The sequence below is a fragment of the Pseudomonas sp. MIL9 genome, assembly GCF_016887925.1.
GTDB classification, from domain to species: Bacteria; Pseudomonadota; Gammaproteobacteria; order Pseudomonadales; family Pseudomonadaceae; genus Aquipseudomonas; species Aquipseudomonas mohnii.
On the sequence record NZ_JAFEHE010000020.1, the window covers coordinates 285,925 to 397,495 of the forward strand.

The window sequence follows — 111,571 nt, forward strand, 5'->3', positions numbered from 1 at the left end:
GCTGGAAAACGCCGCCGTACTGCTCGATGACGGACGCTGTGACGGTGCGCAAAGTGTCGATGGGCAGATTTTCGGCACCTATCTGCACGGTCTGTTCGAATCCCCGGCAGCGTGCAGCGCCCTGTTGCGTTGGGCGGGCTTGCAGGCTGTGCAGGACGTGGATTACCACGGATTGCGCGAGCGGGATATCGAGCGGCTGGCGGATCTGGTGGAGACGCATCTGGATACCGGGCTGCTGCGTGAACTCTGTGGGATTTGAAGTGACTGCACAGGCCCCATCGCGAGCAGGCTCGCTCCCGCATTAAAACGCGGTCAATTGTAGGAGCGGGCTTGCCCGCGATGAGGCCTGTCGCTACACCGCCAAATAAAAGGTTATGAACATGCTCCAACTGATCCTCGGCGGCGCCCGCTCCGGCAAAAGCCGTCTGGCCGAAAAACTCGCCTCAGACTGCCAGCTGCAAGTGACCTACATCGCCACCAGCCAGCCGCTGGACGGTGAAATGAGCCAGCGGGTCGCCCATCACCGTGCCCGTCGTCCGGCCGAATGGGCGTTGATCGAAGAGCCGCTGGAATTGGCCCGCGTCCTGCGCGAAACCGCCAGTGCCGAACGCTGCCTGTTGGTAGATTGCCTGACCCTGTGGCTGACCAATCTGCTGATGCTCGACGATGCGCAACGCCTGAGCGCCGAGCGCGATGCCCTGCTGGAGTGCCTGGCGTCGCTGCCGGGTGAAATCATTTTTGTCAGCAACGAAACCGGAATGGGTGTCGTGCCGCTGGGCGAATTGACTCGCCGCTATGTCGATGAAGCCGGTTGGCTGCATCAAGCTCTGGCCGAGCGTTGTCAGCGAGTCATCCTGACCGTCGCCGGCCTGCCCCTGACTTTGAAAGGTACTGCGTTATGACCCAATCCTGGTGGCTGAACCCGTGCAAACCGATCGACTTCGATGTGCTCGAGCAGGCGCAAGCCCGGCAACAGCAACTGACCAAGCCGGCCGGCTCGCTCGGTCAGCTCGAAGCGGTGGCGGTGCAATTGGCGGGCTTGCAAGGGCAGATCAAGCCAAGCCTGGATCAACTGTGGATCGCGATTTTTGCCGGTGACCATGGCGTGGTGGCTGAAGGCGTGTCGGCATATCCCCAGGAAGTCACCGGGCAGATGCTGCACAACTTCGTCACCGGCGGTGCGGCGATCAGCGTGCTGGCGCGGCAGTTGGGGGCTTGCCTCGAAGTGGTGGACCTGGGCACGGTAACGCCGGCATTGAACCTGCCGGGTGTGCGTCATCTGAACATCGGTCCGGGGACGGCGAATTTCATGCAAGGCCCGGCGATGACACCGGCGCAAGGTGAGCGTGCTCTCCAGGCGGGTCGCGACAGTGTGCAGCGCGCGCGCGCGTCGGGCGCTCAGCTATTCATCGGTGGCGAAATGGGCATTGGCAACACCACGGCGGCCAGCGCCCTGGCGTGCGCATTGCTGGAGTGCCCGGTGGTGCATCTGGCCGGGCCCGGCACCGGGTTGAACGCAGCAGGTGTCAGCCGTAAGGCTCAGGTGATCGAACGCGCGTTGGCCCTTCACGGCGCTCAGCGTGGTGATGCGTTGCAGACCCTGTTGAACCTCGGTGGTTTTGAAATTGCGGCACTGGTGGGTGCTTACCTGGCCTGCGCCCAGGAAGGCATTGCGGTGCTGGTGGACGGTTTCATTTGCAGCGTCGCGGCGCTGGTCGCGGTGCGCTTGAATCCCGAGTGCCGACAGTGGCTGTTGTTCGGCCATCGCGGTGCCGAGCCAGGGCACCGCCATGTGCTGGAAACCCTGAGCGCCGAACCCTTGCTCGACCTCGGCTTGCGTCTGGGCGAAGGCAGCGGCGCTGCGCTGGCCGTGCCATTGCTGCGTCTGGCCTGCGACCTGCATGGGCAAATGGCGACGTTCGCCGAGGCAGCGGTGGCGGATCGTCCGGCATGACGTTGCGTCTGGATATGCTGCGTCATGGCGAAACCGAGCTCGGTGGCGGCTTGCGTGGCAGCCTCGATGATGCGTTGACCGAAAAAGGCTGGCAGCAAATGCGCGAGGCGGTGCTGGCGCAAGGGCCTTGGGATCGTCTGGTCAGTTCGCCCCTGCAGCGTTGTGCGCGGTTCGCGGAAGAACTGGCAGGGCGATTGGGCTTGCCGGTCGAGTTGCAGGCCGACCTGAAAGAACTGCATTTCGGCGCCTGGGAGGGGCAGAGCGCTGCGGCGCTGATGGAAACCGATGCCGATTCCCTCGGGTTGTTCTGGGCCGATCCTTATTCGTTCACGCCGCCTCAGGGCGAGCCCGTCGCGGCGTTCGCAGCGCGGGTGCTGGCGGCGGTGGCGCGTTTGCATGCTGCCTACGCGGGCGAGCGGGTATTGCTCGTCAGTCATGGCGGGGTCATGCGCTTGTTGCTGGCGCAGGCGCGCGGCTTGCCGCGTGAGCAGTTGCTCAACGTCGAAGTCGGTCATGGCGCACTGTTTTCGCTGTCGGTCGAGTCCGACGGATTGTTAAGGGAAGCGGTCTGACCATGCTGCCGTTCTGGATCGCCTTACAGTTTCTCAGCAGCCTGCCGGTCCGTCTGCCGGGCATGCCGGCACCGCAGGAGCTGGGGCGGTCGCTGCTGTTCTATCCGCTGGTGGGCTTGTTGTTCGGCGGGATTCTATGGGCGCTCAACTGGCTGATGCTCGGCGCGCCGCTGCTGCTGCACGCGGTACTCCTGCTCACCGTTTGGGTGTTGCTCAGTGGCGCATTGCACCTGGACGGCCTGGCCGACAGCGCCGATGCGTGGCTCGGTGGCTTCGGCGACCGTGAACGCACATTGACCATCATGAAAGACCCGCGCAGCGGACCGATTGCGGTGGTCACGCTGGTGTTGGTGCTGCTGCTGAAATTCGCCGCGCTGCTGGCCTTGATCGAACAGCAACACGCCGTTGCGCTGATCATCGTGCCGTTGCTCGGGCGCAGTGCGTTGCTGGGTTTATTCCTGACCACGCCCTATGTGCGTGCCGGTGGCCTGGGTCAGGCGCTGGCCGATCATCTGCCGCGCTCGGCGGGCAAGCAGGTGTTGGCGGTCAGTGGCTTGGCCTGCGTGCTGATTGCTGGCTTGAGTGGTTTTTTTGCCGTGGTGCTGGCAGTCGTGTTGTTCGCGTGGTTGCGACAGGTCATGCTGCGGCGATTAGGCGGGACGACGGGCGATACGGCCGGGGCGTTGCTGGAATTGCTGGAAGTTGCGATGCTGGTCGGGCTGGCCTTGATATAAGGCTGCGCGAGCAGGGTTGCTCTTACGGGTTGCATGTAACAAAAAATTTGCTTTCACTTAACCGCGGGTATATACACGCACCATGCTCGAATCCCAATGTTTATGCATCAACCTGCGTCGCGCCGCCCGTGGCGTCAGCAGGCATTACGACGGCGCTCTCGACGGCTTCGGGATCAACGTTGCGCAGTATTCTTTGCTGTGCAATCTGCAGCGTCTGGATCAACCGAGTATTTCCACCCTGGCCGAGGCCATGGGACTGGATCGCAGCACCCTGGGGCGCAATTTGCGCGTCCTGGAAGGCGAGGGCCTGGTGATGCTGGTCGAGGGCGAAGACATGCGTAACCGTATCGTGCGCCTGACCGACGCCGGTGCCGAGCGCTTGAAAGCAGCCCTGCCGGCCTGGGAAGCGGCACAGCAGCGACTGGTTGATCGCTTGGGCGCCGAGAAGCGGGAAACGTTGTTGAAATTGCTGGACGAACTGGCTTGATGCCGGTTTTCCAGAACTTAAGCGGGTATATACCCGCGATTGGAGAATAATAATGACATCGATGTGGCGTACCTGTGGTTGGGTTTTATTGGGGAGTGCGCTGATCCTTGCGTTGTCTCTTGGCGTGCGACACGGCTTCGGGCTGTTTCTGGCGCCGATGAGTGCCGAGTTTGGCTGGGGGCGTGAAGTCTTTGCCTTCGCCATCGCCCTGCAAAACCTGATCTGGGGCTTGGCGCAGCCATTCACCGGCGCGCTGGCGGATCGCTTCGGTGCGGCGAAAGTGGTGCTGATCGGCGGCGTTCTGTACGCCCTGGGCCTGTTGTTCATGGGCCTGTCGGATTCGGCCGTCACGCTGTCCTTGAGTGCCGGACTGTTGATCGGTATCGGTCTGTCCGGCACTTCGTTTTCGGTGATTCTCGGCGTGGTCGGGCGTGCTGTCCCGCCGGAGAAACGCAGCCTGGGCATGGGGATCGCCAGCGCCGCCGGTTCCTTTGGTCAGTTTGCCATGGTGCCCGGCACGCTAGGGTTGATCGGTTGGCTCGGCTGGTCTGCGGCGCTGCTGGCTTTGGGCTGCCTGGTGGCCTTGATCGTGCCGTTGGTCAGCATGCTCAAGGACAAGCCTTTGCCGGTGCTTGGCCATGAGCAAACCTTGTCCGAGGCACTGCGTGAGGCCTGTTCCCATTCGGGCTTCTGGCTGCTGGCGTTCGGCTTTTTTGTCTGCGGTTTTCAGGTGGTCTTCATTGGCGTGCACTTGCCGGCGTATCTGGTGGATCAGCACCTTCCGGCGACGGTCGGCACCACGGTGCTGGCACTGATTGGTTTGTTCAATATCTTCGGCACCTACACCGCAGGCTGGCTCGGTGGACGCATGTCCAAACCGCGTTTGCTCACGGGGCTTTACCTGTTGCGGGCGGTGGTGATTGCGTTGTTCCTGTGGGCGCCGGTGACCACGACTACCGCTTATCTGTTCGGTATGGCCATGGGTTTCCTGTGGCTGTCGACGGTGCCGTTGACCAATGGCACGGTAGCGACCTTGTTCGGCGTACGAAACCTGTCCATGCTCGGCGGGATTGTCTTCCTGTTTCACCAGCTCGGTTCGTTCCTCGGTGGCTGGTTGGGCGGGGTGGTCTACGACCGTACCGGGAGTTATGACTTGATCTGGCAGGTAGCGATTCTGTTGAGCCTGATGGCCGCCGCCCTCAACTGGCCGGTGCGCGAAACGCCGGTGGCACGCCTGCAAACGCAAATGAGCGCGACATGAACAACTTCTGGCCGCGCATTACCCTTCTTGGCGTGTGTGCCTTGCTGCTGGCTCTGGCGTGGTGGGGCTGGCATCGGGGCGGGTTGGCCTTGATGCAGTTGGGCATGGGTGCTTGCTAGCAGGATAAGAGGGCGAGTAACTTCGACAGCTGACGACTTATAAGGAAGCCCTGACATGTTGATGCGCTGGCTGGCGGCACCTGCATTACTGGTCGCGTTTACCGGGTTGGCTCAGGCCGCAGAATGCCCGACGCTGTTGGAAGGTTCGCTGCCCAAACTACGCGCCAAGGAATCCATCGACTTGTGCCAGCGCTTCGCGGGCAAGCCTTTGGTGGTGGTCAATACCGCCAGTTTTTGTGGCTTCGCCCCGCAGTTCAAAAGCCTTGAAGCACTGAATCAGCGTTACAAGGATCAGGGGCTGGAGGTGATCGGTGTGCCGTCCAATGACTTCAAACAGGAGTCAAAGGACGGTGCCGAGACGGCCAAGGTCTGTTATGTGAATTACGGCGTGACCTTCACCATGACCGAGCCGCAGAAAGTCCGCGGTGACGAGGCGACGCACCTGTTCCGGGTGCTCGCCGAGCAGTCCAGCGCGCCGAAGTGGAATTTCTACAAGTACGTGGTCGATCGTCAGGGCAAGGTGATCGCCAATTTCTCCAGCCTGACCAAACCCGATGATCCCGATTTCATCGCGGCAGTGGAGAAGGCTCTGGCTTCGCCGCCTCCCGCTTCCGCTCCCTGATCGATGCCCACTAAAAAGCCCCGCCTCTGTGCAAGAGAGCGGGGCTTTTTTGATTCAGGTGGCAAGCGGTTCAGGCCCGCCGTGAATCATCAGAAGCGGTAGGTTGCACCGACACCGAAACCGTTTGCACTGTTTTCGTACTTGGCGTTGTAGGACTGACCCAAAGCGTTAGCGCGTTTGACAGTGACAGATTCTTCCTTGAGGTAGGAGTAAGCCACATCAATGGTCCAGTCGTCGGTTGGGCTGAAGCCTGCACCGATGCTGAAAATCGTCCGGTCGCCGGTAGGAATGCGCGGCGAACGATCAGTGTTGTTGGTGGGCGACTGGTCAAAGGAGAGACCGGTACGCAATACCCACTGCTTGTTCAACTGATAGGAAGTACCCAGGGCGTAGGCCCAGGTGTCATGCCAGTTCTGGTCTTCCTTGATGGTGCCAACGATTTGTGGGGCGAGGGCACCGCCGCTTTGTGCGGTTACGCCGTCGTTGTTGACCGTGATGTCTTTCAGGCGGCTCCAGCGGGTCCAGGTCGCACCGGCATAGAGCTTCCAGGCATCGTTCAAATCTTGAGTCACGGAAAGGTCATAGGACTCAGGTGTTTCGAGCTTCAGCGAGGCGTCGTAACGGTTGGATTTGAGCAGCTGAGGTGGCACGCCAGCGCCAGCAGTCACATCGGTGTGGCCGTCGAGCTTGTAGTTCACTTTCGAGTGGTAGGTCAGGCCCACGCGAGTGGTGTCGGTGGCTTGCACCAGGATACCGGCGTTCCAGCCCAAGGCTGTATCGTCGCCCTTGATCTCCACATTGTTGTCGCCAGTCCGTGGGACTGGGAGCGCAATGTCCGATTCCAGGGTGCCGGTAATCCGGTTGATGGTAGGACCAAAACCGATCGAGACCTTGTCGTTGAACGCGTAACTGACGGTTGGTTGCAGAGTGACGACTTTGACTTCGCTCTTGCTGCCGAAAGCGCGGCCCTGAAAGCCGTTTTCGTAGTTGGTGATCAGCCCGAACGGAGCGTAGACACCAAAACCGACAGCCCATTCATCGTTGAGTTTATTTGTATAGAAACCCATCGGTACTGAAGTGAACGGAACCATATCGCCTTTGTTGGTTCCGCTTGAACGGCCACTGGTATCGCTGATATCGGTCGAGGCGTCGATCGCTGCGATACCGCCGGTGATTTGCTGGCCTTTGAGGCGGGCCATACCGGCAGGGTTGCCAAAAACTGTACTTGCATCTTCGGCAGAAGAAGAGCGCCCGGCAAAACCAGTCCCCATTCCGCTGATGCTTTGTTCGTTGAGGGCAAAGCCGCTTGCGAAGATTTGGGTGGATGCCAAGGCAACGGCGAGGCTAATGGTGGTTTTGAGCATTACTTTTTTCATTATTAGAACTCCTGGAGATCACCGGGGCGGAAATTACCAACATTTTCGTCCGGGCGCCATAGGCTGTATCGCTTGATTTAGAGCGGTTTTGTAGGACAATCCGACCAAATTCGCGACCAGTTGTGCGATGTTTGAATCCAGGAAATCAGCAGGCGACCTGATTCAGCGGTGAAACACAGGTGTGCCAGGCGTAGGTGAAGTCTCTCAGGCGTCCTTGGGGCTGGAAAGTCTGGCGCCAGATTCGCGCCATTCCCAGGAGGTCGTCGGCTTCAGGGAGGGGAGTATTCTGTTCTTCGACCAGCAGCCAGGCGATGGCTGTGGCGTAACGCAAGTTGACGGTCAATTCGAGGTGCGGGCCGCTGAGAAAAGCATGTTGGCTGGCCAGGCCCCGGACCAGGCTGGCGCGTTCGGGATCGAGTGCCAGATAGTGGTCCCAGAGTGCCTGATGGCGGGGTTCGGCGATTCGGTAGAGGCCGTGTCCACGGCGGTCGTGCAGGGCGGAACCAAGGGCTGACTGGCTGGCGGCAATGCCCACCAACAGGGATTCGGCAATTGCGCTATGGCGTCCAAGATAGATCAATGTCGGGCGGATCACATAGCGGCACAGTTCGCTGGCAGCGATACCCATAAAACCCTCGAAACTCGAAATGGGCGGCGATACCTGAAAGGCTTTGGCAGCGGTGGATCGACTCAGGCTCGCCGGAAGCGGAACAAGCCGCTTGAGTTGAAGTGTAGTGTCATATTCGCGACGTAAAGGCCTGTTTTTAAAATATTTACGGCTGCCAGTTATAACCGTTATATCGGTTAGTGCTTAACCGGTATCCACCCCAGGTGAAATGTCGAGCAACAAAAAGCCCCGCGTTTTGAGCGCGGGGCTTTTGGTGTTTCAGCCTTGCTGGCGCCTCAGGCAACCAGTGCCTGACGGGTACGATCGATCACAGCCTGCAGCGGTTCGGCGCTGGAGTACTGATCCGGATACAGGCGTTCGCTATGACGGGCGATGCCGTGTTCGTTGACCAGCGTGAAGCTGAAGCAGCCTTTGCGAGCGGCCATGATCAGGCAGTTCATTGGTGCAAAAGCGTTGGTTAGGGTGCGAATGGCATCCTGAGTATGGATTTGAGTAGACATAGTCATTGGTGTTCCTACAAGCGACACGGATAAGAACCGTGCAAAATTAAAACGTTCCAGTGACGACAACCACCATTGGTCGAACGAAGAACCCGACTGGAACAAAGCAGCCAGTTTGAAGCGCTGATAAATTGGCGCGCTTGGGCTGGCAGGTAGGTACTTAGGAGGGCAGGCAACACATCAAGGGCAAAGGTTCTGGGCCCGGGGTGAAGATCCTGATCAATTTGCAGGTTGGTTCGGTCAGAGTAAATGAGCCTGGCAACACCCTTTGCTTACGATTCAAAGGCTGTGTTGGCGCAAGAGTTACCTGGAAACCATCGAGGTGGTCGATCCCGCTTGTTCGGTGGAGGCTTCGTTTGAGAAGGCTGTCCGGGGGATTTGTTCGACCAGAATTGACTTTCAGCTTGGTACTAACGCCGCGGATACTAACTGATTGAATGGGCGAAGGGAAGTGTGATAGCAAAAAAGATTGAGGGCGACGTTCAATCCCGTTCCCGGAGGACGTTGGATCGGGGCTGATAACTCCCCAGGTACGCGCTGAAACAGCCCGCAATCCGACCGGCGGCGGTGGAAATCCAACCAGTCAGAACCCGCCCTGGTCATGGAGTTGTCACAGTTTATCCCCAACTTCGCTGACAAAACGTACCGAAAGAGCGCACTGATATAACCGTCAATAAGGTACTTGTGCACATAAGTTGCGCAGTCTGTCACTCCACTGTCATCCAGCCTTCAATCGCAGTGGGTGCCTGTAACCAAAATTTAAGTCAATGAAAAACATCGCTTTTTTTTACTGGTGAAAAAATCGTCAGTTTGACTGAGAGCCCCATTCCATAGGGCTTTGCGAGAGTTCAGGGGCGGTTGTCCACTGAGTTATCCACAGCTTCTGTGGATTGTCCCCAGCGCTTGCTCTAGGACGGGCGTGCCGCGTTTTTTCGACTTTACCTGTAAGAAAAAAAGAGTAGAGTGGCGCGCCTTCCGATCTGCCCCACAGTGCTTTATGAAGTTTCGTTCACATTCCATTTCCTCTCCCGCCAAACCTTCCATTGTTGTCCCGCCCAAGCGCTTTTCGATGCGCGTGGCCGAGTGGTTATTGGATAGCCCACGCCTGGGCGAAAACCCCAGCGTCAAACACATTGCCGGGCGTTTGCTCAAGCAACCGGCGCGTGAGGGCGTCGTGGCCGCGCAAAGCCGCCTCGGTCAACTGATGTGTCGGGAATGTGGTAATACCCGGGATCGACGGATTGGCCAGGACCTGTTGCGCCAAGCCGCGCGTGCAGGGGATTTGCGCGCGCAAAAGGAACTGGGGCTGATTGAAGACTGAGCTGTCCAAGACCTGACGCCTTGGTTAACCTTCAAGCTTTATTTCAATGGCAGGAATGGCTATGGCTATGGACTTGACCAGCGCATTGCTCGGTCTGGCGGGCGCTGCACTGCCGCTGCTGGTGTTGGCCTGGCAACTGCAACGTCGAGCGGGCACCGCACAGGCAGAAGTGGCGCTCCTGGAAGAGCGCCTGTCCACGGCAAATCTGGCTCAGGATGGCTTGAACGCCCAACTTGAAGCCTGTCGCGATGAAATCGCGGATCTTGGCCAGGCCAACTCCGCCAAGCAGGCCGACCTTGCCGCCGTGCGCCGTGAAGTCGAATTGTTGCAGATCGAACGTGACGATGCCCGCGATGCCGCTCACGCCTGGAATATCGAACGCGCCGGAAAGGACGCCGAACTGCGTCGTCTGGATGCCTTGGCCGCCTCGCTCAACGCAGAGCTGCGCGAACAGCAGGAAAGCCATCAGCAGCGCCTCAATGACTTGCAAGGCTCGCGCGACGAGCTTCGGGCGCAGTTCGCCGAGTTGGCGGGGAAAATCTTCGATGAGCGTGAACAGCGTTTTGCCGAAACCAGTCAACAGCGCCTGGGGCAATTGCTCGACCCACTGAAGGAGCGCATCCAGTCCTTTGAAAAACGCGTCGAAGAGAGCTACCAGGCGGAAGCCCGGGAGCGCTTCTCGCTGGCCAAGGAGCTGGAGCGTCTGCAACAACTCAATCTGCGACTGAGTGACGAAGCCACCAACCTGACCCGCGCATTGAAAGGGCAGAAAACCCAGGGTAATTGGGGCGAACTGATCCTCGAGCGAGTGCTCGAACATGCCGGGCTGGAAAAAGGGCGCGAGTATCAGACCCAGGTCAATCTCAAGGGCCCGGACGGCGAGCGCTTCCAGCCGGACGTCATCATTTACCTGCCGGGCGACAAGCAGGTGGTGGTCGACTCCAAGGTCAGCCTCACGGCGTATCAGCAGTACGTTGCCGCAGAAGACGAGGCCATCGGCCAGATCGCCATCAAGCAACACGTCCTGTCCCTGCGCAATCACGTTAAAGGTTTGGCCGGGAAGGACTACAAACGCCTCGACGGCCTGCACAGCCTGGATTTCGTCTTGTTGTTCGTGCCGATCGAAGCGGCCTTTTCCGCGGCGCTGCAGGCTGAGCCGACGCTGTTTCAGGAGGCGTTCGACCGCAATATCGTGATCGTCAGCCCGACCACCTTGCTGGCGACGCTGCGCGTCATCGACAGCCTGTGGAAACAGGAGCGTCAGAGCCAGAATGCGCGGGAAATCGCCGAGCGAGCCGGGTGGCTGTACGACAAGTTCGTGTTGTTTATCCAGGATCTGGATGAGGTCGGCAATCGCCTGCAGCAACTGGACAAGGCTTACAGCTCGGCGCGCAACAAGCTGACAGAAGGTCGCGGCAATCTGGTCAGCCGCAGTGAACAACTGAAGTTGCTGGGGGCGAGGGCGAGCAAGAGCCTGCCAGCCGATTTGCTCGAGCGGGCGATGACCGATGTGGACGGGTTGGTCGAATTGCCGGAGTAGCAAAACAGCATCGCGAGCAGGGGAATGCGTTCGAATGGGGGAGCGAGCCTGCTCGCGATAGCGATGGGCGCGCACCATCGCGCCCGCCAAACACTACAACGGCAAATACCGGCTCAACAACGCCCGCAATGCCGCCGGCTTCACCGGTTTGGCCAGGTAATCCAGTCCCGCCGCATGCACCTGGGCCATCGTTTCCTGTCGCCCATCGGCACTGATCACCACGCCCGGCACAGGCTCGCCCAATCGGGTGCGCAGCCAGGCCATCAACTCCGTGCCGGTTTCGCCGTGGTCGAGGTGGTAGTCCACCAACGCCAGTTGCGGACGTACCCCTTCATCGAGCAATGCCACGCACTCATCGCGATTGCGTGCAGTCCAGACCTGACAACCCCAGCGGGTCAGCAGGCTGTTCATGCCGATCAGGATGCTGTCCTCGTTATCGATGCACAGCACCTGCGCACCACTGAGTAATTTGCCGTTGAGTTCCGCAGCCTTGGCCGGCTGAGCGCTTTGCGCCCTGGCCAGCGGGACGCTGACGCTGAAAACGCTGCCGTGCCCCGGCCAGGAGCGAACGCGCAGGGTGTGTCCTAGTACGCGGCACAAGCCGTCGGCAATGGCGAGGCCTAACCCCAGGCCTTTCTCGGCGCTGGTCTGATGACTGTCTAGGCGTTTGAATTCCTCGAAAATCACCTGCTGTTTATCTTCAGGAATGCCGGGCCCACGATCCCACACCTCCAGACACAACTCGCCCTTGTGCCGGCGGACCCCCAGGAGCACCGGGCCTTTGGCATAGCGGAAAGCGTTGGTCAGGAAATTCTGCAGGATTCGGCGCAACAGTTTGATATCGCTGTCGATGCGCAGTTTGCTGCTCCGGACGCGAAACTCGAGCCCTTGTTCCCGCGCCAGCGCCTTGAATTCGGCACCGAGTGTGTCAAACAACTCGTTGAGCGCGAACGGCTTGGGGTTTGGATTGATTTTGCCGTTTTCGAGGCGGGAAATATCCAGCAAATCGCTGATCAGCTCTTCGGCCGAACGCAGTGAGCTATCGAGGTGCTGGACCAGTTTCTGCGCCTCGTCGGACAAACCGTCTTCCTGATGGGACAGGGCGGCGGAGAACAGTCGCGCCGCGTTCAACGGTTGCATCAAGTCATGGCTGACGGCGGCCAGGAAACGGGTTTTCGACTGGTTGGCCGCCTCGGCGTTGCCCTTGGCTTCGGTCAGGGCCACGTTGAGCTGCGACAGTTCGTGGGTGCGTTCGGTGACCCGTCGCTCCAGACCTTCGTTGGCTTCGGTCAGCGCCTGTTCGGCTTCGCGGAACGCGGTGATGTCGGTGAAACTCATGACGAAACCACCGCCAGGCATCGGGTTGCCGATCAGCTCGATCACCCGGCCATTGGGAAACAATCGCTCGGACGTGTGCGCGCGGCCCTGACGCATCCAGTGCAGGCGGCGGGCGACGTGCACTTCGGCTTCGCCGGGGCCGCACAGGCCGCGCTCGGCGTTGTAGCGAATGATGTCGGCAATCGGTCGGCCGACGCTGATCAGGCCATCCGGGTAGTTGAACAACTCGAGGTAGCGCCGGTTCCAGGCCACCAGTTTCAGCGACTGGTCGACCACGCTGATGCCCTGGGTGATGTTTTCGATCGCCCCTTGCAGCAACGCGCGATTGAACTGCAGCACCTCGGAGGCTTCATCGGCGATGCGTACGACGTCTTCGAGTTGCATTTCCCGACCTTCGATGGCGGCTTTTACCACTGCGCGCGTCGACGAGGTTCCCAGCACGCCCGCCAGCAAGCGTTCAGTGTGGGCGATCCATTCACTGTCGGCGTTCTGGTTCGGGTTGAAGCCTTTGCCCTGGCGGTAGGCAAACCGGATGAAGCTCTGACGGGCGCGTTCTTCGCCGACGAAACGTGCCGCCAGTTGTAGCAAATCGTCGATTTGCACGGCCAGCATCGAGCGCCCACTGGGGCGAGCGCTGATTTCCTGGCCAATGAAACGGCCGGCCTGCCAGTGTTCCGAGACCCGTGTGCGTGACAGCACCGAGACCCAGGCGAACAGGGTGAAGTTACCGGCAAGGGACAGCACTACACCCTGGGTCAGTGGCGTGATAGGCAAGTGCAGCGGGTTGCTGTGCAACCACGCCAGCCCCGGAAAACTGTTCAGCGACCAGTCCAGGCTAAGGGCGGCAATCGGCAGGATCAGGGTGTAAAACCACAGGAAGGTCCCGGCAGCGAGGCCGGCGAACACGCCACGGCGGTTGGCCTGTTTCCAGTACAACGCGCCCAGCATGGCCGGAGCCAGTTGGGTCACTGCGGCGAACGCGATCTGGCCGATGGTCGCCAGGCTCGCGGTCGAGCCGAGCAAGCGATAGCTGACGTACGCCAGCAGCAAAATGGCCACGATGCTCACCCGGCGTACCGAGAGCATCCACTGGCGGAACACTTCGAACGGACGCTCGGCGTTGTTGCGGCGTAGCAGCCACGGCAACAGCATGTCGTTGGAGACCATGGTCGACAGCGCCACGCTGGCCACGATCACCATGCCGGTCGCCGCCGATGCCCCCCCGATAAACGCCAGCAGGGCCAAGGCGGGATGCGCCTGGGCCAGTGGCAGGCTGATGACGAAGGAGTCCGGCAGTACCGAGCTCGGCAACAGCATCTGGCCCGCCAGCGCAATGGGCACGACGAACAGCGCCGCCAATGCCAGGTAGGCCGGGAATACCCATTTGGCCAGGCGCAAGTCCTGAGGGTCGATGTTTTCCACTACGGTCACATGGAACTGCCGTGGCAGGCAGATAATCGCCATCATCGCCACGCCAGTCTGGACCACCATCGATGGCCAGTTGACGGTTTCCTTCCAGTATTCCTCGAGGCGCGGGGCGAGCATGGCCTGGTCGAACAGGTCATCGAAACCGTCATACAGGCCGTAGGTCACATACGCGCCGACCGCCAGAAAAGCGAACAGCTTCACCAGCGATTCGAATGCGATGGCCAGCACCATGCCGCGATGGTGTTCCGTGGCATCCAGGTTGCGAGTACCGAAGACGATGGTGAACAGGGCCAGCACCAGCGACACGATCAACGCGGTGTCCTGTGCTCGAACGCCCATGGCATCGGCACCGGCACCGATCAGCAGGTTCACCCCGAGCACGATGCCCTTGAGTTGCAGGGCGATGTAGGGCAACACGCCGACCATGCAGATCAACGCCACCACCACCGCCAGCGATTGGGATTTGCCATAGCGGGCGGCGATGAAGTCGGCAATCGAAGTGATGTTCTCCTGCTTGCTGATCATCACCATTTTTTGCAGTACCCACGGTGCGCCGACCAGCAGCAGGATCGGCCCGAGGTAGATCGGCAGGAATGACCAAAGCTGTTCCGCGGCCTGGCCCACCGCGCCAAAAAAGGTCCAGCTGGAGCAATAGACAGCGAGCGACAGGCTGTACACCCAGGCACGCACGCGCGGCGGCAGCGGCGCGCTGCGACGGTCACCGTAAAAGGCGATGGCGAACATGATGGCCATATAGGCCAGGGCGACGGCGGCAATCAGCCCGCTGGACAACGACATGGGAACTCCCGACAACCAAAGACACCCGGGCCGTCCCGCCCGGACAGACAGTCTCGCACGATGGCCTGGGTTAGTCAGTGTCGACCAAGGTCGTGGCGCGGCGGGGTGCCGCAGGGTGAGGGGGCAGCCAGTTTTTTGTGGTGCGTGCCGGTCCCCTCGCGAGCAAGCTCGCTGCCACGGAGGATTGCGATCAACGGTAGCAACGAGCTTGCTTGCGATGGCGGCCTTACTGGCTCAACGCAATTTCGATCAGTTGATGCAATTCCTCGACCTGCAGCGGTGCCTCGGAAAACAGGATGCGAAACACGATGGGCGCAGCCACCATGTTGATCAGCCGGTCGACGCTGGGGCGGGGCTGATCCGGGTAGCGATCCAGAACTGTCTGCAGCTGCCCGCCAATGATCGTCGCGCAATAGCTCGGCTTGAGGCTCGATTGCACGTCGCGCAGCATGTTGCGGCCGGGGGCGGAGCTCATCTCGTCCAGGTACTGTTCTGCCCAGGCACGCACATCGCCGGGCAAGCTGCCGGTATTGGCTGACTCGGTTTCCGGTTGCAGGCGGGCGAGGGCGACGTCCGCCAGCAGCGCCGACAGATCTCCCCAACGCCGATAAATGGTCGAGGGTGTAACGCCTGCGCGCGCGGCGATCTGCGGCACGGTCACGCTGGCCCGATCCTGTTCTTCGAGCAGTTCGCGCACGGCCTTGTGAATGGATTCCTGCACCCGGGCGCTACGGCCGCCGGGACGTAAAGTCGGAGCTGTCATCACCTTTTTCCTGTCTCGCGTCGAAGCCTGCCAACCCGCAGTCGCCTCGATCCTGAAAAATCTGTTTCGGACCTTAACACAAAGAATTTGCTTTAAGAGCCAGGCGGTAGCACACTCCGCAAAAGCAAAAAATTAGCTTTTGCGGAGTGTGCCCATGCCCAGTTCTCATTCAAACCGTGCAAGCCTGTGGTTCCTGGCAGTCACTTTGCTCAGTTTTCTCGCTGCCTCCACGGCACCCACGCCGTTGTACCACCTGTACCAGGAGCAACTGCAGTTTTCGGCCGCCATCCTGACGCTTGTTTTTGCGGTATACGCCCTCAGTCTGCTGGTCGCGTTGCTGACGGTAGGGTCGCTGTCGGACCACCTTGGACGCAAACCGGTCATTTTCACTGCGGTACTGCTGAACATTGTCGCGATGCTGCTGTTTATCCAGGCCGACAGCGTCGGTTGGCTGATCAGTGCACGTGTCCTGCAGGGCTTCGCCACCGGGATGGCGACGGCCGTGTTGAGCGCCACGCTGCTGGACACTGATCGCCAGCAGGGGTCGCTGATCAACAGCGTGGCACCCTTGATCGGCATGGCGCTGGGTGGCTTGGGTTGCGGTTTGCTGGCCGAATTTGCCCCGGCTCCGTTACACCTGACGTATTGGCTGCTGCTCGTGTTGTTTGTGATGCAGGCGTTGTATGTCTGGCGTTTGCCGGAAACTGTCTCGCGTCAGCCTGGGGCATGGGCGTCATTGCGGCCCACCCTGCATGTGCCGGTTCAGGCGCGCTCGACCTTGTGGCGGGTGCTGCCGCTCAATACCGCAACCTGGGCGCTCGGAGGTTTTTACGCCTCCCTGGCGCCTTCGTTGGTGCGCACCGCCACGGGCTCGACTTCGAACCTGATTGGCGGCGCGACCGTTGCCGTACTGACGTTGACCGGTGCTTCGATGATTTTCATCCTGCGCAATTGGCCTGCCGGCAGGGCGCTGCAGTTGGGGGCCGGTTCGTTGGCGACGGGGGTTGTCCTGATTCTCCTGGGGGCGCACGGTGCCAGTCTGCCGCTGTTCTTCCTTGGCACGCTGGTCGCCGGTTGTGGTTTTGGAGCCGGTTTCCTGGGGGCTTTGCGTAGCGTCGTGCCGTTGGCCTTGCCCCATGAGCGCGCCGGTCTGATGTCGGCGTACTACGTGCTCAGTTACCTGGCCTTCTGCCTGCCGTCATTGCTGGCCGGTAACCTGGCGCGCACCTTTGGCCTGGTGGCGACCACCGAGGGTTATGGGGTCGTGCTGATCCTCCTGGCCTTGGGGGCATGGCTGGCGCACTGGCTTCGGCGCTCTTGCGGCGTTTGCAGCGCTGCTGGCCAGCCATAGGAAAACGGCATTTAATGCTGCCCATTCATTCGAAGGATCCGACCATGAAGATCATCCGCAGCAAATCGTTTACCGGCGAGCGTGCCTGGGCCGCGCTGGACATTGCCAACATGAACGGCATTACCACGCGCCTGCACTGGACCGATCAGCCCTATAAATGGCACATCAACGACGGTCAGGAAGTGTTTGTGGTGCTCGATGGGCAAGTGCAGATGCGTTACCGCGAAGAGGGGATCGAGCGCGAGGCACTGCTGGAGGTCGGAGACATTTTTTATGCCTCGGTGGGCACTGAACACGTGGCTCATCCCGTGGGGCCGGCGCGAATTCTGGTGATAGAAACAGAAGGCAGTGTCTGACGGATTATCTGTGAAATAGATAACTCATAGAGAAATTACCCGTTATATCGATATTCGATCTGGATCTATGATGAGTTCCACCTCGCCCGAGGACAGGAGTTCACCATGACATGCCCCAACACCATCAAGCCCGGTATCAAGCCGTTCAGCCACCTGCAGCACCCGCGCGAAGTCATTCGCCAGTTCACCCCGAACTGGTTCGCCGCCACCATGGGCACCGGAGTGCTGGCGTTGGCGCTGGCACAATTGCCCGTCGCCAATCCCGGTTTGCGCGCTCTCGCCGAAGCGCTCTGGCTGTTCAACATCTTTCTGTTCGCCTTGTTCACAGCCTTGTACGCGGCGCGCTGGGTGCTGTTTTTCAATGAGGCCCGGCGGATTTTCGGCCACTCCACGGTTTCGATGTTTTTCGGCACGATTCCCATGGGCCTGGCGACCATCATCAACGGGTTTCTGGTATTTGGCCTGCCGCGTTTTGGCGAAGGCGTGATCCAAGTGGCCGAAGTGTTGTGGTGGCTTGATGTGGCGATGTCTTTAGCGTGCGGCGTATTGATTCCCTACATGATGTTCACCCGCCAGGAGCACAGCATCGACCAAATGACTGCCGTTTGGCTGTTGCCGGTGGTGGCGGCGGAAGTGGCGGCCGCCAGTGGTGGCCTGCTGGCGCCGCACCTGGTTGATGCGCACTCGCAACTGGTGGTGCTGGTGACCAGCTACGTGCTCTGGGCATTTTCCCTGCCCGTGGCGTTCAGCATTCTGACGATTCTGTTGCTGCGCATGGCGCTGCATAAACTGCCTCACGAAAACATGGCCGCTTCGAGCTGGCTGGCACTCGGGCCGATTGGCACGGGGGCGCTGGGCATGTTGCTGTTGGGCGCCGATGCACCGGGCATTTTTGCCGCCAACGGTTTGCCGGGCATCGGTGAGATCGCTGCCGGGCTGGGGCTGGTCGCCGGGATCACACTGTGGGGCTTTGGCCTGTGGTGGATGCTGATGGCGGTGCTGATCACTCTGCGCTATCTGCGCGGAGGCATCCCTTTCAACCTCGGCTGGTGGGGGTTCACCTTTCCGTTGGGCGTCTATTCCCTGGCAACGCTGAAACTGGCCAGCACCTTGCACCTGACGTTTTTCAGTGTCTTCGGTTGTGTGCTGGTGAGTTTGCTGGCCGTGATGTGGCTGATCGTCGCCAAGCGCACCGTGCAGGGTGCCTGGCGCGGTGAACTGTTTGTCTCGCCATGCATTGCAGGATTGAAGAAATAACCGGCAAAGATTAGGTAATGTGTGGCCTGGATCGACGTGCGACATTCCAATAAATGTATCCACGCCACTCACACCTGAATCAGGGACACGGAAGATGAGTCATCCCTCACAGTTCACCTTGCTGCGCACCCGGCGTTTCCTGCCTTTTTTCGTGACACAGTCCCTCGGGGCGTTCAACGACAACATCTTCAAGCAGTCACTGATCCTCGCCATCCTGTACAAGTTGACCATCGACGGTGATCGTTCGATCTGGGTCAATTTGTGTGCGCTGCTGTTCATTCTGCCGTTCTTTCTGTTTTCGGCACTGGCCGGGCAGTTCGGCGAGAAGTTCGCCAAGGATGCGCTCATCCGCCTGATCAAGCTCGGCGAAATCGTCATCATGGCGGTCGGCGCGGTGGGTTTTCTGTTCGATCATTTGTCGCTGATGCTGGTAGCGCTGTTCGCCATGGGCACGCATTCGGCGCTGTTCGGGCCGGTGAAATACTCGATCCTGCCCCAGGCCTTGCGCGAAGAAGAGCTGGTGGGTGGCAACGGTCTGGTGGAAATGGGCACCTTCCTGGCGATCCTGGCCGGGACCATCGGCGCCGGGATCATGATGTCGTCCAGTCACTATGCGCCCATCGTTTCGATGGCCATCGTCGGCATTGCCGTCCTGGGTTACCTGGCCAGCCGCGGCATTCCACGGGCTGCCGCGACGTCGCCGCAGATGCGCCTGAACTGGAACATTTTCAGCCAGTCCTGGGCCACCTTGAAGCTGGGCCTGGGGCAGACCCCGGCGGTGTCGCGCTCGATTGTCGGCAACTCATGGTTCTGGTTTGTCGGGGCGATCTATCTGACGCAAATCCCCGCCTATGCCAAGGAGTGGATGCACGGCGACGAGACTGTCGTGACGTTGATTCTGACGGTGTTCTCGGTGGGTATCGCACTGGGCTCGATGCTGTGTGAGAAATTGTCCGGGCGCAAAGTCGAAATCGGCCTGGTGCCATTCGGTTCTTTCGGGTTGACCGTATTCGGCTTGTTGCTGTGGTGGCATTCCGGCGGGATTCCAGACAGTGTCGAGGGCCATGGCTGGGTCGAGATTCTCGGCTTTGGCCACACCTGGCTGGTATTGATCGACATCCTCGGCCTGGGGGTTTTTGGCGGTTTCTACATCGTGCCGCTGTACGCGCTGATTCAGTCGCGCACCCCCGAGAACGAGCGGGCGCGGGTCATTGCCGCCAACAACATTCTCAATGCGCTGTTCATGGTGGTGTCGGCGATTGTCTCGATCGTCTTGTTGAGCCTGGTCAAGTTGTCGATTCCGCAGCTGTTCCTGGTGGTGTCGCTGCTGAACATCGGCGTCAATGCGTACATTTTCAAAATCGTCCCCGAATTCACCATGCGCTTCATGATCTGGCTGCTCAGCCATTCCATGTACCGCGTGGAGCATCGCAACCTGGATCTGATTCCCGATGAAGGCGCGGCACTGCTGGTGTGCAACCACGTGTCGTTCGTCGATGCCTTGCTGATTGGTGGGGCGGTGCGTCGGCCGATTCGCTTCGTGATGTATTACAAAATCTACAACCTGCCGGTGTTGAATTTTATCTTTCGCACGGCCGGGACAATTCCGATAGCGGGGCGCCAGGAAGACATCCAGATCTATGAAAAGGCCTTCACGCGCATTGCACAGTATCTGAAGGACGGCGAACTGGTGTGCATCTTCCCCGAGGGCAAGCTGACCGCCGATGGCGAGATCAACGAGTTCAAGGGCGGAGTGAAGCGGATTCTCGAAGAGACACCGGTGCCGGTGATTCCGTTGGCCTTGCAGGGGTTGTGGGGAAGTTTCTTCAGTCGCGATCCGAAGAAAGGATTGTTTCGCCGATTGTGGTCGCGGGTGACGTTGGTGGCGGGGCCGGCGGTGGCGGTTGAGGTGGCTGAACCGGCCAGGTTGCAGGCGTTGGTGGGGGAGTTGCGCGGGGCCGTCAGGTAGTCGTTGGTTGCTGGCCTCATCGCGAGCAGGCTCGCTCCCACATTGGAATGCGATCACATGTGGGAGCGAGCCTGCTCGCGATAGGGGTAGCGGTCTAGGCGCTGACCTTGAGCCCAGCCAGTCCGGTAATGATCAGCGCCACACTCGCCAGCCTCACCAGCGCCATGGACTCGCCAAACAGAATGATCCCGGCGATCACCGTGCCGACGGCACCCACACCGGTCCAGATCGCATAGGCCGTGCCCAGCGGCAGTTCCTTCATGGCAAGGCCCAGCAAACCAAGGCTGACGCCCATGGCTGCAACGGTCAGTGCGGTGGGGAGAGGGCGGCTGAAACCGTCGGTGTATTTCAGGCCGACTGCCCAGCCGACTTCGAACAGGCCGGCGAAAAACAGAATGATCCAGGACATCAAAGACCTCCATCGATTGACGGGGTCGTCCCCAGATTAATGACTCGTTTGAGCCGCGAGGTCGTCCTCGCGTTGCGCAATATAGTGCCCAGCATTAACCGGGTGATCAAGTTCAGGCATCAGTCGATGGCCTGTTGAGCAGCGATTTTCCGGTCTTCTTTCTCGCTCATGCGACGGAAATACGTCGAGAGCAACGCTCCGGAAATGTTGTGCCACACGCTGAACAATGCACTCGGCACCGCCGCCAATGGCGAGAAGTGCGCACTGGCCAGGGCGGCCCCCAAACCTGAGTTCTGCATGCCGACTTCCAGCGCCAGTGACTTGCGCTGAGCCAATGGCAACTTGAACAGGCGCCCGGTGAAGTAGCCCAGCAGATAGCCGAAGCTGTTGTGCAACATGACCACCGCCATGATCAGCAAGCCGGACTCGGCAATCTTCGCCTGGCTGGCGGCAACCACGGCCGTGACGATGATCACGATGCTGACCACCGACACCAGCGGCAACACGTCCACCGCGTGGCGAACCCGATCACCGAGCAGGCGCTGGGCAACGACGCCGAGCACGATCGGCAGCAAAACCACTTGCAGGATCGACCAGAACAGCTCCATGAACGACACCGGCAACCAGGCCGAGGCCAGCAGCCAGATCAATGCCGGCGTCAGCAGTGGGGCGAGGAGGGTGGTGACGGCGGCGATGGCCACCGACAGGGCCAGATCGCCGCGTGCCAGCCAGGTCATCACGTTCGACGAGGTGCCGCTTGGGCAACAGCCGACCAGGATCACGCCGACGGCGATTTCAGGCGGCAGATGGAATGCCTGGCAGAGCAACCACGCCACGCCGGGCATGATCACGAAATGTGCGACCACGCCCAGGGCCACGCGCCATGGATGGCGAGCGACTTCGGCGAAGTCTTCGAGCTTGAGGGTCAGGCCCATGCCGAACATCACCAGCCCCAGCAGCGGCACGATGGCGCCCTTGAGGCCGATGAACCATGCCGGTTGCAGAAACGCCACCACGGCGAAAATCAGTACCCAGTAAGCGAAGGTGTTGCCGACAAAACGACTCAACGCAGCCAGTGCGCGCATGGCCTGATCCTTATTATTAAGTAGCAGCACAAGACCCCTGCAGGAGCGAGCCTGCTCGCGATGGTGTGTCAGACAAAAAGGGGGGACTGACACTCCATCGCGAGCAAGCTCGCTCCTGCATTAGAGATCACAAGGCTTCAGATTCCCTGGGGAGTCTCTTCCCCGCCCAATGCCTCAACCAGCGCCGGCAGGAAGTCGCCGAAGGTGAGCATCATCAGGGTGAAGCTGGCATCCAGTTGGCCCAGGGCTTCGTCGCCACCGTCCTGTTCCGCCTGGTCTTGCAGCAGGTCTTCGAACTTCAGGCGCTTGACCACCATCTTGTCGTCGAGGACGAAGGACAGTTTGTCCTGCCAGGCCAGCGACAACTGCGTGACCACCTTGCCGGTGCTCAAGTGCAGCTGGATTTCTTCGCTGGTCAGGTCCTGGCGCTTGCAACGCACGATACCGCCGTCTTCGTGGGTGTCGCGCAGTTCGCACTCGTCCAGCACAAAGAAATCGTCCGCGGCTTTCTGGGTGGTGACCCACTCGGTCATGGTCGCGGTCGGAGACATTTTTACCGTCAGCGGGCGCACCGGCAGGGTACCGATCACTTCACGCAGGGTGGACAGCAGGTCTTCGGCGCGTTTCGGGCTGGCCGAGTTCACCAGGATCAGGCCCTGTTTCGGCGCGATGGCGGCGAAGGTCGAGGAGCGACGGATAAAGGCGCGCGGCAGGAACGCCTGGATGATTTCATCCTTGATCTGGTCGCGTTCCTTTTTATAAACCTTGCGCATTTGCTCGGCTTCGATCTCTTCGATCTTTTCCTTGACCGCGTCACGCACGACGCTGCCTGGCAGAATACGTTCTTCCTTGCGGGCGCTGATCAGCAGGAAGTCGCCACTGACGTGCACCAGCGGTGCATCTTCGCCCTTGCCGAACGGCGCGACGAAACCGTAGGTGGTCAACTCCTGGCTTGCACATGGACGCGCCAGTTTGGTGGCCAGTGCAGTTTCCAACGCCTCGGCATCAACAGGCAGATCTTGGGTCAGGCGATAGATAAGCAGGTTCTTGAACCACATGGGGTGAGTCTCTCCTTTATACAAAGGGAGGCATTATTGTCCTCGCGGTGCCATAGGCCAACCCTTCTCTAAGCCTTTGGAAGGCATGAAAAAATTAATTTAAAAAGTGCTTGCCAGAGGCAGGGTCGCTCCGTAGAATGCGCGCCACACCGAACGTGAAGGGTGATTAGCTCAGCTGGGAGAGCGTCTGCCTTACAAGCAGAATGTCGGCGGTTCGATCCCGTCGGTTAGAATACCGGCCTGTCACGCCGGGGGTCGCGGGTTCGAGTCCCGTCCGCTGCGCCATATTTTCCGAGTCAGATTCATCTGGTTCGAGATTGAAAAGCTACTGGGTTTTCAATCAGACGAGTTACTTGAGCGCAAGCTCAAACCGACGCGCAGCGGTAGTTCAGTCGGTTAGAATACCGGCCTGTCACGCCGGGGGTCGCGGGTTCGAGTCCCGTCCGCTGCGCCATATTTTCCGAGTCAGATTCATCTGGTTCGAGATTGAAAAGCTACTGGGTTTTCAATCAGACGAGTTACTTGAGCGCAAGCTCAAAGCGATACGCAGCGGTAGTTCAGTCGGTTAGAATACCGGCCTGTCACGCCGGGGGTCGCGGGTTCGAGTCCCGTCCGCTGCGCCATATCTGCACCGAGGCCCACTGAACGCCTTGGAGCTACGAAGAAAGCCAACTGCGCTACTTCGAGTCGATAGCAAAGACCCTGGTCGAAAGACCGGGGTTTTTTGTGTCTGAAATTTGACCTTTCTCCTGTTTCCCTCCTGGCTGCATCCCTTTATCCGGCACAAATCCCTGCTGGAGCGAGCGGGCTCGCTCCAGCAGGGAGAGTGGATGTCAGTTAGACCAGTGGTCTGCTGCGGTGCAAAGCCGCAGCTTTTTGATTCTTTGGTCATTTTTTTGTATCTGGTTATTTGCCGCGAGCGCATAAGCCTATAAACTTAACCTTTCGGTCAGCTTTGCACTACCACTACAGCCCTTTGCAGCGTCAAGGAAGGGCTTCTGCAAGACTCGAGATTTCCAGTACATAACCAGAAGGGCGGACCCCATAACCGCCCAGAGGATGATCCATGTCCAACCGTGAAATATCCCGGCGTTCGTTCCTTCAGGGCGGGCTGGTATCTTGCGGATTCGCAGTGGAATTGCACGGGATCGACTTTGACGCGCTGTTAAAAGAAGGGCCGCATCAAGCGGCCCTTTTCGTATCTGACGATCAGTACCCGAACTTGTCCCGCAATCCGTAATACCAGGCGCCCAAGGCCGCAAAGGGTGTGCGCAGCAATTGACCGCCAGGGAAGGGGTAGTGCGGCAGGTCGGCAAAGGCGTCGAAGCGCTCCGCCTGACCGCGCAGTGCCTCGGCCAGTACCTTGCCTGCCAGGTGCGTATAGGTCACGCCGTGGCCGCTGCAACCCTGGGAATAATAGATGTTGCCGCCCAACCGACCGACCTGAGGCAGGCGGGACAGGGTCAGTAGGAAATTGCCGGTCCAGGCGTAATCGATCTTCACGTCCTTGAGTTGCGGGAAGGCCTTGAGCATTTTTGGTCGAATGATGGCTTCTATGTTCGCCGGGTCGCGAGCGCCATACACCACGCCGCCGCCGAAAATCAGGCGCTTGTCACCGCTGAGGCGGTAGTAGTCGAGCAGGTAGTTGCAGTCCTCGACGCAGTAATCCTGAGGCAGCAGGCTTTTCGCCAATGCATCGCCCAAGGGTTCAGTCGTAATGACTTGTGTGCCGCACGGCATCGACTTGGCGGCCAGCTCCGGTACGAGATTGCCCAGGTAGGCGTTGCCCGCCACGATGATGAATTTGGCCCGGACCTTGCCCTGCGGCGTGTGCACCACCGGGTTCGTGCCGCGTTCGATGCGCACTGCCGGCGATTGCTCGTAGATCGTGCCGCCCAGCGACTCGACCGCAGCCGCTTCGCCCAGCGCCAGGTTAAGCGGATGAATGTGCCCGCCGCTCATGTCGAGCATGCCGCCGACGTACTGATCGCAGTCCACGACTTCACGGATGCGCCGTTGATCCATCAACTCAAGCTGCGTGTGCCCGAAGCGCTCCCACAAGCGCTTCTGGGATTCCAGATGGCCCATCTGCTTGGCGGTGATGGCAGCGAACACGCCACCGTCCTTCAAGTCGCACTGGATATTGTACTTGGCCACTCGCTCACGAATGATCCGCCCACCTTCGAACGCCATTTGCCCCAGCAACTGGGCCTGCTTGGGGCCGACACTGCGCTCGATCACGTCGATATCGCGGCTGTAGCTGTTAACGATCTGGCCGCCGTTGCGCCCCGACGCGCCGAAACCGACCTTGGCCGCTTCAAGCACCGTAACCCGAAAGCCGTTCTCCAGCAGAAACAGAGCCGAGGACAACCCGGTATAGCCGGCGCCGATCACACAGACATCAGTCTCAACGTCATCCTGCAACGCCGGACGTGGCGGGGTCGCATTGGCCGACGCGGCGTAGTAGGACTCTGGGTAGGGGGTGTGCGCCATCCTGCAGCCTCTGTTTAATATATTTTACGAGTGTGTTGATCCTACCCGAGTTAAAAAACGACCGCCAGCCACCGGAAAATCTTCTTTGCAGCAGCAAAATTAAATATTTTGCATATTCATAGGGTTAGCTCGAAAAAAGGTGTTGACACCCCTCCGGAATTCCGTAGAATGCCGCCTCACAGCAGGCACGTAGCTCAGTTGGTTAGAGCACCACCTTGACATGGTGGGGGTCGTTGGTTCGAGTCCAATCGCGCCTACCAAACAAAATCCGCTCTGCTGGGCGGTCTAGAAGGGCCCACCGAAAGGTGGGCCCTTTTTTGTTGTCTGGTGTTTGGGCAAACGACCACCGCGCTACATCTTCAGGTGGGCTTTCACGTTCATGAACGCTGTTTGGCTCTTGGTATTGCGTACCCACAGAACGTCGCCTGGTGGGTCCTGGGGGCCATTGCAGGAGTTGCGAGATCAGTCCAGTGGATGATCGTCATGACGACCACGGCCTAGAAAGACGGCGTGATCGGTTATGACGCCTGCGTCTTTGCTTTTCTTCAATATGGTTGCAGGTGAGGTCAGCGAACTGAAGAGGGCAGCTTTGAGCCTTTCGCAAGCTCGACTGCCGCCGTAATGGCAGCCCGGGCTTGAGGGCTATTTTTCCAGCATGTTGAGCCTGACGCTGCGGATGCCTGGGCCAGGATGTCACCAACATTCGATGTGCCGAGATCGGCAAGCGATTCGATCCCCATCTGTTCAAGCCGGGCAATGACAGCCGGGCCTACACCCTTGAGCGCTAAAAGAGCGGTTCTTTCTTCCAGTGGAAATGGCATCCGTGAAGTCCTTTTGATCAGTGAGCCCTATTAAGTTGGCCCAACGCTGTGGGTAAAGTCGGCAGGCTGCTGAACAAATAATGCAAAAACCGGTAGATGTCACCGTCGTCGCGCAGACTGGTCCTCATGCCTTAAGCATTGATGTAAAACTGAATAAAAATCAGTTCCAGCCACATTGAACTGTAATCGTTGAATTGCATCCAACTAAAACAGACCACCCACGTTTGTTTCGCGAAATTAAGCGGGAGGGCAAGTTGATGGGGCGACGAGCGATGATTCGTTTTTTTGCGGCTTACTTGTCCATTTGCCTCTTGCTCCAATGGGTGGTGGTTCAGGCGTCCCCGTGGATTGCCTCTCGTGTTCTGTTGAGGTGGATCCTCTAACGCCGCAATTCAGGCGTAAAATGAGCCCTGCTACCTCCCCACGAGGAGTCTCCCATGATCTGCGACCCTACAAACAAACAGGCATCCAGCGACAAGCTCGTCTGGGATCAATATTTCTGCGCTGCCTTGATTGCCGAAAGTAACCTGACCGCTCCGGTCGTCGGCGGCACCACTGGCGCTACTCACGAAGACAGACAGAATATGTTGATCGAAAGGGCCAAGGCGCTTGCCGACAAAATGATGGAAAACAGAAAGTGAACAGAGCCCAGCCATCGCGCTGGGCTCGTTTTTTCTACGGCCTGCCATGAATGGCTTTTCGGCTCAGGCGATCAGCTCGACTTTTCCGGTCGCCAGGCGATAGATGCCGCCCACTATTTTCAATTTGCCTTTGCTCAGCGCATCAGTCAGCAGGGGCGTGGCCTTCTTGAGGCGTTCGACCGAGTTTTTGACATTTTGCACGGTCGCATTTTCCACCAGGTCCCCAGGTTGTTTGAGAACGGCCTCGACAGATGACTTGAGTGCGTCAGTCAGTTTCGGAATATGCCCAGGGAATACGGTGTGGTCTTTGACGGCTTTTATGCCGGCTTCGATGGCGCCGCAACTTTCGTGTCCCAGTACGAGAATCAGTGGTGCACCGAGCACGGCGACGCCGTATTCAATGCTTGCCAGTCCTTCGTCGGTAACGAAGTTACCGGCAACGCGTATGGCGAAAAGATCACCTCGCGCGGTATCAAATGCGTATTCGGGTGCGATGCGCGAGTCAGAGCAACTCAGTACTGCCACGAAGGGATTCTGGCCGGAAACCAGTGCTTCGCGCTCGTCCTTGAAGTCGTGGGTCTTTGAATTACCGCTCACGTACCGTTCATTTCCCTGGATCAGCCTTTGCAGTGCCTCGTCAGGGTTGATCGCATTTTGTGGTTTTGGAGGGGCGGATGTTTTTTCGGCTGCCTGGATGATTCGGTTGGGCAGTGCGCCGGCGAGAAGCAGGGCGCCTGCTCCCAGTCCGGCAAGCCGAAGAAAACGGCGACGATCATTTGTGGGTGGAGCAGAGTTTGAATCACATGATTCACACATGATTTTGTGTACTCAGGTCAACACGGTGGAAGTGACTGCTGTTGGGGGTGGTGGCTGCAGGAGCCTGCAAGTGCCAGCGTGTTGGAGTCTAGTCGGTCCGGGGCGCCGCGTTCTCCAAGGGGGGGCGAATGTCGAGAGTTTGCAAGGCGGCGCAATCCATCGATTCATGGGCTACTACTGACAGGCTGTTTCAACTTCGTCCTGACAGGAGTTTCTCGATGCTGATTCACTGGATCCTAGCAGTAGTTCACCTATTGGCCGTTGCGCTGGCATTTTCGGCGGTCCTGGCCCGTGGCACGGCATTTCGGCGCTTGATGGCTGGTACGGGGGAGGTGCGCAGTGTATTGCTTGCCGATAACCTGTGGGGGATTTCGGCCCTGATTTTACTGGTTAGCGGCGGGATGCGAGCCTTTGGTGGCTACGAGAAAGGCACGGACTACTATCTGCACCAACCATTGTTCCACCTCAAGATGGCGTTGTTTGTGATCATCCTGCTGCTGGAAATTGCGCCGATGATCACGCTGATCAAATGGCGGATCGCGCTGGCGCGCGGCACCGCAATCGACACCGGGCGTGCGAAGCTGTTTGCCAGGGCCAGTCACATCGAAGCGCTGCTGGTATTGCTGATAATCGTGGCGGCCACGGGCATGGCGCGGGGGGTGGTCTATGGTTGAGCGTTGGGGGGGGCGGCGAGAATATCTGGCCGTCCTGGCCTGCGACTTGGCCTGAATCAGCCAGATCAGCGACTGAGCGGAGTTTGTGGTGACACCTGAATCTTTAGCCAGCCGTCGTTCCGGAGCGAACGGGCTGGCTACTGACGGTGCAGGGTTCAGGGGGTTTGCGGTTTGTCGGGGGCGGTCAGACCGGCCTGAATGCGCTGGTAAATTTCTTCGCGATGCACCGCAACGTCTTTTGGAGCGTTGATGCCGATCCTGACTTGCTGGCCGCTTACGCCCAGGATGGTGATCGTAATGTCATCACCAATGTTTATGCTTTCACCGACTTTGCGGGTGAGTATCAGCATGGTCTTCTCCTTGATTGCTTTGTGGGGCACCTGATTCGGACAGTGCAGAGGTCGGTGGTATGTATAGATTAGTGCGAAGTCTCAAAGTTTGGGTGCCTCTTTCTGACGTGCAGATGCAGCATTAATTCCCAAGGCGTAACTATACAGAGGCCGCATCCATCATTCTCGTTGTTTTAAGCCCATTTTGCGGCACTCGAGAAGTATTCATGAATGATAAAATCGCCGTTTTAGGCATTCAGAGGGAAACGCTGTGCGCAAAATGGTCTTGGTTATGGCAGTGCTGGCGCTGGCGGGATGCGGTGAGGGCAAGCGCGTTGAACCACCTAAGCCTGTGCCGGCAACGGCCGCTGCTCCAGTGCAGGCCTCGGGTCCTCAATGGGATCTCGAGGTTCGAGGTGAAACGCCTCAGGCTGTCAGCGACCTCAGCGGCTGGTTGATCGAACACAGTTTCATGTCCAGTGTCGTCAAGGAGAACGGCAAGGTCCGCATTCTGATGGGCCCTTACAGTTCGAAAGCCGAAGCCGAGGCTAAACAGGCCGAGGTGAACGCGGCCATCGTCCGTGCGAAGAAACAGAATGTTGAAGTGCTGCTCCTTGAGCGTCCGACAGCTCAGTAACGATCCATTTTACGGGTGATGTCCGGTGGTGCCTCCTGGAGGATGTCCACAGTGACTCGTTTTTCGGCGGTCTGAAAATGACAAGGCCTCGGGTGTTGAACCCGAGGCCTTGTTCGTTTCGCAAAGCGCTTAACCGCAGGCTTTCATGTCTACCGGCCCGACAAATTCGTTACCGCGCCCCATCACGCACGCCACGCTCTGATTACGCTGACGTTCCCAGGCCTGGACCGGATAGGTTTTGTCCCAGGCTTCGTACAGTTGCCGATCCTGTTTCGACAAGCGCAAGCCGTACTGTTTGCTCATGTAGAAATAAGTCCGGGCGATCATGCCGCGAATGGAGGGGCGCGGCATGACTTTCTTTGCCTTGAAATCGATTTGGGTCAGGCACGAGCCATATTGGCCAGGCTGTTCCGGCAGCCAGCCGAAACTGAAGTTGCTGCGATCGCCATTCACCTCCCCGATGCTCGGCACCAGGTTATGCAAGTCCGCCTCGGCCTTCTGATAGGTCGGATCGTAGCGCGTGCAATTCTTGCGGCCTCCCTCCTGCCAGCACTGGCGCTGGTGGCCGATTTGCCAGGCTGGAACAATGTGTTCCCACTCGATGCGCGCCGCGCGTTTGGCATTTTTACGCGGCACATAACCGCAGGCCGAAAGATTCACCCGGTTACCGGTGTATTTGCAGCCGCAATAAAATTCGGTGGACTGTGGGGCGTACAGCTTCCAGGCAACTTTCTTGGCTTCGTTGAAGGTGCGTGGTGCGTCCGCCTGGGCTCCCATGGCGAACAGCAGCAACAGCAAAGCAAAACAGCGGACACTCATTGACTCAGTCTTCCTTCGGCACTACCCAAAAAATCTGCACGCCGCCATCGTCGCGATAGGCGAGGGTCACGTTGTCGTTCTCGTCAATTTCTTCAAGCAGGCGCTCCCACTCATCCACCGGCTCATCGGGAAGACGGAAGATCAGTGCGGCCTTGGCTTTTTGGGCAGTCGGGGAGTTGATGATTTTCTGAACGCGCAGACCCATGCGTACATAGGCGTCATGTGGGGCGGAGGTGGTGTCCACAGAATTATCCTTATTAAGCTGTACGTGCATACAGTATTTAACTGTAGGCAATTTCGCAACTGCTTAAAATTCAAGAAAATCCTCTGACAGCATTTTTTTCGGTTTGGTCTAGGGCGCTGGGCGTTTTTTGTCAGGAGAGGTGTGAGCCACTCGCCAAACATCGGCGAGTGGTGAAGCAGTGCCCGACCGGAACCGGTCAGGCGAGGACGAATCAGTATTCCCAGAACATCCGTTGCAGTTCTTTGCTGTCGTTGGTTTTGGTCAGGGCGACCATGGCCAGGATGCGGGCTTTTTGCGGGTTCAGGTCATGTGCCACGACCCAGTCGTATTTGTCGTCAGGCTGTTCGGCGTTACGCAGGACGAATCCACCGGCGTTGACGTGGGACGAGCGAATGATCTGAACGCCGTCCTTGCGCAGAGCCTGCAGGGCTGGAACCACGCGCGAAGAGACCGAACCATTGCCGGTGCCGGCGTGGATGATGGCTTTGGCGCCTGACTGAGCCAGTGCCTTGTAGGCGGTGTCGCTCACGTTACCGTAGGAGTAGGCGATTTCAACATCGGGCAAGCTCTTGATGGTCTTGATGTCGAATTCCGAGTCCATGGTGTGGCGCTTGGCCGGCAGGCGGAACCAGTAGGATTTACCTTCGACCACCATGCCGAGCGGCCCCCAAGGGCTTTTAAACGCCTCGGTCTTGATGTTGATCATTTTGCTGACGTCGCGACCCGACTGGATTTCATCGTTCATGGTCACCAGGACGCCTTTGCCCCGCGCATCTTTACTGCTGGCCACGGCCACGGCGTTGTACAGGTTCAGCATGCCGTCGGCGGACATCGCGGTGCCCGGGCGCATGGAACCGACGACGATGATCGGCTTATCGGTTTTTTCCACCAGGTTCAGGAAGTAGGCGGTTTCTTCCAGGGTGTCGGTGCCGTGGGTGATCACGATGCCATCGACGTCATTGCTGTCGGCCAATTCGGCCACGCGACGGCCCAATTGCAGCAGGTTCTCGTTGGTGATGCTCTCGGAGGCGATTTGCATGACCTGCTCGCCGCGAACGTTGGCCACTTGACTCAGTTCGGGTACGCCGGCGATCAATTTGTCGATTCCGACTTTTGCCGCTTGGTAGGTCGCGCTGTTGGCGGCGCTGGCGCCCGCGCCGGCGATGGTGCCACCGGTGGCCAGAATGACCACGTTTGCCAGTTTTTGTTGGGTTTCAGCTTCTTTTGCCTGAAGAGCGGTCGGCAAAAGCAGAAGGAGGGCCAAGGCGCCCGGCACAAAGGTCTTGAAAGCAGATGTCATTATTTTTCTCTCTAGGGGTGACGGTGCAGATGCAAGTTCATCTAGATGTGCCCCAAACGAATCTGAACGCTTGGGGTGTCGGATCAAGAGCAGGATCTGTACCAGACACTCTTTGAGTGGGGAAAATGGCTTAACTGTCTGATTTGTTTAATGAATTAAACGATCTGTCGGCGCGCGATGGCCGTTGCGTGTCCGGTTTTCCGATTTTTTACAGCTTCCGTGTTCGGCTCTCCGACAGCCTTGTTGAACTCTCCCAGTTTCACAAATGTGAATCATTGCTAAAGAAACTCGCCTTCAGGTCGATGCTCTTTCAACGGATTTATTTCAGGAGTTCACATGTCGTTATCTGTAGGTATTCCAAACGCGGCGGGCATCATCATTGGTGGACAGTCAGCCACGACGCTTCGTGCACTGAGTGATGCGACGGCCGATGCCGCTGCTCAAGCGCTAGGCACGAAGGGGGATGACGACAAACAAGTCAGGACCGGTCCTGTTGGTTTGGACAAAAGCGCAGACACTCAGAAGTCCGAAGCCGACGATAACACCAGTGTCGCCGTGAAAGTCTTGCTCAAGCGTCTGAAAGAGCTGCAGCAACAGTTGCGCGAGCAGCAGCAAACACTGGCGGCAGCTCAGGCAGCGAGCTACTCCACGCCGGAAACCAAGATAGCCATCGTGTCAGGCATTCAAGGGCAGATCGCGGAAACCAACAGCGCCCTCCTGGAAGTCAGCGCCAGCTTGATCAAAGAAATGGCCAAGGGCAGCAGCACTGGATCGGTAGTCAATACAACGGTCTGAGGTGAATGCCGGCTGCCGCGCTATTCAGCGCGTCGTGGTCGTTGACAAATGTCAGCAGGGTTCGCATAGTCCGATCTACGCAAACGTTTGCGCGGCGTCATCGATGAGTTAAATCCATCGCCGGGCGCCATCAAGCCAAACGCCAGCGCAAGCATTGCTCAAAATAATCATAAGATCGGAGTGAACCCATGAAGCTGCCATTCGCTGGACGCCTTCTCGCTGTCGCTATGCTGGCTGCCGCATCCGTCGCGCTGCCTGTTTCTTCGGCCTTCGCCGAGACGCCTGCAAAACCAAAAGTCGCGCTAGTGATGAAATCCCTGGCCAACGAATTCTTTTTGACCATGGAAGACGGCGCCAAGGCCTATCAGAAAGGCCACTCCGATGAGTTCGATTTGATTTCCAATGGCATCAAGGACGAAACGGATACGGCCGGCCAGACACGTATTGTCGAGCAAATGATCTTGGCCAAAGTCAATGCGCTGGTCATCGCCCCCGCTGACTCAAAAGCCATGGTGCCGGTAATCAAGAAAGCCGTTGATGCGGGTATTACCGTGATCAACATCGACAATCAGCTGGATCCAGCCGTCGTCAAAAGCAAGAACATCAATGTCCCGTTCGTAGGGCCGGATAACCGCAAAGGTGCGCGTCTGGTCGGCGAGTACCTGGCCAAACAGCTGAAGGCCGGTGATGAAGTCGGCATCATCGAAGGCGTGTCCACCACCACTAACGCCCAGGCTCGTACTGCAGGCTTCAAGGACGCGATGGAAGCGGCGCAGGTCAAGGTTGTGTCCGTACAGTCCGGTGACTGGGAAATCGACAAGGGTAATAAAGTCGCCGCTTCGATTCTGAGCGAGTACCCGCAAGTGAAAGCCCTGCTGGCTGGCAACGACAGCATGGCCGTGGGTGTGGTGTCTGCCGTGCGTGCCGCAGGCAAGGCCGGCCAGGTGCAAGTGGTGGGATACGACAATATCAACGCCATCAAGCCGATGCTCAAGGATGGTCGGGTCCTGGCCACTGCCGACCAGTTTGCGGCCAAGCAAGCGGTGTTCGGCATCGAGACTGCGCTCAAGATCATCAAGGGTGAAAAAGTCGACATCGGTGCCAATGGCGTGATCGAGACCCCGGTAGAGCTGGTTACCAAATAAGCCCTTGGCGACACAAAGGTGCTCGCCCGTCCGGGCGAGCGCATGGAGAGTTTTTATGTCCGTTCGCGACCCGAACGCTGTCCTCTCGGTCAGCGGTATCGGCAAGACCTACGCCCAACCGGTCCTGACCGGCATCGACCTGACGCTCATGCGCGGTGAAGTGCTGGCGCTGACCGGTGAGAACGGCGCCGGTAAAAGTACGCTGTCGAAGATCATTGGTGGCCTGGTCACACCCACCACCGGCCAGATGCAGTTTCAGGGGCAGGATTATCGCCCTGGCAGCCGGACCCAGGCTGAAGACCTGGGCATACGTATGGTGATGCAGGAACTCAACCTGCTGCCGACCCTGTCGGTGGCAGAAAACCTGTTTCTCGACAATCTGCCGAACAATGGTGGCTGGATCAGCCGCAAGCAACTGCGCAAGGCCGCCATTGAAGCCATGGCGCAGGTCGGTCTCGACGCAATCGATCCGGACACGCCGGTCGGAGAGCTGGGTATCGGTCATCAGCAAATGGTCGAGATCGCCCGCAACCTGATCGGTGATTGCCATGTGCTGATCCTCGACGAACCCACGGCGATGCTCACGGCGCGTGAAGTCGAAATGTTGTTCGAGCAGATCACACGCCTGCAGGCCCGGGGTGTATCGATTATTTACATCTCCCATCGCCTCGAAGAGTTGGCCCGGGTGGCGCAGCGCATTGCAGTTCTGCGCGACGGCAACCTGGTGTGCGTCGAGCCGATGGCCAATTACAACAGCGAACAGTTGGTCAACCTGATGGTTGGCCGTGAATTGGGCGAGCACATCGACATGGGGCCGCGCACCATCGGCGCTCCGGCGCTGACGGTCAAGGGGCTGACCCGCTCCGACAAGGTTCGCGACGTGTCCTTTGAGGTGCGTGCCGGTGAGATCTTCGGGATTTCCGGTTTGATCGGGGCAGGGCGCACCGAATTGCTGCGGTTGATCTTTGGCGCCGATATCGCCGACAGCGGCACCGTTGCCCTGGGCTCCCCGGCGCAGGTAGTCAGCATCCGCTCTCCGGTGGACGCGGTCAGTCACGGCATCGCCCTGATCACCGAAGATCGCAAGGGTGAAGGCCTGCTGTTGACGCAATCGATCGGCGCCAACATTGCGCTGGGCAACATGCCCCGCATTTCCAGCGGCGGCTTCGTCAACAATGGCGAAGAGTCTTCCCTGGCCCAGCGGCAAATCGACGCCATGCACATCCGCAGTTCCGGCCCTGCACAACGGGTGTCCGAATTGTCCGGCGGCAACCAGCAGAAAGTCGTGATTGGCCGTTGGCTGGAGCGCGATTGCTCGGTGCTGCTGTTCGACGAGCCAACCCGTGGCATCGATGTCGGCGCCAAGTTCGACATCTACGCCTTGCTCGGCGAACTGACTCGGCAGGGCAAGGCGCTGGTGGTAGTGTCCAGCGATCTGCGCGAGCTGATGCTGATCTGCGACCGCATCGGCGTGCTGTCGGCAGGGCGCCTGATCGACACGTTCGAGCGCGACAGCTGGACCCAGGATGACTTGCTTGCGGCCGCTTTTGCCGGCTACCAAAAACGTGATGCGCTGCTCACCGAAGCAGCGCCTAGGGATCTTCAATGAAAACCGCATCTTCCGCCGGCAAACGCAGTGGCAATTTTTACGGTCTCGGCACTTACCTGGGCCTGGCCGGTGCCTTGCTGGCGATGGTGGTCCTGTTCTCGCTCCTGAGCAGCCACTTTCTTTCTTACGATACCTTCAGCACGCTGGCCAACCAGATTCCGGACTTGATGGTCCTCGCGGTCGGCATGACGTTCGTGCTGATTATCGGTGGCATCGACCTGTCGGTCGGTTCGGTGCTGGCGCTGGCCGCGTCGACAGTCAGCGTGGCGACACTGGGCTGGGGCTGGAGTGTCCTGCCCGCCGCGCTGCTCGGCATGGCGGCCGCCGCATTGGCCGGGACCATCACCGGTTCCATTACCGTGGCGTGGCGGATTCCGTCGTTCATCGTGTCACTCGGCGTGCTGGAGATGGCGCGCGGTGTGGCGTATCAGATGACCGGTTCGCGCACGGCCTATATCGGTGACGCCTTTGCCTGGTTGTCCAACCCGATCGCCTTCGGTATTTCGCCGTCCTTCATCATTGCCTTGCTGATTATTTTCATCGCCCAGGCCGTGTTGACCCGCACGGTGTTCGGTCGCTACCTGATTGGCATCGGCACCAATGAAGAGGCGGTTCGTCTGGCGGGGATCAATCCCAAGCCCTACAAGGTCCTGGTGTTCAGTCTGATGGGGCTGTTGGCCGGTATCGCGGCGCTGTTCCAGATTTCGCGTCTTGAGGCGGCGGATCCGAATGCGGGTTCCGGTCTTGAGCTGCAGGTAATCGCGGCCGTGGTCATCGGCGGAACCAGCCTGATGGGCGGCCGTGGTTCGGTGATCAGCACGCTCTTTGGTGTGTTGATCATTTCCGTGCTGGCGGCCGGCCTGGCGCAGATCGGCGCGACCGAACCGACCAAGCGCATCATCACCGGCGCGGTGATCGTGGTGGCGGTGGTGCTCGATACCTACCGCAGTCAGCGCGCCAGTCGGCGGGCCTGAGTCATGGCAACGATCAAGGATGTAGCGGCACTTGCGGGCATTTCCTACACCACGGTTTCCCATGTGGTGAACAAAACCCGGCCGGTCAGCGAGGAAGTTCGGGTCAAAGTCGAGGCTGCCATCAAGACCCTCGACTACGTGCCCAGCGCCGTGGCCCGTTCCCTCAAGGCCAAAACCACCGCAACCATCGGCTTGCTGGTGCCCAACAGCCTCAACCCGTACTTTGCGGAACTGGCGCGGGGCATCGAGGATTACTGTGAGCGCAATGGCTACTGCGTGATTCTCTGCAACTCCGACGACAATCCGGACAAGCAGCGCAACTACCTGCGCGTATTGCTGGAAAAACGCATCGACGGGCTGATCGTCGCGTCGGCCGGCGGTGACAGCAGTCTGGCCCAAGGCCTGGCGGGCGTGCGTACACCGATGGTGATCGTCGACCGGGGTCTGGAAGGTGTCGATGTGGACCTGGTGCGCATCGACCACGAATACGGTGCGTATCTGGCGACTCGACACCTGCTGGAGTTGGGGCATAGGGATATCGCCACCATCAGCGGGCCGACCACCACCAGTGTGGCGCAAATGCGTCTGGCCGGATTTTGCCGTGCACTGACGGACGCAGGTATCGAGGTGCCACGCGAACGCATACTGGAAAGTGACTTCACCAGTACCGGCGGTTACAACGCTGCCGCGATCCTGCTGGAGCGCAATCCGCCCAGTGCGATCTTCGCCGCCAACGACATGATCGGCATCGGTGTGCTGCGAGCCGCCGCCGAGCGCAACATTCGCGTACCGACACAGTTGTCGGTGATCGGCTTCGACGACATCCAGATGAGTCGCTATGTCTATCCGGCATTGACCACCGTCGGCCAGTCGATCCTGCAGTTGGGCGAGATGGCGGCCGAAGTGCTGCTACGACGGATCGCCACGCCGCAACTGAGCACTGAGCAACGGATTGTGACGCCCAGCATCGTGATGCGTGAATCGACCGCGCCACTGGCGGGCGTGTTTGCCGAATATCGCTGAAACAGAACGAATGAGTAGTGATGTATGCCAGCAAAAGTAGTGGTAATAGGCAGTCTGAACATGGATTTGGTCACCCGCGCGCCTCGGCTGCCGCGGGGCGGGGAAACGCTGATTGGTGAATCCTTTGCCACGGTTTCCGGCGGCAAGGGTGCGAATCAGGCCGTGGCCGCCGCGCGACTCGGGGCGCAGGTGTCGATGGTCGGCTGTGTGGGCAGCGATGCCTACGGTAAGGAGCTGCGCGAAGCGCTGTTGGCCGAACGGATCGATTGTCAGGCGGTCAGCACCGTAGACGGTTCCAGTGGCGTGGCGTTGATCGTGGTCGACGACAATAGCCAGAACGCGATCGTGATCGTCGCCGGTGCCAACGGTTTGCTGACGCCAGCCGTGATCGGCTGCTTCGACTCGGTGCTGCAATCGGCCGACGTCATCATCTGCCAGCTGGAAGTGCCGGATGCGACGGTCGGTCATGCGCTCAAGCGTGGTCGAGAGCTGGGCAAGATCGTGATCCTCAATCCAGCCCCGGCCAGCCGCCCGTTACCGGCGCACTGGTACGCGAACATCGACTATCTGATTCCTAACGAGAGCGAGGCGTCGGCACTGAGTGGCGTGTTGGTGGACTCTCGGCAATCGGCGCAATCAGCCGCGAACCGATTGATCGAGATGGGGGCCGGAAAAGTGATTGTCACGCTTGGGGCCGATGGCGCGCTGTTCAACGATGGCACACGTTCCGAGCATTTTCCGGCGCCAGCGGTGAAGGCGGTTGACACCACCGCGGCCGGCGATACCTTCGTCGGCGGATTCGCCGCCGCACTGGCGTCAGGCCAAAGTGAGGCTGAAGCGATTCGTTTCGGGCAGGTCGCCGCGGCGCTGTCGGTCACCCGTGCTGGCGCACAGCCCTCCATTCCCACCTTGTCCGATGTACAGGTTTTTAATACACCATGAAAAAGACACCTTTGCTCAACGTCGCGCTGTCGCGGCTGATTGCTTCGCTGGGCCACGGCGACAAAGTGGTGATCGGCGATGCGGGGTTGCCGGTGCCTCCGGGGGTCGAGCTGATTGACCTGGCCTTGACCCACGGCATTCCGGATTTCATCAGCACCTTGAACGTTGTGCTCAGTGAAATGCAGGTCGAAAGCCATGTGTTGGCGCAGGAGATTCTGGAGAAAAAGCCGTCGGCACTGGTCGCGCTGGACAAGCTGAACGCCGAGGGCGCGCTTGGCCGGCGTGAGCTGCTGAGTCATGAACAATTCAAAGTCCTCAGCCGGCAAGCCCGGGCAATTGTTCGTACCGGTGAATGCCAGCCTTACTGCAATATCGTCCTGGTCGCCGGTGTGACGTTCTGAATCGCCTGGTTTCTCTGTTTCTGTCCTGCACAGGGCATGCGCCATGTGTCGCTATACTCGGAAACTGTACTTCTTGCGTCGGAGTCTGTTGCTTTTGTCCCTGATTAACCCAGGCAGCGTTGAGGCTGTGGAAAAGATCGACTTGATCATCGATACCGACCCCGGTGCTGACGACGTGATCGCATTGTTGTTTGCGCTGGCATCGCCGGGCGAACTCAATATCCATGCGTTGACCACAGTCGCTGGCAACGTTCGGCTGGACAAGACGTCACGCAACGCACGATTGGCCCGGGAGTGGGCGGGGCGCGAGGACGTGCCGGTCTACGCCGGGGCACCGACACCGCTGCAACGCACGCCGATCCATGCCGAAGATATTCATGGCAAGGAGGGCCTGTCGGGTGTCCTCGTGTATGAACCGAAGAAAGGTTTGGCCAAGGACGGTGCGGTCGACTTCCTCATCGACACCCTGAAGGCGGCCAGGCCCCACAGCATCACCATCGCCATGCTGGGGCCGCAGACCAACCTGGCGCTCGCGCTGATCCAGGAACCTGAAATCGTCCAGGGCATCAAGGACGTCGTGATCATGGGCGGTGCGCATTTCAACGGCGGCAACATCACACCCGTCGCGGAGTTCAACCTGTTCGCCGATCCACACGCTGCCGAGGTTGTACTCAAGAGTGGTGCAAGGCTGACTTACCTGCCGCTGGATGTGACCCACAAGATCCTCACCAGTGATGCGCGCCTGCAGCAGATCGCTGCGCTGGATAACAATGCCAGCAAACTGGTCGGCGATATTCTGAGTGAGTACATCAAGGGCGATATGGAGTACTTCGGTATCCCGGGTGGCCCCGTGCATGACGCTACGGTTATTGCTTACCTGCTCAAGCCGGAGCTGTTCAGCGGTCGCCATGTCAACGTAGTGGTCGACAGTCGCGAGGGGCCGACCTTCGGTCAAACCATTGTCGACTGGCATAACGGCCTAGGGGCACCGAAGAATGCGTTCTGGGTGGACAGCGGCGACGCCCAGGGATTCTTCGATCTGCTGACCGAACGCCTGGCCCGCCTGAAGTAATCCTTACGAGCGTTCGGAATGTCCGCCGCCCTGATGGGGTGGGTATTTCTCGAAAATCTGTTGGATAAAGGATTGGGCGGCTTCGGTGCCCAGTTCCTTGACCAGTAAATCGATACCGATGATTGCGAGCTCTTCCGGGCTGCCGGGACTATAAGAGCTGTGGCCCTCTGACCACTTGGCGTTAATGGCGGCGTCGATGCTTACGGTGGTCATTGTGGTGCTCGTGCGGTCGGGAAGGTCTGAGTGCCGAGTTAACCATTTTGCAGGACGTTTGGCACTCCGACTTAGGCATCAATGGAGGGCTATGCGACACTTGGTCTTTAACGACTTTTCAAGGACTGCGCTGTGCAGATCGATTTGAACACGCCTGATGGCTTGACCCTTGAGGCGGTGCGTCAGCTGCTGGCCGCCGCCAGCGATGATGAGCATACCCAGTTGCGGGTGACCAAGGGCGGTATCGCCTATATTTCATCGGGGGTCGTGGGCGGCTCCGATATCGACGGGTTGCTGTTTCGCCTGGAGACTTGGGCCAAGGGTTCAGGCTATGTCGGACGGGTCGCCGCCAGTGACGAGGTCTGGGTCATGCAAATCTTCAATGCGCTGAAGCAGAACTGGCCGAAGCCGGCATTCGATTACATCGACGTCTATTGACCCGCTCATATTCAGTCACGATTGAGGCATGAAGGGTAGGGCAACGCTCAGGCAAACTTGCCGTTTGTCTGCGGCGGCGGTCTTGCTGCCAGAACGCTCGATGAACCAAGCGCCGGATTGGCGGTCGCACAAATTCAGTTTAACTATCGAAAAAGGAGGCTTCATGCCTTGGAAGCTCGCGTCATTGGGTGCTCTGTTGGCCGTTGCCACACTGGCCGGTTGCAGCACTGCCGCTACCGATTCGGCAACTGACCCTGTAACGACGACTGACACGGGTCACAGCCGTTGCGAAGCGAAAGCGGCCGAATTCACCTTGGGCAAAACGGCTTCGGCTGAACTGTTGGAGCAGGCGCGCAAGCGTGCGGGCGCACAGAATGCGCGGTTTCTGTCGCCAAATGACATGGTGACGCTGGAGTATCGCTCCGATCGCCTCAACCTGAGCACCGACGCCAATAAAGTCGTGACTCGCGTGAACTGCGGCTGATCGCCAACTTTTGCGTTATCCATAAAAAACCCCGTCACATGGACGGGGTTTTTTTAGTGCGCCTGGAAATTACTCTGGGCGAACTTGAGCAGCTTGCATACCCTTTTGGCCTTTCTCAGCCACGAAGGAAACGGTTTGGCCTTCTTTCAGGCTTTTGAAACCGTCGCTTTCGATAGCTTTGAAGTGTACGAACAGGTCGTCACCGCCACCTTGAGGAGTGATGAAGCCGAAGCCTTTTTCATCGTTGAACCATTTAACGGTGCCGGTTTGGCGATTAGACATGGTGTATCTCCAAGAAACATATATTTTCAGTAGTACTGTGCTGCTCAGGCCAACTGGGCACACCGGGGTATCATAGTCGAAATGTTCGCTTTGGGAGCCCCCCACGGGTGCTGTTTGCCCTACAGTCGCACACTCTTTGTTGGCTGATATCGCTGAAAGCCCCGATTTAAAAGGCTTTCAGCTGAAAGTAAAGGTGATAAAAAAAGCTGTAAAACCTGCATAAAATGTCCGAAAAAGCGATTTTCAGGGGCTGTTTGCTGGCTGAAAATGCCTTTCTGGAGCTTGAACGGACTTATTTTTGCGTCGGATTGTCGGCCTTGCACTTGGCAATCTGGGTAAGGGCCTGCTGTTGCAGTTCATTGCTGGCCTTGTTGTCCATCAAGGCCTGAAGATCTTTGGCGGGGTACGATTTGATTGCATCGGCACCGCAAGCACAGTGGGCCTTGGCCGCAGGGTCGCCGATCCCTTGTGCAGCCGCAGGGACGCACTGAGCCATGTATTTATCGCGCGCGCCTTTGGGCCATTCAGCGTGGGCGGCCAGCGGCAACAGCAGGACGATGGGTGCGACTACAGCGAATAAACGATTCAGACGCATGCCGAGGATGCTCCTTTGTGGGTCGATGACTTGATGTTCGAGGGGTAAAGCGGGGATCAAGTTCAGCACTCTGGCATAAAAACGTAAGATTTACCCCGTCGGTAAAGCTCTGTACCGCGACGACCATTCATCTGTGCTAGCATGCCTGGCTCGGACGTTTGCAGGCTCCGGTCGACCTTCAGTCCCGGTTGCGGCAGGCGCACGAATAACCCTGATTTGAATCCCAGTCACTCTGGTTCGGTTTTCCGGTTGGCCGCAAGGCTCCTGCCGCTGTAAGGCAGGCGTTCGTCAGTGAATGGCCTGGATCGGATCTTGTACTGGCTCATCCCAACCCACGTGACCTTTGGTAGGGGTCACCACTAGGAGAGGAGGCGCCATGCCAACTATTACTCTTCCCGACGGCAGTCAACGTTCATTCGATCACCCGGTATCCATCGCCGAGGTCGCAGCATCCATTGGTGCGGGCCTGGCCAAGGCCACAGTGGCCGGTAAGGTCAATGGCAAGCTGGCCGATGCCAGCGATATCATCGACAGCGACGCAACGCTCCAAATCATTACGCCAAAGGATGAAGAGGGGCTGGAGATCATTCGCCACTCTTGCGCCCACTTGGTCGGCCACGCGGTCAAGCAGCTGTATCCAACCGCCAAAATGGTGATTGGCCCGGTCATTGACGAAGGCTTCTATTACGACATCGCCTTCGAGCGTCCTTTCACTCCGGACGACCTGGCCGCCATCGAACAGCGCATGCAGCAGCTGATCGAAAAAGATTACGACGTCATCAAGAAAGTCACTCCGCGCGCCGAAGTGATCGAAGTGTTCAAGGCTCGCGGTGAAGACTACAAGCTGCGTCTGGTCGAGGACATGCCGAATGAACAGGCAATGGGCCTGTACTATCACGAAGAATACGTCGACATGTGCCGTGGTCCGCACGTGCCGAACACCCGTTTCCTGAAATCCTTCAAGCTGACCAAGTTGTCCGGCGCCTACTGGCGTGGCGACGCCAAGAACGAGCAGTTACAGCGCGTTTACGGCACCGCATGGGCTGACAAAAAGCAGCTGGCGGCGTACATCCAGCGTATTGAAGAAGCTGAAAAGCGCGATCACCGCAAGATTGGCAAGCGTCTGGGCCTGTTCCACACCCAGGAAGAAGCGCCAGGCATGGTGTTCTGGCACCCGAACGGCTGGACGCTGTACCAGGTGCTCGAGCAATACATGCGCAAGGTTCAACGCGACAATGGTTACCTGGAGATCAAGACTCCCCAGGTCGTTGACCGCAGCCTGTGGGAAAAGTCCGGGCACTGGGCCAACTACGCCGACAACATGTTCACCACGCAGTCGGAAAACCGCGACTACGCCATCAAGCCAATGAACTGCCCTTGCCACGTGCAGGTGTTCAACCAGGGCCTGAAGAGCTATCGCGAGTTGCCAATGCGTCTGGCCGAGTTCGGTGCCTGCCACCGTAACGAGCCATCGGGTGCCCTGCACGGCATCATGCGCGTTCGTGCGTTCACTCAGGACGACGCCCACATCTTCTGCACCGAAGAGCAGATGCAGGCCGAATCCGCTGCGTTCATCAAGCTGACCATGGACGTTTACGCCGACTTCGGCTTTAAAGATGTCGAGATGAAACTGTCCACTCGTCCGGAAAAGCGCGTCGGTTCCGACGAGTTGTGGGATCGCGCCGAAGCTGCATTGGCTGCAGCCCTTGATAGCGCAGGCTTGCCGTACGATCTGCAGCCGGGCGAAGGTGCGTTCTACGGTCCGAAGATCGAATTCTCTCTGAAAGATTGCCTGGGTCGTGTCTGGCAGTGTGGTACCCTGCAGCTCGATTTTAACCTGCCAGTCCGACTGGGTGCCGAATTCGTCTCCGAAGACAACAGCCGCAAGCATCCGGTGATGTTGCATCGGGCGATCCTGGGTTCCTTCGAGCGTTTCGTCGGAATTCTGATCGAGCACTACGAGGGTGCATTCCCTGCATGGCTGGCGCCGACTCAGGCAGTGATCATGAATATCACTGATAAACAGGCAGATTTTGCCGCCGAGGTCGAAAAAACTCTCAACGAAAGCGGGTTTCGTGCCAAGTCTGACTTGAGAAATGAAAAGATCGGCTTTAAAATCCGCGAGCATACCTTGCTCAAGGTTCCCTATCTCTTGGTTATCGGAGATCGGGAAGTCGAGATGCAGACTGTCGCTGTGCGTACTCGCGAAGGTGCTGACCTGGGCTCGATGCCCGTCGCCCAGTTTGCTGAGTTCCTCGCGCAAGCGGTTTCCCGGCGTGGTCGCCAAGATTCGGAGTAATTATTATTAAGCGTGAAATGAGACAAGATAAACGAGCTGCACCGAAAGCCCCGATCAACGAGAATATCTCGGCACGCGAGGTTCGGTTAATTGGGGCTGAAGGCGAGCAGCTTGGGATTGTGTCAATTGAAGACGCGCTTCTTAAGGCTGAAGAGGCCAAACTGGATCTGGTGGAAATTTCTGCCGATGCAGTACCCCCTGTTTGCAAACTGATGGACTACGGCAAGTCGATCTTCGAAAAGAAGAAGCAGATTGCTGCGGCCAAGAAAAACCAGAAGCAGATTCAGGTTAAAGAAATCAAGTTTCGTCCAGGGACGGAGGAAGGGGATTACCAGGTAAAACTGCGCAACCTGGTACGTTTCCTGAGTGACGGGGACAGGGCCAAGGTATCCTTGCGATTCCGCGGCCGTGAGATGGCCCACCAGGAGCTGGGGATGGAACTCCTCAAGCGAGTTGAAGGTGACTTGCTCGAGTACGGTTCGGTCGAACAGCATCCTAAGATGGAAGGACGCCAGCTGATCATGGTCATCGCCCCGAAAAAGAAGAAGTAATCAACAGGGCACGGCAGGCCTTCTGATTATGTTTATCAACTGAATGCGGAGTATCCGAACATGCCAAAAATGAAGACCAAAAGTGGTGCTGCTAAGCGGTTTCTGAAAACTGCTAACGGTATCAAGCACAAGCACGCTTTCAAGAGCCACATCCTGACCAAAATGTCGACCAAGCGTAAGCGTCAACTGCGCGGTAGCAGCTTGCTGCATCCGTCTGACGTGGCAAAAGTCGAGCGCATGCTGCGCCTTCGTTAATTTTAGTCAAGAATAGAGGAAGTAACTCATGGCTCGTGTAAAGCGTGGCGTCATTGCCCGTAAACGTCACAAAAAAATTCTGAAACTTGCTAAAGGCTACTACGGCGCTCGCTCGCGCGTATTCCGTGTTGCCAAGCAAGCGGTAATCAAGGCAGGCCAATACGCCTACCGTGACCGTCGTCAGAAAAAACGTCAGTTCCGCGCTCTGTGGATCGCTCGTATCAACGCTGGTGCACGTATCAACGGTCTGTCCTACAGCCGTTTCATCGCCGGCCTGAAAAAAGCGTCCATCGAGATCGACCGTAAGGTTCTGGCTGATCTGGCAGTGAACGAAAAAGCGGCGTTTGCTGCGATTGTCGAGAAAGCTAAAGCCACCTTGGCTTAAGTACCCCCGACAGTCACCCGGTCTCACCTCTGTGGGGCCAGGTGTTAAACGTCATAAATAGGGGAAGAGCCTTCAAGCTCTTCCCCTATTTTGTATCTGGAGTCTGTACATGGAAAACCTGGATGCGCTCGTCTCGCAAGCTCTAGAGGCTGTGCAAAGCGCTGAAGATATCAATGCCCTGGAGCAAATCCGGGTTCACTACCTTGGCAAAAAGGGTGAATTGACTCAGGTGATGAAGACCCTGGGGAATTTGCCGGCAGAAGAGCGTCCGCAAGTCGGTGCGCTGATCAACGTTGCCAAGGAGCGTGTCACAGATGTTCTCAATGCGCGCAAGGCATTGTTTGAAGAGGCCGATCTGGCCGCCAAACTCGCTGCCGAGTCCATTGACGTGACCTTGCCTGGCCGTGGTCAGACCTCTGGTGGTCTGCATCCGGTTACTCGCACTCTGGAACGCATCGAGCAGTTCTTTACCCATATTGGCTACGGCATTGCCGAAGGCCCTGAGATCGAAGACGACTACCACAACTTTGAAGCGCTCAACATCCCAGGCCATCACCCGGCCCGGTCGATGCATGACACCTTCTATTTCAATGCCAACATGTTGCTGCGCACCCATACCTCGCCGGTACAGGTCCGCACCATGGAATCCAAGCAGCCGCCGATCCGCATCGTCTGCCCAGGCCGTGTGTATCGTAGCGACTCGGATATCACCCATTCGCCGATGTTCCATCAGGTCGAAGGCCTGCTGGTCGATCGCGACATCAATTTCGCCGACCTCAAAGGCACCATCGAAGAGTTCCTGCGGGTGTTCTTCGAAAAAGAACTGGCCGTGCGTTTCCGCCCTTCGTACTTCCCGTTCACCGAGCCATCCGCCGAAGTCGACATGGAATGCGTGATGTGCAGCGGTAAAGGCTGCCGTGTGTGCAAGCAGACTGGCTGGCTGGAAGTGATGGGCTGCGGCATGGTTCATCCGAACGTGCTGCGCATGTCCGGGATCGATCCGGAAGAGTTCTCGGGCTTTGCCTTCGGCATGGGCGTTGAGCGTCTGGCCATGCTGCGTTACGGCGTGAACGACTTGCGTCTGTTCTTCGACAACGACTTGCGGTTCCTCGCGCAATTTCGCTAGTCGTAACGAATTCTTAGGAGAGCAGGATGAAATTCAGTGAACAATGGCTGCGTGGCTGGGTAAGCCCGCAGGTAAGTCGTGACGAGCTGGTTGCTCGTCTGTCGATGGCCGGCCTTGAGGTCGATAGCGTCACGCCGGCCGCCGGTGTATTCAGCGGCGTCATCGTGGGCGAGGTGCTGAGCACCGAACAGCACCCGGACGCCGACAAACTGCGCGTTTGCCAGGTCAGCAATGGTTCGGAGACGTTCCAGGTCGTTTGTGGCGCGCCAAACGTACGCCCGGGCCTGAAGATTCCGTTCGCCACCATCGGTGCCGAGCTGCCGGGCGATTTCAAAATCAAGAAAGCCAAGCTGCGTGGCGTTGAATCCAACGGCATGTTGTGCTCCCAGGCCGAACTGCAAGTCGGTGAAGGCAACGACGGCTTGATGGAATTGCCTGTCGATGCGCCTGTAGGCCAGGACATTCGTGAGTACCTGAACCTGGACGACGCCAGCATCGAGGTCGACCTGACCCCGAACCGCGGCGACTGCCTGTCCCTGGCGGGCCTTGCTCGTGAAGTCGGCGCGCTGTACGCCGCCCAGGTCACTCGCCCCGTAGTGGCTGCGGTTCCTGCGGTGCACGATGAAGTGCGCTCGGTTGAAGTGCTGGCACCTGCCGCCTGTCCGCGTTACCTGGGGCGTGTCATCCGTAACGTCGACCTGTCCCGGCCTACGCCGCTGTGGATGGTTGAGCGCCTGCGTCGCTCCGAGGTGCGCAGCATCGACGCTGCTGTCGATATCACCAACTACGTCATGTTGGAGCTGGGTCAACCGCTGCACGCCTTCGACCTCGCCGAAATCAACGGCGGCATCCGCGTGCGGATGGCTGAAGAGGGCGAAAAGCTGGTTCTGCTCGATGGTCAGGAAGTCAGCCTGCGTAGCGATACGCTGGTGATTGCCGACCACACCCGCGCGCTGGCAATTGCCGGTGTCATGGGCGGTGAGCACAGCGGCGTCAACACCGAGACCACTCGCGACATATTCCTGGAAAGCGCGTTCTTCGATCAGATCGCTGTCGCTGGCAAGGCTCGTTCCTATGGTCTGCACACCGACGCGTCGCACCGCTACGAGCGTGGTGTGGACTGGCAACTGGCCCGTGAAGCCATGGAGCGCGCCACTGGCCTGCTGCTGGAAATCACCGGTGGCGAAGCGGGTCCGATCATCGAAACCGTCAGCGAGCAGCACCTGCCGTCGATCGCTCCGGTGACCCTGCGTAGCCAACGCATTGCCCAGATGTTGGGCATGGAAATGGATTCGGCCGAAGTTGAGCGTCTGCTCACTGCTTTAGGCCTGGGAATTACCGCCGACGGAGCAGGGCAGTGGCGCGTAGAAGTGCCAAGCCATCGTTTCGACATCAGCCTGGAAGTCGACCTGATCGAAGAGCTGGCTCGTTTGTACGGCTATAACCGCCTGCCGGTTCGTTACCCGCAGGCGCGTCTGGCGCCGCAAGCCAAGGCCGAAGCCCGTAGTGATCTGCCTGAACTGCGCCGACTGCTGGTAGCCCGTGGTTATCAGGAAGCGATCACCTACAGCTTCCTCGATCCGAAACAGTTCGAGTTGTTTAATCCGGGTGTTGAACCGCTTCTGTTGGCCAATCCGATTTCGAACGACATGGCCGCCATGCGTTCGTCCTTGTGGCCTGGTCTGGTCAAGGCGCTGCAGCACAACCTGAACCGTCAGCAAGACCGTGTACGTCTGTTCGAAAGCGGCTTGCGTTTCGTCGGTCAGTTGGAAGGCCTGAAACAAGAGCCGATGCTCGCGGGTGTGGTTTGCGGTAGCCGCCTGCCTGAAGGCTGGGCGCAAGGTCGCGACACCGTGGACTTCTTCGACGTCAAGGCTGACGTGGAAGCGGTGTTGGGCTTTGCCGGTGCGCTGGACGCGTTCACGTTCGTTCCGGGCAAGCACCCAGCATTGCATCCGGGTCAAACTGCGCGTATCGAGCGTGAGGGGCGTCTGGTCGGTTTTGTCGGCGCGATCCACCCTGAATTGTCGAAAACGCTTGGGTTGGACCGTCCCGTGTTCGTTTTCGAACTGGTTCTGGCAGAAGTCGCGTCGGGCAAAATGCCTAAATTCCAGGAGTTATCGCGCTTTCCTGAAGTGCGTCGTGACCTGGCATTGATCGCGGACAAGGCCGTCGCCGCCACGGCTGTATTGGACGTAATCCGTGAAAATGCAGGCGAATGGCTGACAGACCTCAGGCTATTTGACGTGTATCAGGGTAAAGGCATTGATCCTGATAGAAAAAGCCTCGCAGTTGGCTTGACCTGGCAGCATCCATCGCGCACTCTTAATGACGATGAGGTGAATTCTGCGACGCAAAACATCCTCACCTCGCTCGAACAAAGGTTGAACGCCACGTTAAGGAAGTGACGTATGGGGGCTTTGACGAAAGCTGAGATGGCGGAACGTCTGTATGAAGAGCTGGGCCTGAACAAGCGGGAAGCCAAGGAATTGGTCGAACTGTTTTTCGAGGAAATCAGGCACGCTCTTGAAGACAACGAACAAGTGAAATTGTCCGGTTTCGGCAATTTCGACCTTCGGGACAAACGCCAGCGGCCTGGCCGCAATCCGAAAACGGGAGAAGAAATCCCGATCACGGCTCGCCGTGTGGTCACCTTTCGTCCAGGGCAGAAGTTGAAGGCCCGAGTTGAGGCTTATGCTGGAACCAAGTCATAACGACGAGCTACCCGTCATCCCAGGCAAACGCTACTTCACCATCGGTGAAGTCAGCGAGCTATGTGCGGTAAAACCGCACGTGCTGCGCTATTGGGAGCAGGAGTTTCCTCAACTCAACCCCGTCAAACGCCGCGGAAACCGCCGGTATTATCAGCGCCAGGACGTGCTGATGATCCGGCAGATCCGAGCGCTTCTTTACGATCAAGGATTCACCATCGGCGGCGCGCGTCTGCGTTTGTCCGGTGATGAGGCCAAAGATGACACAACCCAATACAAACAAATGATTCGCCAGATGATCGCTGAGCTGGAAGATGTTCTGGTGGTCCTCAAGAAATAAATTCCTGCGTTTAAATACTTCCAGTTTTCAAACGCTTGCGATATATTCTTGAGCGTTCCTCGAGATGAGGAACAGGTTTCACGCCTAGTCGGGGCGTAGCGCAGTCCGGTAGCGCACTAGCATGGGGTGCTAGGGGTCGAGTGTTCGAATCACTCCGTCCCGACCATATATTTCAATGACTTAGCCCGGTTCGGAAACGACCGGGCTTTGTTGTTTCTGGGTTATGTTCGTTTTGGTCACCGTTGGGTCACCGTTAGCAAAAAGCTCGTAAAGTGCCTGGCAGGGCTTCGTCGCGTTGAAACCTGTCAAGGCTGATCAGTTCTGACTGTATTGGCTGCGATCTGTTCCTTTTCGCGAACTTTCTCTTGGTGGGCGCTGGCTGGCATCGACACGACGAGCTGTCTTCATTTTTTTCTGATCACCACCAGAAGGATATGGCAAATCAGGGCGAGGCCGAGCACCAACTGCTTATGGTGGGTGTTTTTGTGCAGCTGGTAGAGTTTCCATACCTGTCGCAACAGTGAAAGTGGATGGCGCCAGCCAGATGGTCTTAGGAGGCGGTGCAAGCGCGAGCCCATCACGTTGCATTACTTGAGCGGAGATCGTCGCATGAAGAGCGTTGTGGGAGGTCAGTTTTTCTCTTGTTCGGAGGCAGGCCCGAACTGGGTAGTCAGGCAAAGCTCGAAGCGACTGGCAAAGTAAGGCTTTCTCGAAGCTCGTCACATTGAGTAGATTCGATGTAGCTGCTCGCCCATCCATCGTCAGTGCCTGCTTGCTCGAAGATGCGTCGCTACCTATCACCAAGTCCGTCCGTTCCTGCAGCGACGCTGCCTTTTCACCGATCTGAACGAGCCAAGTCGAATTGTGTTAAGCAAGCGTCTATGGACGCCTGGATAGCATCTGTATATGGTTCAATCAATCTTGTGATCGCGGTGTAATTCGCAATGGAGTTTACCCAGGAGGGGCCCGTGTCTTCGAGTAGTGCTTATCATCCTGGTCCGGTAGAACCAACTCCACAACAGCGCTTGCTACTGATGGATGACGTGCAGTGGGAGTCGTTTATAGAGCGCTGCGCACGCCAGCTCGAGAAGGAAGGCCAATACGCGCAGGTTCTGAAGCTAGGAGGCGCAAATGACAAGGGGCGAGATATATGTGGGTACACGGTACATCCACCTGCTTCGGATACTTGGGACCTATACCAAGCTAAGTATTACAGCAGCACTCTCTCCCCGAGCCAAATCGTAGGCGAGCTGGCCAAGTTTCTCTCCTGCGTGCAGGACGGAAGCTATACCTGTCCAAGACGCTATTATCTTTGTGCACTACGAATTGGGGCGACTTTGCTCGATTACCTTCTGAATCCAGAGAGCATGCGCACCTGGATACTGGCGCAGTGGGAGGAAAAAAAAGGCGAATTCGGTACGTTCAAACGGAGTCTAGATCCGGCGCTAAAGTTATTTGTGCAGACATTTCCCTTCGAAATTATTGGCCGCAGTACTCCCGAAGAACTGCTGGAGATTCATTCGAGGAATCAGACGCAGCACTGGGAGCATTTCGGCGTGCTCGACGCGCGTGGATCGAACCCGCAAATGCCCGAGGAGCCAGACCCCATTGAACAGCGGTATGTTGATGCGCTACTGCTGGTGTATGAGGAGCAGTGTGGAAACTGCGTTGCTGTGGTGCCTGAGATCCCTCGGAATTTGAAGAGGCATTTCGTGGCACAACGTCGGCTGTTCTACAGCGCCGAGGGGTTGAACCGCTTCAGCAGAGATAAGCTCTCCGGTGCCTTTGATGGGCTCCTCACTGAGGTCGAGATTGGTATTGGCGGTATAGTGGCAACCCCTCACGATAGCGGCATGATTAGACTAACGGAGACATTGGCCATCGCCAATGCACTTCAAGTCGTTAACAACCCCTTGCATGCTCGGTTGCAGGCCGGTGACCTCCAAGGTGCCTGTCATCATCTTGCCAACCAAGCTCGCCTGAGCTGGATAGACACCGATGAGTAGCTCAGAAGTCTTCAATACCCCGTTCGAGTTAGGACTGCGAATGGTCTTTCTGCTGAACGCGCTGCATCCACGGAAGGCCGATTTACAGACCCTGATGTATCTGGATTACGCAGTCATCTACACCGGCGACTTGAATGGACCGCCAAGTCTGCACACACCGGTTCCGCTGCGTGGTGCCGAATATATTAGTCGGCGAGAAATAATTGAGCATGGTCTGTCTCTCATGGCATTCAGAGCATTTGTCGACGCTATGGCTACACAAGAGGGAATCAAGTATGGCATTGGTGAGAGTGGACCGGCCCTCGTCGACCTCCTAGGAGGTCAGTACACCAAGGATTTACGTGATCGATGTAACTGGGTTTCGGAACACTTTGGGGGGCACACCGATTTTCAGCTAGAAGAAGTTTTTGGAGCTAAGGGTAGACTTTGGCGAACACATTTCATTGGGAAGGAAGGCTTGCCGAGGGCAGTATGAGAATCGCAATCCATGGACTGGTGCTTACCGGACCCGATAAGCCCAATGCCGAACTGAAACCCGTCGGGGAGTCGCACCTTGTATTTGGTCCTACTGATACGGGCAAGTCTTACATTGAGGAATGCATAGCCTACTGCTTAGGTGGCGACGAACATCCGCGAAATGTCGGCTTTTCAGAGGGCTATACGCGCGCGGCTCTACAAGTCCTCGGACCGGATGGATCTGAGTACACTTTCTTTCGGGATCTCTTGGAGGCGCGTCAAGTCGTTTACTCGGGCTTCCATTCTTTGCCACCGCTGTCGTCTCAATCCCCTGTCGCAGAAGAAATTGGCCCATATCTAATTGAATGGGGTAAGGCGTCAGGGAACAGAATTCTCGTTAAAGCCGGAACTCTCGGTAACGTGACTGCGAACGACCTGCGCTTTTTGAGTCTTTTTGACGAAATTCGTACCTTAGATAAGGTCCCGTTGAAAGGGAAAGACAAGCTTCTCAAAATGCGCTTTCAGTCCGTGATTATGCTGGCTTTGATTGGAGTGGATGATTCGGGAGCGACTCTCACAGTTAAAACTGATCAACGTAATATCGCTAAAGGTCATGTGCAGGCGATCGAAGACGAATTGAAAGCGCTACATGCCGATATTCCGAGCACATGGTCCAAAGAGGACTGCGCAGAAGGACTTACGAAGATCGAGCGTGAACTTCGAGAAGTCGGGACATTCCTTAGGACTAATGCTCAGGAGTTAACGGAGCTAAAGACAGCGCACGAAAGTCTCGAAGACGGCCTTAGGGATGTTCAGGCAGAGCTTACCGAGGTATTAGAAGCGAAGGGCCGGTTTGTGCTTCTGGACGAGAAATATCAAAACGACGTACATAGACTCAGTTCGTTGATCACGGCCTCGGAGATTGTCGAGACCTTCGAATCCCAGCCCTGCCCACTGTGTCGGACGGATCTGAATCATAAGCGTAACCATGTCCATCTAGAACAGGGCGACATGCTACGGGAGGCGGCTCGCGCGGAGGTATCAAAGATCAATGCTCTGAGGCAGGGGCTTGCGATCGCACTATCAGATATCGATGATGACATCGAGAGTTCGCGCTGTCGGGAAACGAGCTTTCAGCGTGAAGCCGCTGCCAATCTGAGCGAGCAAGCTAGGCTTCTTCGCCCGGCTTCGCCCAATATGGAAGCCGACTATTTAGGATCACTTACCGCACGACGAACTGAGATGGCCATGGCAGCCAGGAACTTCGAGCGGATTGATACGCTCAATGCGCGTCTTGTTGGTATGAAGGCAAAGACGAAGCGACAAAAACAATCTATTTCACGCGACTTCTCCACCAGCGCAACTGAGCTTTGTCGCCGAATTTCGGAGCTGCTGACGGCATGGGGTGTACCAATGGTGGAGTCGGTCCATTTTGACGAAGACGACGCTGACATCCACATCAACAATCGACAGCGCGTGTCGTTCGGAAAGGGTAAGCGCGGGATCTTCCTGACCGCGTTGGCTGTTGCATTAATGGAACGTGCACTCCACCAAGGAAATCCTCACCTTGGATTGATCGTCATCGACTCCCCAGTGGTTACTTACAAAGATCCAAAGCATGGCAGCAACAATCCGGAAGAGGCTCTTGATCCGACCGTTAAGGACAAATTCTACACTTGGCTCGCGGATCGGCAGGAGTCTGGTCAGATCATTGTGCTAGAGAATGAGGAGCCAGACGGTCAGTTGCAGATGCGTCTCGCTCATACAGAGTTTGTTGGCGTAGGTGAAGCAGAGGGTCGTCGTGGCTTTTTCCCGATTTAGCATCGTGCCAGTCCCTATAGCGGCACTTTGCTAAGGATAATACGTAAATTGGACTGGTCATTCCGTCTGCGGTGTTACCTTTTGAACGCAATATCATGCTCAATCCGTGCGGCCCGGCGATCAGCCGGGTTAACGACCATATCGATACCACCCGGCTCAGTGAGTTTGGTGGCGTCGGCGTGGTGGAGCAGCTTTCTGTGCAGCACCAGCAAGTCAGGGCGGAACCAAAGCCGATTCTGATTCCGCATTGCAGATAATGCACAAGCAGCCCACCTCAAATCCGTAAACGGGCTATTAGATGGCCTTGTTTCAGTCTACGCCCATTGCCTTAAATACAGCCTCTACTGGTTCGCCATAAAAGCTGGTCTGAAACTTGGTGAACAGTTCGGCTGGGATGCTTGGGATGTCCTTGGCACTGCTCATAGGAAGCGCAACGCGCTTTCCTCCCGCGTCGAAAGCCACTTGCAGGCACTCGGCGATACTTTCAACTGGCGTGATGCTGCCGCCCAAGCTCATATCACCGAGCACGACCATTTGACCTTGCGCAGGCCTGCCCATTAGGCCGGAAGCAAAAGCTACTAGGCTGGGTAGTGCCATATGAGTAAGAGGGCCGGTGTTTTGCAGTTCAACCACATGTAAATGGAAGTCGTGCTCCAGCACCTTAGCCGAGGCGCTGATGCGCGAGGCGTTGGCCTTGAAGTAGTCAAAGGCAATTTTCACCTGTTCTTTGGCAGAGCTGGAGTTCCATAGGCCGGAGGTAGCTAGCTTGCCAGTACCCTTGGTCACCTGCAGTTCGATCCGATATAACCCAGGCATGCCTTTGCCGCTCAAGCCTATAGTGTGGATGAAACCGGGCTTTCCCGGCCCTTCTGGGATAAGGCCACCACCGCCTTGCTCTTTCACAGTGACGAAGTGTTCTTCGAGGGTTTCGTTGTCGATGTAGCTGAAGTGAACATCGTAGAACTCCATTCCACCGATCTTCTTTAGCTGTTCTTTCACACGCCGGCGGACCTGGAGTGCGTATTCGAGGCACTGGCGCACGTCTTCTTTGGTGAATACGTCGTGCGGGTAGAGCAGCTTGAGCAGGCCGGATACTGTTTTGCGTACTGCGATCACATCGCGCTGGTTTAGGTTGTTACCCAGTTTGAAGTGTTTGTCGATGGCGTCGGCGAAGCTGCGCTTGCGCATTTCGCGGAAAAACTCTGCCAGGTAATCGACGATTAGCCCGTACCTGTTGGTGAAAAATTCCGGGCGCATTTTTGGGATTTCCCAGCCAGGAATGTAAGCGTGAAATCGGTCGAAAAAGGCTGCGTCGATCATCTGCTCAGGGAAGGGGGCAAGCAGGTGACTGGTTTTCACCAGCGATTCGACGCTCTGATTGATGTTGCCGACGAAGACCATGGAAGCGGAGGCTTCCATCTGCTCACGGCCGCGACCGAAGGAGCCAGAGGCCATGAAATCCTTCATGATTTGCACGCCGTCCCTGTCCTTGAAGTTGATGCCTGCCACTTCGTCGAAGGCCACCACATCCCAAAGACCGACCAGGCCGATGCGGCGACTGCTCATGTTGTAGAACAGGTTAGCGACGGTGGTTTGGCCACCAGACACAAGCATGCTGTTTGGTGAGCATTCCTTGTAGATGTGACTCTTTCCGGTGCCGCGGGGGCCGAGCTCGCAAACGTTGTAGTTGTTCTCCACGAAGGGAATCATCCGGGCTAGCAAATGCCACTGTACGGACTCATCCAACGTCGATGGCTCCATGCCGATGGAGCGAATCAGTGTCTCGCGCCAGTTTACGGTACTCAGTGCTGCGCGCCCTTCGAACAGCTCCTGCATGTTCATGTTTGGCATCTGGATAGGCTTGAGCAGCGTGACGCCAAAAGGAGATCCCGATTGGCCTTCCTCGTGGTAGTAGCTCAGCGTTGCGATCACCCAGATGCCGCCCACAAGGAGCTTTTCGTATTCTTTAACGATGCCAGCAGAGATTTCAGCGTCCTTGATGCCAAGGTTGCTGAAAGAGGCTTCGTATCGGTCTTTTTTTTCATTCAGTCGCACGGTGACTCGGTCGATCACCTTGTACGTGCCGCGCTCGCGAACTAGAGACTTGACCTTCTCGGCTTCATCGGGTCGAACATAGTTCTCCGCTAAAATTTTCTTGACGTTCTTCAGGCCCTGTTCGATCACCTCTGAGTCATCGGACGCGCAGTACATACCCAGCAAGTACTCAAGCACGTAAACCGGTACGTTCGCGCCTTCCTTTATCAGCTTGGTCAGATCCTTGCGCACCACGCGACCGGCAAAGTGCTCGTTAAGCAACTGATCGAGATCTTTATCCACTTGGGTTTCCATCTAGTGTAGTGCTCTCAAAAAAAGTCGTCGGTGAAGGCCAGGTCAATCGTCACACGGTAGCGCTCAAGCTCAGTGTTCAAATCTTTATCGCGGATCACCAGGAAGTAATCTTTCTGCCGGTCGAAATCGCTGCCTGATAGTGACAGGCGTACCTGCTTAAGGCGCGCGCTCATGGAGTCCGTCGCACAGTCAAACGTCACGACCTCCTCACTGGAGACCGGCTGCTCCCCTTCGTAGATCGACACAGCAACCGTAACCGGCAACACCTGTTCGCTTACCGACTCGGTCTGGATCAGGTCAAAGCGCTGGATATTGGTGACCATCTTCAGGGCTGACTTCGGCGAGATCACCCCGACTTTGCGCTTAGTGCGTTTCTCCGCTTTCTCACCGCGCAACTGGTTTACCGTCAGCACAGGTACAACGATTTCCTGAGGCATGGCCCCGCCATGAACGAAGCGAGCACCGCCGACAAAGTGGAAACGATTCGCGCCTTTGGGTATCCAGAACTGAGTGTCCGATGTTGTGCCCGCGGTCTGCTTGGTCGATCCCTGCCAGACATCCTTGGCAACAGGCAGAGTATGGCCAATGACATAGCGTTTCTTACTCTTGATCGCACTATCCGGTTTCTCTGCGAGTGAGGTGCGATCCGCCGCCTCAAGCTTACTCTGCTGAAAGAGGAACCCATGATCGGCCGTGATCAATACCGTGCTGGTGTTGAAGTGCATGAGGATCTTGCGGGTCAGCTCGGTCAGCTCCTCAATGGCGAACTCGACGTGGTGGAAGGTATCCACCTCGGAGCCGCCGCCTTTGTCACTGCGGTCATCGATCACGTTGTGATAGACGTAAACCAGCTGCTGATCCTTCAGCGCTTCACGCCCAGCGTCACGGGACCACTCTTTGACTTGAAGTGCGGTCACGGCCATGCCGCCATGCTGGGCAAGAACCTTGTCGCGAGCGATGGTGTTGCCAGTATTGAGTCCGTTTACAAAAACACCATCACTGCCCTCGCGATACTCCAGCGTCTGGTGTGGCAGCAGGGACGCCATGCCCAACGTGGTGTAACTCGGCAGTACGCCCAACTGGCTATTCAAGCTGGCCTTGCTGTAACGCTTTTCATTGATGCGCTGACACAGCTCGACGGCGGCTTCATAGCGGAAGGCATCGCTGATGATCACCACAACGCGCTTGCTACGATGCCCCTCCAACAAGGGCGCTACCCAACGCTCATAGAAGTTATGCTGGTTAGGAATGCCAGGTATTTTCCAGTGCTCAAAGCGTTGTTCGGCCTCAACGCGGCCGCCCCAGGAGCGTCCGAGCTGATCGAGATACCAATACGCATAGCACTGCTCGACGGCCTCATCCAGCTTCTTCAGCAGCTCGACGTGGGCGCGCTGGGAGGCGGCGAAATAATGGCGGTAAGCCGTGTCAAAGCGATACAACTCGCTCTCATAGGCTTTGTACAGTGCCTCTGAACTGGTGAAGTGGAAGCCAGCTGCGTACTGGTGGCGCTGCGTAAACAGGTCGATCGCAGCCGACAGCGCCGTGTATAGCAGCCGGTACTTGCGGCGTGTCTCATCGTCCTTATGGCGAGTTGCCCAATAGTTATCCAGTCGCTCGGAAATGATCTTCGCAAACAGACTAAGGTCACGCGGATCTGCCTCGGGAATAGCCTTGGTCAGATCGACAATGATCTGCCGCTCGACGGCTTCGAAGGTTGCAACATTGGCCAAGTTCTCCAACGAGATTTCACAAATTTTCTGAGTGATATGCAGGGCCTCACCGACCCAGCCGGAAATCTCATCATAGGCTTGGTAAAACCGTGAGCTGTCACGCCAGCGGGAAAGCAGTGCACGTGAAGTAGCGCGTGCGCTGGCTGAGGGGATAGCAATCGCTGAAGCCCAGTTGGGCATATCGCCGATACTTTCGCAGAACCCGGTTGCCAGCAGTCGAATTAGGAAATGCCCAAAGCTGAAGGGTTTATCGCCACTGATTTCTTCGATGGAGGCTGGATAGCCTACCTCTTCACGCAGGGCCTGCAGTAACGCAGGCATTAGGTCGAGCTTGTATAGTTCATCGATGACCGCTGGATTCTGCTCAAGACCCAAATCGTCACGTACGGCACCATCGGCCAAGGTGCAAAGCAGCGTCATGACGTCACTGCCACTTGCACCCAGCACAACGGCAATCATCGCCAGATCCAACTCATGCTCAGTGTCAGTTGGTTGGATCAAACGCTTCAGGCTAGCTAGTCGAGCCTTACTGCCAAGGAAGCGCTCACGCTTGGTTAGATGTTCACGGAGCACCTGCTGGTGTAAGCCCAGGTCATTGAATATCAGTGACATTTTGTCTGCGTAGAAACTGCGCGAGTACAGCTTGATGTCCAGCAGCCAGTCATCATTCGCGTCTGGTTCGGAGCAAGGGAAATAGAGCAGGTACTTACCTTCAGTGTCCTCAAGCTCCAGCTTGAGCTTGGTACCGAAGGTGGAATGCCCCTGCATGTTCAGCACCTGGACGCCAGGTAAATCAAGCTGTCCGAGCACATCCATGAAGCCTTGCTCAGGGTCGTACCAGAAAACGATGCGATGGTCTTCTCTGAAGAATGCCTGAGTCAGGCCTTGAGTCAGTTGTTGGGTGTTCATTCACTTATTCGCTTTTTCACCGAGGCTTAAACAGGAAATGAGAGATCAGCCAGAGACATGCTGCCGTACTCCATAGTCGCGACGCAAAAATGGGATTTTTAAGTACTTTTTATGGGTTGAAGGAGCCAGTAGAGCAGCAATTCTTCATCCATTTCGCGCCACATGCCGAACATGGCTGATAGCGGATGTACTCTTCGTCCTGCAATCTGGTCATAGGCTTCTGCAGATAGACATATTTGACGTTGTATTCTTTGAGTAGCTCACCTGGAACGGCTTCCCAGCGTTCCTTGTCGTTCGTGACGTTAGCGCGAACAAGCAGCTGCTTTGGGTCATTCTTGTTAACGGACAGCCTTAGGCGGTTTTTTTTTTCGATTGAGTCATCAGCCGTCTTTTTCACCACTAAAGAAAACTCAAGATCGTAGTATTCCTCTCTTACAGGTTCTCTGCGGTCTTCAGCAATCGCGTGGGTATGCAGAATCAGGTTGTCATCGATGGTCACGGTAAGTTGAATACGTTCCTCAAGTGGTGGGAAATCCGGATTCACCTCAACAACAAGACTGCCATAAGTGGTGCGAGGATCGGCCGCGGCTGACTTTTGAACCATCTGCGGGCGCTTGAAGGTAAAAATGGCCTTGCCATCCCGAGGATCGGAGCAATACATCGATTGCAGCTTCTGTATTGACTCTCCCCGCTGAGGCAAGCGAGTGCCCTCATGAATCACTGTGAGCAGTGAATTTCTGGCTTCAACCAGCTCAAAAGGTTTTGCCAATGCCAACTCAAGATTGTCATGTGCAATCCAGGCTGCACCCTCGGAAATAATCCGGTCACCCTTCTCGGAAATGTGCAGCGAGGAGACGCCAAAGATTTCAGTAAGCTTGTTTTTGATCAATGGCATATTGACCATGCCACCAGTTGCAAGGCATAACGCAAGCGTCTGAGGATCTACATCGGCCTTATCTGCGGCCAGCAGACTGTCGATTTCATTGATGCCCTGATTGATCAGGCGGGCGCAAATTTTCTCCAGATTTTCCCTGGTCAACCAGATATCAATTTCAGACTCTTCATCTGTACCCTGAAAATAATCGGGAAGAAATATATTCGTTTTGTCGCGTGTAGACAGCGTGATTTTTGCCTGTTCACACTGGGTGATCAGCTTCGCGCGCATTCCGGGGTTAACCGGTAGCTTGCTTTCAGCGCTCCAACCGAATTTGTTCGCATGCTCGTCGGTGACATGATTGAGAATGGCGTCATCCAGATAGTCACCACCGACCAGGTTGTTGCCGCGATTGAGCACCTGAACAATGGAACCATTGATTATCTTGCACAGTGTCAGATCCAGCGTGCCACCACCCCAATCAAAAACCAGAACCATCTTGCCGTCGTAATACGCGAGAACGTCCCTGGTATCAGGCTGATCCTTGAAATAGCCATAGAGCGCGGCCAAGGGCTCGTGCACGAAGGTTTCAACGTAAACGCCAGCACTGAGCATTGCTTCGCGCAGTGCTTGTCTGCCACGTCCGCCCAGTGCTACCGGTATGGTCACTACGGCACGTGTCAGATCTGCAATCTGGTCAATGTCGTTATCACGAGCATGAGCTACCAGATATTTAATGTAGTCAGCAATGACCTCGACCGGCGTCATGACCCGGCCATCGACGTTAATGTGCTCATTACCAAGCAGCTTTTTCGGACCGCGTACTGTGTTGCCCAGCACACCAATACCCAGCTTCTCCAGCTTGTCCCGCGCTTTCTTTCCGCAGATGACCTGCTCACCTTCATAACGCACAACTGAAGGATGTGGGCGCTGAGTATCATCAAAGCACTTTGCTCGACTAGCTCGTGTAATCACAGAGATGAGACTGTTGGTGGTGCCGAAGTCAATGCCTACTCGCTGAACCATTTGATTTCCCTTTCAATGCTTTCCACCGCCAACTCGATATGATGCGCGGCAACTTCTATTTTTGGTTTTTCACGCTGCAAAGCTGCCAGAGACAGTTTTAATGGCTCAAGAACAGCTTCTGATAGGAGATTGAATGCCTTAGCCTTAGCCTGCCCTGCATTGTCACGTAGATGTGTTCGTGTGGCCCGTTCATCAAGCTGCTGCTCTTGCAGTGTGTGCTTCAGCTGTTCGGTTTCGGCCAGTAGTTGAGCAATTAGCTTATCCTTGTCAGCGATCGTCGAATGCTGATCCATCACCATAGCTTGCAGCTTATTCAGCTTAATTTCTTGAGCATGATGTTTCGACTGCAAAAATTCGCGCTGGTCGGCCAGCTCGGTGAACTGCTTTTTAAAGTAATCGATGGTGTCTGCCAGCAAGCTTTCCTGATTGGCATATTGCTCGGCAAGAAAGAGCGCAATCGCACGGTTGCTCTGGATGCGGGAGGTTTGCTCTTTGAGCAGACTTGAGAAGAGCTCGATAGCCGCGTTGGGGTCTGCCTTACTCTGCGCCATCAGCCAGAGCGCACCTATCAGCAAAATGTTATTTCTCTGCGTGACCAGCTCTGCTTTGGACAGCGTATCGAGTGCTGTAGGCACCGTTACCTCAGCCTTATCGGAGTTAGAGGTTGCGTCTCTTGCCTGACTTCCGACAAACTCAATTCGCTTGCGGTATAGCTCAGTTACCGAGTTGCGCAGAAAGGTCAGCGGCGCGGTGTCTAATCCCTTGTCTGCGTCCAAAATGTCGCGATACAGATCGAATGATCCGCGGTGGCGTTGAATCCACAGCGAGCTGGCCAGTCGTACACAGAAAGTCAGCAACTCATGGCGCTGCGCATCGTGCTGGCACTTGACGGCTGCTAAGGTGATGAGTGACAGACATTTGAGTTCCGGATCAGTCTTGCGCGCGACGGTGACAATCTGCTCGATAAACCCGTTGCTCATACTCATATTTTGCTGATAGGACAGCAACGATTTCAGGTCAGCCTTGCTGATGCTTGCCGGTTTAATGTTCTGATCTTTATCTGTCGTTATTGCAAATACCTCAGATAGGATCTGCTCAACAGACTTTGATTCAGCTGCGGTCTTTGGCTTGCTCTGTTTGCGCTTTTTTACATCGTCCGGTTTGGGTTTGGCGATTTCATTCTCAATGTCAGTCATCTGTCATTGCTCCCCAATAAGCGTGTTGAAAACATCGTCAAACCTGAGTTTTCTTCGGTACCTATCCATCCCAGAAGCATCATCTTGCTCAACTGCCTTTCTATAACAAATGTAGTCAAATTTGCTTCTGTCCTGCAGCGACAAATTGCTTGTCGAGAGGGCCGATATCCTCAGTTCCATATCCTGCAGCGAGGCCTGCTGATATCCACCCAGTAGCTCCTTGAGACTAAACTCTGTAGAGAAGTCCACCGGCATTTTTTCGCTGCTGCCGACCAACCCGGACGCCGCATATTTTCCGCCCTTGAAGAACTGCATGGCAGCTTCTATTTCAGGCAGACCAGAGGCTTGGAGCGTACTGAAGTCATTTCTATTGAATCTGATTACAGCCCTGACAGAGATGGATAGGTTAGTGCGGTATTCCTGCAATGACTGCAAGGCCTGATTGAAGCGAGTATCAAACTCTTCAAAAGGAGTCGTGTCAGAACGCCTGTCCTTGGCCATTACGCCATGCAAGTAGCGAACCAGTCCGTTGGTATACTCGGTAACAGTCATGTTCTGCTTTACGTTGTCGATAAACGCAGCGATATCACTGCTGGTGAAGTCGTCCTTAGAGAAGTGCAAGCAGAAAGCCTGGTCGACGTGTTTCAGCTCTTGCTTATCCGCGATGCATACCTCGATCTTCAGCGCTTTCTGCAGTGCTGAATTGCCATAACTCACATCAAAGTAGCCTTTCTGGACAGCTTGTATACGCTCAAAAAGTCCCCCCACCGACTGGTTGTTCTCGCCGTTTATGGTCAGGTTGCTAACGTTGCGTTCGCCCAGGTCACCGTGTTTTAGAGGTACGGTGATCCGTAGATGCTTCCCGGCAATATCCCGACCCTGAAAATGCAAGGTTGGATTCTGCATCGGGTGGGCAATCTCGTGCCTTTCCCGTTGCGCAAGGGAGTCAAAGGACAAGTCGCAGTAGCGGCACGAGTAGCTCACAGGTACGGCTGAGAAATCCAGCGCACTCCCGGTTTCCCAGTACCTATCCAGTCCCGTTTCTTGTATCCAGCCAACTGTTGGCATCGTTATTTCCCACTCAATCCATGTGAACAGAGCTAGTTTTTACACAGGTTTGGCGCAGCCTTAAGACTCTGCCTTATCCCCAGTCACCGCTTTCACCTCCGCCAACAATTCCCCAAACTTGCCGTAGTTCACCTTCACGCCGTCATCCAGATCCAGGCTGATGCGCTGGTCGGCGTGGTGACGGAGTTTTTCGTCGAAGGTGGTGAGTTCGGCTTGTTGGTTGTGCAGGGTGGCGAGCTCTTTTTCCAGGCGCTTTTTCTCGGCGGTGCTGGGACTGGCTTCGATGTCCTGCTCAAGCTTGTTGGCGTAGGTGTTGAGCTTGGCGGTCAGCGGAATAACGTACTCGGTACGCATGCGCGCCAGGGTACCTTCGTGGTAGCGGTGCAGGTACACCAAGCACTGGAAGGCCTTTTGCTTGCCACTGCTGAACAGCCAGTAGATCGGGCGCTTTTTGTAGGTTTGTAGGTGATCCTTGAAGTAGTTTTCGCAGAGATAGCGACGCAGGGTCTCGCGACTTGACTCGGCCTTTTTCGGTGACATGTTGTCCGCGAGAAAGTGCAGGTTGGCTTCGAGGTGGGTCTTGCCCCAAGCCACTGAGACGAACTCGATCAAGCGATTGACCGCATCGTCGGCAAACCACTCTTTGTCGGTAAGCGGGATGATGCCGTCGGCATCGGCTGGAAAGGTGACGTAGCGGCTGGAGTTGAACCCCTGGTTGCCACTGTTGGCGTAGATAAGACCGGGCTCGTTCAGGCTGTAGCGTCCGAGCATGCAGCCGATGGCGTAGGAGATCAGCTCCGCACAGGTGTCCTCGCGAAAGCGCGCCCACAGCTCGGATTCATTGAGCTTGCCGCCGTAGCGGTAGGACGGGTTTACTGTAAGGGTGATCTGGTCGATGGGGACGTCGGGGGTGAGCTCATCCGTCAGGCCGTAAGCGTCGATGAAGAGGCGGTTGTTCTCCTCTTCGAGGAGCTTAATCTCGTCGATAGTGGCGCGGTTTTGGGTAATCCAGGCGGTATAGCTGGATTCGAGGGTTAGAGCTTCCTCAGAGGAAGCCGTCAACAGGGGCAGGGATTGGAATCCCCAAGACACCTCATAAGCGTCCCAATCTTTCCGAGCAACAGCCACACATGCCTTCGCGATCTCTTTGCTACCGCTGGTCCAGGCTTTCTTTGCGTAGGGCAGGTTGTTGAAATAACCCACATCGAAATGCACGGTCGGGCTGAGAAGCTTCGTTGCTAACCCGACAAAATTTGTATTGCAGTAAGCGAGTAGGGAGAGGCGCCAATCGGAGTCGCCACCAAATGCAGAGTGCCCCACATTGGAATGGATAAAGCCAGCATCATATTCTCGGAATGAATTGTGCGAGATAGTGATGTCAGACCAGCTCACCGACGGTTTGAAGTAGAAGGAAGAGTTTCGGAGGACGGACGACTTAAAGCTGTGCAACTCCCTGCCGTCATCCTGCCAATTCACGACGAACTCTTGATTACCGAACCACTTACGAAATGCTCCACCTTTATTTAGAGGAAACCACGTCTTCTTTGACTGTTTCGCGTCGTCGCGACTACCCAGGTCAAAACCAGTTTTGAGGAGTGATACTTCGTGCCATAGGCGTACGAATCGATCGTTGTCAGCGGTTGACAGACCTTGCTTGGCACTAGCTATGCAGCCAAGGGAGCTGTTGACTTCAAAGACGCCGCGAACGCCTTCGCTAGCCCAATACGCAACAGGTATACCGGGGATCTTCTCAAAGGCAGTATTCGGTGTGCTAAATCGCCGATTCGAGTGGAACCGGCGCTCAAGCTCTTCGTTGCTAGCTACGCTTCCTTGCTTGTCAAATAGCCTAAGAAATTGTCCCTCTAGCTTCGTCAATGATGAACGTTCGAGAACATAAGAACAACTGCCGAAATCTGATCCCCAAACGCCTCTTCCGATATGGACCAAGCTAGAAATCGGCGCAGACCGGAAAATTGCGCGTCGGACTAGCTCAAAGGACGAAAGGAACATCCAGTTAGGAATGGTGATCATCCCAATACGGCCGCCGTCACGTGCTAATTCAATGTTCCGAAGCGTGAATGCCGCATAGAGGTCAGATTTCCCCGCTTCATAGACGGAATTCACAAACTCCTTGAGCGCTGGGCAGTAAAGCTTACTTCCCATGTATGGCGGATTAGCCACTACCGCGTCATACCGCGTCGCCAGCATCTCGGCCTGCTGTACCAGCACCCTCAAGCAATTGAGCTCATCCTTAACAAACAGGTCTTGGCTGAACGCCACGCTCAGCCGCTTCAACGCAGGCAATTTGTCCGCCAGTCCCTCCGGCACTTGAATCAGAGAGCCAAAGGTAGTTGCGTGCTCGAATAGCCGCTTCAGCTCTTTTAGATTGCTCAGCTCAAGCCCATAGTCCGCTAGCGTTACGCCGCTGGCCAATACATCAGCGTCGAATCCCGCGCTGTCTACCAGGGCCATCACAGAGAGCTTCACCCCCCGTTCGAACAGTCGACGATCGTCGCCCCGGCCCTTCATCATCAATGCAAATCCGGTCAACTGCGCCGCACGCTCGTCGATATCAAGGCCAAACAAGTTCTTCTCAAGGATCAGCTGCGCCACGTCGCGCTGACGATAGCCTCGCTCCAAGTAGATGGCCTTCAATAGGTCGTAGGCCACCACTAGTATGTGCCCTGAACCACTGGCCGGGTCGATCAGGGTCAGCTCCTCTGGGTGGAGGCTTTCGGGTGTGAAGGCCGCGAGCTGCACCTTAACTTCGGCGGTCTGTTCGGTGGGTTGGATGTAGTACTCCATCTGCGCCCTAAGTGGCGAGTTGGGATAGGTCGCCAGCCACTGAGCACCCAGCGAATTCTGGACCATGTACTTGACGATCCAATTTGGCGTGAACAATTGTGTCGCCGCCGGAATGTCTTCCGACTTCACCACCTTGCCGATGACTTGGCCTTTTTTCTCGGAAATGTAGAACTGGTAAAGCCAGCCGATGATCTCGATGTTGGCCCAATCTTCTTCGGGAATGGCGCTGACCAGCTCGCGGATTAACGAGTCGGTCTTGGTCAGGTTGTCCGGCAGCAGCAGCTCGGTGGCGTCATCCACCGCCTCGAAGAGGAACGGCATGGCCTGGTGCAAGGCGTGACACTGGGCGAGCAAGAGCTCGCGGTAGAGCTCTTCGTCTTTGTTACCGTCTAGTTTTAGCTCGGCAATGCGTTTTTTGTCGAGACCCGGCAGGTTGATATCCAGGCAGTCGTCGAGGATTTGGAAGCTGCCTTGCTGCGCGGGGTGGCTGAGTACCCGCAGGCCGTGGTCCAGGTAGTCCTTAAGCTCCATATAGCGGATGGCGCACAGGCGGTTGAACCAGCTGTAGGCAGCCTGCTCCATGGCCTGGGCAAAACCCAGTTGCTCGACCTTTTTCACCAGTGCAGCGCGGGGGCCGATAATACTGGCCGGAAAGGCCTGCTCGCCGATCAGCGCCAGATCGCCCTTTTGCTCCACCGGCGCGATGCCCATACTGGATTCGCGGATGCCAAACAGCGCGGCGCGCTTGGTCATGGCGGCGATAAAGGCAGTGCGTGCCTTGGGGGCGTAGCTTTTTATGTTGCTGGTATTCATCTCGACTTTCCCTAACTCTTTTTAATCTGGCTTTGGCGCAGTTTGCAGCTTGGAGAGGACACCCCCTTTTCCAGGCTGCAAGGGGTCAGCGAATGCGAATGCGATTATCTTGCTGAATAGCGCTGTCCAGTTCGCCCTTGAGGGCCTCGATGAAACGGTCGATATCGTTCTGGCTTTCCAGATATAAGCCGTTGCCCAGCTTGTTGAACACACTGGTCGCCACAACTTCCACCACAGGCTTTGGCGGAGCTACAGGCTTGGATGTTGGCACCAAAGCAGGCGCCCGGTCTTCTTTGGCGCCGTTTGCCGAATTGGCTGCCTGCGCAGCCTTGGCATGCTCCTGCTGAATTTTCTGCTGACGTTCGGCTTCAGCCTGGATAGCACGCTCTAACTCAAACACACCATCGTGTAGGCGCTCGTCGGCAGTCTGGGTTTGCAACATGTAGATGTTGGCGATGCTAGTTTCGGTCTCCAGATCCGCTTTGACGAGCTGTATCGGACGCAGTAGGCGGTTACTCAGCTCGGCGGTTTCGATACCACTCTTGGCAATCTCGGTCTGCAATTGGGTGATTTTCTCGTCGACACGGGCCAGGGCATGTTGACGCTTTTCAGCTAGGGTGGCGGCGTTTATGGCTTCTACCGTGTCAACCAGAGTGGCGACTTGGTGCAACTGACCGTAGGGCGTGGTGTTTTGCTCAATAGCTTTCAGCTCGGCCAGTGCTTTGCGTGCTTTCTCGTCTTTATCCAGCGCTGGTTTGTTCTTGTCGAAACGACGTAAGGCCTGCTGCAGTTGCTGCCAGGTATGCACCTGGTTGGTGAAGAACTCGTGTAGGTCACGGTAGTCCTCTTCCAGATCCAGGAAGTCATCCTTGTTGTCGACCACGGCCTTGAAAAAGTCAACGCTGTCGGTGTTGCTCAGCAAGCGCTGCAGGCTGAGCAGGGCCTGTTCTATGGCATCTTTGCCAGGGAAGCGTCCGGCGCTAACCGTTGCTTTGTATTTTTCAAGGTTGCTGCGCCAGCTGTCGAACTGCACGCAGTAATACTCGAATAACTCCTTCTCGCCTGCAGGGCCGAGGGCATTGAACAGCTCCTGGGTAAGGTTGCGTGCTTGCTTGAGCAGTCCTTCCTCGGTCTGGCGCTTCATCTGCACCGAAACTTCACGACGCTTACGGCTGTTGGTAAGGTACTCGAATGCGTCTGGCAGCGGCATGCTGGGGCCGGCGGCGTGGAACGAAATACGGCTGGAAGCGGCCAGGCGACCGAGAACAAGCAGAATCTCTCCGTCCGGCCAACCATAGGGGCGCTTACTGAAGCGTTCGATGATGTCTGCGACCAGCAAGCGCTCGTTACCGGAGGCGCGCAGCGAGATGAACTGTTCAACTTCCTTGATGGCCTGCGGATTGCCTTCGTCACCATCGAGGGTCAGACCTAGTTGGCCGATGTCGCTGGTATGCAGAATGGCGTGGAGTTCACGCTCGGGCTCCTGCTGTAGCACTCGCAGGTAGCCCAGTTTGGTGAAGGTGTTTTCAAGGAGGTACTGGCACGCCTCGTCGAACTTGCTGACGATATTGTTGCTTTTGAGCTTCAGGTGCTGCCCCTGCGCATAGACCTCTGCGCGTTCAGCCAGCTCTTCCAGCAGCAAGCGCAGGCGCTTTTTACGCTCCTGGTTCTCACGGCCGCGTTCGGCGAGGATCTTGCTCAGCTCAGGCTGGCTGCCGTCGTCATTGAGGCGTATGAACTTGTTGGTCTTCAGCCAGGTGCGGAGCTCGGTGAAGAAGTCCTTGCTGTCAGGCAGTTTGAGAAGTGCCATACCGGCAGGAGCTTCGTTGCTTTTATTGATACAGCCAGCTTCGCCATAGAGCGCGTAGTCGAGATCCAGTGGCGAGATCACTTCGACACGAAGGTCGTGCTCGTAACGGCCTTCCAGGCTGTGGCCGTCGAGGTAGCGACCAATGCTGTAGTCGGTCTTGTTGACGATGTAGCGGAACTTGTTCTTGTCCTTTAGCAGGTCTTTGTAGATCAGATCCGACAGTGCTTTGTTTTCTTCTGAACCGGCGATCTCTGTGGCCTTGATCTTGCGGGTGATGTCGCGTTCCTCGTTTGTGAGGAAGACAAATTCGTCACCGTTGCGGGTGATCAGGCTTTCCTTTTCAAGGCGCTGGAGGGTTTCTTCAATGCGGCGACGTAGCGCTAGTTTGTCTTCGTCGACCTGTTCAATGGACAGGGTGACGAGGTTGTCGAGGGTGCCCTTGATCAAGTCGACATAGCGGATCATGAACAGGGTGCGCAGGATCTGTACGTCGAAGGCGTCGAGGACGCTGCTTTCGCCCGCCTGGTCGATGGTGCGCTTGACTGCTGTATCGAGGAAGCCTTCGACGGCGCGGTAGAAGCTGTACATGGGAATCAGCGCGCCGAGCGGTTTCTCCGCAATGGCCATGGCTGCCATTTGGAAGGCATCGAGCATGGAACGCTCGCCATAGGCCAGGTGCGCCCCGGTGGCACCGACCTTGCGGATTTCCTCGAAGACCTTTTGCACCAGTTGGAAGTGGTACGGCGCAAACGGGTAGTTGTTGATGAAGCTTTCCGGTCCATCGAAGTTCTTCAGGGTCGGACCGGAACGGTCAAAGGTGATCTGATTGCGCAGGATGTCGCCTTTCTGTTCCCAGAGGGCGCGCAGCTCGGCTTCAGCTTCCGGTGTTTTGCGTAGCAGGCGCTTCTGGATGACTTCGTCAGTGTTGGAGCTGGACAGCGAAAGTCGGGTTTTGAAGCGCCCGGCAATTTTCGAGAAATCGTTGGCCTTGGAGGCGGACAGCTCACCCAGTACGGCATCCATATCGGCCTGAGAGGTGACAATGATCCAGGCTCGGCCTTTGCAGATGGTGCCGAGGTTTTCGGTGATGGTCTGCAGGGTGAGCATTAGTTTGGTGTCGCTGCCGATGAACTGGCCGACTTCGTCCACCAGGAACAACACACGGTGTTTGGCTGGCTGGGTGTCGAGGTATTCGCGCACCCAGTTGCAGAAGTTTTCGACCGAGACGCTGAACGTTTGTTCTGAGTCTTCGAACCATTTGTGCGCGGCCTCAGCAGATAGATCGAGGGCTGCGGCTACCGCTTGCTCAATGTCATCCTGGTAGAACTGATAGCCATCACGCTCCTCGGTCCAGTCCATCCCGGTGGAATCATTAAAGGCTTGCTTGAATCGCTCATAGACGCCGCGCTGGGCCAGATGACGCTCCATGTGGGCGATGTGGGGATGGTCGCCACTGAAACCTTGATGCTCGTTGAACACCCGTAGGAAGACATTGAGGATCGGGTTGCCAGCATCGTTGGAGCTGGCTTTGCTGTCGATGTTAAACAAGATGACATCGGCACTGTTGGCAACGGCCTTGTCGATGTCGGCACGGATGGTGGCATCACGCAGTTTGCTCGCATCAAAGAAGGACACAGCCTGGCGAGCGTTGCCCTGGTCGTCGCGCGCTTCGATGTTGGCCAGTAGGTATGACAAGGTCTTGAGGAAGTGCGACTTACCCGAGCCAAAGAAACCGCTGATCCATACGCCCACGCGGTTGGCGATGGAGGGATCGTTCAAGTCAGTACCGTAGGACTCGAAGAAGCTGCGGAAGTGTTTTTCCAGCTCGTTGGTGACAACGTACTCATCCAGCTCCTGGTGCACGGTTGCGTCGTCGGACTGATCCGCCTTAACCACGCCGTTGATCGGGCGATCGAGTTCCTTGAAGAAAATATCTTTAATGCTCACGGCAATCGTCCTTATTGATCAGGGAACCAGCTTGAAGGCGCGGTAGTAGTTGTTGCTGGGAATGCGGTCGAACAAGGCGAGTGACTGCCCTGAGTAATGGCCGGGGTAAAAAAGAACCAGAGGCTTGTGGCCAAGCAGCGCGTGTAGCTTGTTGAGAAGGTTGTGGGCGCGAAGAACCGGCCAAACTGAGCCCACACCACTGATTAGCACCACGTCGTGTTGATCGGCGTCGCTGTGTTCCATTAGGAAGGGCGCGAATTTGTCCATATGCAGCGGTCCGGACAGCGCCTTGAGCAACGCGAGGTCACCTTTGGTTTGCTGCATCTGAATGGCTTTTTCAGTGAAGCTGCGTTGATCCAGATATTCGCGCATAGCCTGCAGCAAATTGATATGAGCCACTTTGAGCTGGCTATGCTTCTTGGCGAGGAACCCCTGCAGAAAACTGAGGTATTCGCGCACCTGCAGCTCGTCCTCGGGGGCGTAGTCGAAGATCCAGAAACCGAGCTCATTGCCCAATCCTTGGCTCCTCAAGAACTCTTCGGTGAGGATCTTGTCTGGGATCTGGTTTAGCCGATCCTGCAGTTGCTGATTCATGCGAACACTCCTTATTCCACGCCTACTGTCCGGTGGCATTGGATACTTCCAAACAGGCTTTTATGCGATAGCGGTAGCTGTCATCCAGCAATACGCGGACCTCTGACCGAATTATCAGGTTTTGTAGTTTCATGTTGCGGGTGCTTTTCAACAGGCCGACCTCGGCCAGCATGCGATAGACAACCTGCGCCATCTTCTTACGACTGGACTCCGTCCAGGTGGTGATGGTCGAATCTCGATGGCTGCGTTCCTCCAGAAACTCATTCCAGTGGTAGGGTTCGAGCACGTCGGCGCGGGTGACGAAAGCGTCCTTGAGGACGGTCTCGATGAATTCGACGAGGAGCAGGTTGCGCTCCATGGCCGAGCAGAACACCACTTGGGTAGCGAGTTCATCATCTCCATCTCGAATTGCCCGCCAGAAAGGGGCATCCAGTCGCTCCAGACGCTTGCGGATGGCTTGAGCCACACGCTTGGCCGAAGCTGGTGCGCGTTTCTGCAGTCGGTTCTGTTTCTGTATGACCTCATGCCATTGTTCAGGGCTGGCGTCCTGCAGCAGCAGGTCTGCAACGATGCGTGATTCACGCACCTGCAACGAGCCGCCGATTAAGTCAGAGTCGTAATGGAAGCTATGCATGCCTATTCCCCATCACTGCTAAAAAGGAAGGGAGTTAGCTTGGCGCGATCAGCTGGAAGCAATTGCAATGGATGCTCGCGTACTCGCTCGGCTTCTTCTGCGGTGATGGCCGCCTGATAGCGTTGAAGGGTGTAGTGGGCAAGTGCTGTGCGAACAGTCAGCTGTAGGCGTCCTTCCGGCATGCCGAAGTCGCGTTCAACTAAAGACTTTTGGGCATCACTGAGTAGCTCATTAGGGATCAGTGTCAGGTTGACTTGGTCGTGCCAGCTACTGTCTGTACTTGATAATGGGGCGTGAGCGTCGCACGATTTTGGCGTGCGACAGATACGTGAGAGCAAAAAGTCGCGGAAGGCTTGGCGCTTATGGCACCAAGCGCGAACGTGCCAGCGAAAACCGGTATAAACGAGCGTGTGAGGTGATATCACGCGCTCATGAATTTGCGGGTTGGACATGGAGGCGTAGAGCACTTTCAGGCTGCCGGCATTGCGGCAGGCTCTGATCAACTCGCGAACCACTTCAGGGCGGGCTGCACGGTCTGGAAGTTGGACAGTAGTGACGCTGGGGTGAGCTTCCAAAACCTCAGACACGGGCTGATCAGATTGCTCGCCGATTAGTGCCATGTACTCATTGATGTGTCCAGCGCTCAGTACAGGCTGAAAACCAGCCGTCGGCACATAGCCTTTAACTGCAGGGCTGTGGATTAGCGAGCCTGGATTGAATTCGCTGTTATAGCGATTGATGTCGGAAGAAGCTTGCTGGCGGCTGATGCCAAACCATGCCATCAACTGAGTGGTGATCAGGCGACCCTCCCAATAGCTGATTAGCTCTATCGCGCGTAGCCTGAGGAGGGCTTCGTGTTTGGGGAGGGGCATTGGCATTCCTGAATGTGAGCTGGTCCGGATAATGCCTGATACGAGGCGCCAGTGTAAATTTATTTACTGTAAAGTTTTTTGCGTTTTGAATGATTTTGCGTGAATCGCTGATAGCGTCGGCGCCCGGTGCGTGAAAAATAACGTCGATCGATTTTTAACGATCGCAATTCGTAAGTCCTATTTACAAGTTCACTTGGTCGGGCCGCATTGCCAGCAGCTTGAACAGGAAAAAATAAAGCGCACAACACTCATTGATGCTGCCGTGGTGCGGATGCTGTCGAAGCCTGTAGTGCGGAAGACGGAGCTGCCCAGAGGGGTCATCGTCGCCGATCAACACATTCGGTCCGCGGGCTTGCAGGCATTGCCTTCGGCCAGCGAAGGGTAGGGGAGTGACTTGATGCCATCCTCGCACTAGTGTTTGCAGGTTTCGCTACTGCCCACGTAGCGCGGTCGTGCCGTTGCATGGTCGGACAGGCTGTACTCGGCACAGAAGCACAGATCCGGCCTCGCCCATCTGTGGATCAGCTATACAGCCATGGCTCCAGTTCAGTTAGATTTTTCACGATGATCTGCTGGGCTTCAGGTCGGGGCTCCATTTTTGTAGGGTCGATCTGATAACGCTGCAATACATACTTCACCAGCGCCCTGCGAGTAGGGATCAACAGTTGGCCGTTCAGCATGCCGAAATCGGCTTCAATGATCGCCTTCTGTGTCGGAGTCAGTCGCGAGTCGGGCTCGATGACCACTGTTACTTCGGTATTCCAGTCTTCGTCTTCAGTAATGACATTTTCGGACTTGCCGAGCAGCTCGGGCTCACCGCGCAGCCGACTGAGCACAAAGTCGCGATACTGGCCGTTTTTCTCGCAATAGGCGCGTACGTGCCACCGCATCCCGGTATAGACCAAGGTGTGTGGCGCGATGAGCCGGCCTTCCGGAGCGGGATTGTTCAGTGATACGTAGTCAATGTCCAGGCGCAGGTGTTCGCGGCATGCCTTGAGCAGCGGTCGAAGAATCTTCGCCTTGATTGAGCGGTCCGGCACCTCCAACACCTTGGTGTGGGCGTAGGCCAGCGCCAGGCCTTCGATGTGCGGAGCTCGCTCGTTGTTCTGATAAAGCAGGTGCAGATAGGCACTGGCGCTGTCGTCGATGAACAGCGGTTTGAACTGCGTGCTCGGGACGTAGCCCTTGAGCTGCTTGTCATATGTCAAGTTTCGGGGCGCATGTTCGATGATGTAGGTATTGATGTCTTTTGACGCCTGCTGGCGGCTGATGCCGAAACTCTGGATCAAGTGTCCCGTGGTCAGCCGGCCCTCCCACCAGGCTACGGTCTCAATCAAACGATAGCGAAGTGCCAGATCCCAGCGGACGTGTTCGATGGACTGCTTGCGTTTCATAACCTCTCCATGTGTGCGAATACTTTACCTGTATAAGTCTACATTCTAGACCTGTCGTAAATCACTACATATCGTGTGATTGTCTTGAAGGCAAATCGAACTCACGGAGGAAGTGGGCATGAGTATGTCGGAAGCGGTTTCGATGGGTGCATTGGTTATGATGGGGGCAATCCTACTGGTGCTTTTGCTGCAATACCTGAGGTTGCGTGAACTCTGGCGAATGGCGGTTGCCTGCCGAAAGGACGTGCGCTGGGCGCGGATTTGGGAAGTGGAGAACCGGGAACTGCGCTCGGCGCTACGAGCGGAGAAAGCGCACATCGAGCAGTTGCAAAGAAAGCTGGTGATTTTGCAGGAATTGATTCCGGCAGAGGGGTGAGGTAAAGGGCATGAACAGACTTGAACGGATCAAAGGCTGCCTGCTAGGTGGTGCCGTCGGCGATGCGCTAGGCGCCCCAGTGGAGTTTCTCGAATGGTCTGCAATCGAAGCTAAGTTCGGTTCACAAGGAATCATCGATTTTGCCCCGGCTTACGGCATCACCGGAGCCATCACCGACGACACACAGATGATGCTTTTCACTGCAGAAGGCTTGCTTCGGGCGTATGTGCGCGGCAGTTCCCGAGGAGCTTGCCACGTCCCCAGCATTATTCATCATGCGTTGATGCGCTGGTTGATGACACAGGATTACCCGGCAGCGATGCCTGTCAGTCGGGACGGGTGGTTGGTCGAGCAACTTGCGCTCTGGTCTCGCCGCGCCCCAGGCACCACCTGCCTCAATGCACTCAAGGCCAGTCTGCGGCTGGGCGCAGTTGCTGAGAACAACAGTAAAGGCTGTGGCGCCGTGATGCGTGTCGCGCCCTGTGCGTTCTTTGCCAATGCCTTTGACTACGCTGCTCAGTCAGGGCGCCTGACCCACGGGCACCCTACGGGCTACCTGGCGGCCGGACTGTTTGCCGATATTCTCCAGCGCATTGTCGATCGGCAAGACAGCCTTGAGCACGCAGTCACTCAAAGCTTGGCCAATTACGGGCAAAAGCCCGGTATGGAAGAAACACGTAGTCTCATCGAACGCGTGCTTTTTTTCTTTTACGAGGGCTACAAGCCCACCCCGCAACGCATCGGCGAACTCGGTTGCGGTTGGGTCGCCGAAGAGGCGTTGGCTATTGGGCTGTGGTGCGCTCTGGCAGCGCGCTCGTTCGAGGAGGGCGTGATCACAGCGGTGAATCACGGTGGCGATAGCGACAGCACCGGGCTGATCGCCGGGCACCTGTTGGGTGTTCAGTATGGTGCTGCTGCGATTCCTGCTCGGTGGTGCGAAAAATTGGAGTTGCGCGAGGTGATCGTTCAGATTGCCGAGGATATTGAGCGCGTTCCGCGTGAGTACTGTGGGTATGGCGGAGAGTTTGATCAGCAGATTGAGCGGGTATATCCCGGTAATTGAGGGGGTTGATGTGAGGACTACCCGGTTACACAGAAAGCCCCATCCTTAAGCGGCGACCGTCAGCGAGAGGAGGGGGGAGCCCAAAGATCTTCGATGAAGGTACGAACAACGTCCGTGCCTTCGGCTTGGGACTCAATGTGATAACTTTCCGATGCCCACCCACTTGTTCAGCTTCGCGGCGAGGCAGTTCATGTGTGAGTTATTGTCATCAACGGATTGGTAGACCCCCTACTTATGTTTTGATCGTAAGAAGGACGGCCTGCTCTTCTTGCGCCTGCAAATTCGTGCAGACCTGCAAATTCAGAGTGACATACTCGTCCCAGGTGTACTGCTGAGCGTAGCGCATGGTGTATTGCCGATCCACCCGGCAGATGTCCGGGCGCTCTGCATAAATGGTACAGCGCTTGCCAAGTGCATCGTAATGCCTGCAAGTGCCGTCGCCACGATCCAGAAATTGGGTTTCGGCAGCCAGATGAACGAGCTGGCAGCACAAGCCGCATTGGGTGCAAGGGAAGGTGGAGGGGGGCGTAGTGTGGCTATGCATATAAAAGTATCACCGCCTTGAAGCGGTGCCGGTTGCGACTGGGGCATTTGAGGAAGGCCCGCGCGGGTACGCGGGCACTGTTTTTAAGCTGAGGGAGCGTCCAGGCCCGCTTTCTGTCCGTTTGCCACGGCTGCGACGTCTTGGATGCGCTTTTCCGTTGCTAGAACCAGATTGCCATCTTGATCCAGAATCGCAGTGTCGATCATGGCCTTGAGTAACTGAGCAAACTTGACCGAGCGGAAAACGATCTCCTTGCATTCATCCGTGAAGGTCCGGTAATCCACGCCATTATTCTCGATGACTTTTTTCAGCTCGCCCACGGTGCGGCGCAGTTGCGAGCTGATCTTGGAGAACGTGGCGTTCGCCAGGGAGGTTACCTGCTCAATGGCGCGCAGCTTGCCGGTCATCAGCTCGGCTTGATCGTGAATGGTGCGGGCCTGTTCCAGGTTGCTGCGCGCATTATTCAGAGCTTCTTCGCCCTTGTTACCCAGAACATGGCCGAAGATGGCCAGCGCCGGTCCAGCGACGATGCCTCCCAGCACCATCATGCCCCCGGCCATACCGTAGCCACCGGCTGCCAACGAACCTCCGCCCAGCCAGGCCAGCGTGGCGTTGGTGGCTGCCACGCCGCCGAGCGAGGAGATGGCCGTGCCTGTGCTGGCCGTGGCCAGCAGCATGGTGCCGTTGTAGGCACCAAAGGCCAGCGCTGCACCACCGCCCATGCCTGCGCCGAGACCGAGACCCGCATCCTTGAGCGCCTGGTAGTCCTGACGAAGACCGGCAAGGGTTTTATTGGAAAAATCGCCAGCGTTCAGTTTGTCCAGCTCTGGACTCTGACTGAGTTCGATGTTTTTCAGGCGCTCGAAGGTTTCGATAAATTCGGCAACCACTCCGTTGAACGCACGCAGCTTACGCTGGCCATAATCTTCCAATATGGCGTTAGTGGCCTTGCGTTGTTCTTCGACCTTTCGGTTGGCGCTATCGACCATGGAGCGTGCATCGTTATTAATGTCTTTGGCGTTGCTGTGGTCTATCGCGCCGCTGACGCCTTTGGCCGCACCATATATACCGGCAGCGGCTGCGACAGCACCAATGATCAGAGGAATGGGCATGGTCGTTTCCTTATTCAAGAATAATCGAAATGGTTTTGCTGACTTCCTGATTCAGCGTTTCTGCACGCTCCAAGAGATCATCGAAAATGAAGTCTTCCAATTGATGGTGAAGCTGAAATTCTTTGAGGAGTGCCCATTCAACGCTGGTGATCGTGCCGTCGCGGAGGGCGACTAATAGCAGCTCGAAAAGGATGACCTTGGGCGCGGTCGGCAGCTCAAATTTCTTGTCTTTGAGTAATTCTTTCAGAACGGTCGTTGCAGCTTGCACCCGGGTTTCAGGCTTTTCCGCTTTGGAAACTGGATATTTTTTGAGGGCTTCGATGAGTTGTGCCGCCACATCATCGGACGGCTTTCCCCCAAACATGAAAGCAGCGGGGGAAGAACGTCCAAACATGCTACTGGAGGTGGAAGCACTTCCAAACATGCTAGTGGAGAGCGATGGCCGTGTGATGGACTGCTCAAGCTCAGTGATCATTTCGCGCTCTTTTTCGCCTTCTTGAATGGAAAGCGCACTGAGGTCGGTGCTGGAGGTAAATTCATCTGATGTCTTTCCATCCCACAGCAGCGGCTTGTCAGCTAGGGCCAACAGTTTTGCGAGATCAAGTAGATGTTTTTGGTCCGGTTCGGACAGAAGTTTGAGCAGCATGCAGGGTATCGTCCTTTTTCAGGTGTATCTTCAGGGCAAGTAAGGTTGGTTACAGCATCAGAGGGCTGTCGGAATTCATGAAGTCATCGAATTCCTCAATAGATTGGAATTGCAGTTCTTTTCCCAGCAAGGTGGCGTATCGATTGATAGTGGCTGCCAAGGCATCAACGCTGCCGCTACCGGCGGCATCCACAATGGCAAACAAACGTTTAGTTTCTTCCTGCAATTGAGGGATTTCACGACGCGTGAAGTCATCCAACTGCGCTTGTTCTTCGGCAATTTGGTCGCGGGCGGCGGCCTCAATGGCACGGATGCGCGCCAGTTGCTGACGGGAAAGCTCGACGCCACGGGCGGCGTCCAATGCGCTTTGGTAGAAGAGCGAAGAGAGGGTGTAGCCGATCATCCCGCCAATGGCAGCACCGACAAAGGGCACGGGAATGGCCAATTGTCCGAGTGCAGCCATCATGCTGCTGGAAAGCATGCCTGCGCCTTTCTCACCCACTTCGCTCAGTAATTGTGCCTCGCTGATCTCGCCGGTGACGTAGCGTTTCACCGAACTGCCCAGTGACAGGCAGATGTTGATCGCCAGCGCTGGAGCGTTGGTGCCGGCGAGCGTGCGCAAGGTTTGGTTGCTTGATTGTTGCATGCCACCTTTGAGCGCGGAGCCAGCGAAAGCCGTGGTGTATCCAAGGGCACCGGCTTTAACTGTGTCGAGGGCTAAATCCTGGGCAGCTTCACCCAATTGCTTTTTGTCTTGGGCGACGTTGAACGCATTGGTCAACAGCGAAATAACACCACCGATAACAGCGCCGTACTTCGCGCCCTCTATACCGGCCCGGTGGCTTGTACCGGCGATATCTTTCACCGTCTCGCGCAGCGGCTTTTCAGCGTAGTCGATGGCCTGCTTGGTAGTGATGCCAAGGTCAACGATGTCTTCTTCGGCAAGCTTGTCGAATCTGTCGGCACGGTCGCGGAATTGTTCGGCGAGCTCCGGTTTTCCCTTCTGTTCCGCCAGCAGTGCGTGTTTTCTCAAGCCTTCTGCACGCTTGTGACAGTAAGTCTTGGCGTCTTCGACCTGTTCGCTGGGTAGCTCCAGCTTTTTACCGAAGTATTTACTGTACTTGTGATCCTCATGACTAACCTGGTTGGCAACCTTGTTTCCGCTGGCCTCCAACTTGGTCTGGGCTTCGTAAATGATCTTGCCGTTTTCATCCACGCGGACCCGATCCACCGCTTCGCGGTACTTGGAATCGGTATCAATGCCGTAATGCTTCAAATCATCGCTGCGAATCGTGCGCTCAGAAGATTTGTTGATGATGGCTTCGGCGTTGTCACGACTGGTACCGGCAACTTCGCCAGCCCAGCCCGCTCGTTGTTTGACGCCGGTTTTTTCCTGGCTGATGCCTTTCAGGCCCTTGCTCAGTACTTTCCCGGCTTCATTGTCGACGCCTCTATAGGCTTTGACGAACTCGGCATTGGCACTGCCATAGCGGCTGACGGTTTCACTCGTGGAAAGTGCCGTTGCGGTGCGCCCGATATCCCGCTTGATTTCGTCTCTGCTGTCGTCTTGCACGCTCGCGGTTGAAGTAGGCGTAAAAGTGTCGTGGGACTTCATGGAGCCTCCTGGCAGGCGTGTGCATCGGTAATGGTGGCCGAGTGGTGTTGCATGGGTTGCGTATACAGCCCACTCATTTTTGTCAGCTTCTCTTTGATTACATCTACCCAACGTTTGGGCTCATGCAGGTGAACGCTCTCCCCCAACCCGAACACCCACCAAAGCGTTTCCTGATCGTCCGGCACTCGCGCGCGCAGGCGTTGCCAGTCGCTGCCTGGCAACGGCTTCAGGCTTTGCTCGGGGCTAAGCGGGGTTTCGTTCAGCAGCCAGGCGATATGCGGGGATACGTCGGCGATCAGTTCGTGGTGTTTGATCGGGCCGGGGCTGTTGAAGCCGCCGCTCTGGATGTAATGATCGATCTCGAAGTCGGGTTGTTCGCGGGTCGGCGCATCGAGGCACGCAGCCTGCTGGATGCGGTGCAGGGCGAATTGGCGAACGTCTGTGTAGCCTTCGACAGTACCTATCAGGTAGCTGACGGAGTGGCGCGAGATCATGCCAGCGGGGTGTATGCGTAGGGTCTTGTGCTCGCCTTTGCTGCGGCTGAGGTAGACGATCTCCAGTTGTCGCATTTCCAGTAGGGAAGTCGCCACCTGGGACCAGATGGCCGAGTCCACTTCGGCGGGCTGGAGCGCCTTGCCGTTGGGCAGAGTGCGTACGCGTTTGGCCCAGTGCGCCAGGTTATTATGTTCCAGCCCTTGGAGTTGCCGGTGCGCCAGGTCGAAATGGTGCGCCAGCAGGCTCAGCACACTGGGCGGCAGCAGCTTGCTCAGGTGGCTTTCGGCGAGGACGAATGCCAGTGCGGTGGGGGTGTCCAGTGCCGGAAAGTCGAATTGTGGAGTGTCCTTGGGAAAGCTCCAGAGATACGGGCGTTGGCTTTCGTCACAGAGCAGTGGAAAGTCCAGGGCGAGGCGGCCGATGAGGTCCCGTTGCAAGGTCCGACGGTCAATGTCGAAATTCTCGGCCTTGAGTCTTTGCAGCAGTTCGGTGGTGGAAATTCTCTTGGGCGCGCGCGGGATGAGGCGCAGCAGGGCCAAGTGCCTGAATAGCCTGTCTTTGGGATCTGACATGAGGGAACTGTGCTCGAATCAACCTTGATGGTTCGCTGGCGTCACATATCTGGCGAACATTCCATTAATGGCTTTTTAACACTATTTTGTTCTGCCCGCCAAGAGCGGATGGCCGAAGCTTCATGTCTGCTCAGTCCCGTTCGAAGGTCTGTTACGGAATTTTTCGCGGTCTAGTTCCCTCTTCAGTTCGTCGATCGCCTGGCTTTTCTTCATCACCACAGCACCAACAACCAATCCAATGGTAAAGCAGACCAACTCTTTCATGGGGAGCTCCTAGGGTGCTGACTTGGGGTGTTGAGAGCTATCCTCCACCAGCCATGCGACATTCTGTGTCGTTTAATGCATGGCGTTGTACCTAATCGACAGTGGCTATGTGGGGCTCCTCTTCGCTTGGTACACCTCTAGACCTCGCCATTTACTCGGCGTCATATTCGGGCAAATGCAGTGCAGTACAGCTCTACGGTCGCATAGCAGCCCCGGCTCGCCATAACGTGGCCAACCGGGGGCGTGGCAGCACTTGGTCGGAATTCCGAGTAATCCTTACTACCACTTAAATCGTGAGGACCTGGTTGGGCAGCTGTGTTCTTCCACCGAACAAGTTTTCTCTGCAAGTCGGCTACCAAGGGCTTTGTGGATGGCGGCCATGGTTTTGAATAAAGCCGAGGTTAAGTACAACCGCTGGATCACGACAAAAAATAAGTGATCGGGTACCGTGCCGATGACTGCCCAGGCATCAGCCAAGGGCAGTCTAATCGGGCGGTGTGAGCCTAGGAGTTACAGGTAACCCCGTTCCGCCAACGACACGCAGCCTTCATGGCCCACTACCACATGGTCCAATATTCGTGTGCCGACCATGTTCAGAGCGTTCTTGAGGATGTTGGTGAGCGTGCGGTCGGCTTGGCTGGGCTCCGGATCACCGGAGGGATGGTTGTGAACCATAATTACGGCCGCGGCATTATGTTCTAGAGCGATCTTGACCACTTCCCGTGGGTACACACTGGTACCGTCCAACGTGCCTCTGAACAGCTCCCTGAAGCCTATTACCCGGTGCTTGGTGTCGAGCAGTAGCAAAGCAAAGACTTCGTGCTCGTGGTACTGCAGCAGTGTTTGCAGGTGGCTGAAGACCTGCTTGGGCTCAGTCAGTGCCCGGCCTTTAGACAGGCGACTCATTGCCAGTTGTTGAGCCATCTGCAGGATGTCGGCCTCGGTGACCGGTGATTCCATGACATAGGTGCCGGTCGTTTCACCGGCTTTGAGCTTGTGATATTTCATGGGTATTCTCTTGAATTGGAGGACATTGGGTCAGGTTGGACGCGTAATCAGTGGGCGCGAGCAGAGTGGTCGCTGCCGCTTTGGAGGGATTTGGATTCCAGTTTTTGTACCAGTGAGGTTTTGGCAGGGGCCGCTGGTTTGGGGGCTGCTTCTGTCTTGCTGGTCTGATCTTCAGCTGCGGGAAAGAACTCCTCGACGATGGCCCCGGTGTCCTCATCACTGTCTTCAAAAGCTCCGTTGCTAAAGCCCTGTTGTGCCGCGTGATCCAAGGCGGTCTGATCAAAGCCTGCGGCTTGCCGGGTTTCCTCCAGTTGTTTGGCTTCCAGCAAGGCGTCTTCTAGGCTAAACCCGCTGCGCACGGTGATGTCCACGTAGAAGATCGGCGTGCCGTGGCTTTGGCGGGTGGACTTGCCGCGAAGACGCAACTCCAGCGGCAGGCAGGCGAGACGGTCTCCGGAAATGGCTTGTAGGTAATGTAGGCGTGCCGCCAGGGTACGGATGCTGTTGTAGCCCGTGGTACGAAAGACAAAGCTGCCCAACGGATCGTCATCGCCAATCACCACGTTCAGCCGGCCGTAAGGCTTGCAGGCATTGCCTTGAGCCAATGAACAACCATCCGGTGAAGGGCAGGGCAACGACTGAATGCCGTCCTTGGTCAAACGCTTGCAGGTCTCACCATTGCCTACACAGACTGGTCGTCCGGTGTTACGGTCGAACAGGCTATAGTCAGCCCGAAAGTTGAGGTCGGGCTCGTTGAACAGCAGCCGGATCGGAATGCTGCGCAGCTTGCCGTCCTGGCCATTGCGCAGCTCCTCGTTGAGTGGATGCAGTAACCAGCCGTCGCGGCTCTGTACTTGGGAGGTGAGGGTGAATTGATCGTCCTTTTCCGGCAGACGCTTGCCGTTCTTTTCGACGACCTTGCCGATGGAAATGCGGCCCAAAATCGGGGGCGTGATGGCTAAACCTTTGAGCATGGGAGTTCCCCTGTATCTGAACTAAAAACGCCACCGAGACCGCGCAAACGGCCAGGGTGGCGCTGGAGAGAAAGGGCATGGGAATAAGGGAGGAGCGAACAAACGTTCAGGCCAGCAGAAAACGCCGACTGCCGGTTTTGGTGGTCGAGTAGCGCACTTGCAGATGGGGCTTTTCTTTCAGCAGACGGGGGATATCCAGGGCCACGCTGTCTTTGGCTTTCTTCCAAGTGATGTAGCCAGTTGCGAAGATCGCCCGACTGGCATCGCCCATGGCCTGTTGCAACGTTTGCTTGAGCTGAGCTTCCTGCTTCTCCTGCAGAGCAATCGATTCTCGCACGCTCTGTAGTTCGGTAAAGGTCGTACAGAGCCTCGTGTCATGGCTGAAGTCCAGGCTTTGCCCACTGTCCTGCGGGTAAAGGCAGCGCAACGCCTGCTCCGCCGAGGCAGATCCGTCTGCCGGCGGCGGGGTATCACTGACGACGTAATCCCAGAACAACCGCTCCAGGTCGATCAGCCGAGCAATCAGTGGTTCATCGCGTTCAATGCGATGGATTTCCAGGTGCTGACCACCGAGCAGTACCGCCACATCAGCGGCCTGCTTGCCGGTGACGGCGAGCTGGTGCATGACTTGCAACTGCACATACTCGGGCACACCCTCCTTCCAGAGGCGTGCGCCGTTTATGCCGGCGGTTTTGCATTCGAGAATCTGCACTTCTGATGCGCCGATCACCTCACGGTCGATATTGGCCAGCATCCAGTTCAACTGCGGAGCCGGGTGTTGCAGCACGGCATTGATCCGTCGCACCCGGTGACCGCTACGCTTGGTGTAATGCGCAGCCACGATAGGCTCCAAAATGTTGCCCCAGTAAGCCGGGCTTTCCTCGTCTTGCGGATCGAGCTTGGGCAGTGATTCATCACGCCCGGTTTTCTCCAGCCACAGCTCCAGCTGGGACTTGTAAGGGTTCAGGCCCACGGCAGCGGCAGCATCCGAGCTGCCGATGCCTTGTTTACGCACGGCCAACCAGTCCTCACGCGGCAGTTGTTTAGTCCCCACCAGGCGTAAGGCAGGACGGGGTTTGCTGCTGGGGTGTCGCAGAGTTTGTGTGCTCATGATGTTTTCCTGTGCGGCATAAAAAACGCCCGGCCAGCACGAGGCTGGCCAGGCGTTTTAAGGAGTGAGAAGAATGAGAAGGGGGTGAGGTTGATGAAGACAGCGAAAACAGGGGCTAAGCTGCAAGTTGTAGCGCAGCCTCCAGCGCCCGTTGCTTGATCTGTGCACCTTGACCGAACCAGGCAGAGTCCATGCGGTATTCGTTACTACGAGCCCTGCGTTCGTGATCGACATACTCGGTCACAGCATTGAGCAAGCCCCACGCAGTTCCTTGGGCCGATTCCAGCGTGGCGCCGCGACCTCCGCCTTCGTACAGGCTTTGAACCTTGCGCAGTGCGCGCTCGTTCGGCAGGACTTCCGGCAGTTTGCTATTGGGGGTTACGTCACACAAAACGTTCATGAAGAAGCCCATCGCTTCATGCCACTGCACCTTGCGTTCAGCCAGTGCTCGCATGCGGTACATGAACGCGTCCCACTGGGAGACGGCGATGCCCAACTGTTTTTTCACTGCCTGCGGATCGAAGCGGGTGTTATGTGGCACCTTGATCGCCTTGGTCGTACCGTCCAGGGCAATGGTCAACGTGTTGTTGCAGACCACGCGCACGGTGGTCGGGGTGGCGGTAGTGGCCAATGTGCCGTCACAGGACGTGGCCAGCAGCAGGTAGCCATTCACCTGGTCGCTGCCCTTCAGCGCCATGCCTTGTCCTGTACGGGCCAGCGCCCAGAACTTGCGACCGCCTTTGAGCACTCCAGCGGTTTCCAGTTCGTAGCCCGAGACTTCGGTGAGATCGCGATAGAACTCCAAGACCTCACGCGGCTGCACGACCTGGTAGCGCTGAGAAACCACCGACAGTGGGGCCTTGGTGTCGGAGCGATACAGCACCTTCTGTTCAGGGAAAGTGTGAATTGAGCCCAAAGTACCGATGCTGTCGGACTTGAAGTGCACCGGGCTGTCCTGAATCCGCCAGTCCATGCCCGCTTCGTGCTGCCAGACTTCGAGCGGTTGTTTGGGGGAGAGGCGACTGCCCAGACCATGCCAGGGTGTGGCGCCAACGTAAGCCATTTGTTCAACGAGATGAGCCATGGGAATGATTCCTTGCGAATGAAGGGAAAAGCGCGTCGTTTCATTAACCAACGACGCCTGTTCACAACGACTTAACGGTTGACGCTGAAGCTGTAGCCACACGCCAGGCACTGATAGTTGAGAAGGATTTTTTCATCGATCTGCTCGCCCAGCGTGGCCCCGGCAATGCCACCTGCGACCCCACCGAACAGACCACCCAAAATCGCCCCGGCGATGCTGCCGATAGCGATTCCCACCGGCCCGCCGACTACTCCCAGCACCGCGCCGGCTTCTGCGCCTGAAAGGGCGCCGGCGGCACCGCTGGCCACACCGCCTGCCGCACCAATTAATCCACCCGTTTGTTTACCGATATTTTTCGTGACGACGCGTCCAGAGTTACAGCTTGGGCACGGGTTATACATACGCAGATCCTCTCCAGTGATGAGCGTGCTGAGCCAAAAGTGAGCACGCCAAATCCCCGACAGCAGTCGATACCGTGGGGCGTTCACGTAGGTGATATAGATCTGAAATATTTTCGGATGTGATTTCGATCGGTAACAGCTGGTGCTTGCGGTAACTGAACTCGGGTTGACTTGCCGATCTCAAGACCTATAATTACCAAATGGTAATTAATGGTGGTTGTAGATGCTCCGACAATCTGCGGCAAAAAGTGGGGATGCGACGTGCAGATCTCGTCGCAGAATAAAAAGTAGATGGGCGTTAATAGTGGGTTGGCCGCTTGTTACAACCAGAGTGCGAATGTCAAGGCGCTTCGCTATGGCATCGTCCGTGCTGTTCGCTTCTGCGGTGGCAGTCTGGTACCCGATTCCGTACAGGGACAGTGTGACTACTGATGATGCCTACGTCCGGGCCGATCTGACCCCGCTAGTATCACACGTTGAAGGATATCTCGTGGATGTGCCGATCCGCGACAATCAGAGAGTGCGTTCTGGCGATTTGTTGGCATTAGTGCAGGATGCTGATTATCGAGAAAAGGTCGCCGAAGCTCAGGCTAAGTCTGATTTAGCCGCTGCCGCGCTGGTCGAATCTCTCAGCCAAAAGCAATATCAACAGATTCAAGTAGAAGCGGCTGCGGCATCCTTACGGGCTTTACACGCTGAGTTGGATCGCGCAGTTGCTGATCACAGTCGCTATCATGCTTTACTGCCAAGTGGATCTGTGTCTCGCCAGCAGGTTGATGGTATTGATGCAGACGTTAAGCGTTTGAGCGCTAATCTTGCCCAGAGGCGCGCCGAGTGGATGGCGGCGCAACAGCGGGAGAAAATGAGCAATGCGAGTATAAACAAGGCGAGAGCCAATCTTCAGGCTGCACAGTCGAGTCTGAATCTGCGCAATATAGATCTTGGCTGGACACGTATCACGTCTCCGGTTGATGGCGTCATTGGCGAGCGTCATGTGCGTCCTGGTATGTATGTGCGCACCGGAACGCTGATCGCCGATGTAGTTCCGCTGCCACATGTTTGGGTGGTCGCAAATTTTAGGGAAAGCGAGATAACGCATATACGCCCAGGACAGCGCGTTACTATTTTGGTTGACAGTCTGCCTGGCCGAGCATTCGAAGGTAAGGTTGACAGTCTTCAGCCTGCCAGCGGGGCGCAGTTTGCTTTGCTTCCAGCCGACAATGCGACAGGTAATTTCACTAAGGTAGTTCAGCGTTTTCCGGTGAAGATCACACTTGACCCGAGTCAGGATTCGCAGTCCTCTCTGCTCCCGGGTATGTCCGTTACTACGACCATTCACACATCAACCGGACTGAGTTCAGGAAATTTTATTGATTGGTTAACCGGCTGGCTGCGAGGGCGGGTGTGAGTGACTCTTTAGGCCTTGCCGTATCAGAAGTGAATAGTCGGCTGAAGTCGCGACTTTTTCCCGGATCTTTGATTCGATGGGATCGTCGGCGTTTTTCGGCCTGCGTGGCCGCTATTGCTGCAGCCTGGATGACCGTGCTCGGTGCCCGATACGTTGTGCTGGGATTTGCCGATGTACGGGGTGGTTTAGGCCTGGGGGTTGACGAAGGTACTTTGCTTTCTTCAGCTTATGCCGCTGGAGATGTAGTCGGCGTGGTGATTGGCTGCTGGTTGGCAACTGCGTTATCACTTCGACGGGTGTTGTTAGGGGCAACGTTGCTCTTTATGGCTACCTCGGTATTAATGGCGTTCAGCCCTCCTTATGCTGCTCAGATCATCGTTCGCTTTGCACAGGGTATGGCCGGCGGGGTCCTATTACCGATGGCGATAGTTGCGCTATTGCGAACTCTACCGGCTAGGCATCGTGCTCTTGCTTTGGCACTGTATATCTCCGCCTCGACTCTGGCCCCGCAGTTGGCCGCTGCAATCACAGGCTGGCTGCTCGACCACTGGGGATGGCGCGCACTGTTTCTCGCAAACCTTCTGCCTGGCATATTCGCATTGATCGCGGGTTTCTATGGTCTGCCGCGCGAAAGACTGCGTTTGCGGCCTTTGCTTCATATGGATCGGTTTGGAATGCTCCTGTTCGTTGGCGGGCTTGGCATGCTCGCCTGTGCTTTCGATCAGGGTAATCGGCTTGATTGGTTACAGGCAACCCCAATTAGAGTGTTGCTATTCGCCGGTACGGTTGCCATATGCGGATTTATATATCACGTGGTCAGAGTGAGGCATGATCGCCTGCTTAATGTAGAACTGCTGTCGAGACGCAATATAGTACTGGGCATTTTGGGAATTTTGCCTTTCAGTGTCGCTGTGACAGGTTGCAGCTATGTGATTCCCCAATTCCTTATACAGATACACAGCTATCATCCGCGCGAATTGGGAGCGGTGCTGTGGGATGCAGGCTGGCCGCAATTGATTAGTTTTGCGGGCGCGGTAGTGTGCTTGGATAGGAAATGGTTGGGAGGTCCCCGTCGTTTACTTGTATTGGGGGGCGTATTGGTCGCCACGGGTGCTCTGCATGACAGCTTGAACATCGACGGCTCATGGGAGGGCGATGAGTTGCGCATTGGGCAGATATTGCAGGGCTTAGGGCTGCCCCTGATCTTGTTGCCACTACTGTATTTGTATGTTGGTGATCTTTTGCCGCGCGAGGGATTGCATGCTGCTATGGCATTCAATGTTATGCGCAGTATCTGCGGTACGGCGGGTTTGGCTTGGGTTAGCACTTTGGATCGAGTACGTGAGCAAACCCGATCTAATGTACTTATGGATCATGTGAGCACATCCTCGGCCGCTGTTTCAGCGAGGCTGGATGCCCTTATCTCGGCAGTCAGTATGCGGTCCAGCGGCAGTGATCAGGCGACGGAACAGGCATTGCATCTACTAGCTAGTAATGTGCGGCTTCAATCTCAGATTTTGGCGCATGCCGATACCTTGGCAGCGATCGCTGTGGTTACATTAATAGGTGCAGTGTTGGCGGCATTTATGATGCCCTACGGATCGGGACATCCCAGTTCTAATGTCCGCCACGCTTGAGTACCGTGCTTATTAGCACTCTCGCCAGAGTGTATGATATTTAATGGTATCCATACTCAAAGGACTTCATTGATGTTGAGTCTGAATAATGCCCTTTAGTCTATTGCGGCGGCGCAATTTAAGACTGAGCGAATCAATCAGCCGATGAGGATTGCGGTGGAGGACGCTGGAGAGGATTTAATCGCGCATATCCGGATTGGTGAGTTCGGTATTAGCCCTTTAGATATGGCTCGATATATTCAGTCAGGCGGACCACTCTTCGCTATAAATAGTTCGAACGGGGAGGGGGGGCAGTTGCGATATATTCTTGGCGAATACAGTTGCTTCGCGACGGTACTGTTATAGGAGCCGTCGGAGTGATTGGCGGTGCGCGTGAGCGGGACGATTTAATCGTGTGAGCTGGCGTCGCAACTTTTAGTTAGCTCCGTCGCGCGTCAATGCCTGCATGGCAGCAGGTGCTCCATGCAGGAAGCGAATGATAGATATTTCGATAAAACGATCCAGATCTTCCGGAACTGTCATGTCATATACCCAGCGACGTTGGGCAAGATAAAATAATTCACCGTGTAATCCCCATGCAACTTCAAGCTCAGCCGACGATAAGGTCTCACCGGGTGGCTTTTCGCAGGAAAGCTCACGTAATTCCATCGCCACTGGTTCGATCACTTTGGTCTGGATTAGGGAAAGATAACGTTGACTGATGCCGACGCCCTTGAGTCCTGCAAAAATAAAAATCCTAACCCAGTCATATCGAAAGATCGCAGGCAAATATGCCTTGTAAAAGTCGATTAATCGCGCTTCCAAGGTCTTTCCAGGCTGCTTTAGCATTGCCTCCCATTCAGGTTGCCAGCGGCTAAGGTAGACCTCTTGGTACACTCTATCTATCAACGCCTCTTTCGTTGCGAAATAACGAAACAGGTTCTGGTGTGTGATTCCAAGGCGTTCGGCTAACTCGCGTAGGGTACCTTCGAATCCGACCTCGGCGAAAAAGCGTACCGCCTCTTCAATAATCTCCCTCTCACGCTCTTGGGGGGGCATGCGTTTGCGTTTGTTTGGCGTTGGCCTCGAGGAGTCGTCGATCGTCTCGGCGGGGGCACATTTGCGTTTCGATTGTGGTGATCTGATCATGCTTTCAGCATAACGATAGACAATCGCTTGGTAAACAAGGTGGGACGCTTTGCAGTGAAATGTCGCACCACGCTCGCTAATTACTGATTGGTAAATAACTATTGATCGGTTGATTTTTTGCCCTATAATTACCATCCGGTAATTATTCATGTTGCGGACAAACTGAAGCGCATTTCAAATCAATTAGGAGGATTTCTGTAATGGCTAAAGCCCCCGAAACTGTATCAGTCAACGATCAGCGTTTCCTTGCTGGCCAGGCGGCGTTTGAGGAGATCACTGGGCTGCGTTCTAGTGAATTCTTGGACGGGCTAAAGGACCTTGCTCCTGCTATAGGCCGATTTGTTATGGAGTGGGAATTTGCCGATGTCTATGGGCAGAGTTCGTTAGATCTGCGTACCAGAGAACTCATTATGGTAGCTGGATGTGTTGCGCTAGGAGCAACTGCTGCTCCCATTCTGAAACTGCGAATTGGCTCAGCCTTGCGTGCCGGTGTTTCGCGTCAGGAAATTATTGACACAATTATCCAAATAGGTATAGCTGCCGGAGTTCCTGCTGCACTAGCGGCGATTCAGTCTGCTGGAGAAGTATTTGCAGTGCTCGATGCTTAAAGTGTTATCTGTTGCTTTTTTAGTAGGGAGCTCGAGAATAAAACAAGGCTCTGCGATGTTTGGAAGGCCCGGCTAGGGGTGGTCTGAGGTAGTCATATTTTTTTGTAAAATTCGGCTGCCTTCAATTTTGAAAGTGCCGATTTGATCCAAAACGCTCAGATCACTCACTCATTCCTATCTTTATTAGCCGCCGTGAGAACCTCGCGGTGGCTATTCCCTATATTACAGGCACACCTCTCCTGTATCGCTCGCTAAATGTCGGAATGCCATCCACAGATTCGACATTGCAAATCGCGTCGCCAGATGTGCCGTGTCCTTTGCCAGGCTAGGGAAGCGTGTTTTCACAAAACTGAACTGGCTATTGATCATTGGAAAGGGTGTTAGAACTTATTCAAAATTACTTTACCGCTCGCTTCTGTAGGCTCGTTATATACGTCGCTCTGAATCGCATGCCTACCTGCAGTGGGTGTCGATGCGACTTCAATCGGGATACTACTGCCAAGCTTATCCACTGCCACTGGGACACAAAAACATAAATTTTTCTTGGGTCATTTTTCAATAAGCTCCAACATGTAAGCCTGTGCTTGCTATTGTGTAGCTGCGAAGCGACGCCCGGTCTGGCTCTGACGTAACAGCCGTATTCATCGTTAGCTGAGTAAATTTTTAAGCCTGGTTACTGACAAGCTTTTAAGCAGGTTGATCATCACTCCAGTGTTCCGTCACTTGAAGGATGTCAGCTTTGGTGGTCTTAGCTTCATGATGGTGAGAGCCATGGCAGTTTGAGAGTCTGCCACAGCTATTTGTTAAAAAGCTAAACTCACTTCGCGTCTATATCCAGCGCTAGCTTGTAACTTTTCTGGTTTTCAAGGTTTTTAATGTAGGTTTCAATATGTGGAAATTCGCTCTTGGATTTGAGCAGGTTGAGCGCGCCTTTCACCACAAATCCCAGCATGAAGTCTGCTCCTGTGAGTCTCTCCTCGATTAAAAACTTTTTGTTATTCAAGTGGTTGTTTAGATAGGAAAAAACTTTATTGAATTCAGCTTCGGCGTAGTTGTTAAGGAATTTTAGTTCGGTTCCAGATTGTGTTTCAAACTCATTAAATATTTTCAGTAAGAACGGAAGCATTGCCGAGCTTTCTGAGAAATGGATCCATTGTAAGTAGTCAAGGTATTCTGCAGAGCTTTCTGTTGGTGCTAAATGAGGTGCGAATTTTTTTATCAGGATTTCTGCGATCGCGCCTGACTCCGCAATTATTTTTCCATCAAGCTCGATAACTGGAGATTTGCCTAGGGGGTGAATGCCCCTCAGTGTCTCGGGGGCTAGATGTGTTTTTTTATCACGCTGATACCGAATAATTTCATATGGTTGGCCTATTTCTTCCAGCAGCCACAGAATACGAAACGACCTTGAGTCATTGAGGTGGTGAAGTTTTATCATCATTTTTACGCCTTCTGAGTGATCTCGGTAAGGGAAATGTGCATTGTCTGAGGCTATCGATAGTTAATTTGCGGACTCGCAACGAGTAGGCAAGAAATTGTATCTGTCAATATGCGACCAGTCTACTATTCTGGTGGGCTGAATGCTCCGATAGCACTTACGGTCCGCTCCGAGTCCTTTGAGATCTGCATCTCGATGCTTGTCTTCTAGCGAGAGAGGAGTGCGCCCACAGAAATCCAAGGAGCTTTGGGAGGCTTAGGATTGGTTCTTTGCGTGTACTGCGGCGCTATGAGGATGCCGAGCGTGGGTTGGTGTTTAGACCTGCGGCGGCCATCAACAATTGCTACAATCTCTGGAGCAAAAATCTCACATAGACGACTGGTCTATTTTATGGTAGCTTGCACTGATGAAACCACGTTACGATGATACGCGCCAACATTTGCTCGATACGGGTCACCGAATGATGGTGGTTAAGGGGTTCACGGGTGTTGGGCTTAACGAGATTCTGCAAGCCGCAAGTGTGCCAAAAGGTTCGTTCTATCATTACTTCAAATCCAAGGAGCAGTACGGGCAGTGCTTGCTCGAGGATTACTTTCGCAATTATCTGGCGAACATGGATGAACGATTTGCCGCTACCGGCAATACAGCCCGTGAGCGGCTTATGGGATATTGGCAGAAATGGCTTGAAAGCTATTGTAAGCCCTGCGATGAGCAAAAGTGTCTTGTAGTTAAACTGAGCGCTGAGGTTGCAGATCTTTCGGAGGTTATGCGCCTCACTCTCCGTGACGGAACAGATCAGATAATTGAACGTATTTCTGGCTGTCTTGAGCAGGGTCAACTAGACGGTTCTTTGCCGCAAGGTGATGCTTACCGAACGGCCTTGGCGCTATACCAGCTTTGGCTTGGTGCAAGCCTGCTGAGCAAGCTGCACCGTAACAGTCGGTCGCTAGAAAATGCCATGGCTACTACTCTGATGATGCTGGTCCCTGAGGAGGCGTGATTACGAGATCGCCCACCCTCCCGCCTCGGTAGGGTGGCTTTTTTATGTGAAAAATAGCAGACTGGTCTAATTTTTCCGTTGATGCGGTTGTTTTTCCCCGCCATCCAAGGAGTGTGAAGATGTCTCAATCAAAGCAAATCAATCGAAGCGTTGTTCTGGCATCGCGTCCACATGGTGCGCCTGTCGAAGCGAATTTTCTTATTGAACAAGGTCCAATTCCTGAACCCGCAGAGGGGCAGGTACTTCTGCGTACTATCTATCTATCGCTAGACCCTTACATGCGTGGTCGCATGAGTGATGCGCCGTCCTATGCCCCTCCTGTCGAAGTGGGCGGAGTAATGGTGGGGGGCACTGTATGTCGTGTGGTTGCCTCAAAGCATCATGCCTATAAAGTGAATGACTGGGTGCTGTCTTTTAGTGGTTGGCAGGACTATGCGCTGTCTGATGGCAGCGACCTGACCCCTTTGGGCGATTCGCCAGCGCAGCCGTCTTATGCATTGGGCATATTTGGAATGCCAGGCTTCACCGCATACATGGGCTTACTGGATATTGGTCGGCCGCAGGCGGGTGAAACGCTGGTGGTGGCGGCTGCTACCGGGCCGGTCGGTGCGACTGTCGGGCAAATCGGCAAGATCAAGGGCTGTCACGTGGTCGGTGTGGCCGGAGGGGCGGAAAAGTGCCGGCATGCTGTCGAGGTGCTAGGTTTCGACGCCTGCCTCGATCATCGAGCGCCGGACTTCGCCGAACAACTGGCCAAGGCCTGCCCGTCGGGTATCGACATTTACTTCGAGAATGTCGGTGGAAAAGTCTTCGATGCTGTGCTGCCGCTGCTCAATGCCAAGGCCCGAGTGCCGGTCTGCGGAATTATTGCGCACTACAACGATACCGCTTTACCCGACGGGCCAGATCGCTCGCCTGCCTTGATGGGGGCTATTCTGCGTAAGCGTATTAAAGTCCAAGGCTTCATTATTTTTGATGATTACGCGCACCGCTACGACGAATTCTTTAACGATATGTCAAGCTGGTTTGCGCAGGGCCGGATTAAGTATCGTGAAGAATTGGTGAGTGGTCTAGAGGAGGCGCCTAAGGCCTTTATCGGCCTGCTAGAGGGGCGTAATTTTGGCAAGCTAGTGGTTCGGGTAAGTGAAGACTGATTGCCTGTTGTTGGAATGACAGTGTTTTTTGCTCTGCCAGCTCAAGCTCCTTGCTGGTAGGGCTTTTTTATTTAAAAAGATCCAGGCCACTAAGTACAAGTAATGCCTGTGGGGGGATTATGCACGCACGCAGTAAGCGCTCGCATCAAATAAACGCCGCGTTCTGGCGTGTACTGGTTGGCTGCTTGGGGCTTTACCCAACGCTTTTGTTGGTGCTGAGTATATTAGCCCCGCTGACCCGTGATTTGAGTTTCCCAGTAATGGTATTGGTGGAGGTGCTGGTATTGGTACCAATCACCCAGCTTGTCTCCTTTCCGCTGGCCGGGTGGTTGGTTGCCCGTTTAAGGCGGATTAATTCGTGAACGTATGAGGCTGTTTTGGCCTGCTTCCCATACCGCACCCACATGATTAAAGCGATAACTAAGGTTGTCGGCATTAAAAATACTAGTCTGAGGAATGAAGATGCAAACGCTAATCATCAATGGACAGTCGCACCAAGTCGACGTGCCGCAGGATATGCCTCTGCTTTGGGTCTTACGCGATGTGCTTGGCCTCACCGGGACAAAATACGGCTGTGGTATTGCTCAGTGTGGCGTTTGCACCGTGCATCTTGATGGTCAGCCGATACGTTCGTGCGTGACCCCTGTTGCTGCTTTGACGGGCCGCTCAATCACCACCATTGAAGCCATCGGTGAGACTGCTGTCGGTCAAGCCGTTCAACAGGCTTGGCTGGCGCATGAGGTGGTGCAATGCGGTTACTGTCAGTCAGGGCAGATCATGGCGGCCACTGCTCTGCTGCAGAGCCAGCCCGCGCCAGACGATCAGGCGATTGATGCTGCAATGGCAGGCAATCTTTGTCGCTGCGCCACCTACACCCGTATTCGCACAGCCATCCACAGTGTTGGCCGTGTAGAGGAGGCGTGAGATGAAGAAGACAATCGAAATGAATGTTGATATGTCCCGTCGCCGTCTCTTGCAAGGCAGCGGTATCGCGGTCGGCGGCTTGGTGTTGAGTACCTGGCTACCGCCGTTGGTGTCCAAAAGCGCTGCCTCCGAGGCTGCTGCCTTAGGCCGGCTGGGTGATCGCTCCGCTGAGGGGTTCGGGGCCTTTGTGCGGGTGGGCCCAGATGGCGTGGTCACGGTGATCTCGCCGAAGATTGAAATGGGTCAGGGCGCGCAAACTGGTATTGCAATGATGGTGGCGGAGGAGCTTGAGGTCGATTTGGATAAGGTAGTAATCCAGGAGGCCCCACCGAACTCCGCACTGTATACCGATACCCTGCTTCAGTTTCAGGCCACTGGTGGCTCGACCTCTACCCGTTACACCTGGGAGCCGCTGCGTCGGGCGGGCGCTACAGCGCGCATTCTGTTGATTCAGGCGGCAGCGCTGCAATGGCGCGTCGCGCCGAGCCTGTGTCATGCGCAGAATGGCCAGGTGTTTGGCCCCAAAGGCCTGCAGGCTGACTACGGCGATTTGGTCGAGGCCGCTGCGACGCTGCCGTTGCCCGACGCGGTGCCGCTGAAAACCCCCGAGCAGTTCAAGCTGTTGGGCACTCCCGCGCAACGCCTGGACACGCCCGCGAAGGTCAACGGCAAGGCGCGCTTTACCATTGACCTGCAAATCCCTGGGATGCTGGTGGCCTCCAGCATCACCTGTCCGGTGTATGGCGGACGGCTGCGTTCGGTTGATGAAACTGAGGCGCGACGGGTGTTAGGGGTGCGCGACATCGTGCGTTTGGACAATGCCGTGGCCGTTACCGCAAGTAACTTTTGGGCCTGCCAGCAGGCCATCAAAGCGTTAAAGATCGAGTGGGAACTTGGGTCGAACGCTACTATCGGATCAAAGCAACTGGACCAGGAGCTGCTAGCCGCAAGTAGCCGTGATGGCGTGGTCGCTAAGCGCACAGGCGATATTGAGCAAGCCAAACAGGGGTCTTCCAGCCAGTTCGAGGCCGTTTACGAGCAAGCGCTGTTGTCGCATTCGCCGCTTGAGCCCATGAGCTGCGTGGCCCATGTGCGTAAAGATGCGTGCGAGCTATGGGTGGGCACCCAAGTGCCGGTCTTCGCCCAACAGACGGCCGCCCAAGTCACCGGGCTGCCCTTGGAAAAAATCCAGGTGCACAATCAATTGATCGGTGGGGCATTTGGCCGGCGTCTGGAGTTCGACTTCATCACCCAAGCAGTGGCCATCGCGCGTCAGGTCGATTACCCGATCAAGCTGGTCTGGAGCCGTGAGGAGGACATGACCCACGACCTCTATCGGCCGCTCTATGCCGATCGTATGCAAGCCGCCCTCGATAAGCAGGGGCGTCCGCTGGGCTGGGAACACCGTATCGCTGGTGCCTCGATTCTCGCCCGCTATGCCGGCAGCTTGCCTCCCAGCGGCGTGGATGCCGATGCCGTTGAAGTCGCGGTGGAACCCATCTACCGCCTGCCGCATTTGCAGGTTCGCTATATCCGCCAGGAGCCGAGTGTCGTGCCCGTGTCCTGGTGGCGAGGCGTCGGCCCTCTGCGGGGGACCTATGCCCTTGAGTGTTTTATTGATGAGCTGGCGCACAATGCCAAGGCCGACCCGGTGGTCTACCGTTTGGAGCTGTTGGCGGACCAGCCACGTGCCCAGGCGGTGCTGCGCTTACTTGCTGAGAAGAGTGACTGGTACCAGTCTTTACCTGCTGGGCAGGGTCGGGGTGTGGCAGTAAGTTCGGTGTTTGGCAGCTATGTAGCAACTCTCGTTGAGCTTGAGATGCAGGGTGAATTTGGCTTGCGCATTAAACGCTTGATCAGTGTTGTGGACTGCGGCTTCGCGACTAACCCGACGTCGGTCTTGGCGCAGGTTGAAGGTGGGACATTATTCGGTCTGTCTGCTTCGTTGTTCAACGAAATTCTTATCGAGAACGGTCAGGTTCAGCAGACCAACTTCCACAACTATCGGCAGCTGCGCATAAGTGAGGCGCCAGCAGTTGAGGTGCACCTGCTGCCTAGCCTGGAAGCACCGGGCGGAGTCGGGGAAGCCGGTACTGCGCTGATCGGTCCAGCTTTGGTTAACGCTCTCTACGCTGCTTCCGGTACGCGCATTCGTCGGTTACCACTTAGCCGTGCTGGCTACTATCCGGTTTGAGGAGTTACTCATGAATTTGATAACAAGTTGGCTATTGCTCGCTAGCGGATTCCTGGTGGCGCAGTTTGCGTATGCGCAGGAGGACTTACTTGCCAGGGGCGAGTATCTTGCGCGCGCTGCAAATTGCGTGGCTTGCCATACCGTGCCCGGTGGTAAACCCTTCACCGGTGGTGTCGAATTTAAGCTGCCATTCGGCTCGCTTTTTTCGCCCAATATCACTCCAGATAAGCAAACTGGCATCGGAGCCTGGACTGATGATGAGTTCGTTAGCGCGCTGCGAACCGGCGTGGGGCGCGATGGCAAACACTACTATCCAGCATTCCCTTATACGTCCTACAGCAAGATGTCGCGTGACGACATCCTGGCCATCAAAAGCTATCTCGATAGCCTGGAGCCAATCGAGCAGGTGGCTCAAGAGAACCAGCTGAACTTCCCGTTCAATCAGCGTTGGGGGATGTTTTTCTGGAATATGCTGTTCCTGGACGACAAGCAATTTGAAACCGAGGCCCAGCACTCTACCGAGTGGAATCGAGGCAAATACCTAGTGGAAGGTCCTGGCCACTGTGGTGAGTGCCATTCGCCTCGGAACCTGTTCCAAGCTGTCAGCAAAGACCGTTCGCTTGCCGGTAACCTGATACAGGGTTGGAACGCTTACAACATCAGCTCTGACCCGATACATGGCGTCGGTGCCTGGCCCACGGACGTGCTGGCGCGTTACTTGAAGGACGGCGCGGCGCCAGGATTCGGGTTGTCCACCGGGCCGATGGCGGAGGTGGTGGAGCACAGTCTGAGCCATCTGACCGACGCCGATCGTCACGCGATCGCCGTTTATCTCAAGGACTCACCGGCGCGCAGCGAAGGTGTGGCTCGTCCGCAGCAGGCTAAGCTTGCACCGCAGGGGGGCGACAATGCCCTTGGCAATAAACTGTTCGCCGAAGCCTGTTCTAGTTGTCACCGCTGGGACGGGACCGGAAACCAGAGTCAGACTGCCATGCTACGGGGTCTAAAGACGGTCAACGATCCTGCCGCCAGTAATTTGCTGGGCATCCTGCTAAATGGGCATGGTTCGACCGACACCCGGGTAGATCGACGCATGCCGTCGTTCGGGACCATTTACTCCGACCAGGAATTGGCTGCGCTGAGCAGCTTCGTACTGAAGCGCTTTGGCGAGACTGGTGCGCAGGTATCGGAGCAAGCTGTGGCTAAGCGCCGTACCGAGTCCCTTCATTGAGCCGAGGTGCCTCATGTCTTGTCTGATTCCACTGCTGGATGTACTCCTGGCGGAGCGCAATGCTGGCCGAGAAGCGGTGCTTGCGACCGTGGTAAAAGTCGACGGCTCTGCGTATCGGCGACCAGGAGCGCGGATGCTAGTCTCGCGCTTCGGCAGGCCCGAGGGGACCATCAGTGGTGGCTGCCTGGAGGCGGAAGTCGCCAGAAAAGCCTGGTGGTTAACTGAAGCTGGGCCTGCACTGCGTAGCTACAGCACCTCCGAGGCGGATGAGGGCAGTGAGGAAGCGCTTAGTTTCGGGCTGGGCTGCAACGGTAAGGTTCACGTATTGTTCGAGCGGCTGCCTGCCAGTGGTCCTTGCGCGTTGATTACTGCGTTGCTTGGCGTTCGCGACACCCAGCAACCGGCGGCCATCGCCACGGTGATCGCCAGCTCGGCTGATGGTTCACACCGGTTAGGTGATCGCCTGTTATTAGTGTCAGGACAAAGCGCCGAGGGCGAGTTGCTGCAGTCGGCGCTGGCTGAGCAGATCAGGATTGATCTCCAACAGACCTTGGTGCGTGGAAAGTCATCCCGATATCTTTACCCGAATGGCACCGGCAAGATTGAAGTGCTTATGGAGTACCTGCCGCCCGTGCGGCGTTTGGTAGTGTTTGGTGCGGGCCATGATGCCCAGCCGCTGGTGCGCATGGCCAAGCTCTTGGGCTGGCATGTGACAATCATCGATGGGCGGTCACACTTTGCCCGAGCAGAGCGTTTTCCCGACGCTGACCAGGTGCTGGTTGGCGATGTTGAGCAACCTTTCGCCTACCGTGAACTTGTACGCGGCGCAGCGGTGGCGGTGATGACTCACAGCTTGGTGCAAGACGCGCACTGGCTGCAGGGAGTGTTGCACAGTGAGCCCTGTTATGTAGGGCAGTTGGGCCCGCGTGAGCGCACCGAGCGCCTGCTGGCCGGTATCCACGAGCAGCAGGGCGAGTTGCCAGGGCTGGCGTGTTTGCATTATCCGATTGGCCTGGACCTGGGCGGCGACACTCCGGAAAGCGTGGCTATGGCGATGCTGGCGGAAATTCAGGCGGTGCTCAATGGTCGCAATGGTGGCAGCCTGCGTTTCAGGTCCGCGAGTATCCATGATAGCGACCCAGTGCTGATCGCTAGCGAGACCGAAACCGAAATCGCTTTTGCTGCAGAGGCTTATCGGCGGTTCGCCGTGCAGCCTTGACGACTGATCAACCGAGGAACCTATCAGCGTGAATCAAACCATACGCGTTGTAGCGATACTGACCGCCAAAGGCGGCAAAGAGCAGCAGGTCGAGCAGATTCTGCGAGCTTGCGTGCAGCCCTCGCGGGCCGAAGACGGTTGCCTGTCTTACGTCCTGAGTCGGTGCATTGAACAGGTCGGACGGTTTGTCTTCGTCGAGCGCTGGGCAAGCCATGAGGCGATAGCGCTTCATCGGCAGATGCCCCATTACACGACCATGGCCAATGCCCTTGGCGAGCTGCTGAGCGATCGTCAGGTTTATGTGCTGGAGGCGTTGGCTGAGGATGGCGAGTCAGCCACTGGCTTCGACACGGACATGGCAGGGTGATCGTCGATCGACAGGGTCGGCGTTTCCGCAAACTTCGCCTGAGCCTCACGGCTGCCTGCAATTACGCCTGCACCTACTGTGTGGCCGATGGCCGCCGCTTGGTGGCCGCGCGTGATGAGCTGGCGGCCGCGTCGATGCTGCGCGCCGTCGAACTGCTCAGGGATGTCGCCGGTATCGACGCGCTGCGCATTACCGGCGGTGAGCCGCTGCTGAGTGATCGGCTGGAGCCTTTTCTGCAGGGCATCGGTGCGCTAGCGTTGCAGGACATCAGCCTGACCACTAATGGACAATTGCTGGCCGGCAAGTTGCCGTTATTGCGCAGCGCGGGCATCCAGCGGGTCAATGTGTCCCTCGACACACTTGACCCGCGCGCCTTCCGCAAGATCGCAAAGGGCGGCGATCTGCAGACTGTGCTTAACGGCATTGAGCTGGCGCGTCGATCTGGTATGAGCATCAAAATCAATATGGTGCCGATGCGTGGCAGCAACCTCGACCAGGTCATGCCCATGTTGGCGTTCTGCCTGGAGCAGGGCTACGAATTGCGCTTTATCGAGCTGATGCGCATGGGCCATCTGGCCCAGCATGCAGAGGCTTTTCGTACCCAGTTCGTCGGCCAGCGCGAGCTGCTGGAGCTTATCGGCGAGTGTTATGTCTTCACACAAACCGAGGCAGCGCTAGATGCCACTGCGCTGCGTTATAGCGTGGGCGAGCGCGGGGCGTTCGGTATTATTGCCAACGAAAGCGCGCCCTTTTGCCGGAGCTGCAGTCGTCTGCGGTTGTCGTCTACGGGCTGGTTATACGGATGCCTATCATCCAATCGCGGACATTTTATGGGCGCGCTGTTGGATCTGCCGACTGAGCAGGCGCAGCCGCAACTGAAAGGGTTGCTCAGTCGTGCGCTGCAGGACAAACAAGACGCCACTTTTACCGGCAGTGCCCTGATTATGAAATCGGTGGGTGGCTAAGGTCGGCCGGCTTGTCGACGTCCAGCAGGATGCCCCTATCAGCAAGCGTCACTTCTATCACCTGTTGCGCATGGGTGGCGATTAAAGCCTTGGCCCCATTCTCCCCTTGCAGTTGCATCAGCTCCGGCCAAAAGCGCCGGCCGAACAGCACGGGGTGTCCGCGCTGGCCATCGCAGTAAGCGACAACAATATGTTCAGCGTGCGCATGCGCGCGCAACTGCAACAGCGTTGCGAGAGTAATCCACGGCATATCCCCGAGCAGCACCGCCACCGCAGTGGCCTGCGTATTTGCCAGGCTCTGGATGCCGGCGGCCAGGCTTGAGCCCATGCCCTGTTTGGCGTGGGCCGCACGTACCAGATGAATGCCATGCGGAATAGCCAAGGCCTCTGCATCATCCTCAGCCTTTAATACGACTCGAACATCGCTGAAGGCTTCTTTCGCGCGCAACAACGTCGCGCGCAAAAGGCTGTTGCCGTCTGCCAGCTGGGCAAGGCGTTTGTCGCTGCCGAAGCGTTGCCCGGAGCCGGCGGCGAGAACTAGGCCGACATACTCAGGCTTGCGGTGCGGTTCTGTCATGTTGAAAAAATCCTATGCTGCCCCCTGAAGAAGAAGGTCGGCCGTAAAAGACCACTAGGAGGCTTCGCGCTTCTCTCTGGAATGTGCAGTATTTTGCGTATACCGCTCCGGTTTCAGAGTGATTAAGTGACAGTTTGGCGAAACCAAAGTGCGTTTCCACTGGGTAGTGAAGAACGCCGCGCCACAGGTCAAGTTGTTCGATCTGTCGAACCTGCACATGTCCTGGCTGGCCGGTATTTGCTGATCACCCCAGGCGAGATGGGGGCGTAATGCAGAGTATGCCCGCTACCAAATGCTCGCTGCGGCTAAAAACTCATAAATGAACGGGTTAGTTGATCGTTACTTGGTCAGATTGCTGTTTTTGAAATCGGCAAGCACTGAAATCAGCCAGAAATACAAGGTTTCTTCAGCCTTAGATTTTTTCTTGCAGCGCTTTGAAAAAGGCATCGATATTTTCGTCGTGGCGTTTGTAGTAGGTCCAGGGGCCGATCCGCTGCGATGTCACCAATTGCGCGCGCTGCAGAGCTGCGAGATAAAGCGATGTGGTGGACTGCGAGAGGCCCGTGCGCTCTTGGATGATACTGACGCACACGCCTACCGTTTCTGGGTCGACCTCCTGCTCTGGAAAGATTGTCCTGGGATCCTTGAGCCAATTGAGGATGGCAAGGCGCATCGGGTTTGCCAATGCTTTCAGTGCTTCGTTGACGTCAATGGTCATGGAATGTTGATACCTGTTTTTTGCGATATTTAGATATCTTCCGGGTTTGCGCAGAAAAATGGAAGGTATTGACGTGACCTCTGCGCCCGCCGTCTGTTGCAAGGACTGGCCGCTCCTGGCTGAAGTATTGTTGCTCTGTCAGGCAGCACTATCAGAAGCCTGGACGCCGAATTGCGGGACGATATGCTTGCCAAGTTCCTCGATAACCTCTGCTGCGGGGCGTTTACCATACTTGAGGTTCAGGATGACGTGATCTACACCGATTTCCTGAAGTGTATCCAGCAAGGCCCGAAGGTGGTTACGTCCTAGTCGAAATCCTAGATGGATATGCGAGGGCGGCGTGGACGGGTGTTCGTCCAGGTCGATATAAAGCGATTGCAAGAACGGCTTGTAGATAGTGCCACACTGTTTAACTATTTCCTGTCGCCAATCCTCCACGATCAGTCGCTGTATTTTTGGCGGACGTGGATAGTTGATCCATCCATGGCTTTCACGTGCGATCCAATCGAGCGGCTGGCGGCTGTGTCCGGTTACGAATAGCGGTATTTCCCGAGTCGTAGGTTTGGGAACGAGGTCGGCCCCCACTAACTCGCCGCCACTCCAGCGAATGGGCTCGAAGTGTGTTCGATGGGCTTGGCGTATCACATTGAAGTTTTCTTGAAAGGTCTCGCCACGCTTTTCTGGATCAATGCTGAATGCGGGAAACTCCACGGGACGATCGCCAGAGGCTACTCCCAGGAGCAAGCGACCTCCGCTCAACTGATCAATGCTCGCTGCGGCCTTTGCCGTGTGCAAGGGATTACGCAAAGTAAGGGCGATGGAGGCGGTACCTAGTGCGATTTCTGTTGTATGGGCTGCCATGTAGCCCAGATACACCCAAGGGTCGAAAACCTGGCCGACATCGCCGAAGCTTGGGTCCCTGAGTGGGACGTCGCGAAACCAGAGCGCCGAAAAACCAAGTGCCTCTGCACGTTTGGCCAGCGCGACCTGATCTAGCATGCTCGGTGTATCACCTTCGAAAGCCTCTAGGGGAAAGAACAGCCCAAGGCTTAGATGACCCTGCCTGAAGGTTCGTTTGAATCCCCTATGCTCTTGGTAGGGGATCGTGCTCGGTTGGTACATGCTTAACTTCCTCGGTCAGCAAACGCTGAGCCACGCCCCTGAGTTATGGGGCGTGGCATTGAGCGTTTAGGATTTGTAAGTCGGGTAGTCGGTGTAGCCCTTATCGGTACCGCCGTACATGCTGCTTGGATCAACTGGGTGAAGCGGCCAGTTGTTGGCGATACGAGCGGGCAGGTCGGGGTTCGCAATGAAGGGGCGACCAAAAGCGATCAGGTCGCCCCAGCCAGCTTTTATCACGCGATTTCCTCGTTCAGCGGTGTACTTGCCGGCATAGAGAATCTTGCCGCTGAAGGTCTTACGAACATCTTCCCGGAACGTCTCAGGCAGCTCGGGTGCGTTTTCCCAATCGGCTTCGGCGAGCGACAGGTAGGCAATGCCCACTTCCTCGAGGATCTTCACTGCCTCGATGTAGGTTTGGTGAGGATCTTCTTCGACCAGGCCAAGGTATACGCGGTCTTCGTCTGTGGTCGCGAACAGCGGGGCGAAGCGAACTCCCATGCGCTCCTTGCCGACGACACCAGCAACGGCCAGGGTGATTTCGCGCAGGAAGCGAAGACGGTTCTGCAGCGAACCGCCATATTCATCATCACGCTGGTTGGTATGGGCCGAAATGAACTGGTTTACCAGGTACCCGTTCGCGCAGTGAAGCTCCACCCCGTCAAAACCTGCGTCCAAAGCATTTCGGGCTGCTTGGGCGTAGAGCTCAACCAGTTCCTTTACCTCCTTGGTGGACAGGGCTCGGGGGGTCGATGGGTCGGCCAGTGCACCCGTGCCGGGGCCAGTTTCGATGAACACCTTGACGTTGTCCGCGCGGATGGCTGATGGCGCGACGGGCGCTTCACCACCGGGTTGCAGCGATGTGTGCGACACGCGGCCTACATGCCAAAGTTGAGCAAAGATCACCCCCCCTTCGGCGTGAACAGCGTCGGTGACCTTACGCCAGCCTTGTATCTGTTCTGGGCTATGAATGCCGGGTGTCCAGGCATAACCCTGTCCTCGGGGTTCGATCTGTGTGCCCTCGGTCACCATGAAGCCAGCACCGCTGCGCTGACGGTAATATGTGGCCATTAGGTCGTTCGCAATATTGCCGGGTTGGGAGCTGCGCGAACGCGTCAGTGGCGGCAGAACGATACGGTTCTTGAGGGTGTATGGGCCCAGCTGAGTGGTTTTAAAAAGTTCTGATTGTGTCATTTCGTTTACCTGCATATCTAAAATATTCGATGTTATAGGTCAAAAAAACATGGATCAGCGAGGTCAGAAGAGCCCGAGCGGTGCTTCGTTGAGGCTGACGTAGATGTTCTTCTTCTGGCTGTAGGCTTCCAGCATTGACTTGTGAGTTTCCCGTCCTAGGCCAGATTTCTTATAGCCACCAAAGGGGGCGTGGGCAGGGATCTCATGGTAGGTATTTACCCACATACGTCCGGTTTCCACCGCGCGTGCCACACGTAACGCCCGGTTGATGTCTTGGGTCCAGACTGCGCCCGCTAGGCCGTACTCGGAGTCGTTGGCCATGGCGATGACCTCCGCTTCATCCTTGAAAGGAATGACGCACAGAACAGGGCCGAAAATTTCCTCGTAGGCGACGCGCATATCGTTGCGAACACCGACCAGAATCGTTGGCTGGATGAAGAAGCCGGCATCGTAATCGGCACCTGTAAGGCGACCGCCGCCGATCAGTACCTCGGCACCTTCCTGTTTGGCGATATCAACGTAGCCGAGGATCCGTTCCATCTGGGTCTTGCTGACCTGTGCGCCCATCATGGTGTCTGGGTTCAATGGGTCACCCACACGCACAGCTTCGAACTTATGCTTGAGCTCAGCCAGGAATTGCTCGTAGATGGACTCGTGAACGAACAGCCGTGCGCCGGATTCGCAGACTTGGCCTTGGTTCCACAGGATGGCGAGGACTGCGCCTTCCACGGCCTTGTCCCAGTTCGCATCGGGGAAAACGATGTTGGCTGACTTGCCGCCCAGTTCAAGGGTGGCAGGAATGATTTTCTTCGCTGCCGCATTGGCGACGAGTTCGCCGACACGCGTCGAGCCAGTGAAGGCAAGCTTGCGCAGGTCTGGATGATCCAGTAGGGCCTGGCCAACTGAGGTGCCTAAGCCTGTGACGATGTTGACCACGCCGGCCGGAAGTACCTTGGCGAAGATCTTCGCCAGTTCAAGGATGGTTACCGGGGTTAGCTCAGAAGGTTTGATGACTACGGTGTTACCCGCCGCGATGGCTGGAGCGATCTTCCAGGCGGCCATAAGAAGCGGGAAGTTCCACGGAATCACTTGGCCCACGACGCCGAGGGGTTCACTGAGAGCGATGCTGAGTGTTTGCTCATCCAGCATGACCGCCTCATCCGATTGGCTGCGGATTGCGCCGGCGAAGTAGCGGAAATGATCAATCGCCAGTGGGATGTCGACGGAGCGACTTTCACGAATGGGTTTGCCTACATCAAGGGTTTCCAGAACGGCGAACCGATCGGCATCGGCTTCCAGCAGGTCGGCGATCTTCAACAACGCATTGGCGCGTTCCGCTGGCGAGGTGGTACGCCAGGTCACGAAGGCGCGTTTTGCGGCCTGCACCGCGCGGTCGACGTCGGCAGCTGTGGCGTTTGGGATGTTGGTGAGAATTTTTCCGTTGGCGGGGTTGATAATGTCGAGGGTTTCACCATTTTCGGCCGCCACCCACTGGTTGTCGATAAACAGGCCGTAGCTGTTGTCGGGAAGGTAGCTCGGATGGGTATCACTGGAATTTTGCATGGGTTACCTCCTGAGGTAAGTGCGATGGGTTTGGTTGAGATTATTTGAGATATTGATATATGTCAATATGTAGTTGTGTATTCGCGCAGGCATTCCTATCGCCGCACTTTTTCAGCCTGCTTCTGGATCGGCGGGGAGCGCGCTGTGCTGCGCGCCAGGCTTGGCAACGTAGTCCAGCCCCCCCCCGATCTCTTCATCAAAGAGGGGGGGGGCTGCTGCATAAAAGCACTGAGGCCTGTTTGCATTGAGGTGAAGATGTAAGTCAGAACGGCGCGTCGATATCCATGACGTTAATCAGCTTGTGGTTGACGAATTCCTTGATTCCCAAACCAATCAGCTCGCGACCGTAACCAGATCTTTTGATTCCGCCGAAAGGTAGGTCGGCTTTCGATGACGTTGGGTGATTGACGAACACCATGCCTGTCTCGATGCGCTTAGCAACCTCAACACCATGCTGGGCGTCTGCGGTGAATACCGAACCACCGAGCCCGAACGGAGAGTCGTTGGCGATAACTATCGCGTCTTCTTCGTCTTTAGCTCGTAAGATCATCGAGACTGGACCGAAGAACTCCCAGTAGTAGGCAGGGTTATCAGGCGTCAGGTTGGTCAGAATGGTCGGTTGAACAAATGCACCCTTGCTTGGTACCTTGGGCCCAACCTCGGTGGCCGTAGCACCGTAGTTGACTGCTTCACGAATCTTCGCGCGGATTTCGTCGGCGGCAGTTTGAGATGACAGGGGGGCTAGATTTGTTTCCGGATCGAACGGGTCGCCGGCCTTCAGTTGTGCTACACCTTCGGCATAAAGGCGCAGGAACTCATCGTAGACTTCTTCCACTACAATCATGCGTTTGGATGATATGCACACCTGTCCAGCATTCCAGTGACGGCCTACAACAGCCCACTTCACGGTCTTTTTCAGTTCAGCGTCGCGCAGAACTATGAAGGCATCTGCCCCCCCCAGTTCCAATGTAGATTTCTTCAGTGCCTTGCCAGCCTGGGAGGCGATGATGGCACCTGCGCCTTCGGAACCGGTCAGTGCCACCCCGTGTACTCGAGAGTCGTTGAGGATTGTCTCGATTTGCTGGCGATTTGCGTACATGTTGCTGAATGCGCCAGCAGGTAGACCAGCATCAAGCAGTAGTTGTTCGAAAGCTTCGGCACATTGCGGTACGTTTGAAGCATGTTTGAGCAGCACGGTATTACCCGCTGCCAACTGTGGTGCGAGAATGCGAGCAATTTGATAGTAAGGAAAGTTCCATGGTTCAATGGCCAGGATAGTGCCCAACGGCTCATGGACCAAGATTGCTTCACCCTCGGCTGGGTCGGCTACCGGCAGCTTCTGCGGAGTTAACAAAGCTTCTGCATGTTTAACGTAATACTCAAAGATACTTGCTGAGATTTCTACTTCACCTAATGCTTCGGCAGTGATCTTGCCCATTTCCAGTGTTAGCAACCGGGCATAGTCGTTTGCTCGCGCGCGCAGCAGGTCGGCAGCTCGCTGAAGGACGGCCCCACGCTCTGCGATTGAGCAATTCTTCCAGACAAGAAATGCGTTGTGAGACGCCTCAAGAGCCTGTTCAATCTGAATATCTGTTGCATCTGGAAAACTTTTTAGAACTTCACCTGTATAGGGATTAACGGATGCGTATGCCATGCTGTTTCTCCAGTAATTTTAAGTAAATTTGATTTGTTAATGAGGCTGGTAAGTAGACAGGACCTAAACTGCGGGAATATTTTGGTGCATTTACTAATGATTGATGCCATCAATCAGGAATACTCTGTAAACCGCACCTTTAAGACGATGTTGCAGTGCCTCTTGGTAGGCGGGGCTGGAGTACCACTCTCGAGCTGCTGCTATGTCCGGAAATTGAAGAATGACTGCGCCCTCAATCGGTCCGCCTTCGAGCACCTCCAGTTGGCCGTAGAAGGCCAATGGTGTGAGGTTCCGACCCTGGCGTGCCGCCGGTGCTTTACGGGCATAGAGTTTCAACTCAGCCTCGTCTGTGGTGTGTTCACGTGTGAAGACTACGTAGGCGGACATTGACGTAGTCTCAGGCCAACAGTTTGAGCAGCGAGTGAGCCGTAGCTTCAGAGGAAGCTGGGTTCTGGCCAGTTACGAGCAACCCATCGACTTCGACATGAACGCTCCAGTCAGCACCCTTGGTATAGCGCCCACCATTTGCCTTGAGCATATCCTCTACCAGGAAAGGCACGATTTGAGTTAGACCCACCGCAGCCTCCTCGCTATTGCTGAAACCGGTTACTGTCTTGCCTGCAACCAGAGGTTTGCCATCTACACACTTGACATGGCGCAAAACCGCTGGTGCGTGACAAACCGCTCCGACAGGTTTGCCGGATTGGATTGATTGCTCGATCAGAGAGATAGAAAAGGTGTTCTCCGCAAGATCCCACAGTGGGCCATGGCCGCCAGGGTAGAACACCGCATCAAACTCGGAACTGATCACGTCGCTCAGTTTCTCGGTGTTGGCCAGCGCGTGAGTGGCGACTGAATCGGTCTGAAAGCGACGGGTGGCGTCTGTCTGGAAGTCGGGCTCATTGCTCTTTGGGTCGATGGGTGGTTGACCGCCTTTCGGCGATGCTAGGGTCACTTGCACGCCAGCGTCGATGAAGGCGTAGTAAGGCGCGGCCAGCTCTTCGAGCCAGAAACCGGTCTTCTCGCCAGTGTCACCAAGCTGGTCGTGGGAAGTCAGAACGAGGAGAATCTTCATGTCGTATACCTTGCAGTTGTGCATGCTTGTGGATGTTTTGTAATGCGCTGCCTGTGTGGATAAGCAGTGCTGGAGGTTGGCTTATAGGCTCGCTTCAAGCACACGGCGGCTGACGTCTAAACTGACGTTGTTGTGTTCGCCGAGTGCGGTGAGGTGGTGTGTGTCGAGCTGGTTTATTAGCGCATCTATAGCGTCAGTGCCGAGCTTGTAGGCGGATAAGTGCGTCGGTAAGCCCAGGCTCTCGAAGAACATCCGGGTCTGTTGTATGGCCATGTCAATCCGTTGTTCTTTGTCCCCTTGGCTGATCTGCCAAACCCGCTCGGCGTACTGCAGCAGCTTCGCGCGCTTGGCTTCACGACGAATCTCTAGGTTCGCAGGAAGTACGATGGCCAGGGTCCGTGCGTGATCGATGCCGTACAGCGCGGTGAGCTCATGGCCGATCATGTGGGTGGACCAGTCCTGTGGTACGCCCGCTCCGATCAGGCCATTGAGCGCCAAAGTGGCCGTCCACATGAGGTTGGCACGCGTGCTGTAGTCCGCGGACTCTTTCAGTACAAGGGGGCCAATTTCGATCAGCGTTTGTAAAAGACCTTCGGCAAAACGATCTTGGACGCGCGCATCGATTGGGTAGGTCAGGTACTGCTCAATGACATGCACGAACGCATCGACAACGCCGTTTGCGAGTTGACGGGTGGGGAGGGTTTGGGTTTTGGTGGGATCGAGAATCGAGAATTGTGGAAACATGTAAGCGCTTCGAAACGGCAGCTTGTCTTGTGTCGCCCGGCGAGTAACCACGCCTCCATTGTTCATTTCCGAGCCAGTTGCCGGTAGGGTCAGAACGGTGCCAAATGGCAGCGCTCGTCGAATACTTGCACCCCGCGTTTCCAGAATGTCCCAAGCATCACCCTCGTAGCCAACAGCAGCGGCAACGAACTTGGTGCCATCGATGACCGAACCTCCACCGACAGCCAGGAGAAAATCCAAGCGATGGGTGCGAACCTGATCAACAGCCTTGATTAGCGTTTCATAGCTGGGGTTTGGCTCTATACCCCCGAATTCTTGCACTTCCCGAGAGCCTAATGCGTCACGGACTTCGCGGAGCGTACCGTTTGCACGAGCGCTCTGGCCACCATAGAGCAGCAGGATGCGGGCCGCAGCCGGAACCAGTTCATCCAGGCGGCTGATGGTTTCGTTGCCGAAGACGATTCGCGTAGGGTTGTAGAAGTCAAAATTAAACATTGCTTTAACTCCGATTAAATAGACCAGTCGTATATTTTTTGAGTAAATTTTTTACATTGAAAATTTCATCGGTCGGATACCTGACTGAGTAACAGAGAAGTAGTCTCGAAGGCCGCCTGCAAAGGCATCTGATCACGCGTGACCTTGGTCCTTAGACTGGCTCCGAGCCAAAGTTGGTACAGCATGGTCGCCAAGCCGCGGGTGTCAGTATCGCCCGGCAGAGAACCATCGTTTACAGCGTCACTCACCACATTGGCGAGACGAGTAATTACTCCTTCCATGCCATCCTGGAGCACCATACGCATTGGCTCCGATAGATCACTGACTTCCGCTGCAAGCTTCACTGCCAAGCATTTCCCCTCGGCGGGATAACAGGCTGATTGGGTTTCAATCCAGGTAGCCCAGTAGGCCAGCAAGCGTTGTGCTGCTGATACACTTGGACGGTTCAATAGCGTTTCCAATTGCACCATGTAGTCACTGAAATAGCTCTCCAAGAGCGCCTCGCCAAATGCTTCCTTGGAATTGAAGTAATGATAGAACGAACCTTTTGGCACATTCGCAGATTTAAGGATTTCGCTCAAACCAACAGCTGTGAATCCTCGCCCGGCAATGATGTTTTGAGCCGTGTCGAGGATGTGTTGCCGTACATCGGTGGTGGTCATCGTATTCATGGACGCACCATACCAACAATTAGACCAGTCGTCTACTTTGGGTTTTGAGCAAGCCCTCCGACGAAATCTTGATAATCGCAGTTCGTGAGCCAGCCATCACTTCATTTGATGCGCAGCATTATGTCGGTCCGATGATCGCCGCCGCGTTAGGAAGAAAGATCTACGATACTCGCCGGAGGGGAGCAAATTGCAGCTCTTCTCGAGTCGAGCTGATTTTGCTACAGCATTGCTTAGGCTGGGAACGAGTTTTGACATCCATCGTAAACCAAGCGGCCCGCCAGAGTTTTGGACAACGAGCTGTACGCGTCAAATTTGACGAAAAACATCGCGCTGCCCGTACTATGGCTTGAGCCGGAACGGCTGCTGGGCGGATTATCCGGATCTGTGGGCTAGAACGGTGGGTAATTGCACGGGCTTGCCCAGCCATTTGCATTCGACCTGACCAAGCATTTGCATCGGATTTCACCATCACGTTGCGTGACCATGACCGGCAGAGAGCGACCATGGCTCTGTGAGAATGCCTACGATTGTCTATTCTTCAACCCAATAACTGCATGACAAAATCGTTGTAGCCCTAATGATTCTGCTTTGACTAGAGGGGCTAAATCGAATCGTTTCATGGCACTTAGAATGACTGCTTCTTAGCTGATTGCCTCGGAGCACAGCATGGGTGAGTCGACCCACTGCTGCCGGTTGCGACAGACAGCAATGGGCAAATCCGTCTCGCGCTGCGTCGGCAGCCACCTCGGCACGACTTTGAGGTGGGCATACGGATCATGGCCATTCATGCGCGCTTAGATATCCAGGCAAATTTTGCCGAAATGCTGGTTGGTTTCCTGATACTTGAACGCTTCGACAATCTCGCTCATAGGGAAATGACGATCAATAATCGGGCGCATACCATTAACGTTGATGGCTCGGACCATATCTTGCTGCTGGCTGCGGCTGCCTACCAACACACCCTGCAGGCGCACTTGCTTGATCAATGCCGGTACAAAATTCATTGCACCGCTTACGCCACTCAGTATCCCGATGACGGAGATGTGACCAGCAACCCGAATTGCAATCATCGATTGCTCAAGCGTCGCAGGGCCGCCGACTTCTATGATGTGATCAACACCGCGGCCCCCCGTTAGAGCGCGTGCAGTTTCGCCCCAGTTAAGATCTTTGCGATAATTGATCACATGATCAGCGCCTAGTGCTTTCAGACGTTCAAGTTTTTCGTCGCTTGAAGAGGTAGCAATGACGGTAGCGCCGGCCATTTTAGCGAACTGCAGGGCAAAAATTGAAACGCCACCAGTGCCTTGAACGAGCACGGTATCGCCCGGCTTGAGTGAGTCATCGGCCATCAGAGCGCGCCATGCAGTAAGGCCGGCAGTGGTGAGCGTCGACGCTTCAGCGTGGCTGTATCCGGTCGGCGCGAGGGTGAACGATGTGGCTTGGGCAGTCACTTGCTCACGAGCGTAGCCGTCAATTCCATCACCTGGCACGCTAACAAAGCCTTCAACTAGTGGCGCGCCGCTGATCCACTCCGGGAAGAAGGTACTGACGACCGATTCACCCACCTTGAATTCAGTGA

Annotated in this window: 107 protein-coding genes, 4 tRNA genes and 2 pseudogenes (2 of these 113 running past the window's edge); 59 read left to right on the forward strand and 54 right to left on the reverse strand. The window is 56.4% G+C overall.

From position 1 onward, the window contains the following. From JQF37_RS20930 to JQF37_RS20965, 9 genes are all read left to right on the forward strand, one after another. On the forward strand, positions 1-259 hold the 3' end of the coding sequence (locus JQF37_RS20930; protein WP_130203721.1) for a cobyric acid synthase. The gene continues 1,193 nt to the left of window position 1, outside the view; the window shows 259 of its 1,452 coding nt (coding positions 1,194-1,452); the start codon falls outside the window, past its left edge; it ends in the stop codon at positions 257-259. A 121-nt stretch (positions 260-380) separates the two neighbouring features. Continuing rightward, on the forward strand, positions 381-902 hold the full coding sequence (gene cobU, locus JQF37_RS20935; protein ID WP_130203720.1) for a bifunctional adenosylcobinamide kinase/adenosylcobinamide-phosphate guanylyltransferase: 522 nt from the start codon (positions 381-383) through the stop codon (positions 900-902). Further along, positions 899-1,954, forward strand: coding sequence for a nicotinate-nucleotide--dimethylbenzimidazole phosphoribosyltransferase (gene cobT, locus JQF37_RS20940; protein ID WP_130203719.1), 1,056 nt, complete (start codon positions 899-901; stop codon positions 1,952-1,954). Before cobU ends, cobT begins: the two co-directional genes overlap by 4 nt. Beyond that, on the forward strand, positions 1,951-2,526 hold the full coding sequence (gene cobC, locus JQF37_RS20945) for an alpha-ribazole phosphatase family protein (RefSeq protein WP_130203718.1): 576 nt from the start codon (positions 1,951-1,953) through the stop codon (positions 2,524-2,526). The genes cobT and cobC overlap by 4 nt, the downstream gene beginning before the upstream one ends. Before the next feature lie 2 nt (positions 2,527-2,528). Beyond that, complete coding sequence (locus tag JQF37_RS20950; protein WP_130203717.1) at positions 2,529-3,260, forward strand: adenosylcobinamide-GDP ribazoletransferase; 732 nt, start codon at positions 2,529-2,531, stop codon at positions 3,258-3,260. Between the two features lie 82 nt (positions 3,261-3,342). Then, positions 3,343-3,747, forward strand: a complete 405-nt coding sequence (locus JQF37_RS20955) for a MarR family transcriptional regulator (RefSeq protein ID WP_130203716.1) — start codon at positions 3,343-3,345, stop codon at positions 3,745-3,747. Positions 3,748-3,799: 52 nt separating this feature from the next. Then, entirely contained in the window at positions 3,800-5,008 is a 1,209-nt protein-coding gene (locus tag JQF37_RS20960) for an MFS transporter (RefSeq protein WP_047531793.1), read from the forward strand. Continuing rightward, positions 5,005-5,127, forward strand: a complete 123-nt coding sequence (locus JQF37_RS31740; RefSeq protein WP_256590086.1) for a hypothetical protein — start codon at positions 5,005-5,007, stop codon at positions 5,125-5,127. Before JQF37_RS20960 ends, JQF37_RS31740 begins: the two co-directional genes overlap by 4 nt. 55 nt (positions 5,128-5,182) lie before the next feature. Continuing rightward, a complete protein-coding gene (locus tag JQF37_RS20965) occupies positions 5,183-5,749 on the forward strand; it encodes a redoxin domain-containing protein (RefSeq protein ID WP_130203715.1) in 567 nt (188 codons plus the stop codon). An 89-nt stretch (positions 5,750-5,838) separates the two neighbouring features. Here the strand turns inward: JQF37_RS20965 and JQF37_RS20970 are convergent, their stop codons facing one another. The 3 genes from JQF37_RS20970 to JQF37_RS20980 all read right to left on the reverse strand — a co-directional run bounded on the left by JQF37_RS20970 (position 5,839) and on the right by JQF37_RS20980 (position 8,253). Continuing rightward, positions 5,839-7,125 (reverse strand): outer membrane protein transport protein, encoded by a 1,287-nt coding sequence (locus tag JQF37_RS20970; RefSeq protein WP_130203714.1) that lies wholly within the window; start codon positions 7,123-7,125, stop codon positions 5,839-5,841. Positions 7,126-7,270: 145 nt separating this feature from the next. Further along, a complete protein-coding gene (locus tag JQF37_RS20975; protein ID WP_130203713.1) occupies positions 7,271-7,753 on the reverse strand; it encodes a hypothetical protein in 483 nt (160 codons plus the stop codon). Positions 7,754-8,028: 275 nt separating this feature from the next. Continuing rightward, positions 8,029-8,253, reverse strand: a complete 225-nt coding sequence (locus JQF37_RS20980; protein ID WP_003214941.1) for a hypothetical protein — start codon at positions 8,251-8,253, stop codon at positions 8,029-8,031. A gap of 997 nt (positions 8,254-9,250) precedes the next feature. Between JQF37_RS20980 and JQF37_RS20985 the strand changes: the two genes are divergently transcribed. Then, complete coding sequence (locus tag JQF37_RS20985) at positions 9,251-9,574, forward strand: sel1 repeat family protein (RefSeq protein WP_130203712.1); 324 nt, start codon at positions 9,251-9,253, stop codon at positions 9,572-9,574. A 61-nt stretch (positions 9,575-9,635) separates the two neighbouring features. Continuing rightward, the gene (rmuC, locus tag JQF37_RS20990; protein ID WP_047531775.1) at positions 9,636-11,114 is read left to right on the forward strand and encodes a DNA recombination protein RmuC; all 1,479 of its coding nucleotides are present in this window, start codon (positions 9,636-9,638) and stop codon (positions 11,112-11,114) included. 93 nt (positions 11,115-11,207) lie between these two features. Here rmuC and JQF37_RS20995 read toward each other — a convergent pair whose 3' ends face one another. Together JQF37_RS20995 and JQF37_RS21000 are read right to left on the reverse strand one after the other, a co-directional pair. Further along, complete coding sequence (locus JQF37_RS20995) at positions 11,208-14,678, reverse strand: hybrid sensor histidine kinase/response regulator (RefSeq protein ID WP_130203711.1); 3,471 nt, start codon at positions 14,676-14,678, stop codon at positions 11,208-11,210. A gap of 226 nt (positions 14,679-14,904) precedes the next feature. Beyond that, positions 14,905-15,441 (reverse strand): TetR/AcrR family transcriptional regulator, encoded by a 537-nt coding sequence (locus tag JQF37_RS21000; RefSeq protein ID WP_130203710.1) that lies wholly within the window; start codon positions 15,439-15,441, stop codon positions 14,905-14,907. 154 nt (positions 15,442-15,595) lie between these two features. Here JQF37_RS21000 and JQF37_RS21005 point away from each other — a divergent pair, with 154 nt between their 5' ends. The 4 genes from JQF37_RS21005 to JQF37_RS21020 all read left to right on the forward strand — a co-directional run bounded on the left by JQF37_RS21005 (position 15,596) and on the right by JQF37_RS21020 (position 20,374). Further along, positions 15,596-16,792, forward strand: coding sequence for an MFS transporter (locus JQF37_RS21005; protein WP_130203709.1), 1,197 nt, complete (start codon positions 15,596-15,598; stop codon positions 16,790-16,792). Between the two features lie 44 nt (positions 16,793-16,836). After that, the gene (locus tag JQF37_RS21010) at positions 16,837-17,148 is read left to right on the forward strand and encodes a cupin domain-containing protein (protein ID WP_130203708.1); all 312 of its coding nucleotides are present in this window, start codon (positions 16,837-16,839) and stop codon (positions 17,146-17,148) included. A gap of 105 nt (positions 17,149-17,253) precedes the next feature. Beyond that, positions 17,254-18,405, forward strand: a complete 1,152-nt coding sequence (locus JQF37_RS21015) for a TDT family transporter (RefSeq protein ID WP_130203707.1) — start codon at positions 17,254-17,256, stop codon at positions 18,403-18,405. A 94-nt stretch (positions 18,406-18,499) separates the two neighbouring features. Next, on the forward strand, positions 18,500-20,374 hold the full coding sequence (locus tag JQF37_RS21020; RefSeq protein WP_130203706.1) for an MFS transporter: 1,875 nt from the start codon (positions 18,500-18,502) through the stop codon (positions 20,372-20,374). A 94-nt stretch (positions 20,375-20,468) separates the two neighbouring features. Here the strand turns inward: JQF37_RS21020 and sugE are convergent, their stop codons facing one another. The 3 genes from sugE to rdgC all read right to left on the reverse strand — a co-directional run bounded on the left by sugE (position 20,469) and on the right by rdgC (position 22,926). After that, a complete protein-coding gene (sugE, locus tag JQF37_RS21025; RefSeq protein ID WP_130203705.1) occupies positions 20,469-20,783 on the reverse strand; it encodes a quaternary ammonium compound efflux SMR transporter SugE in 315 nt (104 codons plus the stop codon). A 119-nt stretch (positions 20,784-20,902) separates the two neighbouring features. Beyond that, positions 20,903-21,868 carry a bile acid:sodium symporter family protein gene (locus tag JQF37_RS21030; protein WP_130203704.1) on the reverse strand — a complete coding sequence of 322 codons (966 nt, stop codon included), beginning with the start codon at positions 21,866-21,868 and terminating at the stop codon, positions 20,903-20,905. A 137-nt stretch (positions 21,869-22,005) separates the two neighbouring features. Continuing rightward, positions 22,006-22,926 (reverse strand): recombination-associated protein RdgC, encoded by a 921-nt coding sequence (gene rdgC / locus JQF37_RS21035; RefSeq protein ID WP_130203703.1) that lies wholly within the window; start codon positions 22,924-22,926, stop codon positions 22,006-22,008. Between the two features lie 377 nt (positions 22,927-23,303). On the opposite strand from rdgC, the gene JQF37_RS21040 reads away from it, so the two are divergent. Together JQF37_RS21040 and JQF37_RS21045 are read left to right on the forward strand one after the other, a co-directional pair. Then, positions 23,304-23,380 (forward strand) — tRNA-Asp (locus JQF37_RS21040). 92 nt (positions 23,381-23,472) lie between these two features. Further along, positions 23,473-23,549 (forward strand) — tRNA-Asp (locus tag JQF37_RS21045). 586 nt (positions 23,550-24,135) lie between these two features. On the opposite strand, the gene JQF37_RS21050 is transcribed toward JQF37_RS21045, so the two are convergent. Beyond that, positions 24,136-25,419 carry an FAD-binding oxidoreductase gene (locus JQF37_RS21050; protein WP_130206969.1) on the reverse strand — a complete coding sequence of 428 codons (1,284 nt, stop codon included), beginning with the start codon at positions 25,417-25,419 and terminating at the stop codon, positions 24,136-24,138. Positions 25,420-25,602: 183 nt separating this feature from the next. Between JQF37_RS21050 and JQF37_RS21055 the strand changes: the two genes are divergently transcribed. Then, a tRNA-Val gene (locus JQF37_RS21055) sits at positions 25,603-25,679 on the forward strand. 306 nt (positions 25,680-25,985) lie between these two features. Here the strand turns inward: JQF37_RS21055 and JQF37_RS21060 are convergent. Further along, positions 25,986-26,240, reverse strand: coding sequence for a helix-hairpin-helix domain-containing protein (locus JQF37_RS21060; protein ID WP_130206967.1), 255 nt, complete (start codon positions 26,238-26,240; stop codon positions 25,986-25,988). 437 nt (positions 26,241-26,677) lie between these two features. On the opposite strand from JQF37_RS21060, the gene JQF37_RS21065 reads away from it, so the two are divergent. Next, positions 26,678-26,881, forward strand: a complete 204-nt coding sequence (locus tag JQF37_RS21065; protein WP_130206965.1) for a hypothetical protein — start codon at positions 26,678-26,680, stop codon at positions 26,879-26,881. Positions 26,882-26,944: 63 nt separating this feature from the next. Here the strand turns inward: JQF37_RS21065 and JQF37_RS21070 are convergent, their stop codons facing one another. Next, positions 26,945-27,697 (reverse strand): carbonic anhydrase, encoded by a 753-nt coding sequence (locus tag JQF37_RS21070; RefSeq protein ID WP_130206963.1) that lies wholly within the window; start codon positions 27,695-27,697, stop codon positions 26,945-26,947. A 218-nt stretch (positions 27,698-27,915) separates the two neighbouring features. Here JQF37_RS21070 and JQF37_RS21075 point away from each other — a divergent pair, with 218 nt between their 5' ends. Continuing rightward, positions 27,916-28,371: a DUF2214 family protein gene (locus tag JQF37_RS21075; RefSeq protein WP_130206961.1), complete on the forward strand. Its 456-nt coding sequence runs from the start codon at positions 27,916-27,918 to the stop codon at positions 28,369-28,371. Positions 28,372-28,526: 155 nt separating this feature from the next. Here JQF37_RS21075 and csrA read toward each other — a convergent pair whose 3' ends face one another. Next, positions 28,527-28,721 (reverse strand): carbon storage regulator CsrA, encoded by a 195-nt coding sequence (gene csrA, locus JQF37_RS21080; RefSeq protein ID WP_007938114.1) that lies wholly within the window; start codon positions 28,719-28,721, stop codon positions 28,527-28,529. 250 nt (positions 28,722-28,971) lie between these two features. Between csrA and JQF37_RS21085 the strand changes: the two genes are divergently transcribed. After that, positions 28,972-29,337 (forward strand): SPOR domain-containing protein, encoded by a 366-nt coding sequence (locus JQF37_RS21085; protein WP_130206959.1) that lies wholly within the window; start codon positions 28,972-28,974, stop codon positions 29,335-29,337. A gap of 129 nt (positions 29,338-29,466) precedes the next feature. On the opposite strand, the gene JQF37_RS21090 is transcribed toward JQF37_RS21085, so the two are convergent. From JQF37_RS21090 to JQF37_RS21100, 3 genes are all read right to left on the reverse strand, one after another. Continuing rightward, positions 29,467-30,156, reverse strand: a complete 690-nt coding sequence (locus tag JQF37_RS21090) for an endonuclease I family protein (protein WP_090463614.1) — start codon at positions 30,154-30,156, stop codon at positions 29,467-29,469. A 4-nt stretch (positions 30,157-30,160) separates the two neighbouring features. Then, on the reverse strand, positions 30,161-30,430 hold the full coding sequence (locus JQF37_RS21095; protein WP_130206957.1) for a DUF1654 domain-containing protein: 270 nt from the start codon (positions 30,428-30,430) through the stop codon (positions 30,161-30,163). A 181-nt stretch (positions 30,431-30,611) separates the two neighbouring features. After that, entirely contained in the window at positions 30,612-31,700 is a 1,089-nt protein-coding gene (locus JQF37_RS21100; RefSeq protein ID WP_047531181.1) for an asparaginase, read from the reverse strand. Between the two features lie 336 nt (positions 31,701-32,036). Here JQF37_RS21100 and JQF37_RS21105 point away from each other — a divergent pair, with 336 nt between their 5' ends. The 8 genes from JQF37_RS21105 (at position 32,037) to JQF37_RS21140 (ending at position 39,661) form a co-directional block, all read left to right on the forward strand. Continuing rightward, a complete protein-coding gene (locus tag JQF37_RS21105; RefSeq protein WP_130206955.1) occupies positions 32,037-32,495 on the forward strand; it encodes a hypothetical protein in 459 nt (152 codons plus the stop codon). Between the two features lie 188 nt (positions 32,496-32,683). Then, positions 32,684-33,640: a sugar ABC transporter substrate-binding protein gene (locus JQF37_RS21110; protein WP_130206953.1), complete on the forward strand. Its 957-nt coding sequence runs from the start codon at positions 32,684-32,686 to the stop codon at positions 33,638-33,640. 55 nt (positions 33,641-33,695) lie between these two features. Further along, on the forward strand, positions 33,696-35,249 hold the full coding sequence (locus tag JQF37_RS21115) for a sugar ABC transporter ATP-binding protein (protein ID WP_130206951.1): 1,554 nt from the start codon (positions 33,696-33,698) through the stop codon (positions 35,247-35,249). After that, a complete protein-coding gene (locus JQF37_RS21120; protein ID WP_130206949.1) occupies positions 35,246-36,223 on the forward strand; it encodes an ABC transporter permease in 978 nt (325 codons plus the stop codon). Before JQF37_RS21115 ends, JQF37_RS21120 begins: the two co-directional genes overlap by 4 nt. Positions 36,224-36,226: 3 nt before the next feature. Then, positions 36,227-37,246 (forward strand): LacI family DNA-binding transcriptional regulator, encoded by a 1,020-nt coding sequence (locus JQF37_RS21125; protein WP_130206947.1) that lies wholly within the window; start codon positions 36,227-36,229, stop codon positions 37,244-37,246. A gap of 24 nt (positions 37,247-37,270) precedes the next feature. Further along, positions 37,271-38,188: a ribokinase gene (rbsK, locus tag JQF37_RS21130; RefSeq protein ID WP_130206945.1), complete on the forward strand. Its 918-nt coding sequence runs from the start codon at positions 37,271-37,273 to the stop codon at positions 38,186-38,188. Further along, on the forward strand, positions 38,185-38,589 hold the full coding sequence (gene rbsD, locus JQF37_RS21135) for a D-ribose pyranase (protein WP_047531171.1): 405 nt from the start codon (positions 38,185-38,187) through the stop codon (positions 38,587-38,589). Before rbsK ends, rbsD begins: the two co-directional genes overlap by 4 nt. A gap of 43 nt (positions 38,590-38,632) precedes the next feature. After that, positions 38,633-39,661, forward strand: coding sequence for a nucleoside hydrolase (locus tag JQF37_RS21140; RefSeq protein ID WP_130206943.1), 1,029 nt, complete (start codon positions 38,633-38,635; stop codon positions 39,659-39,661). A gap of 3 nt (positions 39,662-39,664) precedes the next feature. Here JQF37_RS21140 and JQF37_RS21145 read toward each other — a convergent pair whose 3' ends face one another. After that, positions 39,665-39,874, reverse strand: a complete 210-nt coding sequence (locus tag JQF37_RS21145) for a hypothetical protein (protein ID WP_047531169.1) — start codon at positions 39,872-39,874, stop codon at positions 39,665-39,667. A gap of 132 nt (positions 39,875-40,006) precedes the next feature. Here JQF37_RS21145 and JQF37_RS21150 point away from each other — a divergent pair, with 132 nt between their 5' ends. Both JQF37_RS21150 and JQF37_RS21155 read left to right on the forward strand, forming a co-directional pair. Continuing rightward, positions 40,007-40,312 (forward strand): hypothetical protein, encoded by a 306-nt coding sequence (locus JQF37_RS21150; RefSeq protein WP_130206941.1) that lies wholly within the window; start codon positions 40,007-40,009, stop codon positions 40,310-40,312. A gap of 163 nt (positions 40,313-40,475) precedes the next feature. Next, complete coding sequence (locus tag JQF37_RS21155; protein WP_047531166.1) at positions 40,476-40,796, forward strand: I78 family peptidase inhibitor; 321 nt, start codon at positions 40,476-40,478, stop codon at positions 40,794-40,796. Between the two features lie 69 nt (positions 40,797-40,865). Here JQF37_RS21155 and JQF37_RS21160 read toward each other — a convergent pair whose 3' ends face one another. Together JQF37_RS21160 and JQF37_RS21165 are read right to left on the reverse strand one after the other, a co-directional pair. Beyond that, positions 40,866-41,078, reverse strand: coding sequence for a cold-shock protein (locus tag JQF37_RS21160; protein ID WP_003179963.1), 213 nt, complete (start codon positions 41,076-41,078; stop codon positions 40,866-40,868). A 292-nt stretch (positions 41,079-41,370) separates the two neighbouring features. Further along, positions 41,371-41,673 (reverse strand): hypothetical protein, encoded by a 303-nt coding sequence (locus tag JQF37_RS21165; RefSeq protein ID WP_130206939.1) that lies wholly within the window; start codon positions 41,671-41,673, stop codon positions 41,371-41,373. 376 nt (positions 41,674-42,049) lie between these two features. On the opposite strand from JQF37_RS21165, the gene thrS reads away from it, so the two are divergent. The 12 genes from thrS to JQF37_RS21225 all read left to right on the forward strand — a co-directional run bounded on the left by thrS (position 42,050) and on the right by JQF37_RS21225 (position 53,623). Next, the gene (gene thrS / locus JQF37_RS21170) at positions 42,050-43,972 is read left to right on the forward strand and encodes a threonine--tRNA ligase (RefSeq protein ID WP_047531159.1); all 1,923 of its coding nucleotides are present in this window, start codon (positions 42,050-42,052) and stop codon (positions 43,970-43,972) included. Then, positions 43,972-44,523: a translation initiation factor IF-3 gene (gene infC, locus JQF37_RS21175; RefSeq protein WP_172435341.1), complete on the forward strand. Its 552-nt coding sequence runs from the start codon at positions 43,972-43,974 to the stop codon at positions 44,521-44,523. The genes thrS and infC overlap by 1 nt, the downstream gene beginning before the upstream one ends. Before the next feature lie 60 nt (positions 44,524-44,583). Beyond that, on the forward strand, positions 44,584-44,778 hold the full coding sequence (rpmI, locus tag JQF37_RS21180; RefSeq protein WP_002553160.1) for a 50S ribosomal protein L35: 195 nt from the start codon (positions 44,584-44,586) through the stop codon (positions 44,776-44,778). Positions 44,779-44,806: 28 nt separating this feature from the next. Then, positions 44,807-45,163 carry a 50S ribosomal protein L20 gene (rplT, locus tag JQF37_RS21185; protein WP_007905879.1) on the forward strand — a complete coding sequence of 119 codons (357 nt, stop codon included), beginning with the start codon at positions 44,807-44,809 and terminating at the stop codon, positions 45,161-45,163. Positions 45,164-45,272: 109 nt separating this feature from the next. Further along, on the forward strand, positions 45,273-46,289 hold the full coding sequence (gene pheS, locus JQF37_RS21190) for a phenylalanine--tRNA ligase subunit alpha (RefSeq protein WP_130206937.1): 1,017 nt from the start codon (positions 45,273-45,275) through the stop codon (positions 46,287-46,289). 26 nt (positions 46,290-46,315) lie between these two features. Further along, entirely contained in the window at positions 46,316-48,697 is a 2,382-nt protein-coding gene (gene pheT, locus JQF37_RS21195) for a phenylalanine--tRNA ligase subunit beta (RefSeq protein ID WP_130206935.1), read from the forward strand. A 3-nt stretch (positions 48,698-48,700) separates the two neighbouring features. Next, positions 48,701-49,003, forward strand: a complete 303-nt coding sequence (gene ihfA / locus JQF37_RS21200; RefSeq protein ID WP_002553164.1) for an integration host factor subunit alpha — start codon at positions 48,701-48,703, stop codon at positions 49,001-49,003. Next, positions 48,984-49,340, forward strand: a complete 357-nt coding sequence (locus JQF37_RS21205) for a MerR family transcriptional regulator (protein ID WP_003179985.1) — start codon at positions 48,984-48,986, stop codon at positions 49,338-49,340. Before ihfA ends, JQF37_RS21205 begins: the two co-directional genes overlap by 20 nt. Positions 49,341-49,429: 89 nt before the next feature. Then, positions 49,430-49,506, forward strand: a tRNA-Pro gene (locus JQF37_RS21210). A gap of 802 nt (positions 49,507-50,308) precedes the next feature. Then, positions 50,309-51,346: an ABC-three component system protein gene (locus tag JQF37_RS21215; protein WP_233098364.1), complete on the forward strand. Its 1,038-nt coding sequence runs from the start codon at positions 50,309-50,311 to the stop codon at positions 51,344-51,346. Beyond that, positions 51,339-51,821 carry an ABC-three component system middle component 2 gene (locus JQF37_RS21220; RefSeq protein ID WP_198830856.1) on the forward strand — a complete coding sequence of 161 codons (483 nt, stop codon included), beginning with the start codon at positions 51,339-51,341 and terminating at the stop codon, positions 51,819-51,821. Before JQF37_RS21215 ends, JQF37_RS21220 begins: the two co-directional genes overlap by 8 nt. After that, entirely contained in the window at positions 51,818-53,623 is a 1,806-nt protein-coding gene (locus JQF37_RS21225) for a hypothetical protein (RefSeq protein ID WP_198830855.1), read from the forward strand. The genes JQF37_RS21220 and JQF37_RS21225 overlap by 4 nt, the downstream gene beginning before the upstream one ends. Positions 53,624-53,932: 309 nt before the next feature. Here JQF37_RS21225 and brxL read toward each other — a convergent pair whose 3' ends face one another. The 10 genes from brxL to JQF37_RS21275 all read right to left on the reverse strand — a co-directional run bounded on the left by brxL (position 53,933) and on the right by JQF37_RS21275 (position 72,250). Continuing rightward, on the reverse strand, positions 53,933-55,972 hold the full coding sequence (gene brxL / locus JQF37_RS21230) for a protease Lon-related BREX system protein BrxL (protein WP_198830854.1): 2,040 nt from the start codon (positions 55,970-55,972) through the stop codon (positions 53,933-53,935). A gap of 14 nt (positions 55,973-55,986) precedes the next feature. Then, on the reverse strand, positions 55,987-58,611 hold the full coding sequence (pglZ, locus tag JQF37_RS21235) for a BREX-1 system phosphatase PglZ type A (RefSeq protein ID WP_198830853.1): 2,625 nt from the start codon (positions 58,609-58,611) through the stop codon (positions 55,987-55,989). 109 nt (positions 58,612-58,720) lie between these two features. Further along, positions 58,721-60,511 carry an Hsp70 family protein gene (locus tag JQF37_RS21240; RefSeq protein WP_198830852.1) on the reverse strand — a complete coding sequence of 597 codons (1,791 nt, stop codon included), beginning with the start codon at positions 60,509-60,511 and terminating at the stop codon, positions 58,721-58,723. After that, complete coding sequence (locus tag JQF37_RS21245) at positions 60,496-61,707, reverse strand: hypothetical protein (protein WP_198830851.1); 1,212 nt, start codon at positions 61,705-61,707, stop codon at positions 60,496-60,498. Before JQF37_RS21245 ends, JQF37_RS21240 begins: the two co-directional genes overlap by 16 nt. Positions 61,708-61,710: 3 nt before the next feature. Beyond that, positions 61,711-62,775 carry a hypothetical protein gene (locus JQF37_RS21250; RefSeq protein ID WP_198830850.1) on the reverse strand — a complete coding sequence of 355 codons (1,065 nt, stop codon included), beginning with the start codon at positions 62,773-62,775 and terminating at the stop codon, positions 61,711-61,713. Positions 62,776-62,835: 60 nt separating this feature from the next. Then, complete coding sequence (pglX, locus tag JQF37_RS21255; protein ID WP_198830849.1) at positions 62,836-66,393, reverse strand: BREX-1 system adenine-specific DNA-methyltransferase PglX; 3,558 nt, start codon at positions 66,391-66,393, stop codon at positions 62,836-62,838. An 85-nt stretch (positions 66,394-66,478) separates the two neighbouring features. Beyond that, positions 66,479-70,150, reverse strand: coding sequence for a BREX system P-loop protein BrxC (gene brxC / locus JQF37_RS21260; RefSeq protein ID WP_198830848.1), 3,672 nt, complete (start codon positions 70,148-70,150; stop codon positions 66,479-66,481). Between the two features lie 18 nt (positions 70,151-70,168). Beyond that, a complete protein-coding gene (locus JQF37_RS21265) occupies positions 70,169-70,744 on the reverse strand; it encodes a DUF1788 domain-containing protein (protein ID WP_047303169.1) in 576 nt (191 codons plus the stop codon). Positions 70,745-70,766: 22 nt separating this feature from the next. Next, on the reverse strand, positions 70,767-71,378 hold the full coding sequence (locus tag JQF37_RS21270; RefSeq protein WP_073844629.1) for a DUF1819 family protein: 612 nt from the start codon (positions 71,376-71,378) through the stop codon (positions 70,767-70,769). Between the two features lie 2 nt (positions 71,379-71,380). After that, the gene (locus JQF37_RS21275) at positions 71,381-72,250 is read right to left on the reverse strand and encodes a WYL domain-containing protein (protein ID WP_010656372.1); all 870 of its coding nucleotides are present in this window, start codon (positions 72,248-72,250) and stop codon (positions 71,381-71,383) included. A 130-nt stretch (positions 72,251-72,380) separates the two neighbouring features. Here JQF37_RS21275 and JQF37_RS21280 point away from each other — a divergent pair, with 130 nt between their 5' ends. Further along, complete coding sequence (locus tag JQF37_RS21280; protein WP_143192535.1) at positions 72,381-72,635, forward strand: hypothetical protein; 255 nt, start codon at positions 72,381-72,383, stop codon at positions 72,633-72,635. 136 nt (positions 72,636-72,771) lie between these two features. Here JQF37_RS21280 and JQF37_RS21285 read toward each other — a convergent pair whose 3' ends face one another. After that, on the reverse strand, positions 72,772-73,644 hold the full coding sequence (locus JQF37_RS21285) for a WYL domain-containing protein (RefSeq protein WP_073844631.1): 873 nt from the start codon (positions 73,642-73,644) through the stop codon (positions 72,772-72,774). A gap of 118 nt (positions 73,645-73,762) precedes the next feature. On the opposite strand from JQF37_RS21285, the gene JQF37_RS21290 reads away from it, so the two are divergent. Together JQF37_RS21290 and JQF37_RS21295 are read left to right on the forward strand one after the other, a co-directional pair. Next, positions 73,763-74,020 (forward strand): hypothetical protein, encoded by a 258-nt coding sequence (locus tag JQF37_RS21290; RefSeq protein ID WP_073844633.1) that lies wholly within the window; start codon positions 73,763-73,765, stop codon positions 74,018-74,020. Positions 74,021-74,030: 10 nt separating this feature from the next. After that, positions 74,031-75,083 carry an ADP-ribosylglycohydrolase family protein gene (locus JQF37_RS21295; protein ID WP_073844635.1) on the forward strand — a complete coding sequence of 351 codons (1,053 nt, stop codon included), beginning with the start codon at positions 74,031-74,033 and terminating at the stop codon, positions 75,081-75,083. A gap of 232 nt (positions 75,084-75,315) precedes the next feature. Here JQF37_RS21295 and JQF37_RS21300 read toward each other — a convergent pair whose 3' ends face one another. From JQF37_RS21300 to JQF37_RS21350, 11 genes are all read right to left on the reverse strand, one after another. Next, entirely contained in the window at positions 75,316-75,627 is a 312-nt protein-coding gene (locus JQF37_RS21300) for a YkgJ family cysteine cluster protein (protein WP_073844637.1), read from the reverse strand. An 83-nt stretch (positions 75,628-75,710) separates the two neighbouring features. Next, positions 75,711-76,739, reverse strand: coding sequence for a hypothetical protein (locus JQF37_RS21305; protein WP_106118409.1), 1,029 nt, complete (start codon positions 76,737-76,739; stop codon positions 75,711-75,713). A gap of 10 nt (positions 76,740-76,749) precedes the next feature. Then, positions 76,750-77,385 carry a hypothetical protein gene (locus JQF37_RS21310; RefSeq protein WP_073844641.1) on the reverse strand — a complete coding sequence of 212 codons (636 nt, stop codon included), beginning with the start codon at positions 77,383-77,385 and terminating at the stop codon, positions 76,750-76,752. A 49-nt stretch (positions 77,386-77,434) separates the two neighbouring features. Then, entirely contained in the window at positions 77,435-79,000 is a 1,566-nt protein-coding gene (locus tag JQF37_RS21315) for a hypothetical protein (RefSeq protein ID WP_073844643.1), read from the reverse strand. Continuing rightward, positions 78,997-80,067, reverse strand: coding sequence for a WYL domain-containing protein (locus JQF37_RS21320; RefSeq protein ID WP_073844645.1), 1,071 nt, complete (start codon positions 80,065-80,067; stop codon positions 78,997-78,999). The genes JQF37_RS21315 and JQF37_RS21320 overlap by 4 nt, the downstream gene beginning before the upstream one ends. A gap of 120 nt (positions 80,068-80,187) precedes the next feature. Then, positions 80,188-80,331: a hypothetical protein gene (locus JQF37_RS21325; RefSeq protein WP_155678135.1), complete on the reverse strand. Its 144-nt coding sequence runs from the start codon at positions 80,329-80,331 to the stop codon at positions 80,188-80,190. 510 nt (positions 80,332-80,841) lie between these two features. Continuing rightward, complete coding sequence (gene radC / locus JQF37_RS21330) at positions 80,842-81,339, reverse strand: DNA repair protein RadC (RefSeq protein ID WP_073844647.1); 498 nt, start codon at positions 81,337-81,339, stop codon at positions 80,842-80,844. A 47-nt stretch (positions 81,340-81,386) separates the two neighbouring features. Next, complete coding sequence (locus JQF37_RS21335; protein WP_073844649.1) at positions 81,387-82,313, reverse strand: hydrolase or metal-binding protein; 927 nt, start codon at positions 82,311-82,313, stop codon at positions 81,387-81,389. Between the two features lie 106 nt (positions 82,314-82,419). After that, positions 82,420-83,424, reverse strand: coding sequence for a lambda-exonuclease family protein (locus JQF37_RS21340; protein ID WP_073844651.1), 1,005 nt, complete (start codon positions 83,422-83,424; stop codon positions 82,420-82,422). A 115-nt stretch (positions 83,425-83,539) separates the two neighbouring features. Next, positions 83,540-84,508, reverse strand: a complete 969-nt coding sequence (locus tag JQF37_RS21345) for a DUF932 domain-containing protein (RefSeq protein WP_204149760.1) — start codon at positions 84,506-84,508, stop codon at positions 83,540-83,542. A gap of 71 nt (positions 84,509-84,579) precedes the next feature. Next, positions 84,580-84,909, reverse strand: coding sequence for a hypothetical protein (locus tag JQF37_RS21350; RefSeq protein ID WP_032902032.1), 330 nt, complete (start codon positions 84,907-84,909; stop codon positions 84,580-84,582). Positions 84,910-85,264: 355 nt separating this feature from the next. Between JQF37_RS21350 and JQF37_RS21355 the strand changes: the two genes are divergently transcribed. Continuing rightward, positions 85,265-86,317 (forward strand): HlyD family secretion protein, encoded by a 1,053-nt coding sequence (locus JQF37_RS21355; RefSeq protein WP_052673020.1) that lies wholly within the window; start codon positions 85,265-85,267, stop codon positions 86,315-86,317. Further along, positions 86,314-87,954, forward strand: a complete 1,641-nt coding sequence (locus JQF37_RS21360) for an MFS transporter (protein WP_127882194.1) — start codon at positions 86,314-86,316, stop codon at positions 87,952-87,954. Before JQF37_RS21355 ends, JQF37_RS21360 begins: the two co-directional genes overlap by 4 nt. Positions 87,955-88,368: 414 nt before the next feature. Here JQF37_RS21360 and JQF37_RS21365 read toward each other — a convergent pair whose 3' ends face one another. Then, positions 88,369-89,232, reverse strand: coding sequence for a TetR/AcrR family transcriptional regulator (locus tag JQF37_RS21365; RefSeq protein ID WP_233098363.1), 864 nt, complete (start codon positions 89,230-89,232; stop codon positions 88,369-88,371). Between the two features lie 50 nt (positions 89,233-89,282). Here JQF37_RS21365 and JQF37_RS21370 point away from each other — a divergent pair, with 50 nt between their 5' ends. Further along, on the forward strand, positions 89,283-89,690 hold the full coding sequence (locus tag JQF37_RS21370; protein WP_010562376.1) for a carboxymuconolactone decarboxylase family protein: 408 nt from the start codon (positions 89,283-89,285) through the stop codon (positions 89,688-89,690). Between the two features lie 222 nt (positions 89,691-89,912). Here the strand turns inward: JQF37_RS21370 and JQF37_RS31460 are convergent. Together JQF37_RS31460 and JQF37_RS21375 are read right to left on the reverse strand one after the other, a co-directional pair. Further along, a pseudogene (locus JQF37_RS31460) lies at positions 89,913-90,068 on the reverse strand (IS5/IS1182 family transposase); the annotation flags it as partial. A gap of 439 nt (positions 90,069-90,507) precedes the next feature. Next, a complete protein-coding gene (locus JQF37_RS21375) occupies positions 90,508-91,131 on the reverse strand; it encodes a glutathione S-transferase (RefSeq protein WP_169878815.1) in 624 nt (207 codons plus the stop codon). Between the two features lie 403 nt (positions 91,132-91,534). On the opposite strand from JQF37_RS21375, the gene JQF37_RS21380 reads away from it, so the two are divergent. The 9 genes from JQF37_RS21380 (at position 91,535) to JQF37_RS21420 (ending at position 100,182) form a co-directional block, all read left to right on the forward strand. Continuing rightward, on the forward strand, positions 91,535-92,128 hold the full coding sequence (locus JQF37_RS21380; protein WP_010562379.1) for a TetR/AcrR family transcriptional regulator: 594 nt from the start codon (positions 91,535-91,537) through the stop codon (positions 92,126-92,128). A 119-nt stretch (positions 92,129-92,247) separates the two neighbouring features. Continuing rightward, positions 92,248-93,282, forward strand: a complete 1,035-nt coding sequence (locus JQF37_RS21385; protein ID WP_010562380.1) for an NADP-dependent oxidoreductase — start codon at positions 92,248-92,250, stop codon at positions 93,280-93,282. 119 nt (positions 93,283-93,401) lie between these two features. Then, on the forward strand, positions 93,402-93,644 hold the full coding sequence (locus tag JQF37_RS31850) for a hypothetical protein (RefSeq protein WP_010562381.1): 243 nt from the start codon (positions 93,402-93,404) through the stop codon (positions 93,642-93,644). A 100-nt stretch (positions 93,645-93,744) separates the two neighbouring features. Next, positions 93,745-94,206, forward strand: coding sequence for a (2Fe-2S)-binding protein (locus tag JQF37_RS21395; protein WP_010562382.1), 462 nt, complete (start codon positions 93,745-93,747; stop codon positions 94,204-94,206). A 1-nt stretch (position 94,207) separates the two neighbouring features. After that, the gene (locus JQF37_RS21400) at positions 94,208-96,400 is read left to right on the forward strand and encodes a molybdopterin cofactor-binding domain-containing protein (RefSeq protein ID WP_010562383.1); all 2,193 of its coding nucleotides are present in this window, start codon (positions 94,208-94,210) and stop codon (positions 96,398-96,400) included. Positions 96,401-96,410: 10 nt separating this feature from the next. Further along, complete coding sequence (locus JQF37_RS21405) at positions 96,411-97,631, forward strand: cytochrome c (RefSeq protein WP_038443637.1); 1,221 nt, start codon at positions 96,411-96,413, stop codon at positions 97,629-97,631. Positions 97,632-97,644: 13 nt separating this feature from the next. Beyond that, positions 97,645-98,850 (forward strand): XdhC/CoxI family protein, encoded by a 1,206-nt coding sequence (locus JQF37_RS21410; protein WP_038443635.1) that lies wholly within the window; start codon positions 97,645-97,647, stop codon positions 98,848-98,850. A 28-nt stretch (positions 98,851-98,878) separates the two neighbouring features. Further along, positions 98,879-99,217 (forward strand): putative quinol monooxygenase, encoded by a 339-nt coding sequence (locus JQF37_RS21415; RefSeq protein ID WP_038443633.1) that lies wholly within the window; start codon positions 98,879-98,881, stop codon positions 99,215-99,217. After that, positions 99,214-100,182 (forward strand): radical SAM protein, encoded by a 969-nt coding sequence (locus tag JQF37_RS21420; RefSeq protein ID WP_045057437.1) that lies wholly within the window; start codon positions 99,214-99,216, stop codon positions 100,180-100,182. Before JQF37_RS21415 ends, JQF37_RS21420 begins: the two co-directional genes overlap by 4 nt. Here the strand turns inward: JQF37_RS21420 and JQF37_RS21425 are convergent. Continuing rightward, positions 100,160-100,759, reverse strand: a complete 600-nt coding sequence (locus JQF37_RS21425; protein ID WP_038443632.1) for a nucleotidyltransferase family protein — start codon at positions 100,757-100,759, stop codon at positions 100,160-100,162. The two genes, JQF37_RS21420 and JQF37_RS21425, sit on opposite strands and share 23 nt — an antisense overlap. 112 nt (positions 100,760-100,871) lie before the next feature. On the opposite strand from JQF37_RS21425, the pseudogene JQF37_RS31465 reads away from it, so the two are divergent. After that, positions 100,872-101,029, forward strand: a pseudogene (locus JQF37_RS31465) (IS5/IS1182 family transposase); the annotation flags it as partial. 142 nt (positions 101,030-101,171) lie between these two features. On the opposite strand, the gene JQF37_RS21430 reads toward JQF37_RS31465, so the two are convergent. The 10 genes from JQF37_RS21430 to JQF37_RS21475 all read right to left on the reverse strand — a co-directional run. Beyond that, positions 101,172-101,477: a helix-turn-helix transcriptional regulator gene (locus JQF37_RS21430; protein WP_010562390.1), complete on the reverse strand. Its 306-nt coding sequence runs from the start codon at positions 101,475-101,477 to the stop codon at positions 101,172-101,174. A 138-nt stretch (positions 101,478-101,615) separates the two neighbouring features. After that, positions 101,616-102,599, reverse strand: coding sequence for an LLM class oxidoreductase (locus JQF37_RS21435; RefSeq protein ID WP_010562391.1), 984 nt, complete (start codon positions 102,597-102,599; stop codon positions 101,616-101,618). Positions 102,600-102,665: 66 nt separating this feature from the next. Further along, entirely contained in the window at positions 102,666-103,790 is a 1,125-nt protein-coding gene (locus tag JQF37_RS21440) for an alkene reductase (RefSeq protein ID WP_045057438.1), read from the reverse strand. A gap of 63 nt (positions 103,791-103,853) precedes the next feature. Continuing rightward, positions 103,854-105,353 carry an aldehyde dehydrogenase family protein gene (locus JQF37_RS21445; RefSeq protein ID WP_010562393.1) on the reverse strand — a complete coding sequence of 500 codons (1,500 nt, stop codon included), beginning with the start codon at positions 105,351-105,353 and terminating at the stop codon, positions 103,854-103,856. Positions 105,354-105,615: 262 nt separating this feature from the next. Next, a complete protein-coding gene (locus tag JQF37_RS21450; protein ID WP_073845424.1) occupies positions 105,616-107,007 on the reverse strand; it encodes an NAD-dependent succinate-semialdehyde dehydrogenase in 1,392 nt (463 codons plus the stop codon). Positions 107,008-107,100: 93 nt separating this feature from the next. Then, entirely contained in the window at positions 107,101-107,394 is a 294-nt protein-coding gene (locus JQF37_RS21455) for a DUF1330 domain-containing protein (RefSeq protein ID WP_010562395.1), read from the reverse strand. A 10-nt stretch (positions 107,395-107,404) separates the two neighbouring features. Beyond that, on the reverse strand, positions 107,405-108,082 hold the full coding sequence (locus JQF37_RS21460) for a type 1 glutamine amidotransferase domain-containing protein (protein ID WP_038443625.1): 678 nt from the start codon (positions 108,080-108,082) through the stop codon (positions 107,405-107,407). Positions 108,083-108,163: 81 nt separating this feature from the next. Further along, a complete protein-coding gene (locus JQF37_RS21465) occupies positions 108,164-109,321 on the reverse strand; it encodes an iron-containing alcohol dehydrogenase (RefSeq protein WP_045061818.1) in 1,158 nt (385 codons plus the stop codon). A 65-nt stretch (positions 109,322-109,386) separates the two neighbouring features. Continuing rightward, entirely contained in the window at positions 109,387-109,992 is a 606-nt protein-coding gene (locus tag JQF37_RS21470; protein ID WP_032902016.1) for a TetR/AcrR family transcriptional regulator, read from the reverse strand. Between the two features lie 794 nt (positions 109,993-110,786). Next, positions 110,787-111,571, reverse strand: partial view of an NAD(P)-dependent alcohol dehydrogenase gene (locus JQF37_RS21475; RefSeq protein ID WP_073844922.1) — the 3' portion only. The gene runs 226 nt beyond the window's last position; only the last 785 of its 1,011 coding nucleotides appear in the window; its start codon lies off the right edge, out of view — the gene reads right to left on this strand; the stop codon is at positions 110,787-110,789.

What these genes read in the sequence shown, in the direction of transcription:
- JQF37_RS21445 (WP_010562393.1), bottom strand. Translation starts at nt 105,353, where the DNA reads ATGCAAAATTCCAGTGATACCCATCCGAGCTACCTTCCCGACAACAGC.
- cobC (WP_130203718.1), top strand. Translation starts at nt 1,951, where the DNA reads ATGACGTTGCGTCTGGATATGCTGCGTCATGGCGAAACCGAGCTCGGT.
- JQF37_RS20970 (WP_130203714.1), bottom strand. Translation starts at nt 7,125, where the DNA reads ATGAAAAAAGTAATGCTCAAAACCACCATTAGCCTCGCCGTTGCCTTG.
- JQF37_RS21345 (WP_204149760.1), bottom strand. Translation starts at nt 84,508, where the DNA reads ATGGCTCATCTCGTTGAACAAATGGCTTACGTTGGCGCCACACCCTGG.
- rdgC (WP_130203703.1), bottom strand. Translation starts at nt 22,926, where the DNA reads ATGTGGTTCAAGAACCTGCTTATCTATCGCCTGACCCAAGATCTGCCT.
- JQF37_RS21120 (WP_130206949.1), top strand. Translation starts at nt 35,246, where the DNA reads ATGAAAACCGCATCTTCCGCCGGCAAACGCAGTGGCAATTTTTACGGT.
- JQF37_RS21370 (WP_010562376.1), top strand. Translation starts at nt 89,283, where the DNA reads ATGGCTAAAGCCCCCGAAACTGTATCAGTCAACGATCAGCGTTTCCTT.
- JQF37_RS21245 (WP_198830851.1), bottom strand. Translation starts at nt 61,707, where the DNA reads ATGACTGACATTGAGAATGAAATCGCCAAACCCAAACCGGACGATGTA.
- JQF37_RS21100 (WP_047531181.1), bottom strand. Translation starts at nt 31,700, where the DNA reads ATGACATCTGCTTTCAAGACCTTTGTGCCGGGCGCCTTGGCCCTCCTT.
- JQF37_RS21275 (WP_010656372.1), bottom strand. Translation starts at nt 72,250, where the DNA reads ATGCCCCTCCCCAAACACGAAGCCCTCCTCAGGCTACGCGCGATAGAG.
- cobU (WP_130203720.1), top strand. Translation starts at nt 381, where the DNA reads ATGCTCCAACTGATCCTCGGCGGCGCCCGCTCCGGCAAAAGCCGTCTG.
- JQF37_RS21160 (WP_003179963.1), bottom strand. Translation starts at nt 41,078, where the DNA reads ATGTCTAATCGCCAAACCGGCACCGTTAAATGGTTCAACGATGAAAAA.
- JQF37_RS21105 (WP_130206955.1), top strand. Translation starts at nt 32,037, where the DNA reads ATGTCGTTATCTGTAGGTATTCCAAACGCGGCGGGCATCATCATTGGT.
- JQF37_RS21385 (WP_010562380.1), top strand. Translation starts at nt 92,248, where the DNA reads ATGTCTCAATCAAAGCAAATCAATCGAAGCGTTGTTCTGGCATCGCGT.
- JQF37_RS21000 (WP_130203710.1), bottom strand. Translation starts at nt 15,441, where the DNA reads ATGACAGCTCCGACTTTACGTCCCGGCGGCCGTAGCGCCCGGGTGCAG.
- JQF37_RS21300 (WP_073844637.1), bottom strand. Translation starts at nt 75,627, where the DNA reads ATGCATAGCCACACTACGCCCCCCTCCACCTTCCCTTGCACCCAATGC.
- JQF37_RS21295 (WP_073844635.1), top strand. Translation starts at nt 74,031, where the DNA reads ATGAACAGACTTGAACGGATCAAAGGCTGCCTGCTAGGTGGTGCCGTC.
- JQF37_RS21030 (WP_130203704.1), bottom strand. Translation starts at nt 21,868, where the DNA reads ATGCGCGCACTGGCTGCGTTGAGTCGTTTTGTCGGCAACACCTTCGCT.
- rbsD (WP_047531171.1), top strand. Translation starts at nt 38,185, where the DNA reads ATGAAAAAGACACCTTTGCTCAACGTCGCGCTGTCGCGGCTGATTGCT.
- pheS (WP_130206937.1), top strand. Translation starts at nt 45,273, where the DNA reads ATGGAAAACCTGGATGCGCTCGTCTCGCAAGCTCTAGAGGCTGTGCAA.
- JQF37_RS21375 (WP_169878815.1), bottom strand. Translation starts at nt 91,131, where the DNA reads ATGATGATAAAACTTCACCACCTCAATGACTCAAGGTCGTTTCGTATT.
- ihfA (WP_002553164.1), top strand. Translation starts at nt 48,701, where the DNA reads ATGGGGGCTTTGACGAAAGCTGAGATGGCGGAACGTCTGTATGAAGAG.
- JQF37_RS21340 (WP_073844651.1), bottom strand. Translation starts at nt 83,424, where the DNA reads ATGAGCACACAAACTCTGCGACACCCCAGCAGCAAACCCCGTCCTGCC.
- JQF37_RS21365 (WP_233098363.1), bottom strand. Translation starts at nt 89,232, where the DNA reads ATGAATAATTACCGGATGGTAATTATAGGGCAAAAAATCAACCGATCA.
- JQF37_RS21125 (WP_130206947.1), top strand. Translation starts at nt 36,227, where the DNA reads ATGGCAACGATCAAGGATGTAGCGGCACTTGCGGGCATTTCCTACACC.
- JQF37_RS21205 (WP_003179985.1), top strand. Translation starts at nt 48,984, where the DNA reads ATGCTGGAACCAAGTCATAACGACGAGCTACCCGTCATCCCAGGCAAA.
- pglX (WP_198830849.1), bottom strand. Translation starts at nt 66,393, where the DNA reads ATGAATACCAGCAACATAAAAAGCTACGCCCCCAAGGCACGCACTGCC.
- JQF37_RS21220 (WP_198830856.1), top strand. Translation starts at nt 51,339, where the DNA reads ATGAGTAGCTCAGAAGTCTTCAATACCCCGTTCGAGTTAGGACTGCGA.
- JQF37_RS21325 (WP_155678135.1), bottom strand. Translation starts at nt 80,331, where the DNA reads ATGAAAGAGTTGGTCTGCTTTACCATTGGATTGGTTGTTGGTGCTGTG.
- pglZ (WP_198830853.1), bottom strand. Translation starts at nt 58,611, where the DNA reads ATGAACACCCAACAACTGACTCAAGGCCTGACTCAGGCATTCTTCAGA.
- JQF37_RS20995 (WP_130203711.1), bottom strand. Translation starts at nt 14,678, where the DNA reads ATGTCGTTGTCCAGCGGGCTGATTGCCGCCGTCGCCCTGGCCTATATG.
- csrA (WP_007938114.1), bottom strand. Translation starts at nt 28,721, where the DNA reads ATGCTGATACTCACCCGCAAAGTCGGTGAAAGCATAAACATTGGTGAT.
- JQF37_RS21425 (WP_038443632.1), bottom strand. Translation starts at nt 100,759, where the DNA reads ATGACAGAACCGCACCGCAAGCCTGAGTATGTCGGCCTAGTTCTCGCC.
- JQF37_RS21355 (WP_052673020.1), top strand. Translation starts at nt 85,265, where the DNA reads ATGGCATCGTCCGTGCTGTTCGCTTCTGCGGTGGCAGTCTGGTACCCG.
- rpmI (WP_002553160.1), top strand. Translation starts at nt 44,584, where the DNA reads ATGCCAAAAATGAAGACCAAAAGTGGTGCTGCTAAGCGGTTTCTGAAA.
- JQF37_RS21265 (WP_047303169.1), bottom strand. Translation starts at nt 70,744, where the DNA reads ATGAATCAGCAACTGCAGGATCGGCTAAACCAGATCCCAGACAAGATC.
- JQF37_RS21115 (WP_130206951.1), top strand. Translation starts at nt 33,696, where the DNA reads ATGTCCGTTCGCGACCCGAACGCTGTCCTCTCGGTCAGCGGTATCGGC.
- cobT (WP_130203719.1), top strand. Translation starts at nt 899, where the DNA reads ATGACCCAATCCTGGTGGCTGAACCCGTGCAAACCGATCGACTTCGAT.
- pheT (WP_130206935.1), top strand. Translation starts at nt 46,316, where the DNA reads ATGAAATTCAGTGAACAATGGCTGCGTGGCTGGGTAAGCCCGCAGGTA.
- JQF37_RS21335 (WP_073844649.1), bottom strand. Translation starts at nt 82,313, where the DNA reads ATGCTCAAAGGTTTAGCCATCACGCCCCCGATTTTGGGCCGCATTTCC.
- JQF37_RS20980 (WP_003214941.1), bottom strand. Translation starts at nt 8,253, where the DNA reads ATGTCTACTCAAATCCATACTCAGGATGCCATTCGCACCCTAACCAAC.
- JQF37_RS21140 (WP_130206943.1), top strand. Translation starts at nt 38,633, where the DNA reads ATGTGTCGCTATACTCGGAAACTGTACTTCTTGCGTCGGAGTCTGTTG.
- JQF37_RS21050 (WP_130206969.1), bottom strand. Translation starts at nt 25,419, where the DNA reads ATGGCGCACACCCCCTACCCAGAGTCCTACTACGCCGCGTCGGCCAAT.
- JQF37_RS21435 (WP_010562391.1), bottom strand. Translation starts at nt 102,599, where the DNA reads ATGTACCAACCGAGCACGATCCCCTACCAAGAGCATAGGGGATTCAAA.
- rbsK (WP_130206945.1), top strand. Translation starts at nt 37,271, where the DNA reads ATGCCAGCAAAAGTAGTGGTAATAGGCAGTCTGAACATGGATTTGGTC.
- thrS (WP_047531159.1), top strand. Translation starts at nt 42,050, where the DNA reads ATGCCAACTATTACTCTTCCCGACGGCAGTCAACGTTCATTCGATCAC.
- JQF37_RS21095 (WP_130206957.1), bottom strand. Translation starts at nt 30,430, where the DNA reads ATGCACGTACAGCTTAATAAGGATAATTCTGTGGACACCACCTCCGCC.
- JQF37_RS21070 (WP_130206963.1), bottom strand. Translation starts at nt 27,697, where the DNA reads ATGTGTGAATCATGTGATTCAAACTCTGCTCCACCCACAAATGATCGT.
- JQF37_RS21065 (WP_130206965.1), top strand. Translation starts at nt 26,678, where the DNA reads ATGATCTGCGACCCTACAAACAAACAGGCATCCAGCGACAAGCTCGTC.
- JQF37_RS21010 (WP_130203708.1), top strand. Translation starts at nt 16,837, where the DNA reads ATGAAGATCATCCGCAGCAAATCGTTTACCGGCGAGCGTGCCTGGGCC.
- JQF37_RS21155 (WP_047531166.1), top strand. Translation starts at nt 40,476, where the DNA reads ATGCCTTGGAAGCTCGCGTCATTGGGTGCTCTGTTGGCCGTTGCCACA.
- JQF37_RS21320 (WP_073844645.1), bottom strand. Translation starts at nt 80,067, where the DNA reads ATGTCAGATCCCAAAGACAGGCTATTCAGGCACTTGGCCCTGCTGCGC.
- JQF37_RS21250 (WP_198830850.1), bottom strand. Translation starts at nt 62,775, where the DNA reads ATGCCAACAGTTGGCTGGATACAAGAAACGGGACTGGATAGGTACTGG.
- JQF37_RS21450 (WP_073845424.1), bottom strand. Translation starts at nt 107,007, where the DNA reads ATGGCATACGCATCCGTTAATCCCTATACAGGTGAAGTTCTAAAAAGT.
- JQF37_RS21315 (WP_073844643.1), bottom strand. Translation starts at nt 79,000, where the DNA reads ATGAAGTCCCACGACACTTTTACGCCTACTTCAACCGCGAGCGTGCAA.
- JQF37_RS21165 (WP_130206939.1), bottom strand. Translation starts at nt 41,673, where the DNA reads ATGCGTCTGAATCGTTTATTCGCTGTAGTCGCACCCATCGTCCTGCTG.
- JQF37_RS21380 (WP_010562379.1), top strand. Translation starts at nt 91,535, where the DNA reads ATGAAACCACGTTACGATGATACGCGCCAACATTTGCTCGATACGGGT.
- JQF37_RS21440 (WP_045057438.1), bottom strand. Translation starts at nt 103,790, where the DNA reads ATGACACAATCAGAACTTTTTAAAACCACTCAGCTGGGCCCATACACC.
- radC (WP_073844647.1), bottom strand. Translation starts at nt 81,339, where the DNA reads ATGAAATATCACAAGCTCAAAGCCGGTGAAACGACCGGCACCTATGTC.
- JQF37_RS21405 (WP_038443637.1), top strand. Translation starts at nt 96,411, where the DNA reads ATGAATTTGATAACAAGTTGGCTATTGCTCGCTAGCGGATTCCTGGTG.
- JQF37_RS20975 (WP_130203713.1), bottom strand. Translation starts at nt 7,753, where the DNA reads ATGGGTATCGCTGCCAGCGAACTGTGCCGCTATGTGATCCGCCCGACA.
- JQF37_RS21305 (WP_106118409.1), bottom strand. Translation starts at nt 76,739, where the DNA reads ATGCCCATTCCTCTGATCATTGGTGCTGTCGCAGCCGCTGCCGGTATA.
- JQF37_RS20960 (WP_047531793.1), top strand. Translation starts at nt 3,800, where the DNA reads ATGACATCGATGTGGCGTACCTGTGGTTGGGTTTTATTGGGGAGTGCG.
- rplT (WP_007905879.1), top strand. Translation starts at nt 44,807, where the DNA reads ATGGCTCGTGTAAAGCGTGGCGTCATTGCCCGTAAACGTCACAAAAAA.
- JQF37_RS21240 (WP_198830852.1), bottom strand. Translation starts at nt 60,511, where the DNA reads ATGGTTCAGCGAGTAGGCATTGACTTCGGCACCACCAACAGTCTCATC.
- JQF37_RS21410 (WP_038443635.1), top strand. Translation starts at nt 97,645, where the DNA reads ATGTCTTGTCTGATTCCACTGCTGGATGTACTCCTGGCGGAGCGCAAT.
- JQF37_RS21455 (WP_010562395.1), bottom strand. Translation starts at nt 107,394, where the DNA reads ATGTCCGCCTACGTAGTCTTCACACGTGAACACACCACAGACGAGGCT.
- JQF37_RS21460 (WP_038443625.1), bottom strand. Translation starts at nt 108,082, where the DNA reads ATGAAGATTCTCCTCGTTCTGACTTCCCACGACCAGCTTGGTGACACT.
- JQF37_RS21110 (WP_130206953.1), top strand. Translation starts at nt 32,684, where the DNA reads ATGAAGCTGCCATTCGCTGGACGCCTTCTCGCTGTCGCTATGCTGGCT.
- JQF37_RS21060 (WP_130206967.1), bottom strand. Translation starts at nt 26,240, where the DNA reads ATGCCATTTCCACTGGAAGAAAGAACCGCTCTTTTAGCGCTCAAGGGT.
- JQF37_RS21075 (WP_130206961.1), top strand. Translation starts at nt 27,916, where the DNA reads ATGCTGATTCACTGGATCCTAGCAGTAGTTCACCTATTGGCCGTTGCG.
- rmuC (WP_047531775.1), top strand. Translation starts at nt 9,636, where the DNA reads ATGGCTATGGACTTGACCAGCGCATTGCTCGGTCTGGCGGGCGCTGCA.
- JQF37_RS21395 (WP_010562382.1), top strand. Translation starts at nt 93,745, where the DNA reads ATGCAAACGCTAATCATCAATGGACAGTCGCACCAAGTCGACGTGCCG.
- JQF37_RS21020 (WP_130203706.1), top strand. Translation starts at nt 18,500, where the DNA reads ATGAGTCATCCCTCACAGTTCACCTTGCTGCGCACCCGGCGTTTCCTG.
- JQF37_RS21400 (WP_010562383.1), top strand. Translation starts at nt 94,208, where the DNA reads ATGAAGAAGACAATCGAAATGAATGTTGATATGTCCCGTCGCCGTCTC.
- JQF37_RS21225 (WP_198830855.1), top strand. Translation starts at nt 51,818, where the DNA reads ATGAGAATCGCAATCCATGGACTGGTGCTTACCGGACCCGATAAGCCC.
- JQF37_RS21310 (WP_073844641.1), bottom strand. Translation starts at nt 77,385, where the DNA reads ATGCTGCTCAAACTTCTGTCCGAACCGGACCAAAAACATCTACTTGAT.
- JQF37_RS21285 (WP_073844631.1), bottom strand. Translation starts at nt 73,644, where the DNA reads ATGAAACGCAAGCAGTCCATCGAACACGTCCGCTGGGATCTGGCACTT.
- JQF37_RS21270 (WP_073844629.1), bottom strand. Translation starts at nt 71,378, where the DNA reads ATGCATAGCTTCCATTACGACTCTGACTTAATCGGCGGCTCGTTGCAG.
- JQF37_RS20955 (WP_130203716.1), top strand. Translation starts at nt 3,343, where the DNA reads ATGCTCGAATCCCAATGTTTATGCATCAACCTGCGTCGCGCCGCCCGT.
- JQF37_RS21090 (WP_090463614.1), bottom strand. Translation starts at nt 30,156, where the DNA reads ATGAGTGTCCGCTGTTTTGCTTTGCTGTTGCTGCTGTTCGCCATGGGA.
- JQF37_RS31850 (WP_010562381.1), top strand. Translation starts at nt 93,402, where the DNA reads ATGCACGCACGCAGTAAGCGCTCGCATCAAATAAACGCCGCGTTCTGG.
- JQF37_RS20985 (WP_130203712.1), top strand. Translation starts at nt 9,251, where the DNA reads ATGAAGTTTCGTTCACATTCCATTTCCTCTCCCGCCAAACCTTCCATT.
- JQF37_RS31740 (WP_256590086.1), top strand. Translation starts at nt 5,005, where the DNA reads ATGAACAACTTCTGGCCGCGCATTACCCTTCTTGGCGTGTGTGCCTTG.
- sugE (WP_130203705.1), bottom strand. Translation starts at nt 20,783, where the DNA reads ATGTCCTGGATCATTCTGTTTTTCGCCGGCCTGTTCGAAGTCGGCTGG.
- JQF37_RS21465 (WP_045061818.1), bottom strand. Translation starts at nt 109,321, where the DNA reads ATGTTTAATTTTGACTTCTACAACCCTACGCGAATCGTCTTCGGCAAC.
- JQF37_RS21430 (WP_010562390.1), bottom strand. Translation starts at nt 101,477, where the DNA reads ATGACCATTGACGTCAACGAAGCACTGAAAGCATTGGCAAACCCGATG.
- brxL (WP_198830854.1), bottom strand. Translation starts at nt 55,972, where the DNA reads ATGGAAACCCAAGTGGATAAAGATCTCGATCAGTTGCTTAACGAGCAC.
- JQF37_RS20965 (WP_130203715.1), top strand. Translation starts at nt 5,183, where the DNA reads ATGTTGATGCGCTGGCTGGCGGCACCTGCATTACTGGTCGCGTTTACC.
- JQF37_RS21350 (WP_032902032.1), bottom strand. Translation starts at nt 84,909, where the DNA reads ATGTATAACCCGTGCCCAAGCTGTAACTCTGGACGCGTCGTCACGAAA.
- JQF37_RS21290 (WP_073844633.1), top strand. Translation starts at nt 73,763, where the DNA reads ATGAGTATGTCGGAAGCGGTTTCGATGGGTGCATTGGTTATGATGGGG.
- JQF37_RS21145 (WP_047531169.1), bottom strand. Translation starts at nt 39,874, where the DNA reads ATGACCACCGTAAGCATCGACGCCGCCATTAACGCCAAGTGGTCAGAG.
- JQF37_RS21005 (WP_130203709.1), top strand. Translation starts at nt 15,596, where the DNA reads ATGCCCAGTTCTCATTCAAACCGTGCAAGCCTGTGGTTCCTGGCAGTC.
- JQF37_RS21015 (WP_130203707.1), top strand. Translation starts at nt 17,254, where the DNA reads ATGACATGCCCCAACACCATCAAGCCCGGTATCAAGCCGTTCAGCCAC.
- JQF37_RS21470 (WP_032902016.1), bottom strand. Translation starts at nt 109,992, where the DNA reads ATGAATACGATGACCACCACCGATGTACGGCAACACATCCTCGACACG.
- JQF37_RS20950 (WP_130203717.1), top strand. Translation starts at nt 2,529, where the DNA reads ATGCTGCCGTTCTGGATCGCCTTACAGTTTCTCAGCAGCCTGCCGGTC.